This is a genomic window from Bacillus sp. BHET2 (genome assembly GCF_005938125.1).
In the GTDB taxonomy this organism is placed as follows: domain Bacteria; phylum Bacillota; class Bacilli; order Bacillales; family Bacillaceae_B; genus Rossellomorea.
Map to the genome: position 1 here is coordinate 113,734 of NZ_VCQN01000002.1, position 115,343 is coordinate 229,076.

At 41.9% G+C, this 115,343-nt stretch carries 120 protein-coding genes, 1 other RNA gene and 2 other annotated features (2 of these 123 only partly in view); of the genes, 15 read left to right on the forward strand and 106 right to left on the reverse strand.

Annotated elements, in window-relative coordinates:
- From FGG79_RS10225 to rpsU, 9 genes are all read right to left on the reverse strand, one after another.
- A protein-coding gene (locus FGG79_RS10225) for an HD family phosphohydrolase (protein ID WP_138777952.1) crosses the window boundary here: on the reverse strand, positions 1-74 show its start. The gene continues 2,092 nt to the left of window position 1, outside the view; 74 of the gene's 2,166 nt are visible here — the first part of the coding sequence; it begins with the start codon at positions 72-74; its stop codon lies off the left edge, out of view.
- A 204-nt stretch (positions 75-278) separates the two neighbouring features.
- Entirely contained in the window at positions 279-1,238 is a 960-nt protein-coding gene (locus FGG79_RS10230) for a PhoH family protein (protein WP_138777954.1), read from the reverse strand.
- Positions 1,239-1,241: 3 nt separating this feature from the next.
- The gene (gene yqfD, locus FGG79_RS10235; RefSeq protein ID WP_138777956.1) at positions 1,242-2,429 is read right to left on the reverse strand and encodes a sporulation protein YqfD; all 1,188 of its coding nucleotides are present in this window, start codon (positions 2,427-2,429) and stop codon (positions 1,242-1,244) included.
- An 11-nt stretch (positions 2,430-2,440) separates the two neighbouring features.
- Complete coding sequence (yqfC, locus tag FGG79_RS10240) at positions 2,441-2,725, reverse strand: sporulation protein YqfC (RefSeq protein WP_138777958.1); 285 nt, start codon at positions 2,723-2,725, stop codon at positions 2,441-2,443.
- A 57-nt stretch (positions 2,726-2,782) separates the two neighbouring features.
- A complete protein-coding gene (locus FGG79_RS10245; RefSeq protein ID WP_138777960.1) occupies positions 2,783-3,235 on the reverse strand; it encodes a hypothetical protein in 453 nt (150 codons plus the stop codon).
- Positions 3,236-3,265: 30 nt separating this feature from the next.
- Positions 3,266-4,261, reverse strand: a complete 996-nt coding sequence (floA, locus tag FGG79_RS10250; protein ID WP_138778839.1) for a flotillin-like protein FloA — start codon at positions 4,259-4,261, stop codon at positions 3,266-3,268.
- A 26-nt stretch (positions 4,262-4,287) separates the two neighbouring features.
- Complete coding sequence (locus FGG79_RS10255) at positions 4,288-5,598, reverse strand: NfeD family protein (RefSeq protein ID WP_138777962.1); 1,311 nt, start codon at positions 5,596-5,598, stop codon at positions 4,288-4,290.
- Between the two features lie 205 nt (positions 5,599-5,803).
- Positions 5,804-6,250: a GatB/YqeY domain-containing protein gene (locus FGG79_RS10260; protein WP_138777964.1), complete on the reverse strand. Its 447-nt coding sequence runs from the start codon at positions 6,248-6,250 to the stop codon at positions 5,804-5,806.
- 14 nt (positions 6,251-6,264) lie between these two features.
- On the reverse strand, positions 6,265-6,438 hold the full coding sequence (rpsU, locus tag FGG79_RS10265; RefSeq protein ID WP_032087602.1) for a 30S ribosomal protein S21: 174 nt from the start codon (positions 6,436-6,438) through the stop codon (positions 6,265-6,267).
- Between the two features lie 339 nt (positions 6,439-6,777).
- Between rpsU and FGG79_RS10270 the strand changes: the two genes are divergently transcribed.
- The gene (locus FGG79_RS10270) at positions 6,778-7,713 is read left to right on the forward strand and encodes a Na/Pi symporter (protein WP_171050886.1); all 936 of its coding nucleotides are present in this window, start codon (positions 6,778-6,780) and stop codon (positions 7,711-7,713) included.
- Positions 7,714-7,748: 35 nt separating this feature from the next.
- On the opposite strand, the gene deoC is transcribed toward FGG79_RS10270, so the two are convergent.
- The 14 genes from deoC to gpr all read right to left on the reverse strand — a co-directional run bounded on the left by deoC (position 7,749) and on the right by gpr (position 25,135).
- Positions 7,749-8,420: a deoxyribose-phosphate aldolase gene (deoC, locus tag FGG79_RS10275; protein WP_138777966.1), complete on the reverse strand. Its 672-nt coding sequence runs from the start codon at positions 8,418-8,420 to the stop codon at positions 7,749-7,751.
- Positions 8,421-8,653: 233 nt separating this feature from the next.
- Positions 8,654-10,318, reverse strand: coding sequence for a glycoside hydrolase family 13 protein (locus tag FGG79_RS10280; protein ID WP_138777969.1), 1,665 nt, complete (start codon positions 10,316-10,318; stop codon positions 8,654-8,656).
- 201 nt (positions 10,319-10,519) lie between these two features.
- On the reverse strand, positions 10,520-11,854 hold the full coding sequence (mtaB, locus tag FGG79_RS10285) for a tRNA (N(6)-L-threonylcarbamoyladenosine(37)-C(2))-methylthiotransferase MtaB (protein WP_138777971.1): 1,335 nt from the start codon (positions 11,852-11,854) through the stop codon (positions 10,520-10,522).
- A gap of 5 nt (positions 11,855-11,859) precedes the next feature.
- Entirely contained in the window at positions 11,860-12,612 is a 753-nt protein-coding gene (locus FGG79_RS10290; RefSeq protein ID WP_138777973.1) for a 16S rRNA (uracil(1498)-N(3))-methyltransferase, read from the reverse strand.
- A gap of 31 nt (positions 12,613-12,643) precedes the next feature.
- The gene (gene prmA, locus FGG79_RS10295) at positions 12,644-13,585 is read right to left on the reverse strand and encodes a 50S ribosomal protein L11 methyltransferase (protein WP_138777975.1); all 942 of its coding nucleotides are present in this window, start codon (positions 13,583-13,585) and stop codon (positions 12,644-12,646) included.
- Between the two features lie 23 nt (positions 13,586-13,608).
- Positions 13,609-14,736 carry a molecular chaperone DnaJ gene (gene dnaJ / locus FGG79_RS10300; protein ID WP_138777977.1) on the reverse strand — a complete coding sequence of 376 codons (1,128 nt, stop codon included), beginning with the start codon at positions 14,734-14,736 and terminating at the stop codon, positions 13,609-13,611.
- Positions 14,737-14,928: 192 nt separating this feature from the next.
- Positions 14,929-16,758 (reverse strand): molecular chaperone DnaK, encoded by a 1,830-nt coding sequence (dnaK, locus tag FGG79_RS10305; protein ID WP_138777979.1) that lies wholly within the window; start codon positions 16,756-16,758, stop codon positions 14,929-14,931.
- Positions 16,759-16,794: 36 nt separating this feature from the next.
- Positions 16,795-17,361, reverse strand: a complete 567-nt coding sequence (gene grpE / locus FGG79_RS10310; protein ID WP_138777981.1) for a nucleotide exchange factor GrpE — start codon at positions 17,359-17,361, stop codon at positions 16,795-16,797.
- A 112-nt stretch (positions 17,362-17,473) separates the two neighbouring features.
- Positions 17,474-18,508, reverse strand: coding sequence for a heat-inducible transcriptional repressor HrcA (hrcA, locus tag FGG79_RS10315; protein ID WP_138777983.1), 1,035 nt, complete (start codon positions 18,506-18,508; stop codon positions 17,474-17,476).
- Positions 18,509-18,593: 85 nt separating this feature from the next.
- Positions 18,594-19,751 (reverse strand): radical SAM family heme chaperone HemW, encoded by a 1,158-nt coding sequence (gene hemW, locus FGG79_RS10320; protein WP_138778844.1) that lies wholly within the window; start codon positions 19,749-19,751, stop codon positions 18,594-18,596.
- Positions 19,752-19,816: 65 nt separating this feature from the next.
- Positions 19,817-21,649 carry a translation elongation factor 4 gene (lepA, locus tag FGG79_RS10325; protein ID WP_481747274.1) on the reverse strand — a complete coding sequence of 611 codons (1,833 nt, stop codon included), beginning with the start codon at positions 21,647-21,649 and terminating at the stop codon, positions 19,817-19,819.
- 286 nt (positions 21,650-21,935) lie between these two features.
- Entirely contained in the window at positions 21,936-22,271 is a 336-nt protein-coding gene (locus FGG79_RS10330; protein ID WP_240794252.1) for a DUF3679 domain-containing protein, read from the reverse strand.
- 20 nt (positions 22,272-22,291) lie between these two features.
- Positions 22,292-23,500: a stage II sporulation protein P gene (gene spoIIP / locus FGG79_RS10335; protein ID WP_138777987.1), complete on the reverse strand. Its 1,209-nt coding sequence runs from the start codon at positions 23,498-23,500 to the stop codon at positions 22,292-22,294.
- A gap of 525 nt (positions 23,501-24,025) precedes the next feature.
- Positions 24,026-25,135, reverse strand: a complete 1,110-nt coding sequence (gene gpr, locus FGG79_RS10340; RefSeq protein ID WP_138777989.1) for a GPR endopeptidase — start codon at positions 25,133-25,135, stop codon at positions 24,026-24,028.
- A gap of 201 nt (positions 25,136-25,336) precedes the next feature.
- Between gpr and rpsT the strand changes: the two genes are divergently transcribed.
- Positions 25,337-25,588 (forward strand): 30S ribosomal protein S20, encoded by a 252-nt coding sequence (gene rpsT, locus FGG79_RS10345; protein ID WP_034757447.1) that lies wholly within the window; start codon positions 25,337-25,339, stop codon positions 25,586-25,588.
- Positions 25,589-25,672: 84 nt separating this feature from the next.
- Here rpsT and holA read toward each other — a convergent pair whose 3' ends face one another.
- Positions 25,673-26,701 carry a DNA polymerase III subunit delta gene (holA, locus tag FGG79_RS10350; RefSeq protein WP_138777991.1) on the reverse strand — a complete coding sequence of 343 codons (1,029 nt, stop codon included), beginning with the start codon at positions 26,699-26,701 and terminating at the stop codon, positions 25,673-25,675.
- A gap of 293 nt (positions 26,702-26,994) precedes the next feature.
- Between holA and FGG79_RS10355 the strand changes: the two genes are divergently transcribed.
- On the forward strand, positions 26,995-27,129 hold the full coding sequence (locus FGG79_RS10355) for a YqzM family protein (protein ID WP_138777993.1): 135 nt from the start codon (positions 26,995-26,997) through the stop codon (positions 27,127-27,129).
- Positions 27,130-27,288: 159 nt separating this feature from the next.
- Here FGG79_RS10355 and FGG79_RS10360 read toward each other — a convergent pair whose 3' ends face one another.
- The 3 genes from FGG79_RS10360 to FGG79_RS10370 form a co-directional block, all read right to left on the reverse strand.
- A complete protein-coding gene (locus FGG79_RS10360; RefSeq protein ID WP_171050887.1) occupies positions 27,289-29,544 on the reverse strand; it encodes a DNA internalization-related competence protein ComEC/Rec2 in 2,256 nt (751 codons plus the stop codon).
- 16 nt (positions 29,545-29,560) lie between these two features.
- Positions 29,561-30,124, reverse strand: a complete 564-nt coding sequence (locus FGG79_RS10365; protein WP_138777998.1) for a ComE operon protein 2 — start codon at positions 30,122-30,124, stop codon at positions 29,561-29,563.
- An 80-nt stretch (positions 30,125-30,204) separates the two neighbouring features.
- Positions 30,205-30,822: a helix-hairpin-helix domain-containing protein gene (locus FGG79_RS10370; RefSeq protein ID WP_138778000.1), complete on the reverse strand. Its 618-nt coding sequence runs from the start codon at positions 30,820-30,822 to the stop codon at positions 30,205-30,207.
- A gap of 80 nt (positions 30,823-30,902) precedes the next feature.
- Here FGG79_RS10370 and comER point away from each other — a divergent pair, with 80 nt between their 5' ends.
- Positions 30,903-31,724 (forward strand): late competence protein ComER, encoded by an 822-nt coding sequence (gene comER, locus FGG79_RS10375; RefSeq protein ID WP_138778002.1) that lies wholly within the window; start codon positions 30,903-30,905, stop codon positions 31,722-31,724.
- A gap of 145 nt (positions 31,725-31,869) precedes the next feature.
- On the opposite strand, the gene FGG79_RS10380 is transcribed toward comER, so the two are convergent.
- Genes FGG79_RS10380 through FGG79_RS10415 form a run of 8 tightly spaced genes read right to left on the reverse strand, consistent with a single transcriptional unit; the run spans position 31,870 to position 36,875 of the window.
- Positions 31,870-32,616: a class I SAM-dependent DNA methyltransferase gene (locus FGG79_RS10380; protein ID WP_138778004.1), complete on the reverse strand. Its 747-nt coding sequence runs from the start codon at positions 32,614-32,616 to the stop codon at positions 31,870-31,872.
- Positions 32,617-32,970 (reverse strand): ribosome silencing factor, encoded by a 354-nt coding sequence (gene rsfS, locus FGG79_RS10385; protein WP_138778006.1) that lies wholly within the window; start codon positions 32,968-32,970, stop codon positions 32,617-32,619.
- Positions 32,971-32,974: 4 nt separating this feature from the next.
- Positions 32,975-33,541 (reverse strand): bis(5'-nucleosyl)-tetraphosphatase (symmetrical) YqeK, encoded by a 567-nt coding sequence (gene yqeK / locus FGG79_RS10390; protein ID WP_138778008.1) that lies wholly within the window; start codon positions 33,539-33,541, stop codon positions 32,975-32,977.
- On the reverse strand, positions 33,534-34,103 hold the full coding sequence (locus FGG79_RS10395; RefSeq protein ID WP_138778010.1) for a nicotinate-nucleotide adenylyltransferase: 570 nt from the start codon (positions 34,101-34,103) through the stop codon (positions 33,534-33,536). The genes yqeK and FGG79_RS10395 overlap by 8 nt, the downstream gene beginning before the upstream one ends.
- A gap of 11 nt (positions 34,104-34,114) precedes the next feature.
- Entirely contained in the window at positions 34,115-34,414 is a 300-nt protein-coding gene (gene yhbY / locus FGG79_RS10400) for a ribosome assembly RNA-binding protein YhbY (RefSeq protein ID WP_138778012.1), read from the reverse strand.
- Position 34,415: 1 nt separating this feature from the next.
- Positions 34,416-35,246, reverse strand: coding sequence for a shikimate dehydrogenase (gene aroE, locus FGG79_RS10405; protein WP_276607962.1), 831 nt, complete (start codon positions 35,244-35,246; stop codon positions 34,416-34,418).
- 10 nt (positions 35,247-35,256) lie between these two features.
- Positions 35,257-36,357, reverse strand: coding sequence for a ribosome biogenesis GTPase YqeH (gene yqeH / locus FGG79_RS10410; RefSeq protein WP_138778014.1), 1,101 nt, complete (start codon positions 36,355-36,357; stop codon positions 35,257-35,259).
- Positions 36,354-36,875, reverse strand: a complete 522-nt coding sequence (locus FGG79_RS10415) for a YqeG family HAD IIIA-type phosphatase (RefSeq protein ID WP_138778016.1) — start codon at positions 36,873-36,875, stop codon at positions 36,354-36,356. The genes yqeH and FGG79_RS10415 overlap by 4 nt, the downstream gene beginning before the upstream one ends.
- A gap of 447 nt (positions 36,876-37,322) precedes the next feature.
- Here FGG79_RS10415 and sda point away from each other — a divergent pair, with 447 nt between their 5' ends.
- The gene (gene sda, locus FGG79_RS10420) at positions 37,323-37,463 is read left to right on the forward strand and encodes a sporulation histidine kinase inhibitor Sda (protein ID WP_044339579.1); all 141 of its coding nucleotides are present in this window, start codon (positions 37,323-37,325) and stop codon (positions 37,461-37,463) included.
- Between the two features lie 129 nt (positions 37,464-37,592).
- Here sda and FGG79_RS10425 read toward each other — a convergent pair whose 3' ends face one another.
- Positions 37,593-38,384 carry a phosphatidylserine decarboxylase gene (locus FGG79_RS10425; protein ID WP_138778018.1) on the reverse strand — a complete coding sequence of 264 codons (792 nt, stop codon included), beginning with the start codon at positions 38,382-38,384 and terminating at the stop codon, positions 37,593-37,595.
- Between the two features lie 217 nt (positions 38,385-38,601).
- Here FGG79_RS10425 and pssA point away from each other — a divergent pair, with 217 nt between their 5' ends.
- Complete coding sequence (pssA, locus tag FGG79_RS10430) at positions 38,602-39,141, forward strand: CDP-diacylglycerol--serine O-phosphatidyltransferase (protein WP_138778020.1); 540 nt, start codon at positions 38,602-38,604, stop codon at positions 39,139-39,141.
- A 461-nt stretch (positions 39,142-39,602) separates the two neighbouring features.
- Here the strand turns inward: pssA and FGG79_RS21770 are convergent, their stop codons facing one another.
- Positions 39,603-39,743 carry a hypothetical protein gene (locus FGG79_RS21770; RefSeq protein ID WP_171050888.1) on the reverse strand — a complete coding sequence of 47 codons (141 nt, stop codon included), beginning with the start codon at positions 39,741-39,743 and terminating at the stop codon, positions 39,603-39,605.
- Between the two features lie 199 nt (positions 39,744-39,942).
- Between FGG79_RS21770 and sigK the strand changes: the two genes are divergently transcribed.
- The gene (gene sigK / locus FGG79_RS10435) at positions 39,943-40,659 is read left to right on the forward strand and encodes an RNA polymerase sporulation sigma factor SigK (protein WP_138778022.1); all 717 of its coding nucleotides are present in this window, start codon (positions 39,943-39,945) and stop codon (positions 40,657-40,659) included.
- 315 nt (positions 40,660-40,974) lie between these two features.
- Here sigK and FGG79_RS21775 read toward each other — a convergent pair whose 3' ends face one another.
- From FGG79_RS21775 to FGG79_RS10465, 7 genes are all read right to left on the reverse strand, one after another.
- Complete coding sequence (locus tag FGG79_RS21775) at positions 40,975-41,130, reverse strand: hypothetical protein (protein WP_171050889.1); 156 nt, start codon at positions 41,128-41,130, stop codon at positions 40,975-40,977.
- Between the two features lie 27 nt (positions 41,131-41,157).
- Complete coding sequence (locus tag FGG79_RS10440) at positions 41,158-41,298, reverse strand: YrzI family small protein (protein WP_138778024.1); 141 nt, start codon at positions 41,296-41,298, stop codon at positions 41,158-41,160.
- Positions 41,299-41,705: 407 nt separating this feature from the next.
- Entirely contained in the window at positions 41,706-41,939 is a 234-nt protein-coding gene (locus FGG79_RS10445) for a YrhC family protein (RefSeq protein ID WP_171050890.1), read from the reverse strand.
- Positions 41,940-42,041: 102 nt separating this feature from the next.
- Positions 42,042-43,178 carry a bifunctional cystathionine gamma-lyase/homocysteine desulfhydrase gene (locus FGG79_RS10450; protein WP_138778028.1) on the reverse strand — a complete coding sequence of 379 codons (1,137 nt, stop codon included), beginning with the start codon at positions 43,176-43,178 and terminating at the stop codon, positions 42,042-42,044.
- A 2-nt stretch (positions 43,179-43,180) separates the two neighbouring features.
- Positions 43,181-44,104 carry a PLP-dependent cysteine synthase family protein gene (locus FGG79_RS10455; protein WP_138778029.1) on the reverse strand — a complete coding sequence of 308 codons (924 nt, stop codon included), beginning with the start codon at positions 44,102-44,104 and terminating at the stop codon, positions 43,181-43,183.
- A 134-nt stretch (positions 44,105-44,238) separates the two neighbouring features.
- Positions 44,239-44,931 (reverse strand): 5'-methylthioadenosine/S-adenosylhomocysteine nucleosidase, encoded by a 693-nt coding sequence (mtnN, locus tag FGG79_RS10460; protein WP_138778031.1) that lies wholly within the window; start codon positions 44,929-44,931, stop codon positions 44,239-44,241.
- A 15-nt stretch (positions 44,932-44,946) separates the two neighbouring features.
- Positions 44,947-45,585 (reverse strand): class I SAM-dependent DNA methyltransferase, encoded by a 639-nt coding sequence (locus FGG79_RS10465; protein ID WP_138778033.1) that lies wholly within the window; start codon positions 45,583-45,585, stop codon positions 44,947-44,949.
- 197 nt (positions 45,586-45,782) lie between these two features.
- On the opposite strand from FGG79_RS10465, the gene FGG79_RS10470 reads away from it, so the two are divergent.
- The gene (locus tag FGG79_RS10470; RefSeq protein ID WP_113971303.1) at positions 45,783-45,989 is read left to right on the forward strand and encodes a DUF2536 family protein; all 207 of its coding nucleotides are present in this window, start codon (positions 45,783-45,785) and stop codon (positions 45,987-45,989) included.
- 58 nt (positions 45,990-46,047) lie between these two features.
- Here FGG79_RS10470 and FGG79_RS10475 read toward each other — a convergent pair whose 3' ends face one another.
- From FGG79_RS10475 to cymR, 22 genes are all read right to left on the reverse strand, one after another.
- On the reverse strand, positions 46,048-46,743 hold the full coding sequence (locus FGG79_RS10475) for a YrrS family protein (RefSeq protein WP_138778035.1): 696 nt from the start codon (positions 46,741-46,743) through the stop codon (positions 46,048-46,050).
- A gap of 128 nt (positions 46,744-46,871) precedes the next feature.
- Positions 46,872-48,617: a peptidoglycan D,D-transpeptidase FtsI family protein gene (locus FGG79_RS10480; RefSeq protein ID WP_138778038.1), complete on the reverse strand. Its 1,746-nt coding sequence runs from the start codon at positions 48,615-48,617 to the stop codon at positions 46,872-46,874.
- Positions 48,618-48,714: 97 nt separating this feature from the next.
- Positions 48,715-49,191 (reverse strand): transcription elongation factor GreA, encoded by a 477-nt coding sequence (greA, locus tag FGG79_RS10485; protein WP_138778040.1) that lies wholly within the window; start codon positions 49,189-49,191, stop codon positions 48,715-48,717.
- 178 nt (positions 49,192-49,369) lie between these two features.
- A complete protein-coding gene (gene udk / locus FGG79_RS10490) occupies positions 49,370-50,005 on the reverse strand; it encodes a uridine kinase (protein WP_138778042.1) in 636 nt (211 codons plus the stop codon).
- Between the two features lie 5 nt (positions 50,006-50,010).
- Positions 50,011-51,297 (reverse strand): peptidase U32 family protein, encoded by a 1,287-nt coding sequence (locus FGG79_RS10495; RefSeq protein WP_138778044.1) that lies wholly within the window; start codon positions 51,295-51,297, stop codon positions 50,011-50,013.
- Positions 51,298-51,334: 37 nt separating this feature from the next.
- Positions 51,335-52,264, reverse strand: coding sequence for a peptidase U32 family protein (locus tag FGG79_RS10500; RefSeq protein ID WP_138778046.1), 930 nt, complete (start codon positions 52,262-52,264; stop codon positions 51,335-51,337).
- On the reverse strand, positions 52,264-52,908 hold the full coding sequence (locus FGG79_RS10505) for an O-methyltransferase (RefSeq protein ID WP_138778048.1): 645 nt from the start codon (positions 52,906-52,908) through the stop codon (positions 52,264-52,266). Before FGG79_RS10505 ends, FGG79_RS10500 begins: the two co-directional genes overlap by 1 nt.
- Before the next feature lie 201 nt (positions 52,909-53,109).
- Positions 53,110-54,210 (reverse strand): endolytic transglycosylase MltG, encoded by a 1,101-nt coding sequence (gene mltG, locus FGG79_RS10510; RefSeq protein ID WP_138778850.1) that lies wholly within the window; start codon positions 54,208-54,210, stop codon positions 53,110-53,112.
- A gap of 204 nt (positions 54,211-54,414) precedes the next feature.
- A complete protein-coding gene (locus tag FGG79_RS10515; RefSeq protein ID WP_138778050.1) occupies positions 54,415-54,705 on the reverse strand; it encodes a DUF1292 domain-containing protein in 291 nt (96 codons plus the stop codon).
- Between the two features lie 14 nt (positions 54,706-54,719).
- On the reverse strand, positions 54,720-55,136 hold the full coding sequence (gene ruvX, locus FGG79_RS10520) for a Holliday junction resolvase RuvX (protein ID WP_138778052.1): 417 nt from the start codon (positions 55,134-55,136) through the stop codon (positions 54,720-54,722).
- A 3-nt stretch (positions 55,137-55,139) separates the two neighbouring features.
- Complete coding sequence (locus FGG79_RS10525) at positions 55,140-55,406, reverse strand: IreB family regulatory phosphoprotein (protein ID WP_138778054.1); 267 nt, start codon at positions 55,404-55,406, stop codon at positions 55,140-55,142.
- Between the two features lie 83 nt (positions 55,407-55,489).
- Positions 55,490-58,123 (reverse strand): alanine--tRNA ligase, encoded by a 2,634-nt coding sequence (gene alaS, locus FGG79_RS10530; protein WP_138778056.1) that lies wholly within the window; start codon positions 58,121-58,123, stop codon positions 55,490-55,492.
- Positions 58,124-58,183: 60 nt separating this feature from the next.
- Positions 58,184-58,425, reverse strand: a binding site (T-box leader).
- Between the two features lie 75 nt (positions 58,426-58,500).
- Positions 58,501-59,577: an AI-2E family transporter gene (locus tag FGG79_RS10535; protein WP_138778058.1), complete on the reverse strand. Its 1,077-nt coding sequence runs from the start codon at positions 59,575-59,577 to the stop codon at positions 58,501-58,503.
- Between the two features lie 183 nt (positions 59,578-59,760).
- Positions 59,761-59,892, reverse strand: coding sequence for a YrzQ family protein (locus FGG79_RS10540; protein ID WP_171050891.1), 132 nt, complete (start codon positions 59,890-59,892; stop codon positions 59,761-59,763).
- A gap of 15 nt (positions 59,893-59,907) precedes the next feature.
- The gene (locus FGG79_RS10545) at positions 59,908-60,093 is read right to left on the reverse strand and encodes a hypothetical protein (protein ID WP_138778062.1); all 186 of its coding nucleotides are present in this window, start codon (positions 60,091-60,093) and stop codon (positions 59,908-59,910) included.
- Positions 60,094-60,356: 263 nt separating this feature from the next.
- On the reverse strand, positions 60,357-61,361 hold the full coding sequence (bioB, locus tag FGG79_RS10550) for a biotin synthase BioB (RefSeq protein ID WP_138778064.1): 1,005 nt from the start codon (positions 61,359-61,361) through the stop codon (positions 60,357-60,359).
- 18 nt (positions 61,362-61,379) lie between these two features.
- Positions 61,380-61,976, reverse strand: coding sequence for a biotin transporter BioY (locus tag FGG79_RS10555; RefSeq protein WP_138778066.1), 597 nt, complete (start codon positions 61,974-61,976; stop codon positions 61,380-61,382).
- Between the two features lie 175 nt (positions 61,977-62,151).
- Positions 62,152-64,548: an SF1B family DNA helicase RecD2 gene (recD2, locus tag FGG79_RS10560; protein WP_138778068.1), complete on the reverse strand. Its 2,397-nt coding sequence runs from the start codon at positions 64,546-64,548 to the stop codon at positions 62,152-62,154.
- A gap of 17 nt (positions 64,549-64,565) precedes the next feature.
- The gene (locus FGG79_RS10565) at positions 64,566-65,237 is read right to left on the reverse strand and encodes a tetratricopeptide repeat protein (protein ID WP_138778070.1); all 672 of its coding nucleotides are present in this window, start codon (positions 65,235-65,237) and stop codon (positions 64,566-64,568) included.
- A gap of 176 nt (positions 65,238-65,413) precedes the next feature.
- The gene (mnmA, locus tag FGG79_RS10570; RefSeq protein ID WP_138778072.1) at positions 65,414-66,529 is read right to left on the reverse strand and encodes a tRNA 2-thiouridine(34) synthase MnmA; all 1,116 of its coding nucleotides are present in this window, start codon (positions 66,527-66,529) and stop codon (positions 65,414-65,416) included.
- A 47-nt stretch (positions 66,530-66,576) separates the two neighbouring features.
- On the reverse strand, positions 66,577-67,719 hold the full coding sequence (locus FGG79_RS10575; protein ID WP_138778074.1) for a cysteine desulfurase family protein: 1,143 nt from the start codon (positions 67,717-67,719) through the stop codon (positions 66,577-66,579).
- 13 nt (positions 67,720-67,732) lie between these two features.
- Positions 67,733-68,152: a cysteine metabolism transcriptional regulator CymR gene (gene cymR, locus FGG79_RS10580; RefSeq protein ID WP_138778076.1), complete on the reverse strand. Its 420-nt coding sequence runs from the start codon at positions 68,150-68,152 to the stop codon at positions 67,733-67,735.
- Between the two features lie 223 nt (positions 68,153-68,375).
- On the opposite strand from cymR, the gene FGG79_RS10585 reads away from it, so the two are divergent.
- Complete coding sequence (locus FGG79_RS10585) at positions 68,376-69,644, forward strand: replication-associated recombination protein A (RefSeq protein ID WP_171050911.1); 1,269 nt, start codon at positions 68,376-68,378, stop codon at positions 69,642-69,644.
- A 283-nt stretch (positions 69,645-69,927) separates the two neighbouring features.
- Positions 69,928-70,638: a protein-glutamine gamma-glutamyltransferase gene (locus FGG79_RS10590; protein ID WP_240794266.1), complete on the forward strand. Its 711-nt coding sequence runs from the start codon at positions 69,928-69,930 to the stop codon at positions 70,636-70,638.
- 51 nt (positions 70,639-70,689) lie between these two features.
- On the opposite strand, the gene FGG79_RS10595 is transcribed toward FGG79_RS10590, so the two are convergent.
- The 10 genes from FGG79_RS10595 to FGG79_RS10640 form a co-directional block, all read right to left on the reverse strand.
- Positions 70,690-71,640, reverse strand: a complete 951-nt coding sequence (locus FGG79_RS10595) for an ABC transporter permease (protein WP_138778082.1) — start codon at positions 71,638-71,640, stop codon at positions 70,690-70,692.
- Positions 71,633-72,559 carry an ABC transporter ATP-binding protein gene (locus FGG79_RS10600; protein WP_138778852.1) on the reverse strand — a complete coding sequence of 309 codons (927 nt, stop codon included), beginning with the start codon at positions 72,557-72,559 and terminating at the stop codon, positions 71,633-71,635. The genes FGG79_RS10595 and FGG79_RS10600 overlap by 8 nt, the downstream gene beginning before the upstream one ends.
- The gene (locus FGG79_RS10605; RefSeq protein WP_481747275.1) at positions 72,559-73,269 is read right to left on the reverse strand and encodes an ABC transporter ATP-binding protein; all 711 of its coding nucleotides are present in this window, start codon (positions 73,267-73,269) and stop codon (positions 72,559-72,561) included. The genes FGG79_RS10600 and FGG79_RS10605 overlap by 1 nt, the downstream gene beginning before the upstream one ends.
- Positions 73,270-73,271: 2 nt before the next feature.
- Complete coding sequence (locus tag FGG79_RS10610; protein WP_138778086.1) at positions 73,272-73,646, reverse strand: GntR family transcriptional regulator; 375 nt, start codon at positions 73,644-73,646, stop codon at positions 73,272-73,274.
- Positions 73,647-73,649: 3 nt separating this feature from the next.
- Positions 73,650-74,429, reverse strand: a complete 780-nt coding sequence (locus FGG79_RS10615) for a hypothetical protein (RefSeq protein WP_138778088.1) — start codon at positions 74,427-74,429, stop codon at positions 73,650-73,652.
- Positions 74,430-74,670: 241 nt separating this feature from the next.
- Complete coding sequence (locus FGG79_RS10620) at positions 74,671-75,435, reverse strand: tRNA threonylcarbamoyladenosine dehydratase (protein ID WP_138778090.1); 765 nt, start codon at positions 75,433-75,435, stop codon at positions 74,671-74,673.
- A 335-nt stretch (positions 75,436-75,770) separates the two neighbouring features.
- A non-coding RNA gene (ssrS, locus tag FGG79_RS10625) (6S RNA) lies at positions 75,771-75,960 on the reverse strand.
- 70 nt (positions 75,961-76,030) lie between these two features.
- On the reverse strand, positions 76,031-77,797 hold the full coding sequence (aspS, locus tag FGG79_RS10630) for an aspartate--tRNA ligase (RefSeq protein WP_138778092.1): 1,767 nt from the start codon (positions 77,795-77,797) through the stop codon (positions 76,031-76,033).
- 31 nt (positions 77,798-77,828) lie between these two features.
- On the reverse strand, positions 77,829-79,103 hold the full coding sequence (hisS, locus tag FGG79_RS10635) for a histidine--tRNA ligase (protein ID WP_138778094.1): 1,275 nt from the start codon (positions 79,101-79,103) through the stop codon (positions 77,829-77,831).
- Positions 79,104-79,173: 70 nt separating this feature from the next.
- Positions 79,174-79,403 (reverse strand) — a binding site (T-box leader).
- A 70-nt stretch (positions 79,404-79,473) separates the two neighbouring features.
- A complete protein-coding gene (locus FGG79_RS10640) occupies positions 79,474-79,650 on the reverse strand; it encodes an RNA polymerase subunit sigma-70 (protein ID WP_138778096.1) in 177 nt (58 codons plus the stop codon).
- Positions 79,651-79,863: 213 nt separating this feature from the next.
- Between FGG79_RS10640 and FGG79_RS10645 the strand changes: the two genes are divergently transcribed.
- Positions 79,864-81,624: an N-acetylmuramoyl-L-alanine amidase family protein gene (locus tag FGG79_RS10645; protein ID WP_138778098.1), complete on the forward strand. Its 1,761-nt coding sequence runs from the start codon at positions 79,864-79,866 to the stop codon at positions 81,622-81,624.
- A gap of 77 nt (positions 81,625-81,701) precedes the next feature.
- Here FGG79_RS10645 and dtd read toward each other — a convergent pair whose 3' ends face one another.
- From dtd to FGG79_RS10685, 8 genes are all read right to left on the reverse strand, one after another.
- A complete protein-coding gene (gene dtd, locus FGG79_RS10650; RefSeq protein WP_138778100.1) occupies positions 81,702-82,142 on the reverse strand; it encodes a D-aminoacyl-tRNA deacylase in 441 nt (146 codons plus the stop codon).
- 13 nt (positions 82,143-82,155) lie between these two features.
- Entirely contained in the window at positions 82,156-84,345 is a 2,190-nt protein-coding gene (locus tag FGG79_RS10655; RefSeq protein ID WP_138778102.1) for a RelA/SpoT family protein, read from the reverse strand.
- A 300-nt stretch (positions 84,346-84,645) separates the two neighbouring features.
- Positions 84,646-85,158, reverse strand: coding sequence for an adenine phosphoribosyltransferase (locus tag FGG79_RS10660; RefSeq protein ID WP_138778103.1), 513 nt, complete (start codon positions 85,156-85,158; stop codon positions 84,646-84,648).
- The gene (recJ, locus tag FGG79_RS10665; RefSeq protein ID WP_138778105.1) at positions 85,149-87,512 is read right to left on the reverse strand and encodes a single-stranded-DNA-specific exonuclease RecJ; all 2,364 of its coding nucleotides are present in this window, start codon (positions 87,510-87,512) and stop codon (positions 85,149-85,151) included. Before recJ ends, FGG79_RS10660 begins: the two co-directional genes overlap by 10 nt.
- Before the next feature lie 250 nt (positions 87,513-87,762).
- Positions 87,763-88,098: a LapA family protein gene (locus tag FGG79_RS10670; protein ID WP_138778107.1), complete on the reverse strand. Its 336-nt coding sequence runs from the start codon at positions 88,096-88,098 to the stop codon at positions 87,763-87,765.
- 15 nt (positions 88,099-88,113) lie between these two features.
- Positions 88,114-88,998 carry a cation diffusion facilitator family transporter gene (locus FGG79_RS10675; RefSeq protein ID WP_171050912.1) on the reverse strand — a complete coding sequence of 295 codons (885 nt, stop codon included), beginning with the start codon at positions 88,996-88,998 and terminating at the stop codon, positions 88,114-88,116.
- 141 nt (positions 88,999-89,139) lie between these two features.
- Positions 89,140-91,404, reverse strand: a complete 2,265-nt coding sequence (secDF, locus tag FGG79_RS10680) for a protein translocase subunit SecDF (RefSeq protein WP_138778111.1) — start codon at positions 91,402-91,404, stop codon at positions 89,140-89,142.
- 130 nt (positions 91,405-91,534) lie between these two features.
- On the reverse strand, positions 91,535-91,855 hold the full coding sequence (locus FGG79_RS10685; protein ID WP_138778113.1) for a post-transcriptional regulator: 321 nt from the start codon (positions 91,853-91,855) through the stop codon (positions 91,535-91,537).
- A gap of 125 nt (positions 91,856-91,980) precedes the next feature.
- Here FGG79_RS10685 and spoVB point away from each other — a divergent pair, with 125 nt between their 5' ends.
- Positions 91,981-93,531, forward strand: a complete 1,551-nt coding sequence (gene spoVB / locus FGG79_RS10690) for a stage V sporulation protein B (RefSeq protein ID WP_138778115.1) — start codon at positions 91,981-91,983, stop codon at positions 93,529-93,531.
- Positions 93,532-93,583: 52 nt separating this feature from the next.
- Here spoVB and FGG79_RS10695 read toward each other — a convergent pair whose 3' ends face one another.
- Together FGG79_RS10695 and FGG79_RS10700 are read right to left on the reverse strand one after the other, a co-directional pair.
- A complete protein-coding gene (locus FGG79_RS10695; protein WP_240794253.1) occupies positions 93,584-94,228 on the reverse strand; it encodes a DUF421 domain-containing protein in 645 nt (214 codons plus the stop codon).
- A gap of 69 nt (positions 94,229-94,297) precedes the next feature.
- Entirely contained in the window at positions 94,298-95,593 is a 1,296-nt protein-coding gene (locus tag FGG79_RS10700; RefSeq protein WP_138778119.1) for an ArsB/NhaD family transporter, read from the reverse strand.
- 137 nt (positions 95,594-95,730) lie between these two features.
- Here FGG79_RS10700 and FGG79_RS10705 point away from each other — a divergent pair, with 137 nt between their 5' ends.
- A complete protein-coding gene (locus FGG79_RS10705) occupies positions 95,731-96,126 on the forward strand; it encodes a TIGR04086 family membrane protein (RefSeq protein WP_240794254.1) in 396 nt (131 codons plus the stop codon).
- A gap of 69 nt (positions 96,127-96,195) precedes the next feature.
- Here the strand turns inward: FGG79_RS10705 and yajC are convergent, their stop codons facing one another.
- From yajC to nadB, 13 genes are all read right to left on the reverse strand, one after another.
- Complete coding sequence (yajC, locus tag FGG79_RS10710; protein WP_138778121.1) at positions 96,196-96,465, reverse strand: preprotein translocase subunit YajC; 270 nt, start codon at positions 96,463-96,465, stop codon at positions 96,196-96,198.
- Between the two features lie 42 nt (positions 96,466-96,507).
- On the reverse strand, positions 96,508-97,647 hold the full coding sequence (gene tgt / locus FGG79_RS10715; protein WP_138778123.1) for a tRNA guanosine(34) transglycosylase Tgt: 1,140 nt from the start codon (positions 97,645-97,647) through the stop codon (positions 96,508-96,510).
- A gap of 56 nt (positions 97,648-97,703) precedes the next feature.
- Positions 97,704-98,729 carry a tRNA preQ1(34) S-adenosylmethionine ribosyltransferase-isomerase QueA gene (gene queA, locus FGG79_RS10720; RefSeq protein ID WP_138778125.1) on the reverse strand — a complete coding sequence of 342 codons (1,026 nt, stop codon included), beginning with the start codon at positions 98,727-98,729 and terminating at the stop codon, positions 97,704-97,706.
- Between the two features lie 39 nt (positions 98,730-98,768).
- Positions 98,769-98,975: a DUF2905 domain-containing protein gene (locus FGG79_RS10725; protein ID WP_138778127.1), complete on the reverse strand. Its 207-nt coding sequence runs from the start codon at positions 98,973-98,975 to the stop codon at positions 98,769-98,771.
- Entirely contained in the window at positions 98,972-99,973 is a 1,002-nt protein-coding gene (gene ruvB, locus FGG79_RS10730; RefSeq protein ID WP_138778129.1) for a Holliday junction branch migration DNA helicase RuvB, read from the reverse strand. Before ruvB ends, FGG79_RS10725 begins: the two co-directional genes overlap by 4 nt.
- A gap of 28 nt (positions 99,974-100,001) precedes the next feature.
- Complete coding sequence (ruvA, locus tag FGG79_RS10735; RefSeq protein WP_138778131.1) at positions 100,002-100,613, reverse strand: Holliday junction branch migration protein RuvA; 612 nt, start codon at positions 100,611-100,613, stop codon at positions 100,002-100,004.
- A 226-nt stretch (positions 100,614-100,839) separates the two neighbouring features.
- Positions 100,840-101,388: an intercompartmental signaling factor BofC gene (locus tag FGG79_RS10740; RefSeq protein WP_138778133.1), complete on the reverse strand. Its 549-nt coding sequence runs from the start codon at positions 101,386-101,388 to the stop codon at positions 100,840-100,842.
- Positions 101,389-101,580: 192 nt separating this feature from the next.
- Positions 101,581-102,315: a YhcN/YlaJ family sporulation lipoprotein gene (locus tag FGG79_RS10745; protein ID WP_138778135.1), complete on the reverse strand. Its 735-nt coding sequence runs from the start codon at positions 102,313-102,315 to the stop codon at positions 101,581-101,583.
- A gap of 102 nt (positions 102,316-102,417) precedes the next feature.
- The gene (locus FGG79_RS10750) at positions 102,418-103,392 is read right to left on the reverse strand and encodes a phosphotransferase (RefSeq protein ID WP_171050893.1); all 975 of its coding nucleotides are present in this window, start codon (positions 103,390-103,392) and stop codon (positions 102,418-102,420) included.
- A gap of 1 nt (position 103,393) precedes the next feature.
- Entirely contained in the window at positions 103,394-105,016 is a 1,623-nt protein-coding gene (gene safA / locus FGG79_RS22025) for a SafA/ExsA family spore coat assembly protein (RefSeq protein WP_205688826.1), read from the reverse strand.
- A gap of 158 nt (positions 105,017-105,174) precedes the next feature.
- Positions 105,175-106,281 carry a quinolinate synthase NadA gene (gene nadA / locus FGG79_RS10760; RefSeq protein WP_138778139.1) on the reverse strand — a complete coding sequence of 369 codons (1,107 nt, stop codon included), beginning with the start codon at positions 106,279-106,281 and terminating at the stop codon, positions 105,175-105,177.
- A 2-nt stretch (positions 106,282-106,283) separates the two neighbouring features.
- Entirely contained in the window at positions 106,284-107,129 is an 846-nt protein-coding gene (nadC, locus tag FGG79_RS10765) for a carboxylating nicotinate-nucleotide diphosphorylase (protein ID WP_138778142.1), read from the reverse strand.
- The gene (gene nadB, locus FGG79_RS10770; RefSeq protein ID WP_138778144.1) at positions 107,098-108,687 is read right to left on the reverse strand and encodes an L-aspartate oxidase; all 1,590 of its coding nucleotides are present in this window, start codon (positions 108,685-108,687) and stop codon (positions 107,098-107,100) included. Before nadB ends, nadC begins: the two co-directional genes overlap by 32 nt.
- Before the next feature lie 125 nt (positions 108,688-108,812).
- On the opposite strand from nadB, the gene FGG79_RS10775 reads away from it, so the two are divergent.
- Together FGG79_RS10775 and FGG79_RS10780 are read left to right on the forward strand one after the other, a co-directional pair.
- On the forward strand, positions 108,813-109,949 hold the full coding sequence (locus tag FGG79_RS10775; protein ID WP_138778146.1) for an IscS subfamily cysteine desulfurase: 1,137 nt from the start codon (positions 108,813-108,815) through the stop codon (positions 109,947-109,949).
- 53 nt (positions 109,950-110,002) lie between these two features.
- Positions 110,003-110,545, forward strand: a complete 543-nt coding sequence (locus FGG79_RS10780) for a transcription repressor NadR (RefSeq protein ID WP_138778856.1) — start codon at positions 110,003-110,005, stop codon at positions 110,543-110,545.
- A 69-nt stretch (positions 110,546-110,614) separates the two neighbouring features.
- Here the strand turns inward: FGG79_RS10780 and pheA are convergent, their stop codons facing one another.
- The 7 genes from pheA to rplU all read right to left on the reverse strand — a co-directional run.
- The gene (pheA, locus tag FGG79_RS10785; RefSeq protein ID WP_171050894.1) at positions 110,615-111,466 is read right to left on the reverse strand and encodes a prephenate dehydratase; all 852 of its coding nucleotides are present in this window, start codon (positions 111,464-111,466) and stop codon (positions 110,615-110,617) included.
- An 88-nt stretch (positions 111,467-111,554) separates the two neighbouring features.
- The gene (locus FGG79_RS10790; protein ID WP_138778150.1) at positions 111,555-112,010 is read right to left on the reverse strand and encodes an ACT domain-containing protein; all 456 of its coding nucleotides are present in this window, start codon (positions 112,008-112,010) and stop codon (positions 111,555-111,557) included.
- Between the two features lie 146 nt (positions 112,011-112,156).
- A complete protein-coding gene (gene obgE, locus FGG79_RS10795; protein ID WP_138778152.1) occupies positions 112,157-113,443 on the reverse strand; it encodes a GTPase ObgE in 1,287 nt (428 codons plus the stop codon).
- 51 nt (positions 113,444-113,494) lie between these two features.
- Positions 113,495-114,028, reverse strand: a complete 534-nt coding sequence (locus FGG79_RS10800; RefSeq protein ID WP_138778154.1) for a Spo0B C-terminal domain-containing protein — start codon at positions 114,026-114,028, stop codon at positions 113,495-113,497.
- A gap of 394 nt (positions 114,029-114,422) precedes the next feature.
- Positions 114,423-114,713 carry a 50S ribosomal protein L27 gene (rpmA, locus tag FGG79_RS10805; protein WP_044339518.1) on the reverse strand — a complete coding sequence of 97 codons (291 nt, stop codon included), beginning with the start codon at positions 114,711-114,713 and terminating at the stop codon, positions 114,423-114,425.
- Between the two features lie 12 nt (positions 114,714-114,725).
- A complete protein-coding gene (locus FGG79_RS10810; protein WP_138778156.1) occupies positions 114,726-115,061 on the reverse strand; it encodes a ribosomal-processing cysteine protease Prp in 336 nt (111 codons plus the stop codon).
- A gap of 11 nt (positions 115,062-115,072) precedes the next feature.
- On the reverse strand, positions 115,073-115,343 hold the 3' portion of the coding sequence (gene rplU / locus FGG79_RS10815; protein ID WP_138778158.1) for a 50S ribosomal protein L21. The gene runs 38 nt beyond the window's last position; 271 of the gene's 309 nt are visible here — the last part of the coding sequence; its start codon lies off the right edge, out of view — the gene reads right to left on this strand; it ends in the stop codon at positions 115,073-115,075.

Here is a 115,343-nt window from a genome sequence, read left to right on the forward strand (position 1 = left end):
ACAAATAAGAGATTAGTAAATAGTCGATAGCTTAGAAAACTTCTGATTTTGAGCAGAAATGGGTGCGTTTGCATATAGAACCCCCTGTTATGTATGGACAAATTCAATGGAACGTACAGATTAAGAGATTTCATTCGATACAATGTAGCAATTATGTAAAATCATAACAGTTTTTGACTTATTTATCTATGTTTAACCTTATAAAAAAAGATTGATCCTTCCCTGTGCCACAACTTTCTGGGGGTGGCAGTCAGGGAATGGATCAATCCTTTTTGGTCTTACTTTTCTATTGTTTCATAGGCGTCGATTACTTTGGCGACCAGTGGATGACGGACCACATCTGCTTGATCAAGGTAAATGAACGATACCCCTTTAACACTTTTTAATATTCTTTCAGATGAAATTAAACCTGACTCGCTTCCTCTCGGTAAATCTACCTGGGAACGGTCACCTGTAATGATCATCTTTGAATCGAATCCGAGTCTGGTCAGGAACATCTTCATCTGTGCTTTCGTTGTGTTCTGGGCTTCATCAAGAATGACAAATGCATCATCCAGTGTACGGCCCCTCATATAAGCAAGAGGAGCGATTTCGATGGTTCCTCTTTCAATCAGGCGAGCTGTATGCTCCGCTCCAAGTACGTCATGCAATGCATCGTAAAGCGGACGAAGATAAGGGTCTACTTTTTCCTTCAAGTCACCAGGAAGGAAGCCGAGGCTTTCACCCGCTTCAACAGCCGGTCTTGTAAGGATGATTTTCTTCACTTGCCCATTCTTTAATGCATGTACAGCCATGACAACAGCCAAATACGTCTTCCCTGTACCTGCAGGACCGATCCCAAACACCATATCGTGTTTTTTTATAGATTGGATGTATTGCCGCTGCCCGAGAGTTTTCACCCTAATGGATTTGCCTTTGGCATTTTTCGTGATTTCTTCATTATACAAGTCTGTGAAATATTCGAGAGTCCCCTGCCGACCCATTTCTATGGCATAATGGACATCTCTTTGGCCAATATTTATTTTTTTTCGTATCACAGCTACTAGTCGATCAGAAATATCAAGAGCGAGACTTACATCTTCTTCTTTACCCGAAACCAGCAATTCTTCGCCTCTTGTTACGATTGAAACGTGTAATTCCTGTTCTATTAATTTTAGGTGAGAATCTGAAACGCCAAACAAAGCGATGGCTTCATTAGGGTTTTCAAGTTGTAATTTCATTAAGATTTCATCTGACATTCGTTAGTCTCCTTGGATAATTGGTTGTCCTACTGCAATATTTTCGATTACTTTGAAGTGAATTGTTACCCTAACTTTACCATTCTCAACCTTTTCTTGCAAAATTTTTTCCCCTCTGATTTCCGCATCTTCCGGAAGAGTGGATTCCAGATTACTTTTAGCAAGTTCTTTGGCTGCATGTATGGCTTCTGATTTTGTATAGGTTCTTTCCACGTCTTCTTTTTCTTTAATACTTCGATCAATATAATAAATGGGCAACTCCCACTTTAGGAAACGCAGGTTCTTTTTGTTTTCTTCTACGATGGATTCTTTATACTCATTTTTTTCAAATCCCCAAATCGGAATAGCGAAGGAGCCCACTCCGACATAATGTTTTCTTTTTTCATTGCCGCTAAATACCACGAAGTGAGATTTCAAAGGTAGCTCTACGTTCGATTTATACCATGTTTCCCCAAGGATTTTCGCCTTCGCCGGTACCCCTTTAGGCTCTTTTTCATTCCCTATCAATCCCGATACCAGTAGCTGACCTTTGCTTACATAGTCATTGACGTTCACCTGAGGGTCTCCTTCTTCAACAAACATCTGGGTGATGATTGCTTTCTTCTTTGCGACTATATGCTGAAGGCCTGTGGATTCTGAAGGCTCGGGGGCATTCTTCTCCACGACTTGAAAGTGAAAGGTTGTCCCTTGCAACTCCACCCCTACCCAAGTGATATTATTCATTCTGTAGGAGAGTTCACGTTGGATGTTCTCAACATCAGGGAGAGAGAACTGCATCTTTCCCTTCGATACCCCCATTTCCTCGAGCTCTTTTCTTATACTGTGTTCGGTTTGGGGAGAGGCACCTTTGATCTGGATATCCCACACCATGTTAGAAAGAAGAAAGACGAGGACAAAGAAAGCCAGTCCACCAATCATGAACCCTGAATTTTTCAAGGATCTTTTCAGAAGAAAAGGCATGCCTTGACCTCTTAGAAATGTTACTTTGCACTCAGATGTGCGAACCGCTCTTCGGAAGTTATGTACATCTTCTAAGGATAAATAAAAGGTGATGGTCTCTGTACCGGCTCTTCTCACATTCCATATCGAAATATCTGCCCGGAGTAATTGATTTATGACCCTCTCCACTAATTTGCCTTCCATTTTCACAAATACCTTACCCCTAAGAAAGGTAAACCATTGATTATTCAAATCCGTCCCTCCTATTGTTCTAAATAGATCACTTCTACAATCTTCCCTTGAAGAAGAATTTCTTCAGGAAGAATCATCTTGATGACAAATTGTTCACCCTTGATTAATAGTTGGCCCTGTTTTAGTAGAAGTCGTACCTCTCGATCTGTGAATGTTAACAGACCACGGTGGTTTTCTATATAGATATGAATTTGTCCAATCATGGTAATGCGAGGAAGGTCCATCATGACATCTTCAGGTAAATCCATTTTTTGCGTCATCCATTTCCGCATATGTTGAAAAAAGCTTTTCGCCATAAAAAAAGAACCCCCTTTCATCTCATATTTATGAAATGAAAAGGGGTTTCATCACTCTTATTTTTGATGGTGGCGTTTTTTTGATCTCGGAGGACCGAATACCTCTGAAAAAATAAATCCTTTTACGATATCATCTTCATTTTTGAAGTTGATAGAGAGCGGAGAGCCCGTTTCCCGAATCGTTTTCGCCTGTGTTTGGTGAGCTTCAATTTTCTTGGAAAACCGTTCTTCCTGCTCTTGCAATTTCTTATACGTTTCTGCTTCCTTCTTCTTTTCCTCAAAAATGGCTTGAATGGAGGAAGATGTCTCTTTCAATGGCTTTTTGTATCCTCTCGACTCTTTAGGTCTCGACGATTCTCTTCCTTCTCTCTCTGATGGTGGAGAAGGCTGGGGTGGAGATGCCGTTTGAATTGGCTTTTGTCTTGTTGGTTTAGTTGAAGGAGGCTCTTTCACTTTTTTGAATATGGTCGTGATGAGCCCGATCAATATAAAAATGATTAGTGATTCCATGGAGAAAACTCCTTTCTAAACAAAGGGAGATTACTTATCACTCTTCGGATCTTTTTTATCCCCTGTCAGCTTTCCAATCGAGTCTCTCATATCCGTATCTGCATCGATGTTCTTTAAGTTCATGTAATCCATCACACCGATATTACCTGAACGTAACGCTTCAGCCATGGCAAGTGGTACTTCCGCTTCCGCTTCCACAACTTTCGCTCTCATCTCTTCAACTCTTGCTTTCATCTCCTGCTCATTTGCAACAGCCATGGCTCTTCTTTCCTCTGCTTTGGCTTGAGCAATATTTTTATCTGCTTCCGCTTGTTCTGTTTGCAGTTCCGCTCCGATATTCTTGCCGATATCAACATCAGCGATATCAATCGAGAGAATTTCAAAAGCAGTACCTGCATCCAGTCCCTTTGAAAGAACCGTTTGAGAAATTAAATCCGGGTTTTCCAACACCTTCTTGTGGTTTGTGGATGAACCGATCGTTGATACTATCCCTTCCCCGACTCGGGCAACAATCGTCTCTTCACCGGCACCTCCGACAAGGCGGTCAATATTCGCACGAACGGTAATACGTGCTTTCGCTTTCACTTCAATTCCGTCCATTGCCACACCGGCAATGAATGGCGTTTCGATCACTTTCGGATTAACGCTCATTTGAACCGCTTCAAGTACGTCACGACCCGCAAGGTCAATAGCCGCACAACGTTCAAAGGTTAACTCAATGTTTGCACGATGAGCTGCAATCAGAGCATTGACGACTCTGTCCACGTTACCACCTGCCAGATAGTGACTTTCTAGCTGGTTAATCGTAACGGTGATTCCGGCTTTATGAGCTTTAATCAATGGATTGATTATCCGGCTGGGAATAACGCGTCTTAACCTCATCCCCACTAAAGTGAAAATACTGATTCTCACGCCCGCTGCAATCGCTGAAATCCAAAGCATGACTGGTACAAATGTAAATAAAACGGCTAACACAATGATGCCCACTACGATAGCAACGAGCAATAAGATGGTACTTGGTCCGATAACCATATTCTTTACCTCCTGAGTAATTATGAAATGTCTCTTACAACTATCCTTGATCCTTCTACCTTTACAATCTTAACCTTCTCATTGGCTTTAATAAAGCCACCCTCTGAAACAGCATCAATTCTTTCATCGTCAATAATGACTGTTCCCGATGGTCTTAAAGGAGTTTTGGTCATACCTTCCCTGCCAATCAAATCCAAACGATTTACGTTTGATACATAACCACTTTCTGTGCTTGTTGAATCGTTTAAAATGATTTTCTTGAAAAATTTCATTTTTTTACCAAACACCTTTACAAAGATAATCACTGTCGCAACGGCAATCAGTAAAGCGATTAGAAGAGAAATCCCCATTTGCATCATATTTCCCCCTGCCAACATGATACTCGCTAGAATTGCTCCGATACCAAGTCCCCCCGCAAGACCACCAGGGAGGAAAAACTCCGCCACTATGAGAACGATCCCGATGATGAACAGAATAATGGTTTCATATCCTGCAAGGCCGGCAACTAAGTGTCCATAAAAGAATAATACAAGAGAAACCAACCCGACAGAACCGGCAATTCCAAACCCTGGTGAATACAACTCTACAATCAATCCTATACTAGCTAATGACAGTAGAATCGGCACAACGACAGGGTTTGTGATAAAACGGGCGAGTTTTTCTGCAAAGGTTTCTTCCATTACCTTCACAGAGGATTTCTCAACTTTCAACGTTTTATATAGCGCATCAATATTCTCCACGGTGCCTTCTGAGTACCCTACCTCTTTTGCTTCCTTAGAACCGAGAGTTAATAATTCACCTTTATCAATCCCCAGTTCTTTAATTTCGAGAGATTCATCTGCCATCGCTAGTGCATATTGAGGATCTCTCCCATTCGATTCGGCGGTACTTTTCATGGCAGAAAGCCAGTAACTCTGTGCTTTCTTATCAGCAGCATTTCCTGCCTGGTCAATCACGGCAGCCGCCCCTATCTGTCCATTTGGTACCATATAGATTTCATCGGCATGAAGAGAAATGAACGCACCAGCAGATAGAGCATGGTTATTCACAAAGGCAACCGTCCTTGTATCGACACCATCAAGAAGTTGCCCGATATCACCAGCTGCATCCACCAATCCCCCGGGAGTATCAATATCAAAGATGATGAGTTCTGCATTGTTTTCTTCCGCATCATGAATCGCTCTTTCTAGAAATGCATGAAGACCTCTTTCCACTTCTTTTTGAATGGGAATCACGTATACCTTCTCAGAGTTCTCAGCAGAGCTTACCAACGGCAGCATGAAACTGACTCCAAGAACCAACATAAAAAATACTAGTATACCTCTTTTCACTTTAACCCCCTCGTTTCGATAATATTCCTTAATACTTTATGTACGAATGACCTATTAAAAAAGTTTCATTTTTTTCAAGGGTAGTATTTGTTGATTGCCGCTCATATGACCCCACTCGGGGAAAATGGGCGGTACGTCTCCGGCATATCGATCTATCAGGATTAAAAAAACCGGAAAGCAACAAGGCCTTCCGGTTTCTTTAATCTTATGATAAATGTTGAAGAACAAGTTTGTTGACGAGAGCTCCATCGGCTTTCCCTTTTAATTTAGGCATGATTGCTCCCATCACTTTGCCCATGTCGGCTTTAGAAGTAGCACCGACCTCAACTACTGTCTCTTGAACAATAGCCGAGACCTCTTCTTCTGAAAGCTGCTTAGGCATATATATTTCGACGTAAGTCAGTTCTGTTTGAATTTTTTCCACGAGGTCTTCGCGACCAGCGTTTTGAAATTCCTGGAGGGAGTCTTTCCGTTGCTTCACTTCTCGAGAAAGGACAGTCAACTCTTCGTCTTCAGAGAGTTCCTGTTTTCCATGTTTAATTGCTTCATTTTGAAGTGAAGCCTTAAGCATACGAATAACAGAAAGCTTCTCTTTTTCTTTATTTTTCATCGCTTGTTTCATATCATCATTTAAACGATTGAGAAGACTCATACTTACACCCTCTCTTAGAACTTACGCTTTCTTGCAGCTTCTGATTTCTTTTTGCGTTTTACGCTTGGCTTTTCATAAAATTCGCGCTTTCTAAACTCTTGTAAAGTTCCTGTTTTAGAAACTGAGCGTTTGAAGCGACGAAGAGCATCTTCAAGCGATTCGTTTTTACGAACAACTGTTTTTGACATCTCTCTTTCCCTCCCTCCGAACACACTACACTTACATGTTCAAGTCAAGAAATGGTTTGTACCATTTTCTTAAGGCTAAAGATAAATCCGAAGCCCGTTACTTCACCATATAGGTTATGGCTATTTGCCCTTGGAATATAGTCACAAGGGGACAGAAAGTGTATGTCTTTCTTGGATGAATCCTTTACTCTTAGTAAAGAAATCCATGTACTTTGCCATTATAATATATGATACGTAATAGGTCAACAATTTATCAGAAATCACTTATATAAATAGGCATGTCTCCTTAATTTTCTCCATACATTTGTAGTAATCGTGCTCATTTACAGGAGGAGTTCAATGATTTTACATGGGATGGCCTTTATTTTTTTTATTTTATGCTTTTTATTCGGAATGACCTGGCTTAGGACGGGGCTTTTTAATATTGCCAACGTGAAAATAAAAAAGTGGCTCCACTATTTAACGAACACGCCTGTTAAGGGTGTATTTACTGGATCGATCGTAACGGCTTTTATTCATAGCAGTTCTGCCGTAATGGTTCTCACTGTTGGGCTTGCATCTTCCGGTTTGATCCCTTTCCGTCAAACAATCGGAATTATGCTCGGATCCAATATCGGAACAACATTTACCCTCGAGATGTTCACTCTCGATATGAATTATCTTATCATTCCATCCATGGTCATAGGATGTATATTATATTTCTTTCCCTCTCCTTCTGTCAGGAGCTCGGGAATGATTTGTATAGGCTTTGGGTTAATATTCACTTCTATCCGAGCCATTCAGTGGTTAGCGACTCCGCTGACAACACATGAATCCTTGCGTTCTTATATCGTTGAGGTGAACGAACATTTAGTACTGGCTCTGATCCTTGGTTGTATTTTAACGGCCATCATACAATCCAGTACGGTCGTGACAGGGGTGACGATGGGATTTCTCGCTGCAGGCTCCATTGATCTCCATGCAGGAATTGCCATTATGCTCGGTGCAAACGTAGGAACGTGCATTACCGCTTATATAGCGAGCATTGGTGGTGGATCCCAAGCGAAACTTACCGCTTACGCCCATATTTGGTTAAACGTGATAGGCGTGGCTCTTTTTATTCCACTCATCCCATTACTTAGTATCTTCGTTCAATCTCTTGCCGGTTCACCGGATCTACAATTGGCTCACGCCAGCGTCATTTTTAATATTATCTGTTCTATCCTTGTCCTACCATTCGCCAATCGATATGCCCGATTGATTGAGCGCATTCATCTCAACCCAAAAAAAGGCTGAATGAGGAAATGTCTTCCCATTCAGCCTTTTTCTTATTAATAATCAGAATCGCTTGTTAAACCTTGTACAATTTTCACACCTGAGCTAGCACCTAAACGAGTAGCACCTGCTTCGATCATTGCTTGTGCATCTTCTACAGAACGCACTCCGCCAGATGCCTTCACACCGATATCAGGACCAACTGTTTTTCTCATAAGAGCAATATCTTCTACAGTTGCGCCGCCAGTAGAGAATCCAGTTGATGTTTTTACATAGTCAGCACCAGCTTCTACAGCTAATTGACATGCTTTTACTTTCTCTTCGTCTGTCAGTAGGCACGTTTCAATAATTACTTTTGAAAGTGCTTTCCCTTTTGATGCTGCAACTACTGCTTCAATGTCACGTTTAACTAACTCATGGTCTCCGCTTTTTAATGCTCCGATATTGATGACCATGTCCACTTCTGTTGCTCCTTTTTCAATCGCATCCTTTGTTTCGAATGCTTTCGTTTCAGGAGTGGAAGCTCCAAGTGGGAAACCGATTACTGTACACACTTTAACTTCTGTTCCACTTAATAGTTCGCTTGAATATTGTACCCAAGTTGGGTTCACGCACACAGAAGCAAACTTGAATTCTTTCGCTTCCTGGCAAAGTACCTCCACTTGGTCTTTCTTTGATTCTGGTTTAAGTAAAGTATGATCAATCATACTTGCAATGTTCGTAGTCATTCATTATCTCTCCTTTAACAGTTGTCCGTACCTCTCTTATCATACCAAATCATAGAGAAAAAGACGAGTATTTTATAGTATATCCAAATATTAAGAAAACCTTTTCATCATTTAATGAGCGTTTTCTTCAATATTGATGCGTAACAAGTATAGATTGTTTCTATTGTAACAACAATCTTTCAGAAAGAGCAAAAAACAACCCCAGTATTGGACAACCAGGGTTGTAATTCTCATTATTTTAATCGGTATACTCTTGCTTCATATGGTTTTAGAAACAGTTTGCTTTCATTTTCGTGTTCTTCTGTGTGATAGTTATTCAACAAGAGATTCGTTGAAGATACTTCTAATCCCCCTAAGTCACAAACTGCTTCTTTCGTAGAAAGGTTTGTGATGACAACCATGGATTGATCTTCTCCTGTGCGGGTATAGGCATAGATTTGTTTGTCATTTTCCAAGAGCAAATCATAGACCCCGTACGTGAAGACATCTTCCTTTTTCTTTAGGTGAATCATTTTTTTGTAAAAGTTCAGAATGGATTTTTCATCCTTCTCCTGTGCAGCTACATTGATTGTTATATAGTTTGGATTGACTTTCATCCACGGTGTGCCGATTGTAAATCCACTGTTTTCTTCTCCTGACCACTGCATCGGTGTTCTGCTGTTGTCACGGGAAGAAGCCCAGATGATGTTCATAATATCTTTATGTGGTACTCCTTCTTCTTGTTTAAGACGATAAAGGTTTTTGACCGCTACATCATCATAATCGTCAATCGAAGGAAAGTGTACATTTGTCATACCGATCTCTTGTCCCTGGTAAATAAACGGAGTTCCCTGCATTAAGAAATACATGGTCGCCATTGCAGTGGCACTTTCTCTCCAGTATTCTTTGTCGTTCCCCCATGTGGACACAACGCGGGGTTTATCATGATTTTCAATAAAAAGAGCATTCCAGCCGTTTCCTTCGAGTCCCTTTTGCCAACGGGAGAGTACCTTTTTCAATTCAACGATGTCTAAATCAGGATTTGTTTCAGCATCCCATAAACCAAGATGTTCGAATTGAAAGATCATATCCATTTTCCCATTCTCTTTTCCAACCCAAAGTTCTGCTTCGTCTGCCTTAACTCCATTTGCTTCTCCAACGGACATCACATCATAGTTTGCATATGTACGATCCTTGAATTCCTGCAGGAACGAGTGTATTCCTTTTTGGTTCATATGCATATCAAAGGAAGAAACGTACTTTTCTTTCTTTGGGTTCGGCATGTCAGGAAACCCAGGACGTTTCTTAATATGACTGATGGCATCGATTCTAAAGCCGTCAATTCCCTTATCCAGCCACCAATTGACAGTTTCATATAGGGCATCCCGGACTTCTTCGTTTTCCCAGTTCAAATCAGGTTGCTTCGTTGAGAAGACGTGCAGGAAGTACTGATCGGTTTCTTCATCATACTTCCAGGCAGAACCCCCAAAGATGCTTTCCCAGTTATTTGGTTCCTTGTCTAATTTACCATCTTTCCAAATGTACCAATCACGCTTGCGGCTATCTTTAGAGCTCTTAGATTCAATGAACCAAGGGTGCTCGTCGCTCGTATGGTTAAGAACAAGGTCGATGATCAGTCTCATGCCTCTCCCATGAACCTCTTTCAGTAGTTGATCGAAGTCCTTCATCGTGCCGAAGTCTTCCATAATATCTTGATAATCAGAAATGTCATATCCATTATCATCATTAGGGGATTTATACATTGGACAAATCCAAATTACGTCGATACCTAATTCTTTAATATAATCTAATCGCTGAATAACACCTTGTAAATCTCCAATTCCGTCCCCGTTTGTATCCTGGAAACTCCTTGGATATATTTGGTATCCTACCGCCTCTTTACGCCATGCCTTTTTCATCGTAACACCTCATCAAAGTATAGTAACATACAAACGCTTACATTTTAATGCAATCGTTTGCACTATTAGTTAAAAAAAAGAACATTTCCTTTATTTCATTGACAATAATAGTTTACAACCTTCTTCTTGACTAAGCAATAGAAAACTTGATTCTTGCAAAAAATAATAAGACACCCAACCATCGTCGGGTGTCTCAATCTATTAGATAGCCGCTTTTTCTTCTGTTTCATCAAGAACACGTACAAATTGGCCTTCGTTTAAAGGATAGCCTGATTTTGTGATTTTGACTTTCACCAGCTTCCCTACCATGTCTTCCGTTGCAGGAAATACGACTTTCAGATAATTATCCGTATAGCCAATATAAAGGTCATCTTTATAGATTTCTTCCGGAATAACCTCTAATACTTCGTCTTCGAACTGAGATGAGTATTCTTTAGCTAATTGATTGGATAGCTCAATTAAACGGTGAACACGTTCGTTCTTTATCTCTTCATCAACCTGGTCATCCATACGGGCAGCAGGCGTACCTGTTCGTTTCGAGTACGGAAATACATGAAGCTCAGAGAATTTATTCTCATTAATGAAATTATACGTTTCCATGAATTCCGCTTCTGATTCACCAGGGAAACCGACAATGACATCCGATGTGACAGCAAGTCCAGGTAGAGCTTTCTTAAGCTTTTCCAATCGCTCTGCAAAAAATTCCATCGTGTACTTTCTACGCATTCTCTTCAACACCGTATTGGATCCCGATTGAAGGGGAATGTGTAAGTGCCTTACTACGATGTTTGATTGATCGATGACTTCAATGACTTCATCTGTCAATTGACTGGCTTCAATAGAGGAAATACGAATTCTTTTCAAACCTTTCACTTTTTGCTCCAAGTCTTTAAGAAGCATGGCAAGGTTGTAATCTTTCATATCCTCACCGTAGCCGCCAGTGTGAATTCCTGTTAGGACAATCTCTTTGTACCCAGCGTCCACCAGCTGTTGAGCTTGATGAATGACTTCTTCAGGATCACGGGATCTCATCAGTCCTCGTGCCCAAGGAATGATACAGAAGGTACAGAAGTTATTGCACCCTTCCTGAATTTTAAGAGAAGCACGTGTACGATCCGTGAATGCCGGGACATCCAGCTCTTCATAGACACGGTTCTTCATGATATTGGTAACTCCATTGATAGGCTGACGTTCTTGTTTATATTCTTCAATATAGGTAAGCATTTTTCTTCGATCTTGTGTACCCACCACGACATCAACGCCAGGAATGGCCATGATTTCAGCAGGAGATGTTTGTGCATAGCATCCTGTTACACAGATAACACCATCAGGATTCTTTCGGATTGCTCGACGAATCACCTGTCTACTTTTCTTATCACCGGTATTGGTTACTGTACACGTGTTAATCACATACACATCTGCGATCGAATCATATTCAACTCGTTCATATCCTTCTTCTTTAAATAGTTGCCAAATGGCTTCTGTTTCGTAGTGGTTCACTTTACACCCTAAAGTGTGAAACGCTACTGATGGCATTACAATCACCTCATAAGTTCTAATTGATAGCTGATGGCTGAGAGAACATACAATGGTGCCGTTTCGGTTCGTAAGATTCTTGGACCGAGACCGCATGTAAGAAAGCCCTCACTCCCGAACAGCTCTATTTCTTTTTCCGATAATCCACCTTCAGGGCCGAATACGACCAGAACGCTCTGCCCAGGTTCGATAGAAGATAGCACTTTATAAAGATTACCTGTTTCCCCGGCTCTTGCTTCTTCTTCATATGCGACAAGTTTGTAATCAAACTGAGTTCCTATTTGAATCAATTGCTTGACTGAAATGGGTGCAGATACATCCGGAACAAGGAGACGGTGGGATTGTTCCGCTGCTTCTTTCACAATTTTCTCCCAACGCTCAACCTTTTTCTTTGCTTTCTTGTCGTCCCATTTTACAATGGAGCGATCCGCATTAAAGGGGATAAATTGAGTAGCTCCAAGCTCTGTTCCCTTTTGGAAAATCAACTCCAATTTATCCCCTTTCGGCAGTCCGCTCGCAATGGTTACTTTAATTGGTAATTCTTTCGTCGATGTTTCCCATTTTACTATTGATAGCTCAACTGAGTCACTGGAAATCGTTTCAATGCGGGTAATCGCTGATGCTTGATCCTTGAAAACAGCGAAGACTTCATCCTGTTCTTTCATTCTCATGACACGAACAATATGATGATAGTCATCCCCTGTTATCATTATCGGATCATTTTCTCGATATAGGTCATTTATAAAATATCGTTGCATACAGTTTCAACTCCACCGTTTTTACTTTCCCTTACATTGGCTTCTGGGCAATAATTGCCACCCAGTCTTCCATTACCATGACTTCTTCTATCATAAATCCGACAGCTTCCAATGAGTCGCGAACTTCTTGTTTCTTAGGCTGGATAATCCCGGAGGTAATAAAATACCCTCCAGGCTTCACAAGCTCATAGGCATCCTCTGTAAAACGAAGGATGATTTCAGCCAAAATATTCGCGACGATCACATCCGCTTGCCCGGAAACACCATTTAATAAATTGTTTTCTTCCACCGAAACAGTTCTCTGGACTTTGTTCAGTTTCACATTCAGTCTGGCTGAACGAACAGCTACTTCATCAAGGTCATATGCTCTTACATTATCTGCTGCTAGTAATGCGGATGCAATGGATAATACACCGGATCCTGTCCCCACATCGATGACCGTATCATCTGCTTTAACGATTCGCTCAAGAGCTTGGATACACATGACTGTTGTAGGGTGAGTCCCGGTTCCAAAGGCCATGCCTGGATCGAGTTCAATGATGAGCTCGTCACTATGAACGGGAGTATAGTCTTCCCAAGTAGGCACGATTGTGAATTTATCAGAAATTTTCACAGGATGATAATATTTCTTCCAAGCTGTGGCCCATTCTTCTTCATTCACTTCAGATATCTCTACTTTGTTTTCCCCAATGTCGATATCATAGGTAACGAGGTTGGTAATGCCTTGCTTGATCTCATCGACGGTTTCACCGAGAAAGCTATTGACGGGTAAATACGCTTTGACTAAGACACCTTCACTCGGATAATCATCAGGATTGAGTTGGTAGATCTCACCAAACATATCTTCTCTTTCTTTCAATAATTCTGCAGGGTCTTCAATGACTACACCGCTTGCTCCTGATTCATGAAGAATGTTTGAAATCGGCTCAATCGCTTCATTCGTAGTAAGAATACTGATTTCTGACCATTTCATTGATCTACCAACTCCGTTCTGAGTTATTCGCCTTTAAAGGCCTTTTTTACTTTGTCAAAAAAGCTTTCATGCTGCTCATCAGGGATCTGACCGCTGATATCCGCAAATTCTCTCAATAATTGCTTTTGCTTATCGGTTAGTTTGGATGGAGTAACTACCTTAACCTGTACATGCTGGTCACCGGTACCGTATCCTCGTACATTCGGTACCCCTTTGCCTTTCAAACGGAACCTTGTACTAGTTTGCGTTCCTGCTGGCACCTTCAGTTTCACTTTGCCGTGTAAGGTCGGAACTTCAATCTCATCACCTAATGCAGCCTGAGCAAACGTCACTGGCATTTCACAATAAATATCATCTCCGTTACGCTCAAAGAAATCATGTGAGCGTACATGGAAGACAACGTACAGGTCGCCGGCAGGTCCGCCATTGATACCTGGTTCACCTTGACCTGTTACACGAAGTTGCTGTCCATCATCGATACCAGCCGGTATTTTCACAGCGATTTTACGGCGCTTCTGCACTTTCCCTGCTCCGCCACATGTTGAACATTTATCCTTGATTTCTTTACCTGTACCGTTACAGTAGTGACAAACCCTTCTGTTCACGACGCGGCCAAATGGTGTATTCTGTTCTACATTCAATTGACCGGATCCATTACAGTGAGAACATGTATTGACTTTTGTTCCAGGCTTCGCCCCTGAACCGTGGCAAGTGTCACATTCTTCTTCTCTCGGAATCTCAATTTCTGTGTCTTTTCCAAACACCGCTTCTTCAAATGTCAGAGACATCGTATACTGAAGGTCAGCGCCTTGTCTAGGAGCATTTGGATCTCTTCTACGACCTCCGCCGCCACCGAAGAATGTATTGAAGATGTCTTCAAATCCACCGAAACCGCCGCCACCAAAGTCTCCGCCTCCGCCGAAACCTTGGTTAGGGTCCGTATGTCCGAAACGATCATATTGAGAACGTTTCTGATCATCACTCAATACTTCGTAGGCTTCCGATATTTCTTTGAATTTCTCATCTGCATCCGCTTCTTTATTAATATCAGGATGATATTTTTTGGAGAGCTTGCGGTATGCTTTTTTCATTTCGTCTTTTGAGGCATCTTTTCCGACACCTAGAATCTCATAATAGTCCCGTTTACTCATTAAAACACCACTCCCGAATCCTTTGCATAAAGGTTATTTTAACATTGAGCTTTCACTATTATCAATAAAAACTCAACATTCCTTCTAATTGATTATGATTGTTAGATGAATGAACCATTGAAGTTTCACTCAATCATAGAAAAAGTCAAAGCCAAGAACCGCCCTGACTTTGACTTTTTCGTTCAATCTAGATTATTTCTTATCATCGTTCACTTCTTCGTATTCAGCATCCACTACATCGTCGTCTTTTGAAGCTTCTCCTTCTGCGCCTTGAGCTGCTTGCGCTTCCGCTTGAGCTTGCTCATATAGCTTCATGGTTAAGCTTTGAACGATTTCTTGTAATGCATCTTTCTTTTCACGGATAAGCTCTAAATCATCTTTCTCGATTGCTTCTTTTAATTCAGCTTTCGCATCTTCCGCTTTTTTCACTTCATCTTCTTCTACTTTGCCTTCAAGATCTTTTAACGTTTTCTCCGTTTGGAATACAAGTTGGTCGGCTTCGTTACGAAGTTCGACTTCCTCTTTACGTTGTTTATCCGCATCGGCATTTTCTTCGGCTTCTTTCACCATGCGTTCTACTTCATCATCTGAAAGACCAGTCGAAGATTTGATTGTGATGTTTTGCTCTTTACCTGTACCAAGGTCTTTCGCACTTACATTCACGATACCATTTTTATCAATATCGAATTTCACTTCGATTTGTGGCACGCCACGTGGTGCTGGCGGAATGTCCGCTAATTGGAAACGTCCAAGTGTTTTGTTGTCAGCAGCCATTGGGCGCTCACCTTGTAACACATGGATATCAACAGCTGTTTGGTTATCAGCAGCGGTTGAGAAAGTTTGTGATTTAGATGTTGGGATCGTCGTATTACGTTCGATCAGTTTTGTTGAAACGCCACCCATTGTTTCAATACCAAGTGATAGTGGTGTAACGTCAAGTAAGACAACATCTTTAACGTCTCCGGTTAAAACTCCACCTTGAATCGCTGCACCCATCGCTACAACTTCATCAGGGTTAACACCTTTAGAAGGTTCTTTACCTGTTTCTTTTCTGATCGCATCTTGTACTGCAGGGATACGTGTTGATCCACCAACAAGAATGATCTTATCGATTTCACTTGCCGAAAGTCCGGCATCTTTCATTGCTTGACGAGTTGGTCCCATCGTACGCTCTACAAGGTCTGAAGAGATTTCGTCGAATTTAGCTCTAGAAAGCGTTACTTCTAAGTGAAGAGGGCCCGCTTCTCCAGCTGTGATGAATGGAAGTGAGATTTGAGTTGACGTAACCCCTGATAAATCCTTCTTCGCTTTCTCAGCAGCGTCTTTAAGACGTTGAAGAGCCATTTTATCTTTAGAAAGGTCGATACCATTCTCTTTTTTGAATTCTGCTACAAGGTAATCGATGATTACTTGGTCAAAGTCGTCTCCGCCAAGACGGTTGTCACCGGCTGTAGAACGTACTTCGAATACACCGTCACCAAGCTCAAGGATAGATACGTCAAATGTACCGCCACCAAGGTCATAAACAAGGATTGTTTGGTCTTGATCCATTTTATCTAGTCCATATGCAAGAGCAGCCGCTGTTGGTTCGTTGATGATACGCTCAACTTCAAGACCGGCAATTTTACCAGCGTCCTTTGTTGCTTGACGTTCTGCATCATTGAAGTAAGCAGGTACTGTGATGACCGCTTTTTCAACTTTTTCTCCAAGATAGTCTTCTGCATATGATTTTAAGTGTTGAAGAATCATAGCTGAAATTTCTTGTGGAGTGTATTCTTTTCCTTCAGCTTCTACTTTGTGAGCTGTTCCCATGTGACGTTTCACTGAGATGATCGTGTTAGGATTTGTGATTGCTTGACGCTTCGCAACTTCCCCTACTTGCTTTTCTCCATTTTTAAACGCGACAACTGAAGGCGTTGTGCGATTTCCTTCTGCATTTGCAATAACCTTTGGTTCTCCACCTTCAAGTACTGATACACATGAGTTTGTTGTACCTAAGTCAATACCGATAATTTTACTCATAGTAAGAAACCTCCCTATTTTGTATATGTAATGTTTTTATTGATTGACCTTCACCATGGAAGGACGAATGACTCTATCTTTAAGTTTGTATCCTTTTTGGAATTCTTCAACAACGACATTGCTATCGAAGTTTTCATCTTCCGTCTGCATAACAGCTTGATGCAAATGAGGATCAAACTCTTGACCTACCGCGTCAATTGGTTCTACTCCCTCTTTCTTAAGGGCATCAACCAGACTTCTGTGAACCATTTCCATTCCTTGAAGCAATTGTTTCGTTTGCTCACTTTCAGCTTCTATATTTAAAGCACGCTCGAAATTATCAAGTGCTGGCAATAGTTCGGCAATTAGTCCTTGAGCACGATATTTCTCCTTCGCTTCATTTTCCACATTTATACGTCGGCGGAAATTATCGAAATCGGCTCTTAAGCGAAGATACCGATTTTCAGACTCATTCAGCTTTTCCTCTAATTGTGAAAGCTCATCTGATTCTTGTTGCTCTTCTTTACCTTCTTCAGCTTGAGGTTCTTCAGCGAACACTTCTTCTACTACTTCGTCGTTTTCCTCTTTCGCTTCACGCTGTTCTTGTTTTGTTTCTTCAGACATAACATTCACCTCCTTAAAATTCTTGACTGCCTTACCTACCAAACTTACGAACATTGTAAGGCACCGGAAAAATCTATTTCCGGACCTTATTTTCCTTTATACAATATGTCCACTAATCTTCACTTTGATACAGTTTCGTCAGGACCTTGGACATATCATTTGAAAAGAAATTAAGTAAACTTACGACACGGGAATACTCCATGCGGGTAGGCCCGATAATCGCAATGGAACCTAATTGCTCTTTACCAATAGTATAGGTAGCGGTTATGAGACTACAATTCTCCATAGCGAGATGATCGTTTTCTTTCCCAATCTTTATGTTCAACCCTGTAGCCGACGGACGAATCAAGTTATAGATGCTTTCTTCCTGTTCAATCATTTCAAGAAGCATCCGCACCTTGTGCACGTCATTAAACTCAGGTTGATTCAGGATATTGGTCTTCCCGCCAAAGAACAGCTTATCCGTGACCGTTGGATTAAAGGAGTCCGTAATGGAGTGCAGGATAAAATCATAATTCTGAATATGCTCTTTGAGTAACAAAGCAACTTCCTTAAAGATCTTATCGTGTAACTCACTGATTGGAACACCTGCCAAGCGGTCATTTAAAATGCGCACGAGCTTTTCAAGCTCAACTGCATCCATCGTAGGAGGGATATGGAACAGTTTATTTTCAACATGTCCGTTATCCGTCACGATAATAGCAATCGCTGTATCTTTATTCAGAGGAATCAGTTGAATTTTCTTCAGCTTGTTTTCCTTTAAATCCGGGCCTAATACAATCGTCGTGTAATTAGTCAGCTCGGAAAGAATCTTTGCCGACTTCTGAACCACTTTCTCCAACTCATACATCCGTTCTGTAAAGATGGAACGTAGTGCATGAACATCATTTTTCTTTAACTTCTGAGGAGAGAGCATGTGATCCACATAATAACGATAACCCTTTTCGGACGGAACACGCCCAGAGGATGTATGTGTTTTTTCAATAAAACCCAATTCCTCCAAATCAGCCATTTCATTTCGAATCGTAGCTGAGCTGAAGGAGATCTCATCCTTCTTGGACAAGCTTCTCGAACCAACCGGCTGAGCCGATAGAATGAAATCATCTATGATCACTTGAAGAATTAGAAGTTGTCGATCTGTTAACAACATCATCACCCCTGTTAGCACTCTCTTAGAACGAGTGCTAAATCTAATTAATAAATTATCAAATCAGAAAAGGGATGTCAATATATTAGATTACACCGAGAAAAGATTGAAACACTTCGTTTCCAAGAAAACGCCCCTGTTTCGTAAGTGAAACCCTGTCAATGCTTACATCAAGCAGTTTTCTTTTCTCCATTTCTTCGAGAGACGGACCGAAGACAGACTCGATGGTGCAGCCAAATTTCTGTTGGAAGACGGTTTTACTAACTCCTTCTACCTTGCGCAATCCGAGAAACATTTCTTCTTCCATCATTTCTGCTTTCGTCACTTCATGCCTCTGAATCGTCGGCAGTGAATCTTCTGCAATCGGGTCCATATATTTTTTAAGCGGACCATAGTTGGAGTAACGTACTCCGTTTATATATCCGTGAGCACCTGCTCCTAAACCATAATATTCATTATTGTCCCAATAAACGAGGTTATGTTTGCTTTCATAGCCCTGTTTCGCAAAATTACTGATCTCATATTGATTGACCCCATATTTCTCCATCGTTTCTATCAGAATCTCGTACATAGCCGCTTCCTGATCTTGAGAAGGCAAAGCAAGCTTTCCTTTTCTCATTAAGTTATAGAAAACTGTTTTCGGCTCAACGATCAGTGAATATGCCGAGTAATGAGGAAGATCAAGGTCTAGCGCCTTCTTTAGTGTATCCTGGAAGTCTTCCTCTGTTTGCCTTGGAAGACTATAAATCAGGTCGATACTAATATTCGAGAAACCTACTTTTTGAGCTGTTTCCACTGAAGAATACACATCTTCACTTTTATGAGTCCGGCCGATTCCTTTCAGGAGCTCGTCATTGAATGACTGAACACCGAAGCTCAAACGATTCACACCATGGTCCCTTAACACCTTAAGTTTATCCTCTGTCAGATCACCAGGATTCGCTTCAAACGTGAATTCGCCTTGATCAAAGGGTAGATGAGTGTTGATGGATTCGCATAATAGATCGAGCTGACTTGCATTCAACGAAGTAGGAGTACCTCCCCCTACAAAAATGGTATCCAAATTCCCCTTGGACTGTACTCGCTGCTTCATTTCATGGCCTAGGCTGATCAGGTATTCATTTACAGGCTGTCCTTCTAAGAAGACTTTATTGAAATCACAATAGTGGCAGATATGCTCGCAGAAAGGTATATGAATATAAGCTGATTTCACCAAGTTTATCCCTCCTTTTCGGGCATTCATAGAGAAAAGGGGGTAAGCAGTGCCTGTGTTGTACAAGCCACTTTCCCCCTTTATCATCAAGAACTTTATTTTTTATCCGTATCGTCCATTTTCAAGACGGCCATGAAGGCTTCTTGTGGAACTTCAACATTCCCAACGGACTTCATACGTTTTTTACCTTCTTTTTGTTTATCAAGAAGTTTACGTTTACGTGAAATATCTCCACCGTAACATTTTGCCAGAACGTTTTTACGAATGGCTTTAATCGTCGATCTTGCGACAATTTTCTGCCCAATCGCTGCCTGGACAGGTACTTCAAATTGTTGTCTAGGAATTAATTGCTTTAACTTCTCTACAATGAGTTTCCCTCGCTCATAAGCAAAATCACGGTGAACGATAAAGCTCAGGGCATCGACATTTTCAGCGTTTAAAAGAATATCCATTTTCACAAGCTGGGATTCTTTGTAACCGATCAGCTCATAATCGAATGAAGCGTACCCTTTCGTATTCGACTTCAATTGATCGAAGAAGTCATACACGATTTCAGCTAGAGGGATTTCATAAACGATATTCACTCGGGTATCATCCATATACTGCATGTCGATGAAGTTTCCACGTTTTCCTTGACAAAGCTCCATTACAGCACCGACGTAATCGTTCGGAACCATGATCGTTGCTTTTACATAAGGCTCTTCTACATGATCCACTTTTTGCGGATCAGGCATCATGGAAGGGTTATCGACTTTCACTTCTTCACCATCTGTTAATTTAACATGATATATAACACTTGGTGCTGTCGTTATCAGGTCGATTTTGAATTCACGTTCAATCCGTTCCTGTATAATCTCCATATGAAGAAGTCCCAAGAATCCACAACGGAATCCAAATCCTAACGCTTGGGATGTTTCCGGCTCATATTGAAGTGCTGAGTCATTCAACTCAAGTCTCTCCAGAGCTTCCCTCAAATCATTATAACGGTTAGAGTCAATTGGATATAAACCACAATAGACCATTGGGTTTAAACGGCGGTAACCTGGTAAAGCTTTTTCTGCAGGATTTTTCGCAAGAGTGATGGTATCCCCTACGCGGGTGTCTCCCACATTCTTGATCGCTGCTGTTAAGTACCCAACATCCCCGACCGTTAATTCTTTTTGTCCCGTCGCTTTCGGAGTGAAGACACCAATTTCAGTCACTTCAAACTCTTTCCCGGTTGCCATCATCCGAACTTTATCTCCTACTTTGACGCTACCTTCCATTACACGAATGTAAGCAACGACTCCTCTATAGGAATCATACAAAGAATCAAAGATCAAGGCTTTTAACGGTGCATCAGGATCTCCTTGTGGAGCAGGTACCTTCTCAACGACTTGCTCGAGGATGTCTTCAATCCCGATACCAGCTTTTGCTGATGCAAGGACCGCTTCCGAAGCATCAAGACCGATGACATCTTCGACTTCTTGACGGACCCGCTCAGGATCAGCCGCAGGAAGGTCGATTTTGTTGATAACCGGCAGTATTTCCAGGTCGTTATCCAGGGCTAGGTACACGTTCGCCAACGTCTGGGCTTCAATTCCTTGAGCAGCATCCACAACAAGGACGGCTCCTTCACAAGCAGCTAAACTACGTGATACTTCGTATGTAAAGTCTACGTGCCCTGGTGTATCAATCAAGTGGAAGATGTACTCTTTTCCATCCTTGGCTTGATACTTTAATTGCACAGAATTTAATTTAATTGTGATTCCACGTTCTCTTTCCAGATCCATCGAATCTAGTAATTGCTCTTTCATTTCACGGGCCGTCAGTGCTTTCGTTTTCTCTAAAATACGATCAGCTAGGGTAGATTTCCCATGATCTATATGAGCAATAATTGAAAAGTTTCTAATTCTTGTTTGTCTTTCTAATTTCTCTTCACGGTTCATTATACGTTCAACTCCTGTTATTTCCACACATATACACTATTTTGAATTATAGCAGTAGACTATCTATTATTCAATGTAAACTAAAGTGTTATAAGGTAATTACCCTTTTTCAGCGTTATGCCGTTCTTGATAAGGAGTATATTGAAGAAGAGGAGACCAGTTTACTGTTACTCTCTGTCAAAAAATCTCTTTAGCACACACTCATGAACAGAACCTTCGCACCTCCTAAGTTAGAAAACAACAATCTTTGCGAAAACAGCGTTATGAAAAGAATCTTTGTATTGTATTAGATTAACGATGCGATAAAGTCCACTAGTTTGTTGGTAATACTTTCAATTGTGTCTGCAAGTACTTTCCCGATTGAGGAAAAGACGTTAAAGGCTTTCATCTCTTCTAATTTCTCTTTCTTTTCAATTAGGGTTTTGGACTCTACCTGATTACCGAGAATGGACGCCTCGACATTCCCATCCTCATTTTGGGTCACACCAACGGGGGGAGTGAAATGTTGCTCTTCATGCCCCTTCATTTCCACAATCCCTTGATTCGCGTATTGCATACCAATCAGAACCCCAATAAATAGTGCTGAAAGTAGAAAGGTGCATTTAAAAAAGAATTTTGTCATGGTTTCATTCATCCTTTTTATTACTGACTTACAGCAGGAATCACAGGTAGATGGTCCACTTTTTCTGCCTGCCAGTAGTAATCAGCGAATACTTCAGCGAAAGCCCCCGCCGTTCTCTCTAATTCCTCAAACGTATTATCCACTCCACCAAACTCCACCAGCATGGCATTACCGGAAAGATCCTGATTGAATTTTCCGTTTGTTCCGCTTCCCTTTTTCGCAATCACACCACGTGATATTCCTTTATATTTTGATTCGAGTAATCGATGGAGCTCCGTTGCCACTTTTAGGTTTTGTTCATAATTCGGGTGCTCTTCCCCTACGACAAAAGCGAGCTTTGCATACGTATTTCCATTAATCGTTCCGGTTGTTACGTCTCTTCTTTGTGAATCCCGGTGAATGTCAACCAGATACAATAAGTCTTTATTACTGGTCATAGCTGCTTGTACCAAAGGTCTCGATTCTTGATAGGCCGACCAGTAATCCAATCCTTTAGTGTTTAAATTCTGGATCACATCGGTTTTATCGATGCTCGTTCCGATACCCAATTCATCTAGATGCTGCTTCACCATGTCCCCAACCTTGGTTACATTGATCTTTGAGTGCATGGCTGAATCCGGATTGGTTACCCCGTCAAGGTATGGCAAATAGGATTCGCGGGTGTGGGTGAAGTATAGATGCACTGTCTTTTTATTCCCAGTGGACAAAGGAGGTGCCACGTCTCCACTTTTCTGATCCGATTCTTTAAGGTTTTCGACATTTTTCAGGGGTGCCTCATTTCCTGCGTCAAGAGCTTCAGGGGGCGGGACTGACTCGATCGGCATATTGGTAAAGTCCGTCCCCTCACCAGCTACCAGAATATCCCCATCGAAAATCGAGAATCCCGGTAATTCCCGTCCTAAGAAGCTTCGGGGATCTTCAAAGCTTATATTCGTAGCCACCTGGAAGAGAATTGAAGACATACTCGGTAAAGCCCGCTCTTCTTCAGTCAAAATCGTATTAAACGACCGGTTTTCTAATGCGAGGAGTTTATATAAAGTCTCACCTTTCATTTGGGAAGCTGCTTGATTCAAAGAATTTGAGGTAATTCTGTACTCCGGGTTCAAGGAAGTGAGAATACCGGTTATAGAAAAAATCGAGAGCAGCCCTGCAACGAAGATCAACATCCCTTTCAGTATCGTTGACATATTAATCGCGACAACATAGTTCGACGCTTTAGATGATCTCATTCTCCCACCCTTTCGTTTCTCTACTCTAGTACAACCTATGACAATGCTAGAGATAGTAGAACTATATTTAGTAGTCATTATGCGGTTTTTGATGGAAAGTTAAACGGGGGAGTCTATTATTATTTTAAGAGTCGGGTGTTGTAATACCTTTATGGTGAAGGTTTGCCCACGCTTCAAGTGCCCACTAGCAATATTGATTCCATGGGAGAATATTAGGGGTTAATTTGGGGATAGCAGGCGTTTTTTGAAAAAGCAGGGGTGATGGGATTCACTAAAGATAGATTATATGGTGTTACCTTCTTCACAATTAGGATTATATGGTTTACCTGTCTTCTTATCGGCGAAATTTATTATTTATCGGCGATTTTTTCATTTTAACGGCGAAATTTTGATTATAACGGCGATTTTCCAGATTTAACGGCGAAACGTCTTCCGAATACCACCAGATTACCTTCCACACTTCTATCGGAAGCCAAAAACGCCTCAAGGTGGTTGTCCCCCTCAAGGCGTATTGATTATTTTCAATCATCTCGTCTGATACCCGGTATTTTCCTGATCCACCGCTTCATGCAACGCCGCATTGAGGCCGCTTGCGATAAGATTGGCCATATCTTCCATGAATACATCTACTTCCTTCGGGGTAACCATCAGGTTGTGACCGATAGGAGCCAGGACTTCATGAATCAGTTTTCGCTTTTCCTGATCTTCAAGTGTTCCGACAATTCCCATATAGGTTTGACGATGCTGTTCTTCTGGAAGATCTTCCTCGGTTAGTTTCCTTCTTTCACCGAAGCTTAACCCCGCCGGAGCAAGCGATCTTGAAGGGCGGTCGCCTTCTCTCATCTCTTTACCAAAATGTTTCAAAAGAAAATCAACAGTATCGCTGACGATTGTTACAGCATCAAGGACGGTGGGAACGCCGATGGCAATGACCGGAACGCCTAATGTTTCCTGATCCAATCCTTTTCTCTTATTCCCTACTCCGGATCCAGGGTGTATGCCAGTGTCAGATATCTGGATGGTTGAGTTGACTCGTTCAATGGACCTGGATGCCAGTGCGTCGATGGCGATGATAAAGTCGGGCTTTGATTTCTCCACTACCCCAAATATGATATCGCTAGTTTCAATCCCAGTCAGTCCCATCACACCTGGAACAAGTGCACTTACCGGGCGATACCCTTCTTGGACAGATTCAGGTTGAAGTTCAAATAGATGTCTGGTTACAATGATATCTTCACAAACCCGGGGACCTAATGAATCGGGAGTCACATTCCAATTTCCGAGCCCAACAATTAAGCAACTTGCGTTTTTATTGATATTGTTATGAATCAAAAATTGGTTAAATTCAGTAGCAAATACTTTTTCAACTCTTTGTTGCAGCTCTGTATCTTCTTCACGGATACCGTGCGCCTCGATAGTTAAGTAGTTGCCAGGCTTCTTACCGATCTTTTCTTCGCCTTCCGGTGTCACCGTGACGAGGGAAATTTTCACCCCGTCTTCTTCTCTTTCTTTAATCATGACACCTTGTATGGACGACGTATCTTCCGCTTTATCACTTACCACCATTTCTCTTGCTTCAACGGCAAGATCGGTTCGCACGGAATATTTACTTAAATCGATTTCTTCTTTTTTCATTTCGACTCTACCTCCAAGCTTGGGATCTAATTCAGTATTTTTTAGGTTTACCTTTTTGGTTTAGGTTCATTCACTCGTTTAATTTCACTCCATAGTATTGCAAAATCACTGTTCGTTTGATAAAATATCATTTGTTCTTATTGTTTAGGAATTTAAATCGAGTCACATAGAATCTCGATCCTTTTATAGGAGGTGACAGGAATGCCAAATATCAAATCAGCTATCAAACGCGTAAAAACTAGCAACGAGCGTAATGCTCAAAACGCTGCAGTTAAATCAACAATGCGTACTGCTATCAAGAAAGCAGAAGCAGCAGCAACCAACAGCGCTGATAACGCTAAAGATTTAGTAACAGAAGCGGTACGTCAATTAGACAAAGCAGCTCAAAAAGGTCTTATCCACAAAAACGCTGCGGATCGTCAAAAGTCTCGCTTAATGAAAAAAGCAAACTAATAAAAAAAACCACCGAGCCAATTGGCCCGGTGGTTTTTTTTGCTCAATGCTTTATTTGGTCACAATATCAATCTCATCGATTCATTAAGTGAAGCTTTGATCATGTAGTTTAAAAAGAAACATTTCAATCATCAGTTCTTTTTTGATTTTCCCTGTTTTGATTTCATAATCTCCCTGTGAAAGCAACTCGATGATATAAGCAAGTTGTTTATCGTTGAAATGCTTGGCCTGTCCTGCTGCCAGCTTTACCCGGAAAGGGTGCACCTTTAAGGTTGAAGCAACCTTTTGCTGTCCATATCCTCTTCGCGTAAGCTCCTTTACCCCATAAATGAGACGGAATTGTCCTGCAAGAATCGATAATACTTTTAACGGTTCTTCGTTTTGCTTAAGAAGGTCATAATATATCCTTAGTGCTTCATCTATTCTTCTGTGGACGACTTTGTCCACCAATGTGAAAATATTCTGTTCCAGAGACCGCGCCGTTAATTTCTCGACTACTTCCACGTCGATTCTATTGGTATCACTCGCATATAAGGACAGTTTATCCAATTCTTGTGTGAGCATCATCAGATTTGTCCCTGCGAGAGTGAGCAATAATTCGATGGCATCTTCATCAATTTGAACACTATTACTAGCAGCACGCTCCCGTACCCATGATTTTAATTCATTCTCATTCAGCTTTTTGGCCTCGACTACTTCTGCTAGTTTCTTCAACGATTTCGTGATTTTCTTACGCTCGTCCAGTTTTTCGTAATTCGCCGTAATGACCATTATCGTGTAGGGAGCAGGGGATTGTATGTATTGCTCGAAGCGTTTAATATTATGTTCTACCTTTTCTTTTGTTTTTTCGGCTGTCAGAAAAACAGGATTCTGGATTATGACAACCCTTCTTTCTCCCATGAAGGGAAAAGTCTCTGCATCTTCAATCGCTACTTCCACAGGTGTTTCCTCCAGATCATAGCTAGAAAAATTAAAATCCATTTCTTCTTCTGTAATCGCGCTGGTAACGATTCTTTGTTTCGTTTCATTAATAATAAATGACTCATTTCCGTAAACTAAATATATAGATGCGAATTGAGATTTCTCTATTTTTTTCCAAATATCAATAACCAAGTCAGCACTCTCCAGTAATTCTTTCTCTACTCTATGGTAAGAAAGCTTTTCGGTTTTGACAAGGGGTAAAGGGGATATCCCTCATATAGGACACCCCCTATATCTATATTAACGCTAACGGAAAAGACCTAGGAACCTTATCCGTCAAGCGGTATTTCCTTTGTACTAATAGTGTCACCTGTGCGTGGAGAACTTATGGGTGACAACTCTTGTCAGTAAAGGAAAAAGTAATGTGAAGTATAGATTTTTTTTAAACGTTGTTCTATACTAGAATAGAAATAGGAGGGGTAGTTGTGAACCAATTTGAAAAGAATGTACAATCAAAAAGAAATGATGCAGTAGACTCAGGCGTTGGCTTCGGTGTTTCTTTTGGATTCTTTGCTATAATTTTCATTATTGCAACAGTTATCAAATTGATTGGCTCTTAATGAAAGATAGGAGGCAGACCTTAAAGTTTCCGGTTTCTTCAATTTCCATATATGGTACTGGTATTGAGCGAGTATCATAAAGATGGTTTGAAGACGCCCGACTCTTTGTGATAGGTCTGCCCCTTTTTCATTAGCGCTTCATTTGGTTTGTTCTACATCCTATGGGAGATGGGCAGAAAACGTTCCTTTTTTCTCCCTAAATCGATAGGTGATTGCCCCATCCTTCGCCGTGTTATAAATCGTCATACCTCTTTCACTTAATCGTTCCAAAACGTTTGGATGAGGGTGCCCAAATCGATTGGATTCTCCAGCAGAGATAACCGCCATGGAGGGATTCGTATCTTCAAGAAACGCTTCCGTTGTACTCGTATTGCTGCCATGGTGCCCAACTTTCAACACATCTACCGGCAGATCGAACGTTTCAATGAATGCTCTTTCACCCTGCTCCTCGAGATCCCCTGTAAATAACCATTTCAGTCTACCGATTTCCCCATATATTACAATCGAGTCGTTGTTCCCTTCATATACTCTATCCTGTGGAGAAACAATATGTAACCCATACTTATCACCCCGCCAATTGTTTGGGTACATAACTTCTTTCACCGGAATTCTTTTCCTTTGAGCCATCCCCACAATTTTCTTCACTTCCACCTTCTCCTGGCTATTTGGACTGATCATTACTTCTCTCACTTTCATTTCCCTCAATACCGCTTCAGCCCCACCAATATGGTCCATATCCCCGTGGGTAAGGACCAATGTGTCAATGGTGGTGATTCCTTTACTTTTTAAGAACGGGACTACGATGTCTTCTCCTACAGAAAAGGGCTCATTTCTTTCCTCCCATTTTTCCTTTTTAAACTGCACTTCACCTCCCGTATCAATCAGGTAAGTCCCTCGATTATAAGGCAGTCTAATTAACGTGGCGTCACCCTGACCTACATCGATAAAAACAATTTCTCCGTATGGATTATAAGTGATAACTGTCATGTGAAACACGATATAAAGAAGCAGGAATCCAAAAGAAGAAATGGTTTTCTTTTTTTCGACTCCAACAAACACAATGTAAATAATGAGAAGGTACCCTAGCGTAAAAAGAAATGGCGGTTTCCCGATCACCAGGGTGCAAAAAGGAACCGAAGCGAGTAAGGAAGAGACTTCTTGAATACCATCAAGCAAAAATTGATAAATAACAAATAACGAATCCATGGATAAATAAGATGTAAGGAAAAAGGTAAGTATGCATAGTGGGAGGATGATGACGGAAAAGAGCGGAACATAGAGAAGATTGGTGAGAAATCCGATCAAAGGAAATTCATAGAAATGATAGATCACAATGGGGAGGGAGGATAACTGGGCAACGAAGGTTACCATAAACAATTGCCTGATGGAGGAAGATTCATTTAATATAGCTCCTGAGGACATGACAAGGGAAAAACTAACCATGAACGAAAGCTGAAAGCCAACATTGAAAACAGAGTAGGGTTCGTATAAGACAATGAAGAGAAACACAAGGGATAAGCTATCGATCACGCTTACATTTAGAGCTGCTTTTTTACCCAGAAGCAGAACAACCAACATGATGGAGGACCGAATTACAGAGGGAGATGCACCGGTCAATACAATGTAACAGAGAAGAAAAATAATTCCTACCCACGAAGCCATTCCCTTCGTCATACCGATCCTTAATAGGAAATAATACAAAACAGCGAATAGAATTCCAACGTGAAGACCTGAAATTGCGAGTAAATGAACAACTCCGAGATCCCTGAATGCTTTCATACTATCCTGTGCAACCCTGTGGGTTTCCCCAAAAATCAGCGCCTGGGTCACACCGACCGTTGTCGGCGGAAAAGTCCGTTCAATTCTCTTCAACCCATGATAGCGCATATGTGTCAGAGTATGTTTCCACGTACTTTTATCCACGCATTCCCCAAAGTCCTTTACATCAAGTATCCAAAAAACACCTCGTTGGGACAAATAGTTTTGATAATCAAACAAGTTCGGGTTCTTCCCCTGCTTTGGTTCTCCCAGTTCCCCTCTTACCCGACATAAATCCCCGGGCTGAATTTCTTGAAATTGCCCCTTCTCTACCTCCGATGTGAAGGAATAGCGAAGCAGGACTCTCTCACCCTGTACATTAACGAGAGAAACAAAGGATTTCCCATCAATGGTCGGAATTTCCTCTACATATACGGAATAGGGGCTTGGTCTAGGTTCTACAGAAAGGGTTGTATGGTGATTCTTTTCTTGAAAAGTAGCGTTGAAGAACGAAAGCGACAGGAAGAAGCAAGAAAGCATAAGAACGGTGCGGGACATTTTTCGGAGGAATAGAGATAAGAGTAGAAGGGAAAGGACGACAGCACCCCATTGAAAATGAAGCGCTAGTAACGTCCCGGATAGTATGGATAACGCCAAATAGAAGCAAATCCCCCTATTCATCAAACAGTTTTATGTATTCCTGCTCGTAATAATGGAGCTTCTCTTTTGCAACACCTTGATTTCTCAAATCTTCGATCAATTGAATCATCAAGGAAGCTTTTTCTCTGTGTTTCACGTCGATGCTGTTTTCCTGAAACGGTACTTTTTCCACCTGGACATTTGCCTTTTCGAATAGTTCGATGGCGTATGGATGATTTTTATAATCTTTTGCATAATAGACCGTCTTGATTCCTGCCTGAATAAGTGCCTTGCAGCACTGCAGGCAAGGAAAGTGAGTTACATAAATATCTGCATTCTCTGTCCCCACGCCGAACTTGGAACATTGAAGCAAGGCATTCATTTCAGCGTGAATGGTCCTCACGCAATGATTATCGATCACATAGCATCCTTCATCTATACAATGGTCTCCACCGGCTATGGAGCCATTGTAGCCCCCTGCTATGATTCGTTTATCCCGAACGATGGTAGCGCCCACTGCGAGCCTCGTGCATGTACTGCGCAATGCAAGGAGCTGACTTTGAGCCATGAAATATTGATGCCAAGCGATTCGTTCCATTCTCATTCTCCCCTCTGTGCTTTACGGTTTATTTTTTGATGCTTGTATAAGTGTATAAAGATTTCCTGCGTTTCGTCAATTCATTGGACGAAAATATGTTCTTTTAATTTTTCGAACGTTTTTTCACCGATTCCTGAAATGTTTTGAATATCTTCTATGGAAGCGAACGGACCATTTTCTTCCCTGTATTGGACAAAGGTTGCCGCTTTGGCCGGTCCAATTCCAGGAAGCGTTTCAAATTCCTCCTGAGTGGCTGTATTGATATTGAGCTTACTATTTGCATTGTTGCTCTCAGATGTCGGAAAAGGTGTCAGCAATTCTGGATGTGTTTCGACCTCACCTACCTTTGGTACATAGATCATCATTTCATCTATCACCTTTACGGCCAGGTTCATCACTTTCTCATCCGCTGCTTCTGTAAATCCCCCAGCTCTGTCAATCACAAATTTCAACCGGTCTCCTTTCCTCACTTCATACAATCCCGGCTTAGCCACCTCTCCCTTAACGTCAACATATACTCTTTCAGGCTCTTTCACTTGTTCAGGCTCCACTACCTCTTCTTCCACTGATGCCGCCGTGAAGGAAGGTTCCTCAACAGGAGAACCGGAAGCATTTTTCAATATAAATGCAATCAGGAGGGCTACACAAATGACAAAGATAACAAGAACTGATCTATACTTTTCGATTATGGACTGCACGTGAAATCACCTCTAATGGAATATTCATTGAAAGGAATTCATAAGTTTTAGGAGAGAGTGTCATAGAAGGAGGGCTGCACATGAAAATAGGTATCATTGGAACCGGAAACATGGGGAAAATCATAATTGAAGCTCTCATTGAATCAAAGGCGATTGCTCCTTCGCATCTTCATATTACAAATCGATCATTAAATAAAGCAGAGGCAATACAAGAAAAATGTCCCACTATAAATGTGATGGGTTCAAACGAAGAAGTAATTGAGGCGTCTGATTTGATCTTCCTGTGTGTGAAACCCCATGATGTATATGATGTCATTATGGAGAATAAGAATGGCTTCTCAGAGGATAAATGCGCAGTGTCGATAACGAGTCCAGTAAGTGTAGATCAGTTAGAGTCGTTATTATCCAGTTCTTGCGCACGTTTTATTCCAAGTATAACCAACCGTGCACTTAGCGGAGTGTCCCTTTTAACTTATGGTAGTCATTGTTCAGATAAATGGAGGCGGGAATTAACGAGCCTTGTTGAGCATATTTCTACCCCTGTTGTGATTGATGAGAATGTGACCAGGGTGGCTTCTGACATAGTCAGCTGCGGACCTGCTTTTTTCAGTTATGTGACTCAACGATTTATTGACGCTGCTGTGGAAGTAACCGAAATAGATAGTGAAACGGCTACCGTTCTGGCATCTGAAATGCTCGTTGGCCTTGGGGACTTATTAAAGAAAAAGATTTACACATTACCGACACTTCAAGAGAAAGTTTGTGTGAAAGGCGGAGTCACCGGAATCGGAATCTCAGTGATGGAAAGAGAATTAGGAGATGTATTCGAGAAGTTATTTGAAGGCACACAGGAAAAATTCGTGGATGATATTGAAGGAACGAAATCACAATTTGGAGTCTAGAGAGACTCCTTTTTTTATATTCGACATAAGTTGATCTTTTCCTTCTTTTATCTATCGTTTTCTTTGTTACCATCTAACTAAATGTCCGAAATCAAACAATCAAAAAAGCCGGATCATTCTCTTTTCAGAGAGGATCCGGCTTTTTTTATTTCTTCTTACATGCAAAGAATATTCTCTCACTCTGGTCTGAGGGAGATTCTTCTGTAAAGTCCGCAGTGATATTCAACACATCGAATCCGCTACTTGTTAACCATTCCTTTAATGTCAGAATAGGGTAGGTGCGTTGTTTGTGCAGTTCTTCCACTCTTTCATACTGCCTTGTCTCTTCATCTTTCACGAAAAAAGTCAGTTCGTGCTCAACACTATTCGGAACATCCCCAGGGAAGCAATCCCAAATGTATGAAACCTGTTCATCCGAAAGGGTAAAGGTTTGGTTGATGAAGATTTGAGTCATTTTAAAAATCGAGTGCACGTCGAACAGAAATAGACCATCCTGTTTCAGATGAGCAAATACACTATTAAACGTATTCTTTACGTCTTGTTCAGCTTCAAGGTAATTCAAAGAATCACAAAAAATGGTAATAATATCGTATTCTCCAAGGGAATCAAGCTCTGACATGTCCTGTTGGAATAAGTGAATCTTTTCATTCAGGGCAGAAGCCTTTTCCTGAGCGATCATGAGCATGTCTTGAGATAAATCAACACCGGTGACATCATAACCCTCCACTGCAAGCTTTAGCGTTAATTCACCTGTTCCACAAGCGATGTCAAGGACCTTGTTCCCTTGAATCGAATAGTCTGCTGCCTGTTTGTTTACATACTTCAACCAGCCGTCATATGGGACGTCCTGCATTAAATAATCATATACATAAGCAAAACGTTCATAACTCATTTAGCTGTTCTCACCTTGTCCAACCTCGACAAATGATGCATCTCCCCACAGGCGTTCAAGATTATAATAGCCTCTTTCATCTTTATGGAACACGTGAGCGACTACATCTCCTAGGTCAACTAAAATCCAGCGTGCTTGATCAAAGCCTTCCAAGCGTTTGACCGTGTACCCTTTTTCCTCTGCTGAATCCTTTAATTCGCGGGCAATTGCCTGTACCTGTTTGTCTGAGTTCCCGTGACAAATCAGAAAATAATCACTAATTAAAGAAACACCTTTCATATCTAATACAACAATATCTTCAGCTCGTTTATCATCAGCGGCTTTATACGCTAATTCTACTAAGTTTTGTTCCATTCCTTCATCTCCTCTGGTTGATTATTAATCCGTTATAAAAACGGAATGTATCTGGATAAATCGCTTGATCTTTTTTCAAAAGAAAGGTTATCGTGTTTTGAAGGGATTTAATGAGCGCCAGGTCCAATGATTCTTTAGAAAGCTCCCTTACTTCTTCTACTCCAGGGAATTGACGATTTGGCTCAATATAATCGGCTAGATAAATCACCTTATCAAGAGTGGTCATCTCCTCTTTTCCTGAAGTATGAAAGCGAATGGCATTTAAGATGTCCTCATCTTCAATTCCTACCTCTCGCTGTACAAGCATTGCCCCAACTGGCGCATGCCATAGCTCGCTATTATACACCAAAAGGTCCTGAGGCAAATTCTCTCCGATGATGATTCTTTCCATTTCCTTTTTATCACGAAATTTAGCATAGTCATGGAAAATTGCCGCAATTTCTGCCTTTTTTTCATCGGCACCATATCGTTTCGCAAGCTCTATGCTCGTTTCCATCACACCACATGTGTGAACGTAGCGATGATTCGTTAAATGTTCCTTCACGATTTCCAAAGCTTTTTCTCTATTCATACAACCCCTCCTTCTTAATGAATCGATACACATCATCTGGAACTAAATAGCGGACAGATTGTCCCTTTTTCACTGTATCGCGAATGTAAGAAGAAGAAAGATCTATGTTTGGCACTTCTACCAATTGCACATCAAACGGAGTCTCATGAGCATAGGTCGGCCGATTCACCCCGATGAACTTCACCATCTTCTGAAGTTCTTCGATCCTATGCCATTTCGGAAGATACTCAATCATATCTCCGCCTATAATGAATGAAAATTCGGTAGTCTCTTCCCTCTCCATCAATAGCTTGATGGTATCATAAGTATAGGAGGCACCCGCTCTTTCCAGCTCGATCTGTTCCAGGGAAAACCGGGGGTGACCCTTGATCGCTTTTTGAAGCATAACGACCCGTTGATTCACCGAAACACGTTCATCGGCTTGTTTATGAGGCGGCACATGATTAGGAAGAAAGCGAATTTCATCCAAACCTGCTTTCTCCAACACTTGCTCGGCAATGACCAAATGGCCCATATGAGGGGGATTGAATGTCCCCCCCAGGAGCCCTACCTTTTTCTTCATCGTATCAATCCTTATCGTGAACGTGGTAGGATTAGTTGCTTATTTTCTTTCGATTCCTTGTAGAGAACGATTGTATTTCCAATTACTTGCACAACTTCCGCCCCGACACCTTTGGATAGCTGATCAGCCACATCGGACTTATCCATATCGCAATTTTGAAGAATGCTAATTTTCATTAACTCTCTTATTTCAATTGCTTCTCCGATGGTTTTAATCATATTATCATTCACTCCGCCTTTTCCTACTTGGAAGACTGGATTTAAATGATGGGCTTCTGAACGTAAAAATCTTTTTTGTTTACCTGTTAACATGTTAACCTCCTAATTGTTGTAAAACAGTGTTTTTCATTATTGAATAGGAAGGAAAGGTTCCTGTCCATTTTTCAAATGAGAGTGCTCCTTGATAAACGAACATATCAAGTCCATTTTGAGTACGTGCACCTTTCTCTTCCGCCTGCTTCAGTATTGATGTTTCCAAAGGGTTATAGATAATATCACTAACGATGCTTCCCGGTTTTAATTGTTTAATCGTTAATGGACTGTCTTCTATATGAGGAAACATCCCGATCGATGTCGTCTGAATGATAACGTCATAATGGTGCAAATTGGTTTCAGCTTCTTCTAGAGCAAGGAAAGCCGAATTTAACGCAAACGGACACGATGCTATCATCTTTTCAGCTCTCTCTGCCGTTCTGTTCGTTACATCTATCCTTTTCACGCCAAGTGACGCCAGGGAATAATAAATGGCTCTCGCTGCACCACCGGCGCCAATGACGAGCATTGCTTTCGTTTCAAGTTGATCATCGGCTATATTTTTTAGGCCTTCAACATAACCGAGGCCGTCTGTATTATACCCGATCAGTTTTCCATTTTCATTGACAATCGTATTGACCGCACCGATTGCTTCTGCTAAAGGATCGATTTCATCTAGAAGACCTATGACCTGTTCCTTATGAGGAACCGTCACATTCACCCCTTGGATCCCGAGGGCTTTGATTCCATGTATGGCTTGGGGAAGGTCTTCTTTCTTCACGTGAAATTTAACGTAAGTAGCTTCTACCCCACTCTCCTGGAAAGCACTAGTATGCATCAGGGGAGACATGGAGTGAGCAATCGGATCTCCTATAACACCATAAAGAGCCACAGGATCCCTCCTAAATTAATGATTTTCTCAAGAAGACACTTACGCCTTTTGGAACATGGGCAGCAATAGTGGCTCCAGCATCATTCACTGTAATCCATCCTAGCCCCGAGAAAACGATATCCGTTTTCGCCTCTTTTATCTTAAATTCATGCCTCACAAGAGGAGGGAATTCATCCATATCATCTTTCCTTGGCGGCTGCAACAGTTCACCTGCATGATTCTTATAGAGCTCATCTGCCTTTTCAATCTTCGTACGATGGATGGAAAGCTCATTTGAGAAGTAGCAAGTGAATGGTTGTCGTTCGCCAGCCATGAAATCAAAGCGTGCCAACCCACCGAAGAACAAAGTTTGTTCCATGTTCAACTGGAAGGTTCTCGGCTTGATTTCTTTTTTTGGAGTAATGAATTTCAAATCTTGTTTATCAACAAAATGAGCCATCTGATGATGATTAATGATTCCCGGCGTATCGATGAGCGATCCGTCATCATCTAACGGAATTTGAATCATATCAAGAGTGGTACCCGGAAAATGGGAAGTCGTAATGACATCTTGTTCTCCTGAGACATGTTTAATGATACGGTTAATGAACGTGGATTTCCCTACGTTCGTACAACCCACCACATAAACGTCCTTCCCATTTCGGTATTCTTCAATCGCTTCGATTGCTTCAGCAATCCCCTGACCTTTGGAAGCACTTACCAACTGAACATCAATTGGCTTTAAGCCTAGTTGGCTTGCTTCATGTTTCATCCAATGAATCAGTTTGGAAGGCTTTACCGACTTCGGAAGCAGATCCACTTTGTTCCCAATCAGAAGGATCGGATTAGAACCGACGAACCGATGCAATCCCGGAAGCCAGCTTCCATTAAAGTCAAAAATATCAACGACTTTAACAATCAAGCCTTCCGAGTTTCCAAGTTCATTTAATATTTTCAAGAAGTCATCATCTGTCAACGGCACATCCTGGACTTCATTATAGTGCTTTAATCTAAAACAGCGTTGACAAATAATCTCATCTTTTTGAAGAGCTGAAGGTGGTGCATACCCCATTCCTTCCTTATTTTCCGTCTGGATTTCAACGCCACAACCTATACATACAACTTGACTCACTTTTTATCCTCCCACTCAAGCATGCCTTTACGCTTGAAAAACTTCATAATTCTTCTTTCTACTTGACGATTGAACTTTGTCACAAACCCATCTGATTGAGCTACAGGTACCACAAGAATCGTATGGAAACCACTCCGATTCCCGCCTAAAACGTCTGTTAATAGCTGATCTCCTATGACAACGGCCTCTTCTCTCTTTACACTCATCTGCTCAATCGCCTTTTTGAAAGCACGTCCCATCGGCTTTCGAGCTTGAAATATAAACGGAACACCCAAAGGCTCAGCGAATGCTCCCACACGGCTTCTATTATTATTCGATACGATTGTCACAAGGATGCCTTGCTCCTGCATCCCTTTGAACCACTGAATTAACTTTGGAGTGGCATTTGGACGATCCCACTCAACTAACGTATTATCCAAGTCCGTAATAATCGCTTTAATTCCTTTTTCCTTTAAATGTTCTGGGGTGATACTAAAAATATCTTGAACCTGTTCATTCGGTAAAAACTGCTTAATCACTTGCTACACCTCAAATTTCCTTATCGATTATATAGATGAATGCCATCTTGTACCCTTACTTAATAGAGAGCTATCACATGTTTACGCACTTTAACTATAATATACCTTTACCTATATCAGATTAATGATAACCAATATTTCATACAGATTCAAAAAAAATCATATATATTCCGAAAAGATCACCATTATTCCTGATAAAAATAAATATTTTTCGACAAAATTCCATTTTTCATCAAGGTTGTGGATAACCTTATTCACATTATACAGAACAAAAATACCGCTTATTTACCAGTTATATACAAGTTAGTCACAACTTATCCACTACGAACTGTGGATAACGGAACGCTTGTTCTAAAAAAAAAATTTTGGTAAAGTTTAATTACTACTTAAAAACGTATGGACATGATGTATCGAAATAAAAAAAGATGTTTACTGGAGGTGGCCTTAATGAGGAAGTTATCGGACGAACTGTTGATAGATTCTTATTTCAAAGCGTTGGAGTTGAAACTCAATACAGAATTCATTCGCCTCATCGAAATGGAAATTCACCGTCGATCTCTTACTAATAAAATTAAAGCTACTTCGTAGAATACTAACATGAAATGGGACGGATTTATATAAAATCCGTCCTCTTTTTATACAAGGCAGTTCTAGGGTAGAACTCCGATACAAAAGAATGGAGTGATTTCCACTCCCCACACCAAATCAATCATCCCGTTACTCAGCCTTTATAATGAAATCTCCAATCGTTTCCCCTACCACTACATTTCTTGGTACTTCTTTATTTTCCGAGAATCGGAACGTATCTCTTTCGAACAGGAGGATCACCGTCGAGCCGAAGCTAAAATATGCGACTTCTTCTCCTTGCGACCATTCTTTTCGATCATGAGTATAATCAACGCTGTTGACAAACATTGCGCCTACTTTCACGACAGCTACTTTTCCTTTTTCAGCCTTTAGTTCCGTTATCGAGCGGAAATTCTTTGAAAGCGCCTCTCTACCATACCTTAACCCCAGCTCATTAACGGGGTAAGAATGCTGTCCAAGGGACCACCTGCCGAGAATAGTACCTGACAAAGGACTGTGTATGCGGTGATAATTTGCAGGGCTCAGATAAAACACGGCAAATTCCCCTCCGCTATAATCAAACGCCTTCTCTTCATTTCCAAGCATATCCAGAATGGAATAAGATTTTCCCTTTACCTCTATAATCAAATCATCAGAAATAATACCGGTACTTGCCATTAACCCGTCAACGGGACTAACCGCCTGTTTGTCGCTATAGTGTACGACTCTTGCATCACTTTTCAGTTTTCTAATAAAGAAGTCGTGCAAGGTGTTATAATCACCTGTCTGCCCAACTATTTCATCTACATTTATTTTGTAGGTTTTGATAAACGAAGAAATAAAGGGACGACTCAATCGAGATTGAACAAATTTTCTTATAAGATAAGACGACCACTTCTTGTTTGTTAGTTCAATAAATAGACGATAAATGGATTGCTTCATATTGTATCCCTCACAAATTTGTAAAAAACGATTAACTTTAACAGTTTAATAAGTATATAATAAAATATTATTATATACTATATGTATAAGAATCTTTTTCACTGTGAAATGTAGAAATAATTGTCATGTTCTACGATTCTCGGTTCTATATGAGAAAGTTTACGTCACTAATCATGTTCAATAGTGAACAAACCAAAATAAAAGGAGTGAGTTTTGCTTGTTTCTCTCCGGCGTCGTCGATCAAACATTCAAAAAACTTAAAACACAAACGGCCAACCTTATTACCTTATCCAACCTGTCGTTGGGTGGATTTGCTATCATTTCTATTCTTCATGATCAATTAAATCTAAGTTTAATACTCATTTTTATTGCCGCTCTGACAGACCGATTCGATGGAATGATCGCGAGAAAATTAAGTATAGAGTCGGAATTAGGTAAGCAGCTTGATTCCATGAGTGATATCGTCTCATTTGGTGTTGCTCCTGCTTTGCTTATGTATACAGCTGTCCTTCATCAGTTTGACGTACCTGGAATGTTTTTCACCATCCTTTATATAGGCTGCGGGGCTTATCGATTAGCCCGATTCAATATATCAGAAAATAACGGCTATTTCACAGGATTGCCCATTACTGTAGCTGGATGTTTAATAACGATGTGCTATTTCGCGATTCCTTATGTTTCAAGCGTTCTACTAGTATGTATGACAATCCTTCTCTCCATTTTAATGATCAGTCCATTTTCACTAAAAAAAATGTAAACGTTGAAATGAGAGCCCGGTTCATTGTGAACTGGGCTCTTTTGATTGAAAGTGGAACTTCTCAAGTATTGCTTGTCGCCTCCGCTTTTCTCTGTCTAGCTATGGCGGCTTGGCCCTCGAGGTCATAAGCTAAATCGACCAAAAAGGCAAAGTACGCCTTTCCGGTCGATTCCTCTTATGCTTGTCGGGCCAGATCGAGCCGCCTCCGCTTTTCGTTGTCCAGCTATGGCGGCTTGGCCCTCGAGGTCATAAGCTAAATCGACCAAAAAGGCAAAGGACGCCTTTCCGGTCGATTTAGCTTATGCTTGTCGGGCCAGATCGAGCCGCCTCCGCTTTTCTCTGTCCAGCTACGTGGCTTAGAGGCTCGAGGTCATAAGACGAACCTGACAAAAAGGCAAAGTACGCCTTTCCGTCAGGTTCGTCTTATGCTTGTCGCCTCTGGGCAAAGCCCCTCCGCTTTTCTAATAACAGTTGGTGTAGTACCACCAGCCACCGAATAGGAAAAGTAGGATTAGTAAGATGACGACAAGGGCAAAGTAGAATCCGCCGCCACCATAGCAACCTGGATAAACTGGACCATAACACGGGTATCCATAAGGCATGACCATACCTCCTCACTCACTTTTGCTATTAGTATATGTAGATAGGATTATAGCGTATAGGCAGTTTCCACCTTTATTATAGAATTCATCCGGGAAGAAAATGTTCCTTTTCTTTGATTACTTTCTCCGGACATGCAAAGACCTTCCATTTTTGACATATGAATGAGTATAGGCATAAGTCCTTAATGGAGGTGTAAAAATGTCTGGAGTTCTAACAGCACTGGGGTATTTCTTTAAGGAGTTAATCTTTCTCGTCTCTTACGTTAAGAATAATGCCTTTCCTCAACCACTATCTGCTGCTGATGAACGGAAATATTTACGTCTGATGGCAGAGGGGGATGAGCACGCCCGTAACATGCTCATTGAACATAATCTCAGATTGGTTGCGCACATCGTCAAGAAATTCGAAAACACAGGAGAAGACCCAGAAGATTTGATTTCCATCGGGACCATCGGATTAATTAAAGCGATAGAAAGCTATTCAGAAGGAAAAGGAACGAAGCTTGCTACTTATGCTGCCAGATGTATCGAGAATGAAATCCTCATGCACCTGCGCGCCCTCAAGAAGACCAAAAAAGATGTTTCCCTTCACGATCCCATCGGTCAGGATAAGGAAGGGAACGAAATCAGCTTGATTGATATTTTAAAATCGGAAAGCGATGATGTCATTGATACGATCCAATTAAGCATGGAGCTCGAAAAAGTACGCAAATATATTTGTGTCCTTGACGAGAGAGAAAGAGAAGTCATCGTGGGACGCTTCGGCCTGGATTTAAAAGAGGAAAAAACCCAGAGAGAGATTGCGAAAGAACTGGGAATCTCGAGAAGCTATGTATCACGGATCGAAAAAAGGGCCCTCATGAAAATGTTTCATGAATTCTATCGTGAAGAAAAAGAGAAGCGAAATAAATCGTAAAAAAAGAAAAGCGACCCTGGGATCGCTTTTCTTTTTTTTCCCTACTCTACACTAACTTCAGCAGAGATAATTAACCCAATCGCAGATGTCAGGACAAGACCCATTATCATAGAAAACATCATAATCCCTCCCCCTCATTATTAGCCATGTACTTTGCTCTTCCTACTACTAATGTATCACCAAAAAACAAAGATTCCCCTCCCAATCGTGAACATCTTATTACTAAAAATTGACAAACCTGTGACTACCGAGTGCCAAAACTACAAAAATAAAAAAAAGAAGGGCAGCCTCCAAAGAAGCTCCCTCCCATTATGATTATTTGGTTTCCCGTTTCTTCTTATTATGGAAGAAAGCCGACCAAATCATGATATTTAAAAACATCGTTCCACCCACCTTCAGAATCGTTAGGTAGTATCCTTCTCTACCCATAGCGCATTTAGCCTTTTCTCCTGTACAAAAATCATGATTCATTCCCCTCTCCATTAGTTGATACAGAGTCTAAAACAATTGCGACATGTATTGCTGCTTTGTCTTCGTTTCTTCAAAACATTTAGAAACTGTTTCATTGTGTGAAGCTTCTTCAAACGTTTCCTGTTTTTTATTGAATGTGACAGTAATAAATAAAAGATTCAGTGTCATACGTATCACCCCTTTCAAAGTCGCTGAAATACTTCAGGACATAGTAAAAAGCCACAAAGAGACCAATCCTTGTGACACAAAAAAGCCACAGGAATCTACATTCTCCCTGTGGCTATCATTTAATAAAATTAAAATTAAGCTTAGAGCATCCCACAAGTGGTCGAATGATGAAAACAATATGAAGTTGTGACTTTTTTTCCAATAAGCACGAACATTTCCTTCGACCTCCCTTTTGTGATTTTTTTCTTACATTGGTTAGTATATCCAATTTACAATCATAAGTAAACTCTTTTCTTCATTATTTTTTCTACAAATTTCCACATTCAAAAGCAGAACCCTATGTCCAAAACCACTGAAGCTTGACGGTAAAAAAAGCGGGCTCTAGAAGTGAGCCCGCTTTTTGTCATCTATTCATCTACAGATTGCAGATCTTTTTTATATTTGATGGCCTTTGTGAAAAATAGGAGTGACAACCCAAGCAACACAGTGGTCCCTGTCATGAGAGTGACCATTTTGCCTGGTGTGACCGTTTCTGTTGGAATGATGACGCCTAAATACATAAAGACACTTAATGCTAGCAATGTAAAACCATATCGCTTGAAATCATTAATTCTATGTTGAATCGCCTTTTTGTTCTCCACGTACATTCACCTACTTTAGAACTAGTAAACTCTCATTCTATGGTAACATACGTAAGCATGAAGATTACCATGTAATTGATACCAGTTCTGCCACAGGTTCCTTTACTTGGAAAGGGCATTCTCAATATCAGCAATTAAGTCTTCTACATCTTCAAGTCCTACTGAAATACGAACCAATCCGTCTGTGATTCCGAGTTCGTTACGACGATCTGCTGGAATAGAGGCGTGGGTCATACGGGCAGGAACAGAAATTAAACTTTCTACAGCTCCAAGGCTTTCAGCCAAAGTGAAGTATTTGGTGTTTGTTAACAGTCGGTCTGCATTTTCTTCGCTTCCTACATCAAATGATACCATGCCCCCAAAGCCTGAAGCTTGCTTCTTCGCAATAGAGTGATTTGGATGATTTTCTAACCCCGGGTAGTAAACCTTTGATACTTTCGGATGTCTGGTAAGAAACTCAACGATTTTCTTTGTGTTTTCCTCATGCTCTTCCATTCGTAACCCCAATGTTTTTATCCCACGAATCAGCAACCATGAATCTTGTGGCCCAAGCACCCCGCCTGTAGAATTTTGAACAAAGAACAATTCTTCAGCAAGCTCTTCGGAGTTCACGACGACTAGCCCTGCGACAACGTCACTGTGTCCGCCGATGTATTTCGTTGCACTGTGAAGAACGATATCCGCTCCAAGGCTTAGCGGGTTTTGCCAATAAGGAGTACTGAACGTATTATCGACAATAGTTAACAGATTGTGTTTCTTAGCTAATGAAGCAGCTGCCTCGATATCAGTAATTTTCAATAATGGATTGGTTGGTGTTTCAATGTATACTGCCTTAGTATTCGGTTGGATGGCACGTTCGATATTGGTGATATCACTTGAATCAACGAAAGTGGATTCGATGCCGATGCGGTTTAAGACTTTGGTCATGACACGGTACGTTCCTCCGTACACATCATCTGTCATCACGATATGATCTCCACTATTGAACATCATCATAACCGCTGTAATGGCCGCCATCCCTGATCCGAATGCAAAGCCTTTTTCTCCACCTTCAAGATCTTTAATAAGTTCTTCAAGTGCGTGACGAGTAGGGTTACCTGAACGTGAATATTCAAAGCCTTTATGCTTTCCAACTTCATCCTGCTTATACGTACTCACCTGATAGATAGGTGTAGATACTGCGCCTGTTTGAGGGTCTGTCGGGATACCGCCGTGAATTAATTGAGTTTTCTTTTTCATGATTAAATTCCTCCTTCATAAATTTTCTTACTTAAATATCGCTCACTTGAATCGGGGAAGATCGTTACGATATGACTTCCTGATTTAGCTTCTTCTGCTTCTTGTAATGCTGCGTGCAGAGCAGCTCCGGATGAGCTTCCTACTAGCAGCCCTTCCAATAATGCCAGTTCCTTTACTCGTTTAAAGGCGTCAACGTCAGCTACAGTATGGATGCTATTAAAATAGTCTGCATCCATATAGCCGGGCAGGAATTCCATCCCGATTCCTTCCGTTTTATGAGGTCCGGGTTTCCCTCCATTCAAAACGGATCCTTCCGGTTCAACAATTACGGTTTTAATGTTTCCGCTCATTTCTTTTAAGTATCGGGCAGTTCCCATGAACGTTCCGCCAGTGCCTGCTCCTGCCACAAATGTGTCGATGTTCCCACCCATTTGTTTCCAAAGCTCCGGTCCCAATGTTTTGTAATAAGTATTGGGATTGGCTTCATTCCCAAATTGCTGTGGGGAATAGGAATTTGGGGTCACCTTCACAAGTTCATCCGCTTTTGCAATGGCTCCTTTCATACCCTCTTCAGTCGGAGTATGAACGATTGCTGCACCCAATGCTTTCATCAGCTCTTGTTTCTCGATGCTGAATTTTTCAGGTATGCAGAACATCACTTTGTACCCTGAATTCACGCACGCCAATGCTAAGCCAATCCCCGTGTTCCCTGCAGTCGGTTCGATGAATGTACCACCGGGTTTTATTTTACCGCTTTCAACCGCGTCTTTTACTAATTCCAGTCCTAAACGATCCTTTACACTTCCACCTGGATTAAAGAATTCCAATTTGGCAAAGAGGCGAACACCTTTCTTCAATGGGAATTGTGTAAGTTCAACAATCGGTGTATTCCCTATCAGATCATGTACACTCTTATACACGTCCATATATTCACCCCCCTTAATCAAAACGGACCCACTAGCCAAGCTCTCATGACGGTTGAATGGAATGCTCGATTGAACAAGTCCACGATCATATGATGAGAGGAGAAGGCGAATGGGTCAGCTGTATTTACCTTTTATTAGACAGACTTTACAATGCTCATGACCATTTTCGCAGAGTGAAGTGCCGCCTTTTCTAAGTATTGATCAAATGAAATATCAGATTTCTTACCGGCAATATCCGAAAGCGATCGAATAATGACAAAAGGTACATGGAACTGGTGAGCCACTTGCGCGATGGCTGCCGCTTCCATTTCAACTGCCTGTAGATCAATAAATTTGTCACGGATCGCTTCCACACGCTTAGGATCATTCATGAATGAATCTCCAGTAGCAATTAATCCTGATACCACTTGTGCATCTCCCAATTCTCTTACGCTGTCAATGGCCGTTTGTTTTAATTTCTCGTCTGCTAGAAAGGCTGCAGGAAGCTGTGGAACCTGACCATACTCATAACCGAAGGCCGTTACATCCACATCATGGTGTCTCACTTCTGTGGAAATTACAACATCACCAACATTTAGCGAAGGATCGAATCCTCCTGCTGACCCAGTATTAATGATGCAGTCCGGTTTAAAGTGTTGTAAAAGAACAGCTGTTGACATCGCAGCATTCACTTTTCCGATTCCCGAGCGAAGTAAAATGACTTCTTTGTCATTCATAGTACCGCTTGTATATTCACACCCTGCAATTGTTTCCACAGTAGGGTTTGAAATGTTCTCTCTTAATAAGGCTACTTCTTCTTCCATTGCTCCGATGATGGCGATTTTCATGGTTAAAACCTCTTTCTACTGTTTAGTCGCCTCCATAATCCACACAAAGTGATTCACCTGCTTAAAACGGACCGAGAACCCATTCTCATGTAATAATTCTTCCAATACTTCCAGAGTGGTGTAATACTCACGCTTTAAATCTTCGGCAAGGTTATTATACTTTTTCGTTAGTGCTTGGGATATGGTGGCTTGATAATGCTGCTCCGTTTCGAACATCGTATCAGCAAATACTATTTTACCACCTTGCACTAGGAGCTTTCCATAGATGCCGAAAGCTTTTCCCTTTTCTTCATCTGTTAAATGGTGAAATGCATATGAACTGACGATCGTATCCGCCTTTCCTTCTAATGAAAAGTCAAGAAAATCTCCATCTCTGAATGTCACATGTTCCCCGAGTTTCTTCATTCCAATTGCTCTCATTTCTGGAGAAGGTTCGAAAGGAACAACATCCAATCCAGCATCCAGCAATTTCTTTGTAAGATTTCCAGTGCCCGGTCCGAATTCGACCACCCTGCCTTTTGAATGCAAGACCACTTCATCAAGGATCATTTCATAATGCTCGAAAACCGCTTGATATTCAACATCTTTCCCTGTAACTGTATCATCATATGAATCTGCCCAATTCTGAAACAGATCTAAAAATTCTCTACCCATGGTTTAGCACCTCAGCTACATTAAGTTTATAATTCCTATAAACATACTATGAATTAAAATTAAAACTGTTATTAAATTATCATATTCTCCTGACGAATTCAACAAATAATAATTGTAAAAAGAGTTTATTGACTCTAAAATAAAGGAAGAGACTCTAGTGATAAGAGGCATTCAACTGGAATAAAGGAGGATTTCAAATGAATATTTCATTTGATCTGATAGAAGATAAAGTGGAATTTTTTGAGGCAGATAGTTTACGAACTCTGGAAAAGAAGGTAGATGAGCAAATTCAGCATAATAAAGCAATTATGCTCAGTGTCCATCATGTTAATCATGCTGTTTCAATCGACGAAAATGGCAGAAGATTATATAGTGCTGCAGTTCACTTTAAAGTGAAGAAGTGATTCATAGAAAAAGAGGCTCTCCCATTTTAATGGGAGAGCCTCTTTTTCATCTATCTCTTTAGTCTTTATCGTTTTCTTTTAATTCCTGAACCTTTGTAGGCTGCCACCCTTGGCCATCCACCCATTGCAGATACACTCTGTAAGGCGTTTGGGTATCTTTTGTCGTTACGGTAGCCATGGATTTCTGAGGTCCCCCATTCCCTTCGATAAACCAAACGGTCATATTCTCTTCAGGAATGCCTGTTGCATATGAAGTGGCCTTCACTTTTTCCTGCCAGTCAGCAGTACCTAAATCGTAGGAAGAAACATGTTCACCTGTCTGCTCTGTACCGACAGGTTTCCAGTCAGGGTGCACCATGTTTTTCTTCACATTTGGTTCGTCACTTTCTTCCACTTTCATCTTACTGTCATCTTCCCCATCCAGCGCTACATTTTCCTTGTCTTCATCAGCAGTTTCATCATCTTCTTTTTGTTTTTCTTCGTCTTTTTTATCTTCGTCTGATTTGTCTTTAGCATCGTTATCTTTATCCAACGAAACAGATTGTTCATTGTCTTTTACACTACTATCCTTCTTATTTGCATCCTTGGATTCTTCATTCTGCGCATCAGAAGTCGCTTTTTCATCTCCGCCGCCTAGCACAATTGTGCCTCCTACAACTACAATTAACAGAAGTACGACTGCGATCATTATGTTCAATATCTTATTTGAATTCTTTTTAGATCGTTTATCTAATCGAGATTGGTATTTCGCCATTGTGTTCCCTCCCTATTATCCTAAACATTTTAACATGATAAGAGGAAAAGAATAAAGCGAAACATTATCCAACCCCTTTCGTTTTAGCAATAAAGGGAGAAAGGTCACAGTTCCATTGGATATGCATCTTATTGGTTTTCAAATCTATAAACGGCGTCTACACTATCTTTGAAAATAGGGTAGATTCCTCCTTCGTCAATGGTCACATCCATATTGACTGCAACTAGGGCGTACTTTGGATTTTCAAAGGGAAAATAACCTGCGAACCATTTATTATATAATTCTTTTTTCCCTCTGAAGCTCCCGGTCTGGGCGGTTCCTGTCTTCCCCGCGATCGCGTAGGCTGCCGTTTGCAAGTAGGTAGCCGTTCCCTCTGGTGAGTTCACTACCCCTCTTAAGTACTGTTGAAGTTTCATGGCGGTATAAGGAGTGATCGTTTCTCCTTCAAGCTTCTGTTTTGGAAACGAAAACATATTTGTCCCATTTTGATACTCGACTGATGATACGGCCCTTACCTGAAACTTTTCCCCACCCCTCGCAATGGTGGCCATCATATTGGCTATCCCTAGTGGGGTAACCCGAACTTCCCTTTGTCCGATGCCAGTTTGGGAAACATAATTCGGATCTTTTCTTTCTTCGTCTGATGCGAAAATCCTTCCTTCACTCACTTGAAGCTGAGGAAAGCTTTCGTAATGAAAGACATCCCCTTTCCAGGCAATATCACCAAGGAGGCCGATTTTTTCAGCATATTCATCCAGAAGATGATCATCCTTTTCCGTCAACTGTTTCGCAAGATCCGCAAAGGTCCGATTACAGCTGACCGCAATGCTTTCCTTAATATTAATGTTTCCGTGTGGTTTTTCGGCTGCTTCACCACGTATGTCTTCATCACACGGGAATAGCCTGTTTTCATCGACTATTCCTTCATCCATTGCTGCAGCCGCAACTGCTGTCTTAAACACGGAACCTGGGATCAACGCTTTAAGCATGTAATTAGTTGCTCCTCCACTAAATGGATCCCGGCTTTTCATGACAGGTCTTGAAACATTGGCTACGATTTCACTTTTTTCAATATCGAGGAGCAACAGTCCTCCTTTTTTAATGTTATACGTATCAGCCACTTCTTCCAATGATTGTTGCATATTCGCATCAATCGTCGTCTTCACATTTAAAGGGTAAAAAGGATTGGCTGGTGCCAAGTACTTTACATCAACCCCGAATAAAGGTCCTCCGATAGCATCCACATGATAAATCAGCTTGGCTTCCTCTTCTGCTACCAGCCACTCATCAAAGCTCTCTTGCAGGCCGGACACACCGATTTTTTGATTGGCTCCCTTCACTTTGTCCGGATACCGTTGGTGGAATACCTCTGTATTCTCCCCTGTTACTCCGATCAACTGTGATGCCAATACTTCGCTGCTTTTGAACTTCTTGGTTAGGGCAAATACACCTTGAATTTCGAGAGAATTGATTCCTTCCATCTGTTTTTCCGTCAGCTGCAATGGATCTTTGCCACCGAACACAATTGGTCCCTTTGCTTCCTCAAGCTTTGATTGAATCGTTTCAGGGGGAACATGGAGGATGCCGGCGACCTTATCCACCGGCCACTCCATTTGTTTAAGGAATGGGAATAGAACTAGGATATTTTTTTCCGTAAATGTAAGGGGCTCCCCGTTTCGATCCAGGAATTCTCCTCGCCCTTCATCGACCACTAATTGTTGTGTCCGTTGAGCAACACTTTCTTCAAGAAGATTTATTTTATGTTTTGAATACGATTCAGTTTGAAATAATTGCAATTGCATCAATCTCCCCGAAAGAGCACAGAGACCGAGTAATAAGACGATACTAAGCAGTCTGATTCGTTTCCGTTTCATATTGTCACCTCGTCCTCATTGTTGACGAGAATTATACGAAATAATCTTTTCGGCATAAAAAAGAAGGGGCTCGTTTATTGAGCCCCTTCTTTGGTGATTAGCTTACTTCTACAATTTTAACGCTCATTTCTCCACCTGGAGTCTGAACATTTACTTTAGCGCCGACTTTATGGCCAAGAAGACTTTTCGCGATAGGTGAATCATTTGAAATCTTTCCTTCAAATGGATCTGCCTCTGCACTACCAACGATCGTGTATGTTTCTTTATCACCGTCAGGTAATTCAACGAACGTCACTTTTTTACCTAGTTGAACTGTATCTGAATTCATATCATCTTCTTGAATGATCTTCGCATTGCGAATCATATTTTCCAGAGTAGAAATACGACCTTCAACAAATGCTTGTTCATCTTTTGCTGCGTCGTACTCTGAGTTCTCGGATAGATCCCCGAAGCTTCGAGCAATTTTAATACGCTCTACTACTTCTTTACGTTTAACCGTTTTCAGGTTTTCCAGTTCTTTTTCTAATTTTATCTTACCTTCTGATGTCATAGGAAATACTTTATCTGTACTCATGACCCTCTTCACTCCTTTTCTCTCTAAGAGCATCCCGTGCTCTGTATGTAAATATTCAACTGATGCTTATGTAGAGGCAGGGAATGGAAGGAGAATCGCTTCTCTCTCCATTCCCTACTACTTTACAATGTGGGAAAATGTAAAATCTAACCTATATGTCTTTATCTATGCTATCGTATTACAAAAATGACTTTTGTTCAAGAATTGTTTGAATTTTTGTTACCATTAAATCGATCGCCACGTGATTATGCCCACCTTCAGGGATGATCACATCCGCATATCGCTTCGTCGGTTCGATGAATTGATTATGCATTGGACGAACAACTGTGATGTATTGATCAATCACTGAATCAATGGAGCGTCCCCGTTCTTTAATATCGCGAAGCATTCTTCTAATGATTCGAAGATCAGCATCGGTATCTACATATAGCTTAATATCCATTAAGTTACGCAATCTTTCATCTTCTAATACTAAAATTCCTTCTAAAATAATAACATCTTTTGGTTCAACGAGAATTGTGTCCTCTGAACGAGTGTGCATTTTATAATCATACACTGGTTTATTGACCGCTTGATGATCCAAAAGACCATGTAAATGTTGAATTAAAAGATCATTATCAAAGGCTAATGGATGATCATAATTCGTTTTCAAACGTTCCTCAAAAGGTAGATTTGATTGATCTTTATAATAATAGTCTTGTTGCAACATTAAGATTGAATGACCTTGAAATTGCTCATAAATGGCTTTGGTAACACTTGTTTTACCTGAGCCGGAACCTCCTGCTACACCAATTACAACGGGTTTATGCTTCATAAGTATTACTTGTTCTCCTTTCGCATCATGTTATCAGGATATACTTTCTGATGAACGTAAAATTTCACAATTTGTAATGGGTGACGGGCTATTTCAAGCTCATTACCTTTTTCATCCCACATCTTCTCTACTACTTGTGTGAAGTTTGAGATTTCAGGACCAAAAAACTCCACTTCTTGTCCTGCCTTAAAGTAGTTTCGCTGCTGCATTGTGACGATTTGGGTTTCTTCGTCGTAGTCTAAAACAAGTCCGACAAATTCATAATTTGTGTTTTTCTTGTTGTGAACGCCAAACATCTGTTCTTTGAAACCTGGCACTCCTTCAAAAAATGCAGGAGCGGTGTCTCGATTCGCGCATTTTTCCAGCTCATCAAGCCACTCTTTTTGTATGCTGAAATTATCCGGATCTTTACAATATTCATCTATCACTTTGCGGTATACACTGACGACTGTGGCTACATAGTGAATGGACTTCATTCGCCCCTCGATTTTCAAACTATCAATGCCTAATTCAATCATACCCGGGATTGATTCAACAAGCTTTAAGTCTTTCGGACTCATGGCAAAAGGAGCATCCCCTTGATCGTAAAGAGGATTTTCATTCCCTTCATTCCCTTCATTCACTTCATATAAATCATAGTCCCAGCGGCAAGACTGGCAGCAGCCACCGCGATTTGAATCCCTTGCCGTCATGTGGTTACTTAATGTACAGCGGCCAGAGTATGCAATGCACATTGCTCCATGTATAAAGGTCTCGATTTCAATATCGACTTTTTCTTTCATTTCCTGGATTTCTCTACCGCTCGCTTCACGAGCCAGCACAACACGATCAAGCCCCTCTTCTTTCCAAAACTGAACAGCTTTCCAGTTTGAAAGGGACTGCTGTGTACTTAAATGCACCTCAACATTCGGGGCAACCCTTCTGCACGTCTCAATGATAAGGGGGTCTGCCACTATGATTCCCGCAACTCCAGCCTCACCGATTCCCCGAAGGTAGTCTTCAAGACCATCCATGTTCTCATTATGGGCATAGATATTAGTAGTCACATAAATCTTGGCACCGTATTTACTTGCAAACTCCACGCCTTCTTTCATATCTTCAAACGTGAAATTACCAGCATTTGATCGCAGGCCATATTCCTGTCCACCAATATAGACGGCATCTGCCCCATATTGCACTGCAATCTTCAATTTCTCAAGATTACCAGCAGGAGCTAGTAACTCAGGTTTCTTCACAATGACACGCTTTCCGTCTACCAATTTAGAGATAGGTTTTTTCACAACCGTGGTCATCGTAACTCCTCCGTTCTAATCTATCTTCTTTATGCTCTTAATACACAGTTTCTTTAAAGAAGAAGCCTGTATCCAAAGGGCGGCTTTCCGGTTGCAAACTTTTCGCTTCCTCTAAATAGTCGTCTTTCTGCTCTTCATATTGATCTTCGTCTTCTACATATAGATCAATGGCTTTACGGTATAGCTTGGTTGTTTCAAGGATATAGTGTGATGATTTCATCACTCCATCGATTTTGAAAGAATCGATTCCAGCGTCAATCATTTCGCCTAATTCATCAACAATACACATATCATTTGGACTCATAATATGAGTCCCATTTTCATCTTCATAAATAGGATATTTATTATGACGTTCCTCGTCATGCAGAAACATATTCTTTTGTTCTTTACGGTTCTCAATTTCCATCGCTTTGTCTCTATATTCAAAATAGTTCCCAAGTAAAGAACGTTTTGATTGGAACATGCAAGTCATACCGTGAACCTGTACCTCTATTTCAACTTCTGCATTTTCTTTGATCTCCACAATCGTATCCATGCTTAATTCCCTGGCCAACACGGCACGTTTCGCACCTTTTCTGCCCCAGTAATTACACGTGTACCAATTGGTGGCAGTCGTTTCTGTATTCCAGTGCAGCTTCATCTCTGGTGCCACTTCCCGAGCAGCCATTAATACAGCAGGATCTCCGAAAACGACCCCATCAGCACCAGCATGTTGAAGGAATGCAATATAATCACCAAGCTCCGCAATCTTATCATTATGGAAAAGGGCGTTCATGGCAACATATACTTTCTTGTTATGCCTATGGGCCAAGTCAATCGCTACCCTTACATCATCTCTTGAGAACTCCCCGGCAAGCCTTAATCCATACCGCTGTTCACCGATCATGAATGCATCGGCTCCCGCTGAAGCCAACTCTTCAATATCAGACACAGAGACAGGGGTTACGAGTAATTCTGGCTTTTTCATCATTGCTCACCCCTTCTTTTACTAATGGCTATTCCGTCGCCAACAGGTAAGATACTCGTGTCGAATTGCTCATGATTCATCAGCCACGTATTATATTGCTGTAGCTTCTTTACCATATTCCGAATTCTCTTCTGTTCAACCTCTTCTACGGCCACGAGTCCTTTAAACAGGACATTATCTGAATAGACCACACCATCATCTGAGAGCATGTTGGTGTAGAGTTCAAAGAATTTTAGGTATTGGCCTTTGGCAGCGTCGATAAAGATGGCATCAAAGGGACCATGCTGGGCCACTTCTTCAGCCATGTCAAGAGCATCCCCAAATACCGAGATGATCCGTTTGCCATCTTCAGAACGAGAGAGAAACCCTTTGGCTGCATCGAATCTTTCTTCATCACGCTCCAAGGTAACGATGGTCGCTTCAGGTACAGCACCTGCCATTCGTAGAGCCGAATACCCGATAGCCGTCCCGATTTCCAGAATTCGTTTCGGCTGTTGGATCCTCAGCATCCCTAAGAGCGCCTCCATACCGACCAGTTCCATGATAGGAACATTATGAACTTGTGCATATTGCTCCATCTCAGAAATTAATGCAGGTCGTTGTTTCACGATTGTTTCTATATAATGAATAACTTGTTCGTTCATATATAAGCCTCACGATCATGACCGTACTTGGTCTTAGATAAGGCGATTCTTTCTTAGACAACATGAAAAGAAGAAAGCTACAATAAGCTTTCTACTCCTCAGATCTCTTCATAAAGATAACACCCGAATATAAAAATAACTTGTACTATTTTATCACATAAAAAAGAGGAAAGCGAATGTTTCTTTCCTCTTCTTATCAGACTATTCTTCTTTGTTTGTAATGTACTTCTCTTTTTTCTCGTTATGCTCATCCAACGTTTCAGAATAATATACTGATCCATTAGAAGCGGCCAAGAAATAATAGTACTCTGTATCCTCAGGCTGCAAGGCTGCTTCAATCGACGACACACCGGCATTCGCAATCGGTCCTGGTGGCAGTCCCTTCACTCGATACGTGTTATAAGGTGAGTCCACTTTAAGATCTTTGTATACTGTTTTCCCTTTATGCTCGCCTAGTGCATAAAGCACGGTCGGATCCGTTTGAAGAGGCATATCTTTCTCCATACGGTTATAAAATACACTGGAAATCTTCCCTCTGTCCGCTTTTTCGGTTGCTTCTTCCTCAATAAGGGAAGAGAGGGTGAGGAGTTCATGAGGTGTATATTCATTTGCCGCCATGGCCTCATGGTACTGAGCCAATACCTCGTCGGTTTGAGCGATCATCTTCTTAATAATCTTATCTAAAGAAGGCTTTTTCTCATAAAAAGGGTAAGTGGCAGGATATAGATATCCTTCTAACGGGTGCTTAATTTCTTTTTTTAGAATTTCATCAGTAATCAGATCCGGATATTCCTCTTTTAATTGCTCGAGCCATTTCTTATCGTTTAATTTCGTCTCTATTTCTTCTTGTTTATATGGAGACTTATCAGCAATGATTTCTGCGATTTGATCTAATTGAAGTCCCTCTGGAACGGTGATCTTAAATTCCGCTTTTCTCATTACCTTCCCTGTCTTTAAGCTGTTGACAATTTCATTCAAGGTCATAGAAGGCGTCAAATCATAAGAGCCTGCCTGGAACCCTGCTTCATTGTTGAATTTGACATAATATTTAAAGACAGTTGAGTTTTTCACAATCCCTTTTTTCTCCAGGATATTTCCGATACTGGTCACACCGGAACCGATTGGTATTTCCACTTTTACTGATTTTGTATTGTCAGGGTCAACCGGTTTCAGGGCCGAATTCACATAAAGGTATCCGCCTATTGCTGTTCCCCCTATGACAATGACAAGACAAAGAATGACAAGTCCTACTATTTTTCTAATGACTTTTGCCTCCTCTTGTCTTTCCAGCAATTTTTTCATCAATGTCTCTTTTATATTTTTCTTTTCTTCCAAAGCTACATTTCCCCCTTTCGAGCAAAAAAGCGGGCTATCCGTTGTACATATTTCGACATCATCTCCACTATTATACAATATTTCGCACAAAGTGAAACAGGGACCTGCAAAAAGGGTGAATTTTTCGCCCCCTTTTGCGGTCCCTGTTTCATATGGTGCTATACGTTCTGCTTATTCAGCGTCTTCTTCTTCATCTAAGAAAGTGTTTAACATTTCTTCGATCATGTCCCACTCTTCTTCTGTTTCTATCGGCTTTAATTCGCCTTCTTGACCTTCGTCACCAGGCATGAATGCTGATGCATGAATTTCGATTTCTTCTTCGTCGTTCTCATCTGCTCCTAACGGATAGTAAAGAACATAAGACTTTCCGAATTTATCTGATTCAAATGTGAAAAGGACCTCGCATAATTGCTCACTTCCTTGTTCGTCAACTACTGTAATTTGTTTTTCTCCGTGTTCCATGAACATTCACCTCATCATTTTTGGCTGTCAAGAAATCCTTGAAGGATCATCATTGCAGCCATTTTATCAATTACTTTCTTTCGCTTCTTCCTACTTACATCGGCTTCTAAAAGGACTCTTTCAGCAGCCATCGTGGTCAGTCTTTCATCCCAATATTTAACGGGAAGGGATAACTCTTGATGAATTAAATCTCCATAAGCAATAGACGCTTCCCCACGTGGACCGATGGTGTTGTTCATGTTTTTAGGCATTCCAACGACAACCGTTTCCACCTGGTACTCATCGGCAAGCTCCTTTATTCGATCCATACGGAACACACCATGATCTTCGTCAATCTTAATCGTTTCAATTCCTTGAGCTGTCCAGCCAAGTTCGTCGCTAATTGCGACTCCCACTGTTTTAGAGCCAACATCTAAACCCATTACACGCATGTATTATCCCTCTTTGTGCTGTTTCAAATACGATTTGACTAATTCTTCGATGATCTCATCACGTTCTAAACGGCGGATGATATTTCTGGCATCTTGATGTCTTGGAATGTAAGCAGGATCTCCAGATAATAAGTACCCTACGATTTGATTGATCGGATTGTAGCCTTTTTCCTGCAAAGCATTATGAACCTGTAAAAGTACTTCCCTTACATCATGTTCGAATGGCTCCTCAGAAAAATCAAACCGCATCGTTTTGTCAAAAGAACTCATTTTTAGCACCTCTCTTTAGGCTTGTCTTTTTGACAACCGAATTGTTAATCGTTACCTACATTGTACACCACTTTCACAAGGAGTTAAATGGATTTGACCCATTCTTCTACAAATTGAAGGGCTTCTTCCACTTTTTCCGGTTGTTTACCACCAGCTTGAGCCATGTCCGGACGGCCACCGCCACCTCCACCACAGCGTGAAGCGACTTCTTTAACCAGTTTTCCAGCATGATATCCTTTTTCGACTAAGTCGCCAGTAACTCCTGCAATGATTGTGACTTTGTCCTCTCCAGTTGTTGCCAATACGATTACACCTGAGCCCAGTTTCTGTTTCAGGTCGTCCATCATTGATCGTAATCCGTTGCTATCTCCAGCTGCCACTTTGGCATAAAGAACATTCACACCATCAATGACCTTCACTTGATCCGTTAAGCTGCCTGCTTCTATGTTAGACAACTTTGCAGATAATGATTCATTTTCTCTTTGAAGCTCTTTCATCTCCAGTAATAAAGAGTCAACGCGATTGACAGCTTCTTTAGGATTCGATTTAAGTTTAGCCGCAACTTCCTTCAGTTGAGAAACCTGATCGTTTAATACTTGATATGCATTCTCTGCAGTCACAGCTTCAATCCTTCTCGTTCCGGCTCCGATCCCGCTTTCAGAAAGGATCTTAAACAAGCCGATTTCAGATGTATTGGATACGTGACAGCCACCACAAAGCTCTAGACTATATTCACCAATGGACACAACCCGTACTTCATTCCCGTACTTCTCTCCGAATAAAGCCATCGCTCCCATCGCTTTTGCCTCTGATAATGATTTAAGGGCCGTGTTCACTGAAACAGCCTGCCAAACCTTTTCGTTGACGATGGTTTCAATACGGTCAATCTCTTCAGCAGAAACAGATCCAAAGTGAGAGAAGTCAAAGCGTAGTCGATCTGGTTCTACTAGGGAGCCAGCCTGGTTCACATGATCTCCAAGAACATCTTTCAATGCTTGGTGAAGGATATGAGTCGCAGTATGGTTTTTCTCCACTTTCGTTCTCGACTCTCGGGAAACCTTCGCAATCACCTGTGCATGTTGCTCTAAGGTTCCTTCTTCAACGATGGCAGAATGAAGATTTTGTCCATTTGGAGCTTTCTTTACGCTTGTCACGAACACTTTTACACCATCAGCTTCAATATGTCCTTTGTCACCGATTTGTCCACCACTTTCCGCATAGAACGGTGTTTGATCCAGAATGAATTGACATTCCTGGCCTTTACCCACTTTCGGCTGGCGTTCATTGTCGACTAATAATTCAAGGATCGTTGCCGTGCTCTCCAATGTGTCGTATCCTACGAAGCGACTTTCAACCGTGATGTCGCTAAGAATTCCACCTTGCACCTGCATGCTGCCTACATCGTGACGAGCCGATCTCGCTCTTTCACGCTGAGCCTCCATTTCTGTTTCAAAACCTGCATGATCTACTGTTAACCCTTCTTCTTCTGCATATTCTTCTGTTAATTCGACAGGGAAGCCATACGTATCATACAGACGGAAGACATCTTCACCGGGTATAACGTTACTTCCGGCAGATTTTTGAACTTTAATGATGGAAGAAAGAATCGTCAATCCTTCGTTTAATGTTTCATGGAAGCGATCTTCCTCATTTTTCACTACTTTTTGAATGAACTCTGCTTTTTGTTTCACTTCTGGATAGAAATCCACCATGATTTCAGAAACAACTGGAACCAATTCGTACATGAACGGACGATTAATTTCAATTTGCTTTGCAAATCGTACCGCACGGCGAAGCAGTCTTCTTAGTACATAACCACGGCCTTCGTTGGATGGAAGTGCCCCATCACCGATTGCAAAGGCAACCGTTCTGATATGATCGGCAATCACTTTGAACGCTACATCATTTCCACTGCCTTTTCCGTATGTCTTACCGGATATTTCTTCCGTCGCTGAAATGATCGGCATAAATAAGTCTGTATCAAAGTTTGTAGGTACTTCTTGCACGACACACGCCATCCGTTCAAGGCCCATCCCAGTATCAATGTTCTTCTTAGGAAGCGGAGTATATGTTCCGTCAGGATTATGATTGAATTGTGAGAACACAAGATTCCACACTTCAAGGTAACGATCATTTTCCCCTCCTGGATATAATTCAGAGTCTTCTGGATTGTCACCATATTCAGGTCCACGATCGTAGAAGATTTCTGTATTCGGACCACTTGGACCTTCACCGATATCCCAGAAGTTTCCTTCGATGCGGATGATGCGCTCAGCAGGGACACCCACTTTTTTATTCCAGATATCAAATGCTTCATGGTCTTCCGGGTGAATCGTGACAGAAAGCTTTTCAGGATCGAAGCCTATCCATTTCACATCGGTCAAGAACTCCCAAGCCCATTCAATTGCTTCTACTTTAAAATATTCCCCAATCGAAAAGTTCCCAAGCATTTCGAAGAATGTATGATGACGAGCTGTTTGCCCAACATTTTCAATGTCATTTGTACGAATCGACTTTTGTGCATTCACGATTCTTGGATTTTTCGGGATGACCCGCCCGTCAAAATATTTCTTTAATGTCGCTACACCACTATTGATCCATAATAGGGATGGATCTTCATGGGGCACCAGTGAGGCACTTGGCTCCACACCATGTCCTTTCTCTTGAAAGAAATCTAAAAACTTCTGACGAATTTCTGCACCTGTTAATTTGTTCATTTGAAGCTTCCTCCTTTATATGTATGGTTAAAAAAGAATACAAAAAAGCCCTCATCCCAAAACAGGGACGAGAGCTGTTCTCGCGGTACCACCCTGGTTATGAACAATGAAAAGGCAGTGTATAACTTGCTCCCCTTATCGAATTGTTCATCCCTCAACAACACCTTAACGCGGATAGACGGCAGGCTTTACCTGCACTCAGGATTAGCATTCGGATATCCTTCATTTGAATTCCCTTTCAGCCTTGGGGATTTCTCTCTGGAAAATGGACTATAACCTACTCGATCCTTCATAGCTTTCATGCTATATGATTACTTGTATAAGTTGGATTATAGAAATATTCACTGTATTTGTCAATGTTGATTCTTATTTTCCCGCTAATCTTCCTTCATTGTTTGCAGAAAATGAGTGCGTCCATGAAAAATGGCGACCTTTACAACTGCTAGAACCGGCACTGCCACAATCATTCCGATCACGCCTCCAACCTCACCGCCAAGAATCAGGGCACCCATGATGAACAGGGGATGCATATGAAGACTTTTCCCAACGATGAGGGGAGATAATATATTCCCCTCTAAAAACTGAAGGGCCACCACCATGATGACAACATACATCACCATATTGACGGAAATGGTGCTGGCAACAATCACTGCCGGAATGGCCCCGATAATCGGTCCGAAATAAGGGATCACATTCGTCACACCTATGAGTAAACCGAGAATTAAGGGATATTTCATGCCGATCAACCAAAGGGTAACAGCTGAAACGCCACCGATGAGTAAACAGACCAAAAGCTGGCCCCGAATATATCCTCCAAGAGATTCATCCACATCCTTCGAAAAGGAAATCGCACTCTGTCTCCATTGTTTCGGAGTCAGATGCCACACGAATGTCTTCACTTTCGTTATGTCTTTCAATAAATAAAAGGATACGAAAGGAATGATAGCAACCAGCAGAAGACTATTCATAAATTTCATTAAGGCAGCGAGCACTAAAGCCACAAGCCCTGTCACCCACGCTTCCAGTCCATCAATTCTTTCTCCCAGCTGTGACTGAATTCCGTCCGGCCATGTCGAGGTCTCGCTCTGCACAACCTTCAGCCACCCTTGATACTGCTTTGTGAATAGAGGCGCATTCTCCGATAAATCTTTTAGCTGATGAATGATGGCAGGTGTTCCTTTATAGACTGCATAGCCCAATCCTCCAAAGAATAGGAGATAGATGAGCATGATGGCAATTCCTCTATGAATTCCAGCTTCGTGTATCTTTTCCACTACTGGATGAAGCAGATATGCAATGAATCCTCCTATTATGAACGGAAGCAAGGAAAACAATAAGACCACTAATACCGGATGCCATACAGGTTTTAACAAATAGAGAACATAAAGGAATAATGCAGCTAAAAGGGCCATAGATAGCCTGTAAATCCATTTGGTATAGGATCTCTTTTCCATTGTAGACACCTCCTTGTCTCTCTATTGTTCGAAAATAGGAGGTGGTTTTATTCATCGGAGGTTTCTATTAATGAAGTATATGATTCTAAAGAATGAAATTCCGTTTCTATAGTCCGTTTCAAGTTGAAATGGGAGCCTTATAAAAAGAAGACTGACCCAAAAAATGAGCCAGCCTTCTTATTGCTAAAAAAGTTTCTTTACTTGTTTACGAATTCGTTTCATTTGTCTTTGGCTCATCATATTGGATCTTTGTGAATAGATGGAAGCAGCGATACCTGCTCCGAAGCCCGCGATGGATGCAAATGTTTTATTCAAGAAAGACACCTCTTTCTAGCTTAGTCGGCGCTCTTCTTCATCAAACAAGTCGTCTAAGGAGCTTAACGATCCATCCTCTTCTACCTGATGAGTATGAATGACTCCTTTTGACAAGGTAAGCTCGATATAGCAACCCCAACAGTAATATTGGTTGATGCCGATCTTCCCTATATCTTTGCTCTGACAATTTGGACACTTCATCGGTACGTTCACCTCAGGTTACACCAGTAATGGTGATTATTCCCTACCATCATGTCCAATTGCAGCCAGTTTTATACTTGTTTAATGGGAATCGACGCACTAACGATGATGTGGCATCACCGTTCTTATATAGTGTGGGATATTTCCTTGATTTCATAAGGAGTAACCTTTTCCATGAAACCCAATGAATTTTTCACCCTTTGTTGTTTGAACGCACCGTGGCTAAGTTCGCTATAAAGCCTCATATTCAACTTATAAAGAATTTATGATGACGTCACTTTTTCAGTTACTTCCTTCACATAATCAATTTCAAATCCCAGATCTTCAAGCATTTGATGATCGACCGTTCCTTCCTGTCCTGCTGTTGTTAGGTAGTCTCCAACGAAAATTGAGTTTGCCGGATAAAGCCCCAAAGGTTGTAAACTTCGAAGGTTCACTTCCCTCCCACCTGAAACACGAATTTCTTTAGTAGGATTGATGAAACGCATTAAGCAAAGTACTTTCAGGCAATATCTCGGATCGAGTTCATTGGTCCCTTCAAGGGGAGTCCCGTCTATGGCATGTAGAAAATTCACCGGTATTGAATCAGCATCCAATACCTTTAAACTGTGAGCCATATCTACAACATCCTGCAACGTCTCTTTCATACCGACAATGATCCCTGAGCAAGGGGAAATACCCTGGGCCTTAGCCTGGTCTACGGTATTCACCCTATCTTCATATGAATGGGAAGTGGTGATGTTTTCATGATGGTTTTCAGAGGTGTTGATGTTGTGGTTGTACCGATCAACACCCGCTTCTTTTAAGCGCTTCGCTTGATCATCCTTTAATAAACCTAAGCATGCGCATACCTTTAACTGATACTGATCTTTTATTTCTTTTACTGCTGAGGCGACATGATCCACTTCACGATTGCTCGGTCCCCGTCCGCTCGCCACTATACAATATGTTCCAACATTTAGCTTATGAGCATTTTCTGCTCCCTTCAGAATCGTCTCTTTATCCACCATCCTATACTTCTCGATTGGTGCATTGGAAACGATGGACTGTGAACAATATCCACAATTTTCAGGGCAAAGACCTGACTTTGTATTAATGATCATATTTAATTTTACTTTGTTCCCATAATAATGTTTTCGTATTAAATACGCGCTATGTAATAACTCTAAAAGCTCATCATCTGAGCTTTGCAAAATTGATAACGCCTCTTCATTTGTTATTTCTTCTCCTTTAATTACCCCTTTTGCAAGCTGCTTCCATGTTTTCATATCCATTCTTCCCCCTTATTAGGCTACTCTATTGATGTTCCTAAATGAGCTCTTGGATAAAACTGAATTCTCCAAGCGATGAGCCATCATTCCTGCACAGACGGCTAAGATGATATCCTTCGGTAATGGGACCATCATCCATGCCCATACCAACTTATATGTAAACCCTTCTGGAGCTGCTGCCCAGAGCTTGTAAGCTGCATACATCCAGTTCGTACCGAACACATAATTGACCGCCATACCGACTATAGCTGCGAAAATATAGACCTTCATTCCTTTATGCTTTTCAATCAATTTTCCCGTTATGTACGCCGTGAAAATAAATGAAACAATAAATCCGAAAGTCGGGCTCACAATGGAAGATAACCCTCCTCCAAATCGGGCAAATACCGGAACCCCCACTAATCCGACCAGTGCGTACACCGTCATGGAGATGGCCCCTACTCTCCTTCCTAGTAAGGCTCCTGCTAATATCGCAATGAATGTTTGCAATGTGATAGGCACTCCACCTATGACCATAAAGGGCACAAATGTTGTGATATTTGCCCCGATTGCCATCAATGCCACAAACATTCCTGCTAATGTAAGATCGATTGTCCTTAATTTTCCATTCATCGACTTACCTCCTTTTCCCATTTCTACTACACCATAAGGATACCGCTTGCCATAATTATATGTCAACTTATATTCAGTGAAGGTTAACACAAATTCCGTAAGTGTGACCCTATCTCTTTAAACAAAAAAAAGGTTAGCGAATGAATGGTTTTTAGTAACCGTTCATTCGCTAACCTTATGCTTTCATGAAATCAAAAGGGCTTATGCCTTCCATTCCTATCATTGGATCTTCATTCAGCAGGAATTCCTCTATGGGGACATCCTCACCAGATGAATCTCTTTCTACGGTCCTATCACCATAGAGTAAATTTCTCAGTTTTTCACTCAGGCTCGTCTTGCGAAGAAAGTCATCTTCCCTCTCAACACCAAGTCTGAACGCATCCAGCTCACCACAAAGAATGAGGAACTGCTTGCTCCTCGTGATGGCGGTGTATAGTAGATTTCTTCTCAGCATACGATAATAGCTCTTTACAACCGGTAAAATCACGATTGGAAACTCACTACCTTGTGACTTATGGATTGAACAACAATACGCGTGAGTAATTTGCATGAGGTCCTGTCGGGTATATGTGACCTCGTTCCCTTCGTATGACACGATAATCATGTCTTGCTTCTCGGTGTTTTCCTTTGCATAAAAGATTGAAACGATTTCACCTATGTCCCCATTGAAGACATTGTTTTCCGGTTGATTGACCAATTGAAGCACTTTATCCCCAATCCGGTATTTCACATCTCCAAATGCGATCTCTTTTCGAGTGCCGTCATTGCTATTAAAGATTTCCTGGACAAGTTCATTCAATCGATCAATACCGGCCGGACCTCGATACATGGGAGCAAGTACCTGGATATCCTTTGGGGAATATCCTTTTTTCTTGGCGTTCTCGACAATTTTTTGAACGACTTCCGATATCTGATTGGTTCTGCAAGGAAAGAAGGATCGATCTTTCTGCTGCTTCGTTAAATCTGCAGGAACCTGACCCTTTTTCATTGAGTGAGCGAGCTCAATGATGGAAGATCCTTCTTCCTGTCTATAAATGTCTGTTAACCTGACTGTCGGTACAACTTCCGACTTCAATAGGTCCTTTAGTACCTGCCCAGGGCCGACAGATGGCAATTGATCTTCATCCCCGACAAATATAACCTGGATATCCTCAGGCAAAGCTTTCAACAATTGGTGGGCGAGCCAGGTATCGACCATGGATACTTCATCCACAATCAAAAGCTTTCCTTCAATTGCACGTTCCTCATCACTCTGGAACCCTTCTTGACCATTCCATCCTAATAGTCGATGAATCGTCATTGCAGGCAGTCCCGTTGATTCAGTCATCCGTTTAGCCGCTCGACCTGTAGGGGCTGTTAACAATACAGGGAATGGTTCATCCTTGTAATCCTTTGGATCCAATGAGCAACCATGTAAATCAGCAAACAGCTCTACGATTCCCTGAATGACCGTTGTTTTCCCTGTACCCGGTCCTCCGGTTAGAAGAAGCATGGGAGACATCAATGCGGTTTCGATAGCTTCCTTTTGGGAAGGTGCATATTGAACCCCCAACCGGTCCTCGAGCGCTCCCAGTGACAGAAGGAATTCCGATTGTGGAAATTGATCTTTATACTGGGTTTGAGATAAAATCATTTCGATATTTGTCACGATGCCTTTTTCAGAGAAATAGAGAGAGGGAACATAAACCTTTGTCCCTTCCCCAACGACTTTACTTTCTTCCTCTAAGGAAACCAATTGACTCGATATTTCGGTGTAATCGATTTTCTCAGGCTGGCTTTTTTCCAGAAGCTCCTTTACCGAGATTATGAGCTCTTCCGCTTCAAGATATACATGACCCTGCTTGACGCAAACTTGTTCAAGGGTATAGAGACAGCCTGCTTTAATCCTGTCAGGGTGACTGCCTGTCAGCCCTATCTTAGAGCCTAATTCATCAGCACGGGTAAAACCGATCCCTTCAATATCTTCTACGAGCTTATAGGGATTATTTTGAATAATTTCAAGTGCCTGCTCTTTATAGGCCTGGTAAACCTTCATGGAAATTTGAGGTCCAAACCCTAAATCATTCAGCATGATCATAACCCGCTCCAAGCCTTGATGCTCGGCTAGCGTATCATATATACTTTTCGCCTTTTCTTGTGGAAGTTTCGGAATTTCATCTAAGAGACTAGGATTTTCGAGTATTTTACTAATAGCATTTTCCCCGATATGTTCCACAATCTTCTCAGCTGTTTTCTTTCCTATTCCTTTAAATAAATCACTTGATAAATAATGGACGACACCTTGAGTCGTCTGGGGAATTTCTTTCTTGAAATGTTTCGCATGAAACTGCATGCCAAACTTCGGATGCTCCTGGAACCTTCCGTAAAATATATAGGTCTCATCTTCATGAATTTTAGGGAAATTCCCGGTTACGACAGCTTCTTTGTCTTCATATGAATCATTCGTTTCGTCCACCCGAATCCGCACCACCGAATACAGATTTTCCTCGTTATGAAAAATGGTGACAAGATGCCTTCCTTTAAGATAGATTTCTTCATCCCCAAACAGCTTTAAAGAATCCTGCTGGCTCAAGTCAGTGAACCCCCTAACTATTCACTTTGTTCATTTTTAAGCTTTTCGATCATCTTGATGCCATACCCTGCTAGCATATGGTCAGGTTGAACGTCGATCGCTTTGTTGAAATACATTAGTGCCGTATCTGCATCATCCTTATGACCAGCGTACGCTACACCTAAATTGTAATAAGCATCAGCGTGTTCCGGGTCCACTTCCACTACTTGAGATAATTGGGCAATCGCTTCTTCGTATGCTTCAACTTTTGCTAAGCATAGCCCTAATTGAAAGCGTGCCTCAACATCTTCTGCATTCAGTTCAACACTCCGTTGTAAATACGGTAGAGCGAGTCGTGGTTGCTCTAATTGGAACAGACTAACTCCAAGCATGAAATAGACGTCGGCATTCTCCATCCCTTTTGAAACGGCTTTTTCAAACTGATCTTTCGCCTCGTCAAAATTGTTATCGTTAAAGTATAAGTTACCAAGGGAGTAGAAGGCTGCTGCAGCATTCTCGTCGACTGAGATCGCCCTTTCAAAGAACCTTTTCGCTTTTTCATTGTCCCCTACCGACATAAGAACGTTACCGAAATTAATATACCCTACAGGATCCTTTGGACTTTCTTCAATGGCTTCTGTAAAGAGTTTTACCGCTTCTTCTACTTTTCCTTCTTGTAAAAACTCAATTCCTTTTAAATTCTTATCCATTTTAAACACCTCTATATTGTCATAATTTATGTATGTAAGTTGAGTAATTGTCGTCCCACTTATCGTTACTAGTATACCATAAGGGACACTCAACTATAGTATCGATCCTGATGAAAAAAAGGACTGAGAGATAAGAGATGACACACCTCTTTTTCTCAGTCCTTCTTGATTTTGTTTTAGCCGACGTATGTCAGTTTTTTCTCATCTTTAAAAATGGTATCGATCGTACCTCCACCGAGACATTCATCACCGTTGTAGAAAACGACCGCCTGTCCTGGTGTGACCGCTCGAATGGGTTCATCAAAGATTACTTTCACTTTCCCATCTTCAAGTGGCACCACCGTAACCTTATTATCATCTTGGCGATAGCGGAATTTTGCCGTACATGCAAATTCAGATGAATTGCCCAAATTCGACGTCCAGTGAACATCTGTTGCGAGAATGGAATCTGAATAGAGGGCTGGGTGCTCAAAGCTTTGCCCAACGTAAAGCACGTTTCTTTCCAGATCTTTACCGATCGCGAACCAAGGATCCCCTGCTCCACCAATACCGAGTCCATGACGTTGACCAATTGTATAGTACATTAGTCCGTCATGTTTCCCCATCACTTTTCCGTCTAATGTTTCCATTTTTCCAGGTTGTGCAGGAAGGTAGTTGCTTAAGAAATCTTTGAAGTTTCGTTCACCAATGAAGCAAATCCCAGTACTGTCTTTCTTGGTCGCCGTAGCAAGATCCGCTTCCTTCGCAATTTCCCTTACTTCTTTCTTGTCGATGCCGCCTAGTGGGAACATCACTTTTTCAAGCTGCTCCTGCCCTAACTGATTAAGGAAATAGGTTTGATCCTTATTGTTGTCGACACCGCGGAGCATTTTGTACTCCCCATCACGGTACTCGACTTGGGCATAGTGACCGGTTGCAAGGTAATCTGCCCCAAGCTTGAGTGCATGCTCTAAAAAGGCTTTGAACTTAATTTCCTTGTTACACATGACATCCGGGTTCGGCGTTCTTCCAGCTTTATATTCGTCCAGGAAATACGTAAATACTTTATCCCAGTATTGTTTCTCAAAATTCACAGCGTAGTAAGGAATCCCAATTTGGTTGCATACTCGAATCACATCGTTGTAATCTTCCGTTGCTGTACATACTCCGTTTTCATCGGTATCATCCCAATTTTTCATGAATATCCCGATGACTTCATAGCCTTGCTGCTTTAATAGTAATGCTGCTACCGAGGAATCCACTCCACCGGACATCCCAACGACCACTCTCGTATCCTTTGGTTCTTTTTTCACTTACGCCACCTCCTTATTCCTTCATTCGCCACTTTCAGACGAATGTCTTAAGTTGTTAATCGTTTAACAATTTTTGCGACTTCACGGGCAGTCCAGACGATTTGCTCCTCCGTATTGCCCTGACCGAAGCTGAACCGAATGGAATTCCGAACATTCTCGGACTGACTGCCATACATGGCGACCAGTACGTGTGAAGGCTCTATAGATCCAGCTGTACAAGCAGATCCACTTGATACAGCAATACTAGACATATCTAAATTCACCAGCATAGACTCAACATCCGTGCGCGGAAAGCTTAAGTTTAGCACATGGGGCAGACCGTACTCAAGGGATCCGTTCTCTTCAAATTCTATGTCCTCTGCGGTTAAGATTTCTTTCATAGTATCCTTAAACCTGGAGTACTGAGAATTCTTCTCTTCAATCGTATTCTGAGCCAATTTCACCGCTTTACCAAGCCCTGCGATTGCAGGGACATTCTCTGTTCCTGCCCGGCGCTTTCTCTCTTGCTCTCCACCGTATAAACCAGGCTGAATGTCGACATCTTTTTTTGAATAAAGAAAGCCGATCCCTTTAGGTCCATTGATCTTATGACCTGATACCGAAAGCAGATCGACTCCGAGCTCTTGCACATTTATATGAGTCAACCCGAATGCTTGTACCGCATCGGTGTGAAAATAGGCTTGATGATCCTTGAGAAGCTCCCCGATTTCTTTAATCGGTTGAATTGTGCCCACTTCATTATTTCCAAACATAACTGTCACGAGAATGGTATCATCTCGAAGCTCCGCCTTTAACTCCTCTACAGAAAGCCTTCCTGTGCGATCAACTGGAATGTAGGTCACTTCAAAACCAGAGGATTCAAGAAATTTACAGGCATGCAAAACGGCATGATGCTCTGTTTGGGTTGTAATGATGTGCTTTCCTTTTCCTTGATTCGCTCGTGCTGATCCAATGATAGCGAGATTGTCCGCTTCAGTTCCACCGCTTGTAAAAATGATTTCATTATAATCTGCATGAATGCTTTGGGCAATGATGGTCCGTGCACGGTCCACTAAATGACGGGATGCGCGGCCAAATGCATGAATGCTCGATGGATTACCAAAGGTCTCCTTCATCACGGATGTCATTTCTTCAATCACATCCGGATGCATAGGTGACGTTGCAGCATGATCCAGATACACTCTTTCCATTTATCGTAACCTCCTAGATATAGAACATATACGCATCGGATTCACCGTCATCAGAATGACTGGCTAAATCTTCGATCGTCGTATTATCAAGTACTTCTTTCACCGCATCCCTAATTCGGATCCACAGTTCGCGCTTTGCCGGTTCTTCATTTTCAATTCCCTCAACTGGACTAATCGGTCCTTCAAGAATGCGAATAATATCCCCAGCGGTGATTTCAGACGGCTCATGTCCTAGTACATAGCCCCCATAAGCACCTCTTATACTTCTAACGAGACCTCCATTACGGAGTGGCGCAACTAACTGCTCCAGATAATGTTCGGAGAGCCCATGTTGTTGAGCAATCGTTTTAAGGGAAGTTGGTCCATCACCGTGGCGTTTTGCCAATTCAATCATAATTGTTAAACCATATCGGCCTTTAGTAGATATTTTCATGTCCAGCACCTCTAATATATTTAATAACGTTCCGTTCAGAACGAAGCGTATATTTCTTCTGTATTGACTTTGTTATTATAGCATATCCGCCATCTCACTGTGAAAGGGGCGGCTTCTTTCTATCCGTTACTGTTTCTCAACAACCACAACATTTCCTTAAAAGTATAGCCTGTGATAAAGTGAAACTAACTAGAACGCCAGTTTGGAGAGATGTTTCATGTCCATAAAACCACTTGCCTTTAAGATGAGACCACGGACCATTGATGAAATCATCGGGCAGCAGCATTTAGTTGGAGAAGGAAAAATTATAGACAGGATGGTAAAGGCGAAACAGCTTTCGTCCATGATCCTTTATGGCCCACCTGGCATTGGGAAAACGTCCATCGCAAGTGCCATTGCCGGAAGTACTAAATACCGATTTAAAACCTTAAATGCCGTAACAAATAATAAAAAAGATATACAAATTGTTGCAGAGGAAGCGAAAATGTCCGGGAAGGTGATCCTTCTCTTGGATGAGGTTCACCGCCTGGATAAAGGAAAGCAGGATTTCCTACTACCTTATCTAGAGAACGGGATGATCACATTAATAGGTGCTACAACGAGCAATCCTTATCATGCGATCAATCCGGCGATTAGAAGCAGATGCCAGATTTTCGAATTAAAGCCCCTTACCATTGAGGAAATGAAAATCGCCCTGACCCGCGCCATCCAAGATGAAGAACGGGGATTGGGCGAATATTCGCTCCGTGTAACGGACGAAGCGATTGAACATTTTGCCAGTAGCAGCTTTGGGGATGTTAGAAGTTCGCTAAATGCATTGGAGTTGGCCGTATTGTCCAGTTCACCGGATGAGAGCGGTGTGATTCATATCGATGTGAACATTGCAGAAGAGTGCCTTCAAAAGAAGAGCTTTTCCCACGATAAAGATGGAGACGCCCATTACGATGTGGTGAGCGCGTTTCAGAAATCGATTAGGGGCAGTGATGTAAACGCTGCTTTGCACTACCTTGGAAGGCTCGTTGAAGCGGGAGACCTTCCAAGTATCGCCCGAAGACTGCTGGTGATTGCCTATGAAGATATCGGACTCGCCAACCCCCAGGCTGGACCAAGGACACTTGCGGCAGTCGAAACAGCTGAGAAAATCGGATTCCCAGAAGCAAGGATTCCCCTTGCGAACGCGATAATCGAGCTTTGTCTTTCACCTAAATCAAACTCAGCAATCACAGCTATTGATCTTGCCCTTGGCGATATTCGAAAAGGAAAAAGCGGTGAAGTTCCGGATCACTTGAAGGATGCTCACTATCAGGGTGCCAAAGAATTGGGAAGAGGAATCGAATATAAGTACCCTCACAGCTATGAATCCGGCTGGGTACCTCAAACCTATCTCCCTGATAAGTTGAAAAATGCACACTACTACACCCCTAAATCTACAGGGAAATTCGAACAGGCAATTGCCCAGGTGTATGAAAAGATTAAGAAGCAGATGAAGTAAGAAAGGCTGCAGATAATGAGCCTAAAAAAAGCCTCCTGGACAGGGATTTCTTCCTCTCCGGTAGGCTTTTTTTGTTCATGATCAATTTATAAGCGTGCATTTTTAAAGATCAGATGTCATATAGATCGAAGGTTATTGGGCCACTTTGAACGTATATTGGGCCAGAACCAAAATTTATCGGACCAAAATGTGAACAACGTATTTTTTCATCAAGTCGATACCATATCTCCATCCCTAAACATACATTAGTAAAAAGCCCTGGAGGTGTATGGATTTGATTGTGATGGAAAATGAATTATCCCCTAGTGCTTTACCGGATCTGACACCTGTCCAAGAAACCATATTTAATACATTAAAAGAAAGCCCGACTGACTATCGTTATCGCAACCTAGGTGAGCTCAAATATGAGTTAAAAATAAGAGAAAGAATCATTGCGAATGCGAAACAGTTAAATGAAAGTGATGCGAAATTTTCTGCATTCGAGCATTCGAACTTCAACTCCGCTTTTTGGTTAAAAACTCCTTACGGCTACACACTGAAAGAATCGAAGCTTCCATCAGACGCCATTGAAGATATTTTCACAAACAGCTCCGCCTACAGCTTCGAATGCGTCACAAGCATCGTGTTAATCTATTATAAGTCGATCCTTGATACAATCACGACACGAAATTTCAATCAGTTGTTCTCCCCACTAATTGTCTGGGGTCACAATTTCAACGACCACCTGGGAATGGTTACGTATAAAGGACTGGATTACATTCCGGGAGATGTTTACTATTTCTTTAACCCCGACTTCGAAGACCCGATCTGGATGGGTGAAAACTCTGTGTTTATTAAAGAGGATCAGTATTTCGGTCACGGGGTAGGCCTCGTAACCCATGACGAAATGATAGAAGCCCTGAACACACTTCGAAAAAAGGATGCCAAAGAGTCCGCCTATCTTCTTAATCAAGTGACACGATTAAAGTTTTCCGAACTTTACCGATACGCATAAAAAGTGACGGACCCTGATGAGCCCGTCACTTTTTGTTTCAGCTATTCATCTCTAAGCTGCTACATCCCGTTTATTAAAGACGATGAAGGCAAGCAGTTGGAATATGGTGAAATAGATGATCAGCATGGTGATGGAGAAACCCATCGACATACTGTCCACCAAGGGCGATGTAAAGCCAGTATATTGAGTCAGGTCCGTGTTCGCAAATAGACTGTACTTTGCCCAATCAAATTTAAAGGCAAGTAAAGCCGTTACATTACTCCCCACAAATAAGAGGAATAACGAAATCCCAATTGCCAAAGAACTGCTTCTGAATACAGCCGAAATCATGAATGCCATTGTAGCCATCATGACGACATCAATCGATTTTAATAAATAGGTTTTGATCAAGAAACCAACAATGCTCTGCTCAACTACTTTGCCATCCACATACGATAGGTGGGCGGACTGATCTGCCCCACCGAACAAGATAAGTCCCAATAGGTAGGATAGAACAAATAAGACGAAGAGCATACTCATACCAAATAATAATACAGAAATATATTTGGATAAAAGAATCCTGGTCCTAGAAATAGGACGGATGAGAAGCAATTTAATGGTGCCCCAACTAAATTCACTAGCCACTATCCCTGCTGCCACAATGATGGTGAAAAGTGCTACAACGATAACCAAGTACGCATTGGTTTCAACATATGACCAAGTCGTTTCTTTCACTTTAGGTTGAATATCGTTTTCAATGCGATATTCGCTTATTGCTATTCTTCTTTCAAAGTCTTTCTTACTGAATTTATCCATCTTTGGATTTTGAGAAAGAGCCTGCTGGTTCCCTTCGATCTCGGTTGCCAATTCCTGCTTCCAGTTTTCCGTTTCCTTTGCTTTCGAGTCATCGTACTTTGTGAAAGCAGCTGTAACACCAATAATGAGAATAAGCAGTCCGAGCATTACATATGTACCGACCCGCTTGAAGATTTTGGTCCATTCATTTCTAACAAGACTAAGCATGCACGACCTCTCCTTTATCGTTTGTAATTTCTAAGAATCTGTCTTCCAATGTTTTCGCAACAGGCATAACGCTGTATATTTGCACATCCGCTTCAACAAGTGACCGAATGACATTTGGTACTTGTTCTTTTGTTAAAGCTGCTTGCACTTCAGATCCCTTTGCTTCGAATTTGATTCCAGGATCGATTGTATTTAACACCGTTTTGAATGTGTCTACATCATTTACCTCAAGGTGGTATACCTGTTCAGAGCCTTCTACGAAGTCCTGCATTTGTTGGACATCAATCAACTTACCGGATTGAATGATCCCGATTCGATCACACATCATTTCCATTTCGGATAATAAGTGACTCGAGACGATGACAGCCATCCCTTCTTCCTGGGCAAGCTTTCTGATATATGCACGAATTTCGCGAATCCCCGCAGGATCTAGTCCATTTGTAGGTTCATCGAGAATGAGCAACTTTGGTTTATGGAGCAGACACTGTGCGAGCCCCAAACGCTGTCTCATTCCAAGGGAATAGGTTTTGACTTTATCATTGATTCGGTCTTTTAAACCGACCAGCTCGATAACTTCAGTCATTCTTTCTTCGGTGATCCCTTTTTGCATACGTGCGAAGTGTTTCAAGTTCTGATACCCTGACATAAACTTATAAAGCTCAGGATTTTCCACAATGGCACCAACATCCTTAATCGCACCTTCGAAATCTTTCTTGATGCTTTTGCCTGAAATCAGAACATCTCCTTTTGAAATATTCATCAAGCCTACGATCATCCGTATCGTCGTCGTTTTCCCAGCTCCATTCGGTCCAAGGAAACCAAACACTTCTCCTTCGTACACATCAAACGTTAAATTATCGATTATGGTCTTACCTTTGATGACTTTCGAAACACTTTGTAATTGCGCGATTGCCTTCATCATTTCATCTTCCTTTCTGGTTTTGTTGTCTCTTTGAGCCATTGAAGAACAGACAATCCTTCTGTCTCTCTCAGCTCTTCTACGTGACAATGCCCTTTCACTTCACCATCATGGATGATATACGCTTCATCCAATATCGCTTCAATTTCATCGATTTCATGGGTTGCGATGATCACTGTCTGATTTCCGAAATCAATATACGATAAGAGGCCCTTTACGATTGAATCCCGCACCATGGGGTCCAGTCCTGAAAACGGCTCATCCAGGAGCAGAACTTCTGTTTTTCTCGATAGGGCAAGAACAAGCTTTAACCGGCCACGGTTCCCTTTCGATAAATGCTTTATTTTCTTCCCGCTATCAAGCTCCATGAAATCCACCAGCTCAAGAGATCTTTCTACATCAAAATCGGAGAACTGAGAGGCGTAAAAACGAATCATTCCATCCACGGTAAATGCTTCGTAAAACATATCCAATTCGGTCAAGTAAGAAACGGCACTTGCAAATTTGCGGGTAACCGGTTTATCGTTCATAGTCACCGACCCTTTATTGGGGAGAACGAGTCCTGCAATCATCTTTAATGTGGTGGATTTCCCGCTGCCATTTGGACCAAGAAGTCCATAAATCTTCCCCTTCTCGAATTGAAAGGATGTGTTCTTTAAAGCGATTTCATTCCCATATTTTTTGGTTACACCAACAAATTTCACAACCACCTCTATTCCCCCTCTCTTCCATGAAGATATTTCTCGACGCCAAGGATCATTTGTTGTTTCGTTAATCCCAGCTCTCTCATGTTCTTGATAAATGACTTGATGACTTCCTCCTGCACCTTTTCATTAATTTGAGAAAGAACGTCTTCCCTATTCGTCACAAATGTCCCTTGTCCTCTCCTCGTCTCCACAATGTCCATCCTCTCTAATTCACTGTACGTACGTTGAATGGTATTCGGGTTCACTCCGGCTTGGACGGCCATTTCACGTACAGAAGGCAATTTGTCCCCGGGAGATAATTCATTTCTTACGACTTCTCGGATGATTCGATCTGCTATCTGCACGTATATCGGCTTGGATGCTGTATATTCTTCTGACATGACCTACACCTCAACCTTGCGATCTAATAGCCAGCAGGAAATGATAAGTACGGTGATCATAACCATTCCTTCAAATATAAAGGGCATGAGTGGTAAAGGGACCATCTCAGGATTAAAGCCTGCATTCGCCTCATGCGCACCCACTGAGAAGAAGAAGCCTGTACTGACCTTTACGGTAAACGTATCAAAGAAAATCGTTTTCACCCATCCTATGCTCATAATAAAAGCGACCACACTTTGATAGATAATAATGAAGCCTGCAATGAAGAGCCAGCGAATATTCTTAATCGACGGATATTTTGAAAGTGAGTGGTAGAACGTCCATAGAAAGATTGCCCATCCGGATAAATATACCCCTACGATGGTCACCGCTAGATTAAAGAGAATGCCTTCTTTGATTGGCCAATAGGGAAAAAGAGAGTCCCCTTGAAACATCACCATGGTCAATATCCCTAAACCATCCACTAATAGAAGGGAGAGGCAAGAGTATAGAAACGCTATGAGGAGTTTCGGTAATATGAGCATAAATCCGCTATGGGGACTATGAAGCCATAATTGCGTTTTCCCTTCCAAGCGAAGCATGGAACAGACGATTCCCGGGAGAAATGCAAAGTGAAACACACCGATCATAATGAGGAAAATCTGAGAAACGGTTGGTTCCTTGGCGTAATTCCCAATCATCAACCCGATGATAAAGATCAGTAGAATAATAGCTACCCATCCATAAAACCAAATACTGGAAGTCTTGAAATCCTTCCAAAGAAGACCTTTAAAAGCACCCATGTGTGCACTCCTTTGAAACGTGTTTTAGTGTTCTAGTTAGATAGTACACTGTGATATATAGTGTCGTCAATCCTTTTTTTTACCTAATTAATGGAATTATTTTTCAAGTGGAGTACGTATAGCCATGAGGAAGACGAGTGTGAGGAATGGATAAACAATAATTTCTCCCCGAGCAGAATAATTGTAAATAGAAAGGGACTGAATCTCATCACGAGATCAGTCCCTAATAGAAAATTAACCTTTACTTATCTTTAACCCTCTTAATTTCAATATCCTTTAGTAATTGGTTTATCGTATGACTGGCAGCAATCAGACCGGCAACCGACGGAACGAATGCATTAGAAGAAGGAGGAAGTTGTGCTTTACGAATCGTGGCATCATCTTTCCCTACTTCTTTTCGAATTTCTTCACGGATGACAATTGGACTTTCATCGGAGAAGACAACCGTTACGCCTTTTTTGATGCCTTCTTTTTTCAAGCGTGTACGTATCACTTTCGCAATTGGATCCGTATGTGTTTTACTAATATCCGCAATTTTGAAGCGTGTCGGGTCGTTCTTGTTCGCCGCTCCCATACTTGAGATTAGCGGAATATCCCGTGTTAGACATTCTTTCATTAAATGAATTTTATAGGAAATTGTATCAGAAGCATCAATAACATAATCCAGCCCATGATTGAAAAATTCTTCGTATGTTTCTTCCGTGTAGAACATCTTTAAAGCAATAACTTCACAATCTGGATTGATATCCATAATGCGGTCTCTCATCAGATCAACCTTTGGCTGTCCTACTGTAGAGAGCAATGCATGAACTTGACGATTTACGTTTGTAATATCCACATCATCTTTATCCACTAGTACAAGACGGCCTACACCTGACCTGGCTAATGCTTCAGCTGCAAAGGATCCCACTCCCCCGATTCCTAATACTGCAACCGTACTATTTGTAAGGGTTTTTAGTCCTTCTTTACCAATCGCTAGCTCATTTCGTGAAAACTGGTGTAGCAAAATAATCAACTCCATTATAAGTATTCAACTAGGTTTATACTGAATTAGAATAAAGGAAACAGGTCTGAAAATCAATATGAAATGTTGGCCACCTCTTTTGGTTTACCCTATTTAGGGGGGGCTTAGTCTCAGTGTCGAAGGTGAAAGGAGTCCTTGAGGAACGAATGTCGCGCATTGTCGAATGGCAGGTATTTTGACATTTTGGCAGATAAAACAAATATACGGCACATAAATCCCGAAAACGGCAGATAACCCCACTCCAACGATAAAAAAAGCCAGGCTATCATCAGCCTGACTCTTCATTCTATAAGATCTTTGTTATTATTCATGATTGGACGAGTCCCAATCGTGCCGTCGCCATCATTTCCTTCGTTTTGAACCCGCTCTCGGCAGGTGGGTGCTCTATTCCACTATTTGTTAGTCCTCGGCATGAGGCATGAACGCCTAGTAGAAACGTCAAGCTCCCGAAGTTTGAAGTGTTCGGTCAAAACTGTTAGGTAAAAACGTCGCACACATCAGGACTCGTTATTGATTGTTTAAATAATACCATATCATGATACTCTTTTCAACGAATGAACCACGGTATTTTTTTACATTATTCTACATTCAACGACAATGACAGTTCTTTTAACTGAGCATCACTTACTTCACCAGGAGCATTCGTCAATACGCAGCTTGCACTTGCCGTTTTCGGGAAGGCAATCGTATCACGGAGATTCGTGCGCCCTGCAAGGAGCATGACTAAACGGTCAAGTCCTAGTGCGATTCCACCATGTGGAGGCGTTCCATATTCGAAGGCTTCCAGTAGGAAACCAAATTGCTCTTCTGCTTCTTCCTTGGAGAATCCAAGTACTTTAAACATTTTTTCCTGAATGTCACGCTCGTAAATACGCAGTGATCCCCCACCCAGCTCGTATCCGTTGAGTACAAGGTCATAAGCTTCTGCACGAACTGAAGCAGGATCTGATTCGAAAAGATCCAGGTCTTCTTTGACCGGCATCGTGAACGGATGGTGAGCAGCATAATAACGATTCTCGCCTTCATCAAACTCAAGGAGTGGCCAGTCCGTCACCCATAGGAAGTTGAATATTGTTTCATCAATCAGTTTCAACTCTTTTCCTAATTTCATGCGAAGTGAACCAAGTGCATCTGCCACTACGGATTTTTTATCAGCAACAAATAGTAATAAATCTCCTGCTTCTGCATTCGCTGCAGTAGAAATTTGGTCTCCATCTTCTTCTGTCACAAATTTGGAGATTGGGCCTTTTAAGCCTTCTTCTTCAACCTTCAACCACGCTAACCCTTTTGCACCATAACGGGAAACGAATTCTGTTAGCCCATCGATGTCTTTTCGGGAGTACTGGGATGCCCCACCTTTTACATTGATCAATTTCACCTGACCGCCGTTTGCAACCGCACCTGCGAATACTTTAAATCCGGAGTCCTTCACAATTTCAGATACGTCGATTAGTTCCATTTCGAAGCGTGTATCAGGTTTGTCTGAACCGTAACGGCTCATGGCATCATCATATGTCATCCTTGGGATAGGTAATTGAACGCTCACGTCTTTTACATCGGTCATCAGCTTCTTCATCATATCTTCAACAAGTGAGATGATTTGTTCTTTATCCATGAAACTCATTTCCATATCGATCTGTGTAAATTCAGGTTGACGGTCTGCACGAAGATCTTCATCACGGAAACAGCGAGCGATTTGATAATAGCGGTCAAATCCAGACACCATCAGCAATTGCTTAAAGATCTGCGGCGATTGTGGCAGTGCATAGAATTCACCTTTATGCACACGACTAGGAACCAAATAATCACGGGCCCCTTCAGGAGTGCTCTTGGTCAAAATCGGTGTTTCAACATCCAGGAATCCGTTATCGTTTAAGAAACTACGGAAAGAAGTCGTTACATTATGACGCATTTTTAACGTTTCCATCATTGCAGGACGACGAAGGTCGATATAACGATATTTCAAGCGGACATCCTCAGACACCTCCATCTGATCATCAACCATGAATGGAGGGGTCTTCGCTTCATTGATGATTTGAACCTCCTCTACATGGATTTCCACTTTGCCCGTTTTCAGGTTAGGATTAACCGTCCCATCTCCTCTTGCTACGACTGTACCTGTGACACTTAATACGTACTCATTACGTATTTTCTCAGCAAGGGCAAGGGCGTCTTCTGATAAATCGGGATTAAAGACGACTTGGACGATTCCCTCTCTATCACGAAGATCGATGAAGATCAATCCACCTAAGTCTCTTCTTTTTTGCACCCAGCCTTTAATCGTAATTTTTTCACCGATGTACGATTCTGTTATCTCTCCGCAATACGCCGTTCTTTTTGTCATCATATTCTCCTCCTATTCTGATCCACGCACTCTATTTCCCAAGCTTTGTTTTGACATTCGCTACAAATTGATCAAGGCTTACTTCTTCCTGCTCACCTGTGGACATATCCTTGAGGTTGATTTTATTTTCCTTTATTTCATTGTCGCCAATAACGGCTACATATTTGGCTTCATAACGGTCTGCCGCTTTAAATTGCCCTTTCACCTTTCGATCGAGGTAATCCTTCTCAGAAGAAATCCCAGCAGCTCTCAGATTATGAAGAAGCTGTACTGAATAATCCTTTGCTTCCTCCCCTAGGGAAACGATAAAGCACTCTACCCCTTGCTTGATAGGGAGCTCAACCTTTTCTGCTTCTAATGCCGAAAGCAGTCTTTCGATACTAAAGGCAAATCCGATTCCAGATGTTTCAGGACCACCGATCATTTCGACCAATCCGTTGTAGCGTCCTCCACCGCAAAGAGTCGTGATCGCTCCAAAGCCTTCTGCATCACTCATGATTTCAAAGGCAGTGTGATTGTAGTAATCTAATCCCCTTACAAGGGTCGGATCGACTACGAATTCTACATCCATTCCCGTTAAGTGTACCTGTACTTTTTCAAAATAAGCTTTCGATTCGTCATTTAAATAGTCCAGGATCGATGGTGCCGTAGCCATCAGTTCATGATCCCGGTCCTTTTTACAATCCAATATTCGTAATGGATTCTTCTCTAAGCGATTTTGACAATCCCCGCAGAATTCATCAATCCTTGGTTTGAAATGATTGATCAGCGCTTCTCTGTGAGCATTTCTGCTTCCTGCATCTCCAAGGCTATTAATCACCAGTTTTAATTGGGTAAGGCCTAATTTCTTGTAAATCCCCATCGCGAGTGATATCACTTCTGCATCGATGGCAGGATCTTCACTTCCCAGAGCCTCAACCCCGAACTGAACAAATTGACGGTAACGACCGGCTTGAGGTCTCTCATATCTGAACATAGGCCCAGAGTAGAAGAGCTTTGTCGGTTGATTGGGGTCACCGAACATTTTATTTCCTACAAAGGACCTGACAACCGAAGCGGTCCCTTCAGGTCTTAGCGCCAGGCTTCTGCCTCCCTGATCTTCAAACATATACATTTCTTTTTGAACGATATCCGTCGTATCACCTACGCCTCGAGTGAATAATTCACTCGCTTCAAAAATTGGCGTGCGGATCTCTTTATACTGATAGTTGTGACAAAGAGTTTTAGCCACATCCTCTACGAACTGCCATTTTTCTACTTCACCCGGTAGAATATCCTGTGTACCTCTTGGAATCTGAATGGACAAGTTGAATTCCTCCTTCTAAAATGAATAAAATTATGTAAATAAAAAAAGCCCTCAGTCCCTTGTATATCATACAAGGGACGAGAGCTGTTATTCCCGTGGTGCCACCCTAATTGAAGTCTATCAAGACCTCCACTTAGCCAGTTAACGCCTGGTACGTTCATCTCCTACTAAAGAATCTCTTTCAGAGAGAAACCTCCTGAGTGTTCATTCACTAAATCACATTGTAGAAATGCTCTCAGCCAAGGCATTTCCTCTCTTTACACGTGGGGATTAGCTACTATGCTCGATCAACGGTTTTTGTAAATGTTATTTTATTTCTATAATGATACGGATGCCGTAAGTCCATGTCAAGAGATTAAAGAAAATTTCGTTACGATCTCTCCATTTTCTTTTTTAACAACTTTACTTCTCGTAACGATAGGCCAAATTCAGAAGCAAGCTCCACATTCAACGCATCCTTCTCCCGTGCTAAAAACTGATGAAAGTCCACTCCAAACAACTGATTATCACCATTTGCGTTCATAAATCCTTTTTCACTTGACCTCAAGTTAAATCATCCTTTCAAAAAACATTCCTACACTTATCATTTCCAAATACCTATTTTATTTTCGTTTTAGAGGAATTTTATTTTTTTTATCGTATTAAAACATTGGAGGAACTTTTGGATCTCCACTTTTCTTCTTAGAATTTCACGGGAGTGTTCAACATTTGAGGAGAAAGATCCGATATTATTATGGGTGTTTGAGGATTTAATTTGGAGGTGAAGGCGATTAAGAAAGTAATGGCATCATTATTGTTTGTACTCATGATTTTCCCGTTCCAACCTAACTACTCCGCACATGCTGAAACCGGGAAGGTCACGATCAGTGTATCGACTCTGAATGTGCGAACTGGACCAGGATTAAGTTACCCTGTCCTTACGAAAGTACATAGAGGAGAAGAGTACAAGATAGTAGACACACAAAAGGATTGGTACAAAGTTGAAACGAGTAGCGGTGAAGGTTGGGTAGCCGATTGGCTCGTTTCGGCAGAATCCGTTTCTACACCTGATCCCAGCAGGGCTAAAGGAACGGTCAATACAGACGGTCTGAGGGTAAGAAAAGGACCCAGTACCTCTGATGGGGTAGTCACAGTTTTAAATCATGGCCAAGCCGTAACAGTGACTGAAGAGGAAGGAGACTGGTTGAGAATTGAATCTGGGAGCATCAGTGGATGGGTCCATCGGGAATACATAGCGGGGGCGAACACCCTCTCATCCTCTTCGAAAAAGAATGAGAATAGACAGGGTATCATCACCGACAACTCGCTGAATGTCCGAACCTCTCCCTCTCTTCAAAGTTCTGTTCTTGGAGTATTGAACAAGGGAGATCAAGTAGAGGTTTCCGGTAGCGTTTCCGGGTGGTATGAAATCGGATTCGGTAACGACAAAGCTTGGATCAGTGAAAGGTATGTAGAATTCTCTTCCGGAGCAAGCGAGGGCGAGTCCCCATCTACTGAAGAGGAAGTCTCTACCTCCACAGATTTAGTCGGCATCATTACGGTTCACGGCTTAAACGTCCGGGATGAAACATCTCTAAACGGACGGATCGTCGGGAATGTCTCCAAGGGTGAAACATACACATTGTTGAAAGAAGATAACAACTGGTATCAAATTAAACTCTCAAATGGGAAAAAAGGATGGATAGCGGGATGGTATGTTCAAAAAACGGTGACCGCTTCCGCACATAAGAGTAACACATCCGCTGAAAACGAAAATCTCACAATTCTATACAACGGTACAAATATTCGAAGTGAAGCAAATACCCAGTCAAGCGTCATCGAACGGGCTTCAAGCGGAGATTCGTTCCCGGTCAAGAATAAGGATGGAGATTGGTATGAAATTGAATTAGCAGACGGACGAGCAGGTTTTGTGGCGGGATGGGTCGTATCGATCCGCTCAGCTGCAGGTGAAAATACGACACCTCGCCGGGAAAGAAACGGTGGACTGCAAGACAAAGTAATCGTGATCGATCCAGGTCACGGGGGAAGAGACAGTGGAACCACAGGAGCCAGTGGTACATTGGAAAAACTTCTGACCATGAAAACAGGAGAACTTCTCGCTGAAAAATTGAAGAGTGCCGGAGCAAAAGTTATTTTAACAAGAAAGACCGATGACTATTTATCTTTACCATCAAGGGTATCATTATCTCATTATTATCAGGCCGACGCCTTTATCAGCATCCATTTTGACAGCATACTGGATTCTTCCATCGCTGGGCATACCACTTATTACTATCAGAACCAACAGAAAGAGCTGGCTGATGATATCCATGGCAGCCTGTCAGATCGATTACCAACTGCTGACCGCGGTGTCCGAATCGGGGATTATCATGTCATCAGGGAAAACAACCAACCTGCTGTCCTCTTGGAATTAGGCTTTCTAAGCAATCCCACAGAAGAAGCCAATGTGAACACACGGTACTTCCAAGACCTGGCGGCAACCGCCATCTACCATGGACTAGGTAATTATTTTTCTAACTAATTTACAAAACAAAATCCACTATTTATATTAAACAAAAAGGCTGATCCTAAATCAAATTAGGATCAGCCTTTTTACTATTATTTACTCTCGAGAATGAGAGTAACAGGCCCATCATTGGTTAATTGCACGTCCATCATGGCACCAAAGACACCCGTTTCTACCTTCACACTTTTTTCTTTCAATATGGAATTAAAGTAGTCATAAATCGACTCGGCTTGATGAGGCTTGGCAGCTTTCATGAAGTTGGGTCTTCTCCCCTTACGGCAATCTCCATAAAGAGTGAATTGAGAAATAGATAGAATTTCCCCCTCTACATCGAGCAAGGAATGATTCATCTTCCCATTCTCATCTTCAAAAATGCGGAGATTCACGACCTTCTCTGCAATATAACGGGCATCTTCTTCCGTATCTTCATGTGTGATTCCCACAAGCAATACAGCACCAGATGTAATTTCTCCCTTTACTATTCCATCTACCGTGACAGAGGCTTCTTTACTTCTTTGCAGTACAACTCTCATAAAGAAATCTCCTTTAGTTCATGATTCTTCTTACAGCGTATATATCTGAAATCTGTTTGATTCTCTCCACCACTTTGTGCAAATGGGATATGTTTTGAATCGATATGGACATATTGATCGTGGCTACTTTATTTCGATCGGACTTTCCACTAACCGCCGATATATTCGTCTTCGTTTCATTTACGGCTTGAAGCACTTCATTTAGAAGGCCTCTGCGGTCGTAACCTGAAATTTCAATATCCACATTGTACTCTTTGCGGTCATTCCGATCACTTTCCCACGATACAGGAATAAGACGCTGCTCAACTTCATCAGCCATCACATTGGTACAATCGGCACGGTGAACAGAAACGCCCCGACCTTTTGTTATAAAGCCGACAATCTCATCTCCTGGCACTGGACTGCAGCAACGGGATAAACGTATAAGAAGATTATCTATACCCTCTACTTGGACACCTGCATCTTTTTTACGCTTGACCGGTTGGGCATTCAGCTCTTTCATCGTTTCTTCCAGACTATCTTCTTGTTCCCGTTTACGTCGATCTCTTTCTGTTAAGCGGTTGGCAATTTGAGCTGCTGTGATTCCGTTATAACCGACGGCTGCATACATATCATCTTCGTTAGAGAAATTAAATTTCTCTGAGACACGCTTTATATTTTCAGGGTTCAGAATTTCTTTCACATCGAAATCTTGATTCTTGATTTCCTTCTCTACCAAATCCCGGCCTTTTTCAATATTTTCTTCTCTGCGTTGCTTTTTGAAGAATTGCTTGATTTTATTTTTCGCCTGGGAGGTTTGGGCAAGCTTCAGCCAATCCTGACTCGGTCCATACGAATGTTTGCTTGTGAGAATTTCAATGATGTCTCCAGTTTTCAACTTATAATCAAGGGTGACCATTTTCCCGTTGACCTTGGCTCCGATCGTCTTATTCCCGATTTCTGAGTGAATTCGATAGGAGAAGTCGATTGGAACGGATCCAGAAGGTAATTCCAATACGTCCCCTTTAGGGGTGAACACAAAGACCATATCAGAAAAGAGGTCGATTTTAAGAGACTCCATGAATTCTTCTGCATTGGCAGATTCATTCTGAAACTCTAATATCTCCCTGAACCAGGAAAGTTTCTTCTCGAAGGAAACCGTCTCATTGGCTTCTTTCCCTTCTTTATATGCCCAGTGTGCGGCTACCCCGTATTCAGCGATTTCGTGCATTTCAAGTGTCCTGATTTGCACTTCAAGAGGATCCCCTTTTGGACCGATGACTGTCGTATGAAGGGACTGATACATATTCGGCTTCGGCATGGCAATATAATCCTTGAATCTGCCTGGCATCGGTTTCCAACATGTATGGACGATTCCTAATACGGCATAGCAGTCCTTGATGCTGTCTACTACAACCCTTACGGCCAAAAGATCGTAAATTTCATTAAACTGCTTGTTTTGAAGAGCCATTTTGCGATAAATGCTGTAAATATGCTTAGGTCGTCCAGAAATTTCGGCCACGATCTTCACGTCACCTAATTTATCCTTCACCTCGTTTACAACTTCATCTAAATACTCTTCACGCTCCGCACGTTTCTTCTTCATCAGGTTGACAATACGATAATACTGTTGAGGATTTAAATACCGTAACGAAGTATCCTCTAATTCCCACTTAATCTTCGAGATTCCCAGGCGGTGGGCCAAAGGGGCAAAGATTTCAAGTGTTTCATTTGCTATTCTTCGTTGCTTTTCCTGTGGCAGATGTTTCAAGGTTCTCATATTATGAAGTCGATCCGCTAATTTTATCAAAATGACACGGATATCCTGAGCCATTGCCACAAACATTTTTCGGTGATTTTCAGCCTGCTGTTCTTCATGGGACTTGTATTTAATTTTCCCAAGCTTTGTGACCCCATCAACAAGCATAGCCACTTCGGCATTAAACGCTTCTGAAATTTCACCAAGCGAAATACCCGTATCTTCCACTACATCATGAAGAAACCCTGCAGCCACGGTTGCCGGATCCATCTCTAAATCCGCAAGTATTCCCGCTACCTGAATAGGGTGGATGATGTAGGGTTCACCAGATTTACGGTACTGTTCGCTATGGGCATCTCGTGCGTACTCATATGCTTTCTGAACCATTTCTACATGCTCTTCATTTAAGTATGCTCTTGTCTTATCAATAACCTGTTCGGGGGTTAGTACTTGATCTTTAGCCATGATCAAAATCACCTTTGTATTTTAATATATTTCACTAGTGTACGATTTTAATGATTGTTACTATTATCAAAAAAAAATGTAGTTCTGTAAAGTGTTTCGAATGAAATTCTAGAGAATTCATCCGTTTTTGTCGAAAATTGACGATTGAAAAACCGCTTCGTTTATACGAAAGTCTCTTCTCTCACAAACAAATGATCAAGAACTTAAATAAAAAATAAGGGCTGACACTAAAAACCAGATGTCAGTCCCTTATTTCAGTATATCACAAAGTATATACGTTTATTAGAAATGGTAAACGAATTAGTATTGCATTAATGTCATAATATCATAATTCAGAAGCTTGTCGCGGCCGTCAAGGTACGTTAACTCGATTAAGAATGCTGTACCAGCGACAATCCCACCCAATTCTTCTACAAGCTTGATTGTTGCTTCGATCGTTCCACCAGTAGCAAGTAAGTCATCTGTAATCAATACACGTTGACCAGGCTTGATTGCATCTTTATGGATCGTTAGAGCATCTTTACCATACTCCAAACCATATTCCTTCTGGATCGTTTCACGTGGTAATTTACCTGGTTTACGAACAGGGGCAAAGCCTACACCCAATGCATAAGCGACCGGGCATCCGATGATGAATCCTCGTGCTTCAGGTCCTACAACAAGGTCAATCTGTTTCTTATTTGCATATTCTACGATTTGGTCTGTAGCATATCTATAAGCATCACCATTATCCATTAATGTAGTGATGTCTTTAAACTTAATACCTTCTTTTGGCCAATCCTCAACGATTGTAATATATTGTTTTAAGTCCATGCTTTTACTTCCTCCTCAATTGTAACAGACTCTTCTATCCTTTCATTAAACCAAGCCTTCAACTCTTGATAGGAAGAATATAACAATTCGTTTTCAAGCTCGTATTGTTGTTGTTTCTTCTGATATGTTTGAGATTCAGAAAGATCTTTCTTGGTTTTCTCAGGATTAAGAGAAATAAATCCATTCACTATTGTAACAAACTTCAAATCAAAAAACACCTGTGACATGAAATCAATTGTTTCTTTTGACCAGCCTTTATATTTGGCCAGGTCATCACCGTGCTTATTCAGATCAAATGATCCCCTTTTTGTTAAAAATCCATAATACCATTTAAAGTGATCTCGGTTTGGCATCGTACTGAAGAAATGATCTTCTTCCTGGAAGAAATGAACATAAATACGATGCGGACGCCCTCTCTTCAAGAGCCCTCCAAGTAAAGGTTTGGAGGTCGGCAGATCCAGAAGTACAAGGCTTGTTCCATCTGTCTGGAGTCCTTCCAGGCACGAGCTATCCTCAAGGAGAATGACTTCTTCCTTTGAAATATTTAGCTTGTCTAAAGTGGCTGGGTTAAAGCAAATAAGGTTCTTATTTTCTTTCGGGATGAGCTCATTCCATTTGTTGAATTGTTTGATCCCCCGAACATCGAATAATTGCCATTGATCAATTTTCATATCTTGCAGAAATACTTGGGGCTTTTTCCGATTATTCCATTCGTTTATGGACAACTCCCCAATCACAGATATATTAGCGAAAGGAGTCATATGATCGGCTAGCTCCCCCAGTCCAAAACCTACACCATCTAATTGCACTCCATTGTCCTTTAGTACAAGCTTCAAATGATTTTGTGAAGAGCCGATTTTTTTGTAATGCTCGATGCTAACATTGTCTATGATCCACTTCGGTTTCGGATTCTTCATACCAAATGGGGCCATGAGCTGAAGTTTTTCAATCGACTCTACAGTGATTTCTCCCACTGTTACAGGAGCATCAAGCTGCGTAACCGGGATGAAATCCTCTTCTGTCAATTCCGTCTCCGCAAGCTCATTCAATCTGCTTCTGAACTGAGCTACATCGTCTAATTGTAAAGTCATTCCTGCAGCCATTGGATGCCCTCCAAAATGGGGAAGGATATCTCGACAGGTTGATAGATTTTTAAATAAATCAAAACCTACGATACTTCTCGCTGATCCTTTTGCAGTCCCTTTTTCAGAGTCAAAGCTAAGTACAATAGTTGGACGATAGAACTTATCAACGAGTCGTGATGCGACTATCCCTACCACTCCCGGATTCCAGCCCTCTTTCCCAATTACGAGTACGCTGTTATCCTCGAGGGGAAAATCCTTTTCCACCATTTCAATCGCTTCCTCAGTCATCTGGGAAACAATTGCTTGTCTTTCCTTATTTAACGCGTCTATTTCTTCAGCCAGAGCCTTTGCTGCCTCACCATCTTCTGTGAGCATAAGGTCTACGGCAGGATCTGCATCTCCCAGGCGCCCGACAGCATTGATGCGGGGAGCAATCATGAAGCCAACTGTTTCTTCGGTTATTTCATGCTGCGTGGCATTTGCAATTTTGCATAATGCTTTTATACCTAACCGGTTGGTGATACGGAGCTCTGCAAGTCCCTTCTTAGCCAATAGACGATTCTCTCCTCTTAAGGGAACAAGATCCGCAATGGTTCCGATTGCCGCAAGATCAAGTAAATGGGTAGGCAGTTCTCCATATAGGGCGTGAGCCAGTTTAAATGCCACCCCTACCCCTGCCAAGTCTCCAAATGGATAGGACGTACCCTCGACCTTTGGATGCAGCAACGCATACGTTTCAGGTAACTCCGGACCAGGTTCATGGTGATCGGTGATGATCAAGTCAATCCCAAGCTCTTTCGCAAGTCTTGCTTCGTTTACGGCTGATATTCCTGTATCGACTGTAATGATGAGTGTGAAACCTTCATCGTTAGCCCAGCGAAATGCACCTTCATTCGGACCGTACCCCTCACTGAACCGGTTTGGAATATAGAACTCCACCTCTGCACCAAGATCCTTAAGGACCGTCATCAAAACAGATGTACTGCTGACACCATCAGCATCGTAGTCACCATAGACGAGAATTCTTTCTCCGTTCTCAATGGCTTTATGGATTCTTTCAGTTACCTTTTTCATATCTTCAAATAAAAATGGATCGTGAAATGAATCTCCTGTATCAAATAAAAAATTCCGAGCTTCTTCTACATCGTCCAAGCCTCGGTTAATCAATAATTTTGCCACAAGTGCAGGCACTTTAAGTTCATCTGCTAATTCTTCTATTTTATGTTCATCTGATTCTGTCAATATCCAACGTGTTTTCGAGTTTAACATACGTTCACCCCTCAGCCTTACTCATTATACAAAAATGATGGGGTTGTTTCAATCTTATTGGATGGGTCTTTCATAGAAGAAAAAAGTTGATGAAAACCGTAAATTGAAAAATGTCCCCCCTTTTGAACCTTGCAAAAGAGGGGACATCTGTTATTCTGCTTGATTTCGATGAAAGAGGGGATGTCCGATTTTTTTCCTAGGAGGTTGCTAAAACAAAAAAAGCATGGTGACAAAAAGCCACCATACTTGATTATTCGCCTGTTTCTCCCACTGAGTCAGTGGCTCGTTTTTTTAATGGAACATCTTCAACCTTCTCTTTATGCATCCCCTCTGCCTGTTCCTTCAAGAGCAGATTTTCTTTTTCGAGAGATTTGACCTTACGCTGGACGACGAATAGTCGAAACAATCCGACCGATCCCACAATGATGCCACCCATTAATACTGATCCCAGGATAACTAAAATAAGAGGCCAGTCAGATTCGCCGAATAAATAATTGACGGTGACCGGATCGACATTAATGACAGCGAAAATCGATACGACTAACGCAAAGAATATTCCTAATAATAGAGTCCATTGAAATTTCACAGGATTTCCCTCCCTTTAAGTTAAGTCTATTGAACCATCCTTTTTTTCAGAAGCAGGATTGTATGGATTAATGTGAACAAACACATCATTCACATTGGATTCTTCAAGAAGCTTCTCTTTGACTTGCTTTCCGACACGATGGCCTTCTTCAACCGTTATGAATGGATCGACACTGATCTTTAAATCAATGATGACATAGTGCCCATGTTCCCTGGCATGCAGTTCATTGATTTCTTTCACTTCAGGCACCGACTCCACAATCTTTCGGAAGGGAAATACATCCTCTTCATGCATAACGTGGTCAAGGGTTGTATGTATAGATTCAGATCCCAAATGCCAGGCCATCTTGAGGACCAGGAGTGACACTAAGATCCCTGCTACCGGATCCGCGTATACAAGAAAGCCAACATCAAACTTCCCTCCAAGGATAGAAGCCGAGATTCCGAACAGTGCAGCAATCGAGGAAAACACATCCGAACGATGCTCGTATGCATTTACAATCAATGCATCACTCTTTATTCTTTTACCCAATCGATATTTATATTGAAACATCGCTTCTTTTACAATAATAGAAAAGATGACGGCATATATCGCAATAGCAGTTGGAGGAGTCAGTGGATGAAAAAAGGATTCAATCGATGATTTCCCAATTTCAATCCCAACTAAGAATAAGAGAACCGCTACAATGATGGCGGCTATGGATTCAGCCTTCCCATGCCCATATGGATGGTCTTGATCCGGAGGCTGCTTTGCAGCACGTAATCCGATAAAGACGGCAAGAGAGCCTGCTACGTCCGATGCAGAGTGGACGGCGTCAGCAATCAATGCCCTACTATTCCCTAAGATACCGGCTCCCCATTTAATAATTGCCAGTACAATATTGCCTATGATGCCAATCATGGCTGCAAACTCTGCTTTTTTAAAGCGATCTTCATGATTCAATCAAAGCGCCTCCTTTCTCCACCTATTATTGTAACCCAATGCCGTAAAAAAACAAAAAGACAGGTCCAGGGAAAATATCCTCCCCGGACCCGATTATGATTATACTTGCGGTTCGTCAGACCATGTTTTCTTTTCTTTTACAGTTTTGATTGTTCCATTTTTCTTCAGTTCTTTTTTCTTCATCACCAGCCATACTTGAGAAGCAATGAATACGGAAGAATAAGTACCTGAAATCAATCCGACTAATAGAGCAATGGAGAAGTTGCGAATGGATTCACTACCAAAGATCATTAAGGCGATAACTGTGATCACCACGGTTAATACCGTATTAACCGAACGGCCCATTGTTTGTCTGATACTTTGGTTCACAACATCTTCAATATCTTTATCCGTTTTCAAGCGGCGCTTCTTATGCAAGTTTTCCCTTAGCCTGTCGAAGGTGACAATCGTATCATTTATCGAATAACCGACAATCGTCAAGACGGCTGCAATGAAGGTGATATCAACTTCCAGTCTTGTTAAGCTGAAGAACGCAATGATAAAGAATGCATCATGCATGAGAGCAAGAATTGCTCCGACAGCCATTCGCCATTCAAATCGGAACGTAACATAAATAATGATCCCAATCGAAGCTATCGCCACAGCTTTCATGGCGTTCAGGGCAAGTTCCTTCCCAATGACAGGAGAAACGGTACTGATACTCGGCTCTGCTCCATAAAGCTTGTTAAAGTGATCCTTTAACTTAGCAATGTCGTCCTTGTTTAAGTCATCAGTATAGCGAACCACGGCAATATTTTCTTTGTCCCCTGAAATGACTACATCTTCAGAAGGCAACTTCATTTCCTTTAGTTCATCTTGGACTTCCTCAGTCTTCAAACTCTGATCAGCCAGGATTTCCATACGTGAACCACTGACAAAGTCGATCCCCAGATTCAGTCTGAAGATGGCCAGAATGATAATACCCGCTGTGATCAGTACAGCTGAAAGCGTGAAGAACTTCTTACGTTGTGCAGCAAAATCAAAGCGGTCGAATCGAGTCGGCAGATCCAGTGTATCGTAATTCTCCGCCAAATCTTTGATTTCTGTTTGCTTGACACCAAACCAGCCCGGCATTTTATTAAAGATGCGGCTGTTTACCCAAAGGCCGAGTAATAGGCGTGAACCCCATACCGCTGTGATGAAACTTGTAAGGATACTGATGATCAGCATCGTTGCAAATCCTCTAACCGAACTTGTTCCATAGAAGAATAGAACTGCAGCTGCAAGCATCGTTGTCACGTTCGCATCAAGGATCGTTAAGAATGAAGATTTATTTCCTGCCTGGAATGCAGAACGTATCGGTTTTCCGACCCGCATTTCTTCTTTGATCCGTTCATAGGTAATGATATTCGCATCGACGGCCATTCCGACCCCGAGGATAAGTGCTGCGATCCCAGGGAGTGTCAGGACCCCATTCATCAGTTCGAATACTAATAGAATTAAGTAAATGTAAACAGATAGTGTAATCGTTGCGATTAATCCAGGGAAGCGGTAGTACGCAATCATGAATAAGAAAATGATGGCGATCCCGATGATTCCCGCAGTGACTGTTTTATCTAGTGCCTGCTGACCAAATTGTGCTCCCACAGAGGTTGAGTATTTCTCCTCTAGTTTGACTGGAAGTGCCCCTGCATTCAGTAAGGACGCCAGATTCTGGGCACGCTCCACTGTGAAATTCCCTTCAATGATGACTTCATCTGAATTAATCGGTTTATTAACCGCTGGGTCAGATAAAAATTTCGGGTCTTTCTTTCCCGCTTCGGCTTGATAAGAATCTTTTCCTTCCTCGAAATCCAACCAGATCACCAGTTGATTCTGAGGAGCCATTGCATAAATATCTTTCGTTAGTTCATAAAATTTCGAGCGATCTTTTAATTTCAATGAAACAATCGGATTGTTCTTGTTGTCAAACGTCTGCTTCGCAGAACCGGATGCAAGATCCGATCCGTCCAGACGGATTTTATCGTTTACGTCGCGGAACGTAAGATTTGCTTGAGTGGAAAGAATTTCTCTTGCCTGGTTCTGGTCTTCCACCCCAGCAAGTTGAACACGGATTCGGTTTCCGTCTTCAATTTGGATATTAGGTTCACTTACACCCAATACGTTAATACGCTTGTCCAATGCATCGGCTGTATTGGCAACAGTTTCTTTTGTGACTTCCCCGTCTTTTTTAAGCGGTTGAACTTCGTAAAGAACTTCAAACCCACCTTGCAGGTCCAACCCTAATTTAATATTATCAATAATACTCTTCGTTGTTCCTCCCATAGTACCTGCAAGTAATACCACAAGTATAAAGAAGGCAATTATTCGGCCACGCTTTACCATTATGTATAGATCCTCCTTGCCGTTTTAAAAACCATACGAACTATGTGCTTAAAAAAGTAATATAATTCCTGAAACCTTCAACATTATCATTATCTACGAGAACGAAAAGAGTGTCAATTTCTTTTCCGGGCTATTTTCCATTCTTATTGGGATGGAGAAGTTCATTCAACTCTTCCTCATTCACCTCTGCAAACCAATTTGGAGACCTGTATGCTTCCATTGTTTCAAAGCTCATATACTCTCCAGGCTTGACCGTTAACACATCACTCACTAACTGAAAGAATTTTGCATCTGTTTCTGGTTTCTTCCATTTCTTCTTCGTTAAGTATGACCAAAGACGGTCAACGTCTGCTTTTCCATAGCCAAGAATATCAAATTCTTCTACTTTACTTACAAGCGCAGGTACTAACGATTCATAAAAACGGTCATAAGGATGCTGATTATTCTTCATTCCTCGGTCACCCCATCTGAGCTATATTTAGCCGGAATTGTTCACTACTTGTCATGCTTTGTCCACCCTTGTGCATATACATCATTGTATACGATAATACCAATTTTGAGAAGGCAGGGAATTTTATGTCAAAATTTCTTAAAGGCACCATGATTTTAATGATGGCAGCCTTTATAACTAGAATATTAGGGTTCGTAAACCGGATCGTCGTCGCCAGATTTATCGGTGAAGAAGGCGTCGGTCTGTTTATGATGGCATTCCCTACCCTTATACTCGTCATCACGATCACTCAACTCGGCCTCCCTGTGGCGATCTCAAAGAATGTAGCGGAAGCTGAATCCAAAGGGGATACCCGGAAAGTAAAAAAAATATTGGTGGTCTCTTTATCCATTACCATGGGTCTTTCCATCATTTTCACTCCGGCTCTCATTCTTCTTGCACCATATTTAACAGACGTATTATTCACTGACGACCGGATTTATTATCCACTGGTTGCCATCGCTCCGATCATACCGATCGTTGCGGTTTCTTCTGTCATCAGAGGGTATTTCCAAGGCAGACAGAACATGAAGCCTTCCGCCTATTCTCAAGTGATCGAGCAAGTGGTCCGGATTACCCTCATTGCTTTATTGACCAAAACGTTCCTTCCGTACGGAATCGAATATGCAGCGGCAGCAGCCATGGTGGCTTCTGTGTTAGGTGAACTCGCGTCTCTACTCTATCTGTTCGCAAGCTTTAAAATAAGGAAAAAGTTTAAGGTCAGACGTAATTTCTTCAAGTCGATTCGAAACGGAAGGGAAACGTTTAATGAACTGATGAGCGTTGCCTTACCTGCAACCGGTAGCCGGATGATAGGTTCCATCGCTTGGTTTTTTGAGCCGATTGTGGTGGCCCATAGTCTTGCACTGGCAGGAGTGGCCGCATCGATGGCAACGAAACAATATGGATCCTTGACAGGATACGCCCTCCCTCTTTTGTTCTTACCATCCTTTGTTACCCTTTCATTATCTCAATCACTTGTACCAGCTATAAGCGAAGCTAACTCTCACAAAAATTTCTTTTTGATTGAACATAGGCTTCAGCAGGCTCTCAGGTTCTGCTTGATCACAGGGGGGATCTCAGTCGTCATCCTCTATATTTATGCCAAACCCCTCATGCTAGTCATGTACGGAAGTGAGAACGGGGCAAGCTTCTTGATGATCATGGCTCCCTTCTTTTTATTTTATTATTATCAGGGGCCGCTTCAAGCGGTTTTACAGGCCTTGAATCTGGCTAGGGCCGCCATGATCAATAGCTTAATCGGTGCAGTGGTGAAGACTGGGGTCATATTCGTCCTTGCTTCTCAACCGTCATTCGGTATCAATGGTGCAGCATTAGGAATTGTGACAGGATTTATGCTCGTAACACTCCTTCACCTACTAACCATTCTTAAACATATCCCAATGACAATCTACGCCTGGGATTACGCAAAGACTATCTTTGTCCTATTGGTAACGGGTTTATGGGGACACTACTCATATCTTTATCTATTTTCAAGCGAACATTCTATCTTCCGTTTGCTATTTGGAGTTACATCTTCCACGATTGTGTATGTCGCTCTCTCAATAGCCTTCAAATTGATTGTAAAAAGTGACCTCGCCCGAATTCCATTCATTCGGCGATTCATCATACTATAATTTCACATCAGGAAAAAACTCCTCAATGGGACGTTGAGGAGTTTTTTATGTACTAATGATTTTTTTCATCAATATAAAATTCCCCGTTTTGAAAGCTGCAGAAAGAGATCTCTTTCAAATCCTTAAATCCCCGATCCCTTAATTCCTTCCGTAACCAGAAAGCTGTTTTCCCAATCATATCCAGATGGGTGGTTTGAACCTGTCCATCCAACACTAACGGTAGCGTCAATGAATGGGGTGTATCTTTGTCTTTCTTAATCACAGATAGTTTGCCAGAGGGCTCTAATATGGCGAATTCAACATCTGCCAGATTAAAGATATCCTTTTCTCTTAATTGTAGCAGTAAATCATCATAATTATATCGCTGTTTCTTCATCACATTATCATCAATTTTGCCGTTATGAATAATAACCGAAGGCTTTCCATCCAATAGCTCCCGGAATGATTTCGATCTCAGGGAAAACCATGCAAACAGGACTTGAATGAGGACGATGACCCCCATGGGCAATACTGTATGTATGATAGGGTCATTGGGTTGTTCAATGGCCATGACCGCCATTTCAGCGATCATCATGAATACGACCAAATCTAATATGCTTAATTCCCCGATTTCTCTTTTTCCCATAATCCTGAAGATAAAGATAATTAAAACGTATAGAAAAAGAGTGCGAATAATAATAATAAACGATTCCTCCACTACTTTTCCCTCCTGTACACATGTCATTATATAGTATCAACAGAAGGGGAAAATAAATCGGAGGAATAATTATCCACCCATAAAGGGTCTGATGTATTTGAAATAGACATAAATAGTGGAAACAGCAAGGGAAATGATAGTGACCGGGACTCCAATCAGTAAATAGTGATAAAACTTAATATGTACATTCTCCTTAGAGGCAAGCCCTGCAATGACGAGATTTGAAGAAGATCCAAGTAAAGTACCATTCCCACCCAGGCAGGCGCCGAGAGCCAATGACCACCATAAAGGATCCATATTAACCATACCGAACTCACCAAATTCCTGTATGACAGGAATCATAGCTGCAACAAACGGGATATTATCGACAACTGCTGATAATATGCCTGTTCCCCACAAGATGACAAATGCCGTTTTCTTCATATCCCCATCGGTTGCCCTCAGAATTTCCCGAGCAATCTCATCAATGAATCCAGCCTCTTCAATCCCACCGACAAGAAGGAATAATCCCATAAAGAAAAACAGCGTCCCCCATTCCACCTCTCTTAAAATCTTCTCAGGTGGATAAATTTTCTCTAGAAGCAGCATGAGCAGAACTGCTCCAGCCAAGGAAACCGTGGTCACATCGAGGTGAAAGATTGGATACACGGAAAAGCCCACTAACACTAACGCAAGTACAAACATGGACTGGAACAACCCTCTGTTTTTCTGCAAATACTCTTTAGGGTTGATTCCTTTCAGAAGTAGCTTCCTGTCTTCCTTTACATGTAGTACTTCCTTATACAGAACACACATGATTAACAGCGTCACTACATATACCATCAAAACAACAGGTAATAAATTTTCAAGAAAGGCATTGAACGTAAAGTGCTTGACTGCCTGACCGATCATCATATTCGGTGGATCGCCAATCAGGGTTGCAGTCCCCCCTATATTACAAGAAAGGATCGTCATAATGAGAAAGGGAATGGGTGGCAGTTCAAGGATCCTTGTCAGTTTAAACAAAATCGGCACCAATAACATAGCGATCGTCACATTGGCCAAAAATGCAGACCCAAGAGCCGCAAGAGTAGAAAAAAGGACAAGAAGAGCCAGTCCATTCCCGTTCACCAACTGTGCGATGAGGATGGCAATATACTCGAATACACCCGTCTTACTCGTTATCGTTACGATGAGCATCATGGAAAACAATAAGGTGATGGTTTTCCAATCAATATACGTAAACAGGGCCTTCTCAATTGGAAAAGCCCCAATTAATAGCATGGCGACTCCTCCGGTCATGGCAGCCAATACCCGATTCCACTTCTCTGTCATCAACAGGATATATACAGAAACGAACACGATTAATACAATCATCGGAGACATAGTCACAGCTCCTCCTTCTCCAGGAAGTTTCATACTAGTCTATGAGGCTTGACCAGAGAAAATTTCTAGTCTTTTTCTTGTGGAGGGTGAATATGCTTGTACTAATACGGAATAAAATTCATTAGGATAGAAGGGGGATGACCGCCATCGAAGCAAAAAAAATGGGTGGTGCCGTACTTTACGGAGCAACCACCATATTTGTCATAGCGATTATCGCAAGCCTATTATTCTCTTTACTGCTCCGGTTTACTAATCTTACGGAAAACTCAATCACGTTATTTGTTACGATCATTTCATTTCTTTCTTTATTCATCGGGGGATTTATGTCTGGTGGGAAAGGAAAGACTAAAGGATGGGTGCTGGGAGGCTCGACAGGTCTTATTTACACCCTGGTCATATTCTTATTTCAATACTTGGGGTATGATAGTCTATTTTCAGTGGAACAGCTCATCTACCACGGCTGCTACATCCTCACAGCCATGATGGGCGGTATTCTTGGTGTGAACATGAGTGGAGGTACAAGAGGAAATTAGCCTACTCTAAACAAAAAAGAGGGTCCCTCCCAAAGTGCCAAGGCACATTGAGGAGGAACCCTTTCTTTATTATACTTGTTCAGCTTTAACAACTTCTCTGATCGAATTACGATCATATGTAAGACGGCTGCCGTCACCACATAGAATGACTATTTTACCTTCTTCAATGGCATCGATTGATCCATGTAAGCCACCGATTGTGATGATTCTATCACCCTTCGCAAGCTCATTTTGCATTTTAGAGATCGTTTTTTGACGCTTTTGCTGAGGACGAATCAGTAAAAAGTAAAACAGTACGAACATTAATATCAAAGGTAGAATTGTTCCTAAACTTCCCATTCTTTTTCCCCTCCTTTCAAATGTTTATTTATAGCATGGCTTTTAGAAGTTTTTCGCATCAGGTCGGTTGAAGCCGTACTGCTCGAAAAAGTCTTCTTTAAAGTCTCCTAGACGATCTTCACGAATCGCTTGTCTGACTTGTTCCATCAATTTTAACAGAAAATGAAGATTATGATAAGTCGTAAGGCGAATTCCGAACGTTTCGTCACATTTAATCAAATGGCGAATATACGCCCGGCTATAATTTTTACACGTATAGCAATCACAATTTTCATCGATCGGTCTGAAATCCCTTGCAAATTCAGCTTTTTTCACGACTAATCGTCCTTCACTTGTCATGAGAGTACCGTTGCGGGCAATCCGGGTAGGCAGTACACAATCAAACATGTCAATTCCACGAATAGAACCGTCGATAAGTGAGTCAGGAGATCCAACCCCCATTAAGTAGCGAGGTTTATCCGATGGCAGATGAGGCGTTGTAAAGTCTAGTACGCGGTTCATGACATCCTTCGGTTCACCTACAGAGAGTCCTCCGATAGCATATCCAGGGAAATCCATCGATACAAGATCACGAGCACTTTGTTTCCGCAGCTCTTCATACTCCCCACCTTGGACAATCCCGAATAATCCTTGATCCTGTGGTCGCTGGTGAGCTTCCAAACAACGCTCTGCCCATCGTGACGTCCGTTCCACAGAACTCTTCATATACTCATATTCCGCAGGATACGGCGGGCATTCATCAAAGGCCATCATGATATCAGAACCAAGTGCATTTTGAATATCCATCGCTTTCTCTGGACTCAGGAAAAGCTTATCACCATTCAGATGATGGCGGAAATGCACACCCTCTTCTTCAATCTGGCGGAGTTTACTTAAACTGAAGACTTGGAAGCCACCAGAATCAGTGAGAATAGCCCTGTCCCAGTTCATAAATTTATGAAGACCGCCAGCTTCTCTAATAATCTCATGACCAGGACGCAGCCATAAATGATAAGTATTGCTAAGGATGATCCCTGAATCCATTGATTTCAAGTCCTCTGGAGACATTGTTTTCACTGTGGCCATGGTTCCAACAGGCATAAAGGCAGGGGTTTCAAATGAACCATGTGGTGTATGGACCCGGCCAAGCCTTGCCCCGGTTTGTTTACATGTTTTAATTAATTCGTATCTAATTGCAGTCAACGTGCGAATTCTCCTTCCAATTACATGGGGTTTACATAGGTTATTTCAGCAAATCTCTATTTAATAAACATCGCGTCGCCAAAACTGAAGAAACGGTATTTTTCTTTGACGGCTGTTTCATAGGCATGCATGACGTTTTCTTGACCGGCAAACGCGCTGACCAGCATGATCAGGGTCGATTTCGGTAAATGAAAATTCGTTATCAAGCCATCAATCCCTTTAAACTCATATCCAGGATAAATGAATATATTGGTCCAGCCATTCTCCTCTATGAAGCTCCCGTGCTTAGTAGCAATGGTTTCAAGAGTTCGGGTCGATGTTGTTCCCACCGTAATAATCCGTCCTCCATTTGCTTTCACCTCGTTTAGAAGGCGGGCGGTCCCCTCAGATACTTGATAGAACTCGGCATGCATATCGTGATCCTCAATCGTATCAACTGACACAGGTCTGAACGTTCCCAACCCTACATGAAGCGTGATAAATGCAATATGTACACCCTTCGCTCTCAGTTCATCCAACAGTTCTTCCGTAAAGTGAAGGCCAGCTGTCGGTGCGGCTGCCGAACCTCTTTCCCGGGCAAATACCGTTTGATAGCGGTCCTGTTCTTCCAACCGTTCACGAATGTATGGAGGAAGTGGCATCTCACCCAGATCATCCAGAACCTCATAGAAGATCCCTTCATACTGAAATTCAAGGATTCTCCCACCATGTTCTTTTAGACCCACACAGGTTGCTTTTAATTGACCGTCACCGAACACAATCTCCGTTCCCACACGAATCCGTTTGGCAGGTTTCACAAGGGTCTCCCACCTGTCTCCGTCCTCCTGCTTCAACAATAGCACTTCAATGTTGGCACCCGTATCTTCTTTTTGTCCAAAAAGACGGGCAGGTAGTACTCTCGTGTCATTTAATACGAGGCAATCCCCTTTTTGAAGGTAATCAACGATATGCTTAAAGTGGCGATGGTCCATGGACCCATCTTCTTTATCTAACACCATTAATCTACTTTCAGAGCGATTTTCCAGAGGAGTCTGGGCAATCAATTCTTCCGGTAAATGAAAATCAAAATCTTCTACTTTCACAGTATGTCACCTAGCTTATTAAAATCTCACTCATGAGTCCTATTTAAATCGTCCAATAATATAAAAGACAACCGAAAGTATAACACTTAACAGGATAGAAGTCATAAGTGGAAAATAAAATGTTGTATTTTCTTTTTTTACGATGATATCCCCAGGAAGCTTACCTATTTTAATAAATTGCATAAGGAAACCAATGATAAGAATGATTCCACCAATAATCATCAATAATTTAGGCAACCCCGTCACTTGTTCGGCACCTCCAATTGAAAATGTTCGTACACGAGATGAGTCACAATCCTACCTCTAGGTGTCCGTTGGATGAATCCAATTTGCAAAAGGAAAGGCTCGTATACATCTTCAATTGTATGGGACTCTTCACCGATGCTTGCTGCAATGGTATCGAGTCCAACAGGTCCGCCACGGAAGCGCTCAATGATCCCTTTCAGTAGCTTATGATCGATATGATCAAGACCCAGCTTATCCACTTGAAGAAGCTCTAGTGCTTCCCGAGAAAGAGTGGTGGTAATATCACCATTCCCTTTCACTTGGGCAAAATCCCTTACACGTCGTAATAAGCGATTGGCAATCCGCGGGGTTCCCCTGGAGCGTCGGGCCAATTCTTCAGACGCAGTTGCTTCGATTGCTGTGTTTAAGATCGTAGCCGTCCGCTGAACAATTTCATTTAATTGCTCCTCATTATAATATTCCAAACGGCATAAAACACCAAATCGATCGCGCAGCGGGGCAGAGAGTGCACCTGCACGAGTCGTGGCCCCCACCAATGTGAAAGGAGGGAGATCTAAACGAACAGAACGTGCACTGGGGCCATTCCCAATGACAATATCTAAACAAAAGTCTTCCATTGCAGGATACAGAACCTCTTCAATGGCTCGAGGCAAACGGTGGATCTCATCGATGAACAACACATCACCAGGCTCAAGTGCCGTCAGCACTGCAGCTAAATCCCCGGGTCTCTCGATGGCTGGTCCACTCGTTGTGCGCATGTTCACGCCCATTTCATTTGCAATGACAGCCGCAAGGGTCGTTTTACCCAATCCTGGTGGACCGTAAAGGAGGACATGATCGAGGGTTTCTTGTCGCATCTTTGCCGCTTCAATGAAAACCTCCAGATTATTCTTCACTTTATCTTGCCCAATATATTGTTTTATTGTCTGTGGACGCAAGGAATATTCAAAGGAATCCTCATTTATTTCTGATTCACTTGATACGATTCTTTCTTCCAAATAGATCTCCCCCTTTCGAAGAATCCACTTATTTCAATAGAAGCTGAAGAGCTTTCCTGATGATTTCGTCAGACGTAAGGCCTTCCCCTTTTAGCTTAGGAGTGATTTTCTTGATTTCCCGTTCAGAATACCCCAACGCTTTGAGGGCCAGAATCGCTTCATCAAATGCATCATCTTTCCCACCTGAAACATCTCTTTCCTCAGGATCCGAGAATAAATTCGGAAAATAATCTGGCACTACATCCTGCAGCTTCCCTTTTAAATCAAGGATCATCTGACGAGCCGTCTTCTTACCCACACCTGGAAACTTCGTTAAGAAGCTCTCATTCTCTTCTTCAATGGCTGTAATTACCTGCTGAGGGGCACCAGACGCCAAAATCGCCAAAGCCCCCTTGGGACCAATCCCGGAAACATTTAATAGTTTCATAAAGAGTAACTTCTCTTCGATTGCCAGGAACCCGTAAAGGGCTATAAGGTCTTCCCTCACATGTTGATATGTAAAAATCTGAATCTCTTGATTTTGATACTTTGAATAAACAAACGGGTTCGCGGTATATAGTTGATACCCGATTCCATTATTCTCCACAACGACATACTCGGGACCCACTTGACTAACCGTCCCTCTTATATATTCATACATTCCATTCGCTCCCTATGTGCTCACATGATCACTATTTTATCTAACGTCCGTCATGCTTCTCTAAAAAGTCATATAAAACCTATTGTATCATATCACTATTTAAAATGGAGGGAAAGATAGGCCGAAATCAAACACTTGTTCTAAGTTTACCGGATTCCAGAAAGGCTTGGGGAGGGGAACGAAGATGATAAAAAAAACCAGTAGCTTACCTACTGGTTTCTCACTCTTATTTAGGAACAGAATAAGCTTTATATTGTTCGAGAACCTCTTCATATTCTTGCTTGGATTTAATCGGGATGCCGTTGACTAAATCATCATGCCGTTTACTTTCAAGCTTTTCAACATCGATTTGGAAGAAGGATTGAATGATCTCAGCCTGCCCAGGTTTGCCATTAAAAATGGAGAGGACGCCATTATCAGATATACCAAAGTATCCATTGGTCTTCAAGAGAGGAGAAATATCATCTACTTGTTTTTGGAACACAACTTGATCCTCCGTCATATCCATCAATTGCCACTCTTCATAGGCTGCCCAGAAGTCTTCCATGCTCCAAATCGTTTCCTGTACGATTTCCTCACTTACTTCACCATCAAGATATACTCTCTCCAGTATGACCGTGATCGTGTGGGCGGATGCGACCTCAGCAGGCGTTTCATTCAACTCAAGAAGAGAGCTCCCATCCGCCGCCTGTTTCTCTTCTGTATAAAAGAACGTGAAGTAAAAAGCACCGATTAACAACATCACCATAAACACGATTCGAACCTTCATCGTCATCGTGATCACCTCGAACTTTATTTATGTAACACTCTATCCACTAGTCTTGCCAAACCCTGTTAAGAATATCCACTCTTCGGTTTTTTTTAGGGACGGACCTTACGAATGCTCATCTGAATCAGTTGTGCACATACATTCAGAAGAAAAAAAAGACTACTAAAGAGATCACTCTCTATTAGTAGTCGATCCTTGCTATTGATTGATTCGGTTCTTAACTGACTTAAACATATCGTGTATGTCGAAGTTAATTCCTTCTCTAGGGCCGCCGTCACGCAAATCATTATCGATGTTTCTCACCCGGCTAAACGTTCCTTCATCCGTCACCACCGAAACCGTTCTTCCATGGAGGTAAGGCTTTACAGCTTTTTTCACTCGGGCTTTCGTTTCCTCGATTTTGCTATGATCGTCAAGCTCTACGGCAATGAGGACATCCGAACCATAAGCTACTGCGCGAACGTCACTGACGTTCTCAACCTTACCTGTCACATCTCCTATTTTCTCAGCTAAATCCCCTTCATAAGCTGTGTAATAGGATCTTCTCGCTTGTCGCGTATTATCGTCCAGATGACCGTGATAATTTGCATCCCCATGGCTTGCTCGACCATCTTGAGCTAAGAAATTCTCATCATAACCAGCAAGTGGACTTGAAGGGTTTTGAGAATTTCCGCTTTCATCCTTGACTTGAAGGAATTTGCGTTTCTTATTTCGGATATCCTGCCCCTCTTTTCCAACAGAATGATCATACATTTCAGTCAGAGGTCCGTCCCTCTCATCCCGTTTATCTCCACCATGGCCTTCGTTTGAGTAGTACCCAAGAGGCTCATAGGAGTTTGTATAACGATCTTGTGCTTTTTCACCACTATTACATGCTGTAAGACCCAGCGTCATGACGGCTGTTAATGGGACCATGAATAATCGTTTATTCAATGGTGATTCCTCCTTCAACCCAATACTTGAGCATATTCTCTGCTCACCATTAGGTTGTGAAAGGAGACACCCTTTCATTCAATCAATGTTTGGATTGATCTCCTACAATTGGGTATTGATTCGCTTCACTTCTCCATGAAGCTCTTGATTGAATTGCATGCGCTCTGGAAATTGTTGAATCGTTACATTCATTAAATAGCCCCATACCCGCTGTTTATAATATTGATCTTCACGAATAAACCGATTCCATTCCCTGAATACATCTGTCGGATACATCAATCCAAGGTAAAAAATAAGCTGATCTTCATAAGAATGAAATGCTTCTATACCCTTGATCTTAGAGAGGGACCAATTCATATGAGGTAAAATGCGGTTACAATATTGGAGATCATCGGTCATTTCAGTTGAAAGAGACATTAAATCAAAGTCAATCATATACACGACTCCATTTTTTCCCCTTAAAAAATTATGGTGCGCTACATCTCCATGGGTAATACATTTTCCAGGTTCAAAAACCCCGATCGACTTTAATTCCTTCAATGCCCACTTTCCCCATTCTAAATAAGTATACAAATAATAAGGTTGAATGAATGCTTGCAAGTAGGGAAGATTATATTGAAACTGCATCATCCGTTTTTTCCATTTTTTCAACCATTTGTACTGTGGTACCTCTTCAGTCCATGATTGATGAATGTTTTTGGAGACAGAATGAAATTTCTTCAATACATGCAATGCATCTCTCCGATCTTTTGGTTGATCATAGCTTATAGGGCTCGACGTTTCTAACCAGGTGGTAATACCAATCGGAGATCCTTCAAACAGTAACATTTCATTTTCGTGGATAGGATGAAATGGAAGGACATGGTGGAAATTCTCTCTTAACAAGCTTGAAATCAAACGTTCCTGCAGCATGAACTTCAATTGATTGGGGAATCGTTTCACAAACCATTTTCGCCCATTGGTTTTCAACACCCACTTCCCTTCTTTAATCCGTTTCAAGGATGCTCCGGAATCCTGTAACTTCATTTGCAAATAAGAAAGGAGACGATATGAATAATCGTCCCCTCGTGCAAGCATGTTATCCTTCAAAGTCGTCATCATTAAAATTCGGCATTGCAAATGCTCTTGGACCAAACATTCCTTGAGGTCCCATTTGCATTCCCTGACCTTGAGGTCCCATTGGCATCCCTTGACCACCTTGTGGACCCATCGGCATTCCCATTCCCTGCCCTTGAGGTCCCATCGGCATTCCTTGACCAGGCATTCCTTGACCAGGCATTCCTTGGCCCATCATTCCCGGTCCAAAGCCATAGGGGTTTTGCTGCATTCCTTGGGGCATTTGTTGTTGCATTTGCTGCTGCATCATTGGATGATGCATTGGGCCGTACCCTTGAGGACCACCGCATCCACAGTCACCCTGATCGCTTGCTCCCATTACATTTGATGGTTGACCCATCGGCATTTGTGCTCCCATTACGTTTGACGGCTGCCCCATCGGCATTTGGTGTCCGTTCATCATAGGAGGAGACTCTTCTGACATAGCTCCCTGCACTTGACCTCCTGGACCCATCGGATATCCTCCATGGAATCCAGGTCCCGGCATGACAGGAGAGACCGGATAGCAATTTTGAGGGTACATCATTGGCTGTTGTGGCATTTGAGCAGTTGGGTAATCTTCATCGGAAGCACCCATTACTCCAGATGGCTGACCCATCGGTTGTTGCATTGGTTGCTGCATGTGCATCGGCATCTGCATCGGTTGTTGCATCGGCTGCTGCATGTGCATCGGCATCTGCATCGGCTGTTGCATCGGCATCTGTCCATTTGGCATGTAAGGCATAACAGACGAAGATTCTTCATCATATCCCATTTGATGCATCATTGGCATGTTCTGCATTCCAGGCATCGATTGAGCACCTTGAACCTGATTCCCAGGTCCCATAGGCATTCCCTGCTGCCCCATTGGCATTCCTTGACCCATAGGCATTCCTTGACCCATAGGCATTCCTTGGCCCATTGGCATTCCATACCCTGCTCCCGGATGCATCCCTCCATGTGGTGGGCAGAAACCTGGTCCTGGCATAACTGGTGATACAGGTACGCAATTATTCGGGTTATTATACATAGGCTGGGTATTCCCTCCTTGTGGTTGTGATGGCATTTGTAAGCTTTCTTCCTCTTGAACACCTTTTACGGCTTCCTGCTTCGGTTTTGGCATTGGCTTAGGCTGTTCTTTTGCTTTCGGAAGTACATTGGTAGGTTTAGGCGGCGATTTTGGTTTTGGCTTCGCTTGCTGTTTTGGCTGTTGCACTTGCATGTTCGCCATATTCATCATGTAGTAGTTGTTTATATCTATTTCCGGGACTACTGGTTGAGGCATTTTTGGCGCGAATGGCTTTTGAGCTTCTTTTGGCTTTTCTTTCTTTGGTTCTTGTACTGGCATGGCCATAGGCTTCTGCTCTTTGAACGGATGCTCAGCTTTAGGCATCTCCTTCTTAGGCATTTCCTTGGATCCGTATTTGATTTGAGTCTCTTTTTTTACGGAACCGCCTGTAGTCGGCACTTTAATCTTCATTCCCGGCATAATCATATCCGGGTTTGAAAGCTGGGCATTCATTTGTTTTAATTCTTCGAAATTCACGCCATACTTCTTGGCGATTTTCCAAAGAGTATCTCCTTTTTGAACAATATGGATTTTCACTCTTTTTCCCTCCTCAGGCATAAGTCTATATATCCTATGACAAGATAGGCAAATTGCTATTCATCTACATAAAAACTTATGAGATAGCAAAAAAAAATATACCGTCTCGAGGCTCGAGACGATATATTTCAGCTTGATTATTTTACTATTTATATGCATTATGCACGGGTTAACATGCGCTCTAAAGCGAAAATCGCATTCTTTGAAACTTCTTTCTCCACTTTAATGATATTCTCAGGATTTCCTTCCAAAATATTCTCCAGTGACCATAACAGATGGGGCAAATCAATGCGATTCATCGTTAAGCATGGGCACATATATGGATTCAGTGAAACTATCGTCTTATCAGGATGTCGATGAATCAGTCTCTTCACAAGATTCATTTCTGTGCCGATTGCCCAGGCTGATCCTTGAGGAGATTGCTCAATCGTTTCAATAATAAATTTCGTACTTCCATTTAAATCAGATTTCTCCACTACTTCACGACGACATTCAGGATGTACAATGATCTTCATGTCAGGATGATTCTTACGTATATCTTCTGTATTCTTCACAGTGAAATTTTCGTGAACGGAACAGTGCCCTTTCCACAAAATCACCTTCACTTCATCTATTTCCCCATCGTAGACGAGCTCGTTTAAGAGCGGATCCCACACAGCCATTTCACTTAAGGAAACACCGAGATCAGCTGCCGTGTTACGGCCTAAATGCTGATCAGGCAAGAAAAGTATACGTGGCTTTTCTCCCAATGCCCATTCAACCATCTTATGGGCATTTGAAGACGTCACTGTGGCTCCCCCATTCATACCGACAAAGCTTTTGATGGCGGCAGTGGAATTGACATAGGTGAGAGGAATGATCGTGTCTCCGAACATTTCCATCAATTTGGTCCATGCCTTTTCTGTTTGATAAATATCAGCCATATCGGCCATGGAGCACCCAGCCCTCATATCGGGTAGGATCACGGATTGATCTTCATCAGTTAGTATATCAGCCGTTTCAGCCATAAAGTGAACCCCGCAAAACACAATATAATCTGCTTCTTTATTCTCTGCGGAAATTTGTGCAAGTTGAAGGGAGTCACCAACCGCATCAGCGAATTGAATCACTTCGTCTTTTTGATAATGATGCCCTGGGATAAAAAGCTTCTTTCCTAACCGGAGTTTGATCTCCCTCACTCTATTTTCCATTTCTTCTATCGAGAGACTTGTGATCGATGATGGTAAAATGCCCGTTTCTTTCGTTAATTCTTCAAGTAATCCCATGTTCATACCCCTTTCCTGATTCCTACCCGCGCGCTAATATCAAGTGATTTCACAGAATGTGTCAAGTATCCCAGGGAAATATAATGGACCCCTGTTGCTGCATACTCATTCAGATGTTCCCTCGTAATTCCTCCTGATGCTTCCGTCATGATATGAGGAGGGACAAGCGAGATCCACTCCTGAATCGAACGGGGGCTGCAGTTATCGAACATAATGACATCAGCCCCGCTTTCAATCGCTTCTATTAATTGATCCTTCGTTTCAATCTCCACTTCCACTTTCACCATATGACCGATTTGACTTTTCACCCGCTTGACAGCTTCCGTGATCGATCCTGAAAATGAAATGTGATTGTCCTTTAACATGACCGCATCATAAAGACCATTTCTATGGTTGAATCCTCCACCGGTCCTTACAGCATATTTCTCAAGCATCCTTAGGCCAGGTGTTGTTTTCCTGGTATCACATATCCGGACTCCACTGCCTTTCACCTGTTCAACTGCCCGGTACGTTTCAGTGGCGATGCCGCTCATTCTTTGGATCAGATTGAGAACCACACGTTCCGCTTGAAGGAGGTCTGCCATCGGACCTCTGATTTCAGCAATTCGTTGTCCGCTCTCCACCACTTCACCATCATCTGCAAGTACCTGAACGATAATCGAAGGATTGAAGAGAAGAAACCCGATCTCAATCACATCTCTCCCACAAAAAATCCCCCTCTCCTTCATCAGAAAGGAAAAGGATCCTTCATCGCCTTTCGTGAACAGGACCTGTGAAGATAGATCTCCATCTCCTAGGTCTTCACGATAATACTCTTCAAGCATAGATTTTAGTTTCATTTTGTTCATCATATTCCACCTTCAATCGCCCTTCATTGTTTTGTAAAACCAGTTTTCTCTTGAGCCATTTATCATTATCTTCCTGTGGGAAATCAGCACGGATATGCCCTCCTCTGCTTTCTGTCCTAACGATAGCGGACTCGGTGACAAGCAGACTGACGATCCACAAGAAATAGATGTGAATCTCTTCACGTGAGTTAAAATCGATATGCTCCTGAAATGTTAGTGGCTGTTGTCTTAACCATTTCAAATGTGTGATCATTCCTTCTTCCTCACGGATAATCCCAACATGATGGATCATTCTTTCCTTAAGCTCTTCAGACTGAAATGGAACGTGCAGAGGTTCTCCACCTTTAATCTGACCAAACGCAGGTGAAAAATGGAGGGCCTGGTTAACCCCATTTTGATTAAGGAATGCCCCAAGCCGTTCCCCATATACTAACCCTTCCAATAATGAGTTACTCGCCAGTCGGTTTGCTCCGTGAATGCCACTGCACGCAACCTCTCCAATCGCATATAGGCCGGGAATATTAGTTCTCCCTACAGAATCGGTTAAAATTCCTCCCATGATAAAGTGACATCCCGGGGCAACAGGGATCATCCCGTCTTCAATTGGCACACCATGCTTTATGCATAGACTGGTTATCGAAGGGAACTTTGTCTGAAAATCTTCAATTCTACTAATATCCAAGTACACGTTTCTTCCCTTCTGCCTCTCTTTAAATATGCATTCAGCCACAATATGCCGGGGGGCAAGTTCCAAGAAAGGATCGACTCCGTCCATAATCCTTTCTCCCCTATCGTTCAAGAGATGAGCCCCTTCCCCTCTTACCGCCTCTGAAATAAGACCGCACGTTTTCCCGTTCATCCAGAGCAAGGTTGGATGAAACTGAATGAACTCCATATCTGACAGCTTTGCCCCGGCAAGAAAGGCAAGAGCCATACCATCTCCCGTAACCGCTGGATGATTGGATGTAGCCGGGTACAATCCGCCGATTCCTCCTGTCGCCAACACAACATGGGGAGCATAATAGTAGCGGATAGCATCGCTCTTATCCTTCGTTTTCACACCACAGCAATAGCCCGAATCATCTTTTACAAGCTCGTAGGCCATTTCACCTGTAATGAATTCGACCTTTTTTTCTGAAAGGGTTTCGAGTAAGTGTTTTATGACATACTTTCCGGTCTGATCCCCACCACAATGTACGATACGATGTTCACTGTGGGCACCCTCCATCCCAAGTGAAAGACCTCCATCTCTTTCACGATCAAAGGGTGCTCCTTCATTAACCAGGGATTCTACGATTCTTTTTCCATCCAATATGAGTTCGGTCACACGATTTGCATCCCCGTGGTAGCGTCCTGCTTCCAATGTATCTTCAGAATGAGCTTGAACAGTATCCTTAAATCCCAACGGAGCCGCAATCCCTCCTTGGGCCAGGTAAGAGTTGCCGCTTTCGATTTCTTCCTTTGTGATAATCATCACATAAAATTGATCTTGAAGTTGTCGCGCCAATTGTAAAGCGGCAATGCCACTTCCAATGATGATAATATCGGTTTTTTTCATCAAAAACCCTCCTGATTATTTACAGGTGTCTTGACACATATATTTACACATCTTTAAACTAATGACAAGAGTTTTTTACTGGACTCATATATTCAGACTATTAATTCAAAAAGGCAGGTTACACGATGAACTATTTTGATTACGCCGCTACCACCCCTGTTGACCGTGAAAGTTTACATGTTTATCAAACAGTAAGCGAGGAGTTCTGGGGAAATCCAAGCAGTCTTCACGATATTGGAGGAAAAGCTAAGCAGCTACTAACAAAATGCAGAGAAAGATTAGCAGATATGCTTGAAGTACCTGCTAAAGGACTTTACTTTACTTCTGGAGGAACGGAAGGAAATCATTTAGCACTCGTTACATTGGCGCTTAGTAGACAAGGAAAAGGAAAACACATCATTATTGGGGGAGCGGAACATTCATCCCTCCATTCATCTGCCGACTTCCTTACACAATGGGGCTTTACCGTGACAAAGATCCCTCTTACGTCTCAAGGAATGATTGACATGGACATATTAGAACAATCGATTTCAGAAGAAACAACCGTCGTAAGCATTGGACACGTTAACGGAGAAATCGGGACGATCCAGCCTTTGCACGCCATTAAGAATCTATTGGTAAGTCGTAATATTTTCCTTCACAGTGACATGATTCAAGCATTCGGAAAGATAGACATAAGGGAATTTACATCGGTCGTAGACTGCTTCACCCTTTCATCTCACAAAATCTATGGTCCCAAGGGAGTCGGAGCCCTGTACATCAATCCGGCACTCGATGTTTCCCCTATGATCCCCGGACAAACCCATGAGGACGGATTCAGGGGAGGAACGGTGAATCTGCCAGGAATAGCAGGTTTTGTGTCAGCTGCAAGCATTTGTCGTGACACCATTGAAACATTACACTATACCAGACTGAGAACTCATTTCTTATCTCAACTAGAAGAGCGGATCCCCGGCTCCTTCACCATCTATGAAGGGCCGGAACATGCACAGCTCCCACACGTAATAGGACTTGGAATTCACGGCCTTGAGGGCCAATGGCTCATGCTCGAATGCAACCGGCGGGGAATCGGCATATCCACAGGGAGTGCATGTGGAGCAGGAAGTATGCCTAATACGATGAAAAGCATGGGGGTCAGTCATAGGGCAGGAAAAGAATTCATCCGGATATCGTTTGGCAGAGATACAGATGTTGATCACGTTAACTCATTGGTGGTCGCATTATCTGACATACATGGGAAGCATGTAACTTCCTTAACTTGAAGATCGAGTTGTGGTATGATTTCCTATATCAATTGTGGACGGAGGAGATACCTTTGGCAGGTAAGAAAATCCTCGGGGATGAAAGAAGACAGTGGATCCTCGATAAACTAATGACAAAACTGGCTCCTATTACAGGTGGCGAACTCGCTAAGCAGACCAATGTCAGTCGACAAGTGATTGTTAGTGACATTACACTGCTGAAAGCAAAAGGAGAACCAATTATTGCAACGAGTCAAGGCTATTTGTACATGCCTGCTTCAAATCAGGAAACCATGTTCGAACGGACGGTTGCATGCCAACATCCACCTGAACGTTCAGAAGAAGAGCTCTGCTTACTGGTCGATCACGGTGTTACAGTTAAGGATGTAAGTATCGAGCACGGCGTTTATGGTGATCTGACGGCGTCGATTATGGTCTCAAACCGAAAAGAAGTAGAACAATTCATGAATAAGATTGAAGAAACAGGAGCTTCCTTTCTATCAGAATTAACCGAGGGTGTTCATTTGCATACCCTAATGGCTCATACGGAACAAGCTCTGGAAACAGCAGAAAAAGCCCTTCAAGATGCAGGATTTCTAATCCAAACGAATAATTAATCAATTGAGACCCGAGCAGTCCTAAAGCGAAAAAGTCAGATTCCATATTGGAATCTGACTTTTTCCTGTTCACTTATCCAATAAATAAGAAGAATACGTACCTATCATTTTCACCTTACATCCTAGAGCTTCCATTTCACTGATTGCTCCCGGCAGCAGAACATCATCCATTCCATGAGCCACATCAATTAAAAAGAAATAATCCCCCAGCCCTGTTTTTAACGGTCTCGATTCAATTTTACTCAAGTTCAATTGTCTCCATGCGAATGTGGATAATACCTGATGGAGCGCTCCCGAACGATCTTTCGGAAGAGTGACCATCAAAGTCGTCTTCTCCACACTTTTCTCCTGGGAAAGGGACAGGGATTCTGACTTCTTATGTAACACAATGAACTTTGTATGATTATAGGCAAAGTCATGGATGTTTTCATGAAGAATCTTCAGCCCGTATTTTTCTGCTGCCAGCTCGTTCCCAATCGCTCCTAAAAACGTATCAGGATTCTCACTCACGAATTTAGCGGCTGCTGCCGTGCTCGTCGTTTGTTCTAAAGGTACGCCTTTAAAATTCTTATGTAAAAACTTATGACACTGTGCGAGTGCATGGGAATGGGAAAGAATCTTTCCGATCGGCTCCACACCTTTGCCCGCTTCAGGGTGGACCATGAGATGCTGCTGAATGGCAGACGTTAATTCCGCCACGATCGCCAAGTCCGCCTCATGGAACAAATAGTCGACCGTGATGTGTACGGAGCCTTCCAAGGCATTTTCTAGAGGCACGACGGCATAATCCACTTCATTCTCTATCACCGCTTCGATGCAATCAGGAATCGTGACATATGATACGGTTTCTTCTTCAGGAAATACCTTTTTGACAGCTAAATCTGTAAAGGAAGCCCGGGGTCCTAAATATGCTATTTTCACTCTACTCTTCCTTTCACTCTCACCAAATTTATTGAACATTCTAACACGTATGGGGTTAAAGCGGAAGAGTTTTAAGATAAAAAAAGTGTCAGGCTCCAGAGCCTAACACTTCTACTTTCTCTACAAACTCTAAGCGTCTTAGCTTTGAGAGTAAGTCTTCCAATCCGATTGTAAGGTCGGTCACATTCAATGATAGTGTGACATTTGCCCTTCCCTGTAATGGAATCGTTTGATGAATCGTTAATATATTACAGCCATGCTTGGCGGTTTCAGCTAGTAAATGTGATAAAGTACCAGACCTGTCTTCTAGATGAAAGAAAAGCGTGATGATCCGTTCTTTCACCACGGTATGAAAAGGAAAAACAGTATCCCGATATTTGTAAAAAGCGCTTCTGCTTAAATCAACCCGATGGACCGCTTCCCAAACTGAGTCGGCCTTGCCTCTTTCAATCAATTCTTTTGCATCCAGGGTTTTTTTCATTGCTTCTGGCAGCACATCTTCACGCACTAAAAAAAACTTACCTTCTTGAAATTTTTTCCCCAATGACTATTCCTCCAATTGTCTAGCTACAGAGGTTTGAGGCAGTCTGTGCCCCTATGAAAACCGCTTTTGCTTTCTTATTGTAGAGCAGAGCCGCCCAGCGAAAGAACGACTCAGCTTTTCTCCCTGAAATAGATGAAGAATGAAACTTAATCTACAAACTCGAATTCATATTTTATTAAGCGGATTGTATCGCCATTTTTCGCACCACGTTCACGAAGCGCATCATCTACACCATACGAACGAAGTTGTCTGGCGAAACGTCTTGCCGAATCTTCACGTGAGAAGTCCGTCATCTTGAATAGTCTCTCGATTTTCGCACCGCCCACAACGAATGTTCCATCTGGGTCACGTGTGATTTCGAATTCTTTTTCCTCTTCTTCATGCTTATAAAGTACACGGTGAATGCCAGTTTCTTCTTCTTCATGAATAGGGAACTCAGACGTTGTTTCCACTTTGTCTGCTACAGCATATAGAAGTTCACTTAACCCCTGCTGAGTGACCGCTGAGATCGGGAAGATAGGATAATCTTCCTGAATTTTTTCCTTGAAGATCTTCAGGTTCTCTTCAGCATCAGGCATGTCCATTTTATTGGCAACGATGATTTGAGGTCTTTCTGTTAAACGAAGATTGTATTGCTTAAGCTCTTCATTAATTGTCAGATAGTCCTCATACGGGTCTCTGCCTTCAATTCCACTCATATCGATCACATGAACAATTACGCGTGTACGTTCAATGTGACGAAGGAATTGATGACCGAGTCCGACACCTTCATGTGCACCCTGGATTAATCCAGGTAAGTCAGCCATAACAAAACTTCTACCATCTCCTGTTTCTACCATCCCTAAATTAGGAACGATCGTTGTGAAATGGTATGCAGCAATCTTTGGCTTCGCTGCTGAAACAACTGAAAGTAATGTGGATTTCCCAACGCTTGGGAATCCTACCAAGCCAACATCAGCCAGTAGCTTTAATTCCATTACAATATAACGTTCTTGTCCAGGCTCCCCTTTTTCAGAAAGCTCAGGTGCCGGATTAGCAGGCGTAGCGAAACGGGAGTTCCCGCGTCCACCCCGTCCACCTTTTGTAATCACGGCACGTTGACCATGCTGAGTCAAGTCTGCAATCGTTTCACCTGTATCATCATCCTTCACGACGGTTCCAGGTGGAACTTTCACTACCATATCCTCCGCATTACGTCCGTGCTGATTCTTACTCATCCCGTGTTCTCCACGAGTTGCTTTAAAATGACGTTGATAGCGGAAATCCATTAAGGTTCTTAGCCCTTCTTCCACTTCGAAAATCACGTCTGCTCCGTGTCCGCCATCTCCTCCAGCAGGACCACCTTTTGGTACATATTTCTCACGACGGAAGGCAACCATACCGTTACCGCCGTCACCGCCTTTTGTATAAACCTTGACCTGATCTATAAACATACTTTCACTCCTAACTTATCCGTGCACTCATTGAATGTCCACATAACGCAATCATTCAACGACCACTTGGATGACAAGAACCTCTTCTTGAAGCTGTTCTATTTCTATGTTTTCTCCGTTTGATTGTTGATTCTTTATCCAGCCTTCTACCATGCTCGTACTCTTTAGTATACCTGTGAAATCAAATATAAAACGGGAATGTTCTTTTGTAATGTTCAGTAAGATGGATAATTGATTTTCTGCATTGTTCATTACATTTGATTCAAGGAATTCGAGAAACTCCTTGCACCAGTTATAAAGTCTTCGATCCTTAAGTCCATGAGAAGACTCTAATTGAAGAACTTCAAAATCAAGCTTAATCAAATGTCTTGACCAATTATATGTTAATATCCATTCTGCCAATAATGGAAGCTTTAAATTCGATAGCTTTGATTCATTTTGTGCAACGAGTACCATTTCTTCAATCACTTGCTTCGCACGATCCACGCGATCAAGATCCAAGTTGCCTTTAATTAATTGCAAATCATTCATCCAGTCGTGACGAGCATGCCTTAACGCCTCGACTACACCCCAATTTTCGCTCATAATCTAACTCCTATACTTAAGTGCTTACCTGTAAGTATATCAAAGATGGGACTAGTCCGTATATTGTTTCTGTAAAATTGGTCGGTGTGAATGAAGTTGATAATAAAATGGGCGAAGTTGATAATATATTTGAAAAGTCGATAATAAACAGGGCAAAGTCGATAATATATGTCCTAAACTCGATAATAAATCAGCCCAAGTCGATAATATCCACGCCAATCCACTTCATTCTCGTTCAAATATTACTCATAACCCACAAACTTCAACCTTACTCTACCCTACATTAAAAAAACTGCCCACAATTTCGTTACAAAACATATAAAAATCCCAACACCCTTAATAAAAATAAAACTCTAACCGAAAGTCGGTTAGAGTTTTCGTTAAAGATATGCGATTAAGCTTCATTCGCAACTGGGTATACGCTCACTTTTTTCTTGTCACGACCCATGCGTTCAAAACGAACAACACCGTCGGTCTTAGCGAAAAGTGTATCGTCGCCACCACGGCCGACGTTTAGGCCTGGATAAATTTTCGTACCGCGTTGACGGTAAAGAATTGATCCACCAGTAACCATTTGACCGTCTGCACGTTTAGCACCAAGACGCTTTGAGATAGAGTCACGACCATTTTTAGTCGAACCTACTCCTTTTTTAGAAGCAAAAAACTGAAGGTCTAATCTTAACATCTGTTCCACCTCCTACTTTTTGAAGGTTATTTTAATAAAATCACTATAGTCTTTTTCAATCGTTTGGAGGCTGATAAGCATGCTATTAAGTAGCAGCTGAATCTTGCCCTCTGTTTCTTCCGGTAGATCATCGGGGATGACGCAGCGAAGATATCCACCATCAGAGGATTGCTGGATGGAAGGCTCTACACCGGTTAACGCCATAATGGCATTAATACTGCCAAATGAAACAGCAGAAGCACCTGCACAAACAATGTCTTGCCCATTTTCGGCAAAATCAGCATGTCCATCCATAGAGAAAGAACGAATTCTTTTCCCGGGTGAACGTTCTACGTAAACGTTAATCATGTCATCACGCCTTACGCGTTGATTTCGTCAATGACAACTTTAGTGTATGGTTGACGGTGACCTTGCTTACGACGGTAGTTCTTTTTCGCTTTGTATTTGAATACTACAAGCTTTTTCGCGCGGCCTTGTTTTTCAACTTTCGCTGTTACAGTAGCACCAGCCACTAATGGACTTCCTACTTTCACATCGTCGCCACCAACGAATAGAACTTTGTCAAATGTTACCGTTTCGTCTTGCTCTGCGTTTAGCTTTTCGATGTAGATAGCTTGACCAGCTTCTACA

Coding starts and splice junctions, on each gene's coding strand:
- rpsU (WP_032087602.1), bottom strand. CDS start 6,438: ATGTCAAAAACAGTTGTTCGTAAAAACGAATCGCTTGAAGATGCTCTT.
- FGG79_RS10740 (WP_138778133.1), bottom strand. CDS start 101,388: ATGACGATGAAGGTTCGAATCGTGTTTATGGTGATGTTGTTAATCGGT.
- cymR (WP_138778076.1), bottom strand. CDS start 68,152: ATGAAAATATCTACTAAAGGCCGATATGGTTTAACAATTATGATTGAA.
- comER (WP_138778002.1), top strand. CDS start 30,903: ATGAAAATAGGTATCATTGGAACCGGAAACATGGGGAAAATCATAATT.
- FGG79_RS10330 (WP_240794252.1), bottom strand. CDS start 22,271: ATGACAAAATTCTTTTTTAAATGCACCTTTCTACTTTCAGCACTATTT.
- greA (WP_138778040.1), bottom strand. CDS start 49,191: ATGAGTACAGATAAAGTATTTCCTATGACATCAGAAGGTAAGATAAAA.
- recJ (WP_138778105.1), bottom strand. CDS start 87,512: ATGTTAAACTCGAAAACACGTTGGATATTGACAGAATCAGATGAACAT.
- bioB (WP_138778064.1), bottom strand. CDS start 61,361: ATGAAAACATGGAAGCAGCTTGCAAAAGGGGTAATTAAAGGAGAAGAA.
- nadB (WP_138778144.1), bottom strand. CDS start 108,687: ATGAAAAAAACCGATATTATCATCATTGGAAGTGGCATTGCCGCTTTA.
- lepA (WP_481747274.1), bottom strand. CDS start 21,649: ATGAACCGTGAAGAGAAATTAGAAAGACAAACAAGAATTAGAAACTTT.
- FGG79_RS10480 (WP_138778038.1), bottom strand. CDS start 48,617: ATGAAACGGAAACGAATCAGACTGCTTAGTATCGTCTTATTACTCGGT.
- FGG79_RS10575 (WP_138778074.1), bottom strand. CDS start 67,719: ATGGAAAGAGTGTATCTGGATCATGCTGCAACGTCACCTATGCATCCG.
- secDF (WP_138778111.1), bottom strand. CDS start 91,404: ATGGTAAAGCGTGGCCGAATAATTGCCTTCTTTATACTTGTGGTATTA.
- FGG79_RS10380 (WP_138778004.1), bottom strand. CDS start 32,616: ATGAGTTATGAACGTTTTGCTTATGTATATGATTATTTAATGCAGGAC.
- spoIIP (WP_138777987.1), bottom strand. CDS start 23,500: ATGAGATCATCTAAAGCGTCGAACTATGTTGTCGCGATTAATATGTCA.
- FGG79_RS10750 (WP_171050893.1), bottom strand. CDS start 103,392: ATGCTTGCACGAGGGGACGATTATTCATATCGTCTCCTTTCTTATTTG.
- FGG79_RS10515 (WP_138778050.1), bottom strand. CDS start 54,705: ATGGAACACGGAGAAAAACAAATTACAGTAGTTGACGAACAAGGAAGT.
- ruvX (WP_138778052.1), bottom strand. CDS start 55,136: ATGCGTGTAATGGGTTTAGATGTTGGCTCTAAAACAGTGGGAGTCGCA.
- FGG79_RS10280 (WP_138777969.1), bottom strand. CDS start 10,318: ATGAAAAAGGCATGGCGTAAAGAGGCGGTAGGATACCAAATATATCCA.
- FGG79_RS10565 (WP_138778070.1), bottom strand. CDS start 65,237: ATGGATAAGAATTTAAAAGGAATTGAGTTTTTACAAGAAGGAAAAGTA.
- FGG79_RS10775 (WP_138778146.1), top strand. CDS start 108,813: ATGAACTATTTTGATTACGCCGCTACCACCCCTGTTGACCGTGAAAGT.
- FGG79_RS10475 (WP_138778035.1), bottom strand. CDS start 46,743: ATGGCGAAATACCAATCTCGATTAGATAAACGATCTAAAAAGAATTCA.
- FGG79_RS10500 (WP_138778046.1), bottom strand. CDS start 52,264: ATGAAAAAGCCAGAATTACTCGTAACCCCTGTCTCTGTGTCTGATATT.
- FGG79_RS10610 (WP_138778086.1), bottom strand. CDS start 73,646: ATGTCAGAAGAATATACAGCATCCAAGCCGATATACGTGCAGATAGCA.
- yqfC (WP_138777958.1), bottom strand. CDS start 2,725: ATGGCGAAAAGCTTTTTTCAACATATGCGGAAATGGATGACGCAAAAA.
- yhbY (WP_138778012.1), bottom strand. CDS start 34,414: ATGTTAACAGGTAAACAAAAAAGATTTTTACGTTCAGAAGCCCATCAT.
- sigK (WP_138778022.1), top strand. CDS start 39,943: ATGTCTGGAGTTCTAACAGCACTGGGGTATTTCTTTAAGGAGTTAATC.
- sda (WP_044339579.1), top strand. CDS start 37,323: ATGAGGAAGTTATCGGACGAACTGTTGATAGATTCTTATTTCAAAGCG.
- FGG79_RS10555 (WP_138778066.1), bottom strand. CDS start 61,976: ATGAATGGAAAATTAAGGACAATCGATCTTACATTAGCAGGAATGTTT.
- FGG79_RS10495 (WP_138778044.1), bottom strand. CDS start 51,297: ATGACCACGGTTGTGAAAAAACCTATCTCTAAATTGGTAGACGGAAAG.
- FGG79_RS10230 (WP_138777954.1), bottom strand. CDS start 1,238: ATGTCAGATGAAATCTTAATGAAATTACAACTTGAAAACCCTAATGAA.
- FGG79_RS10425 (WP_138778018.1), bottom strand. CDS start 38,384: ATGAAGCAATCCATTTATCGTCTATTTATTGAACTAACAAACAAGAAG.
- FGG79_RS10270 (WP_171050886.1), top strand. CDS start 6,778: ATGATTTTACATGGGATGGCCTTTATTTTTTTTATTTTATGCTTTTTA.
- dnaK (WP_138777979.1), bottom strand. CDS start 16,758: ATGAGTAAAATTATCGGTATTGACTTAGGTACAACAAACTCATGTGTA.
- aspS (WP_138778092.1), bottom strand. CDS start 77,797: ATGACAAAAAGAACGGCGTATTGCGGAGAGATAACAGAATCGTACATC.
- FGG79_RS10590 (WP_240794266.1), top strand. CDS start 69,928: ATGGAAAATGAATTATCCCCTAGTGCTTTACCGGATCTGACACCTGTC.
- nadA (WP_138778139.1), bottom strand. CDS start 106,281: ATGGGATTACTTGAAGAATTAACGAAAGAAACGGGCATTTTACCATCA.
- mtnN (WP_138778031.1), bottom strand. CDS start 44,931: ATGAAAATCGCCATCATCGGAGCAATGGAAGAAGAAGTAGCCTTATTA.
- FGG79_RS10365 (WP_138777998.1), bottom strand. CDS start 30,124: ATGGAACGAATCGCTTGGCATCAATATTTCATGGCTCAAAGTCAGCTC.
- yajC (WP_138778121.1), bottom strand. CDS start 96,465: ATGGGAAGTTTAGGAACAATTCTACCTTTGATATTAATGTTCGTACTG.
- FGG79_RS10675 (WP_171050912.1), bottom strand. CDS start 88,998: ATGATTGGCATCATAGGCAATATTGTACTGGCAATTATTAAATGGGGA.
- obgE (WP_138778152.1), bottom strand. CDS start 113,443: ATGTTTATAGATCAGGTCAAGGTTTATACAAAAGGCGGTGACGGCGGT.
- FGG79_RS10455 (WP_138778029.1), bottom strand. CDS start 44,104: ATGGACGTGTATAAGAGTGTACATGATCTGATAGGGAATACACCGATT.
- FGG79_RS10595 (WP_138778082.1), bottom strand. CDS start 71,640: ATGCTTAGTCTTGTTAGAAATGAATGGACCAAAATCTTCAAGCGGGTC.
- mltG (WP_138778850.1), bottom strand. CDS start 54,210: ATGAAAAAATTGCTGGAAAGACAAGAGGAGGCAAAAGTCATTAGAAAA.
- hemW (WP_138778844.1), bottom strand. CDS start 19,751: ATGAATGCCCGAAAAGGAGGGATAAACTTGGTGAAATCAGCTTATATT.
- grpE (WP_138777981.1), bottom strand. CDS start 17,361: ATGTCTGAAGAAACAAAACAAGAACAGCGTGAAGCGAAAGAGGAAAAC.
- FGG79_RS10685 (WP_138778113.1), bottom strand. CDS start 91,855: ATGAAGAATAATCAGCATCCTTATGACCGTTTTTATGAATCGTTAGTA.
- nadC (WP_138778142.1), bottom strand. CDS start 107,129: ATGAACAAAATGAAACTAAAATCTATGCTTGAAGAGTATTATCGTGAA.
- FGG79_RS10395 (WP_138778010.1), bottom strand. CDS start 34,103: ATGAAGAAAAAGGTAGGGCTCCTGGGGGGGACATTCAATCCCCCTCAT.
- udk (WP_138778042.1), bottom strand. CDS start 50,005: ATGAAGCATAAACCCGTTGTAATTGGTGTAGCAGGAGGTTCCGGCTCA.
- rpsT (WP_034757447.1), top strand. CDS start 25,337: ATGCCAAATATCAAATCAGCTATCAAACGCGTAAAAACTAGCAACGAG.
- FGG79_RS10545 (WP_138778062.1), bottom strand. CDS start 60,093: ATGAAGTGTCCAAATTGTCAGAGCAAAGATATAGGGAAGATCGGCATC.
- FGG79_RS10470 (WP_113971303.1), top strand. CDS start 45,783: ATGAATATTTCATTTGATCTGATAGAAGATAAAGTGGAATTTTTTGAG.
- FGG79_RS21770 (WP_171050888.1), bottom strand. CDS start 39,743: ATGCCTTATGGATACCCGTGTTATGGTCCAGTTTATCCAGGTTGCTAT.
- FGG79_RS10525 (WP_138778054.1), bottom strand. CDS start 55,406: ATGAGTTCTTTTGACAAAACGATGCGGTTTGATTTTTCTGAGGAGCCA.
- mtaB (WP_138777971.1), bottom strand. CDS start 11,854: ATGCCATCAGTAGCGTTTCACACTTTAGGGTGTAAAGTGAACCACTAC.
- FGG79_RS10810 (WP_138778156.1), bottom strand. CDS start 115,061: ATGATTAACGTTTACGTAGAACGTTCACCCGGGAAAAGAATTCGTTCT.
- FGG79_RS10660 (WP_138778103.1), bottom strand. CDS start 85,158: ATGGACTTAAAACAATATATTACAATCGTTGAGGATTGGCCAAAAGAA.
- rsfS (WP_138778006.1), bottom strand. CDS start 32,970: ATGGAACAAAACTTAGTAGAATTAGCGTATAAAGCCGCTGATGATAAA.
- FGG79_RS10615 (WP_138778088.1), bottom strand. CDS start 74,429: ATGGGTGCTTTTAAAGGTCTTCTTTGGAAGGATTTCAAGACTTCCAGT.
- FGG79_RS10260 (WP_138777964.1), bottom strand. CDS start 6,250: ATGAGTCTTCTCAATCGTTTAAATGATGATATGAAACAAGCGATGAAA.
- FGG79_RS10505 (WP_138778048.1), bottom strand. CDS start 52,908: ATGAACGAACAAGTTATTCATTATATAGAAACAATCGTGAAACAACGA.
- FGG79_RS10245 (WP_138777960.1), bottom strand. CDS start 3,235: ATGGAATCACTAATCATTTTTATATTGATCGGGCTCATCACGACCATA.
- deoC (WP_138777966.1), bottom strand. CDS start 8,420: ATGACTACGAACATTGCAAGTATGATTGATCATACTTTACTTAAACCA.
- dtd (WP_138778100.1), bottom strand. CDS start 82,142: ATGAGAGTTGTACTGCAAAGAAGTAAAGAAGCCTCTGTCACGGTAGAT.
- yqeK (WP_138778008.1), bottom strand. CDS start 33,541: ATGAATAGAGAAAAAGCTTTGGAAATCGTGAAGGAACATTTAACGAAT.
- dnaJ (WP_138777977.1), bottom strand. CDS start 14,736: ATGAGTAAACGGGACTATTATGAGATTCTAGGTGTCGGAAAAGATGCC.
- rpmA (WP_044339518.1), bottom strand. CDS start 114,713: ATGTTAAGATTAGACCTTCAGTTTTTTGCTTCTAAAAAAGGAGTAGGT.
- FGG79_RS10705 (WP_240794254.1), top strand. CDS start 95,731: ATGACCGCCATCGAAGCAAAAAAAATGGGTGGTGCCGTACTTTACGGA.
- FGG79_RS10700 (WP_138778119.1), bottom strand. CDS start 95,593: ATGTCTCCGATGATTGTATTAATCGTGTTCGTTTCTGTATATATCCTG.
- FGG79_RS10800 (WP_138778154.1), bottom strand. CDS start 114,028: ATGAGCGAAAATTGGGGTGTAGTCGAGGCGTTAAGGCATGCTCGTCAC.
- FGG79_RS10655 (WP_138778102.1), bottom strand. CDS start 84,345: ATGGCTAAAGATCAAGTACTAACCCCCGAACAGGTTATTGATAAGACA.
- FGG79_RS21775 (WP_171050889.1), bottom strand. CDS start 41,130: ATGAATCATGATTTTTGTACAGGAGAAAAGGCTAAATGCGCTATGGGT.
- spoVB (WP_138778115.1), top strand. CDS start 91,981: ATGTCAAAATTTCTTAAAGGCACCATGATTTTAATGATGGCAGCCTTT.
- alaS (WP_138778056.1), bottom strand. CDS start 58,123: ATGAACAAATTAACAGGTGCAGAAATTCGTCAGAAGTTTTTAGATTTC.
- FGG79_RS10440 (WP_138778024.1), bottom strand. CDS start 41,298: ATGACACTGAATCTTTTATTTATTACTGTCACATTCAATAAAAAACAG.
- FGG79_RS10600 (WP_138778852.1), bottom strand. CDS start 72,559: ATGAAGGCAATCGCGCAATTACAAAGTGTTTCGAAAGTCATCAAAGGT.
- ruvA (WP_138778131.1), bottom strand. CDS start 100,613: ATGTATGAATATATAAGAGGGACGGTTAGTCAAGTGGGTCCCGAGTAT.
- gpr (WP_138777989.1), bottom strand. CDS start 25,135: ATGAAAAAAGAAGAAATCGATTTAAGTAAATATTCCGTGCGAACCGAT.
- FGG79_RS10290 (WP_138777973.1), bottom strand. CDS start 12,612: ATGCAACGATATTTTATAAATGACCTATATCGAGAAAATGATCCGATA.
- prmA (WP_138777975.1), bottom strand. CDS start 13,585: ATGAAATGGTCAGAAATCAGTATTCTTACTACGAATGAAGCGATTGAG.
- FGG79_RS10535 (WP_138778058.1), bottom strand. CDS start 59,577: ATGGAAAAGAGATCCTATACCAAATGGATTTACAGGCTATCTATGGCC.
- FGG79_RS10465 (WP_138778033.1), bottom strand. CDS start 45,585: ATGGGTAGAGAATTTTTAGATCTGTTTCAGAATTGGGCAGATTCATAT.
- FGG79_RS10450 (WP_138778028.1), bottom strand. CDS start 43,178: ATGAAAAAGAAAACTCAATTAATTCACGGCGGTATCCCGACAGACCCT.